Raw genomic sequence first — 115,343 nt, 5'->3', positions numbered from 1 at the left:
CATCGTTCAAAGTAAGCTTCCGGTCGTTCTTGTCACACGAACAACACTTGGAACAATTAACCATACATTACTTACTCTTGAGGCATTACGTGCTCGTAATATTGATGTTCTTGGCCTTGTATTTAATGGAGATACAGGCAGTCAGATGGAACAAGATAATGTGAAAATGATTTTACAACGTCATGATTTGCCATATGCGACGATTCCAAAGCTTCGGGATATTTCACAGATTGTTGACTTCTCTATTTCACACACATCTTTGTTTGAAAGGTTGGTCAAATATGAAACAATCTTTAACTGAATTGCAGACGAGAGATTTACAGCATGTTTGGCATCCTTGCTCACAAATGAAGGACTATGAGCAATATCCGCCTATTGTTATTAAAAAAGGACAAGGTGTATGGCTGTACGATGAACATAATAATCGCTACTTAGACGCCGTATCTTCCTGGTGGGTAAATTTATTTGGACATGCGAATCCACGACTAAGTCAAGCATTAAGCGATCAAGCATTTACATTGGAGCATACGATCTTTGCGAATTTTTCACATGAACCTGCTATTAAGGTGGCAGAAAAATTAGTTGCCTTAACGCCAGACGGTTTGAATAAAGTATTTTTTGCAGATAACGGCTCGTCGGCGATAGAAGTGGCACTCAAAATGAGTTTTCAATATCATATGCAGACGGGAAAAACTATGAAAAAACGTTTTTTAGCTTTAACGGATGCTTATCATGGTGAAACACTTGGTGCCTTATCTGTTGGTGGGGTAGGGTTATATAACGAAGTGTATCAGCCACTGTTGTTGGATACTGTACGTGCACAAGGACCAGATTGCTTCAGATGTCCATTTAAGGAAAATCCTGAAAGTTGTCAAGCCCAATGTATACAATTTGTTGAAGACGAGCTTCGTCAGCACCATGAAGAAATTACAGCTGTTATTATTGAGCCACTCATACAAGCAGCCGCTGGCATGAAAATGTATCCTCCAATATATTTGAAGCGATTACGAGAGCTTTGTACAAAATACGATGTTCATTTTATCGCAGATGAAATTGCAGTAGGCTTCGGACGTACAGGTACTTTGTTTGCTTGTGAGCAAGCAGGTATTGTTCCAGATTTTATGTGCCTATCAAAAGGTATAACGGGTGGTTATTTGCCACTATCCGCAGTTTTAACGAATGATGATGTATACAAAGCTTTTTATGATGATTACGGTACAATGAAAGCTTTTTTACACTCCCATAGCTATTCCGGTAATACACTTGCTTGTCGTGTAGCCCTAGAAGTTTTGACGATGTTTGAAGAAGAGCAAGTGATCGACATGATAAAACACAAAGGTGAACGTATGCGAAAGCTAGCTAAGCAGGCATTTGAAGAGTTGCCGTTTGTTGGCGAATATCGACAGGTGGGACTAGTTGGAGCTATTGAATTAGTCGCCAATCGTGAAACAAAGGAGCCACTTCCAAGTGAGGAACGTATCGGTTATCAACTATCTAAACGTGCATTAGCAAAGGGCTTACTCATTCGTCCTCTTGGCAATATATTATATTTCATGCCTCCATACATTATATCTGATGATGAAATGGATTTTATGATTGATACAACAAAAGAGACGATCATGCAATTTTTCGAGGAGCGGGAGGGAGCAAGTTGTTCAAACGACAATCAACACTGTCACTTGTGATGATTGCGATGTTCGCCGCTTTAACCGCAATCGGTGCATTTATTAAAATACCGCTACCAGTAGTACCCTTTACATTACAAATTGTTTTTGTTTTTTTAGCAGGAAGCTTGCTCGGTAGTCGTAATGGATTACAAAGTCAGCTCGTCTACATAGGGGTTGGTTTAGTTGGTTTGCCAGTTTTTACACAAGGTGGGGGGATCACCTATGTATTGCAACCAACATTTGGCTTCCTGATTGGCTTTGCACTGGCCGCCTTAGTCATTGGTTTCATGATTGAAAGAGTGGATACGCCGACGAAAAAGCATTTTATTGGTGCAAATATTGTCGGGCTTATTATTATTTATGGGGTGGCGGTTCCGTATTTATATGTAGCATTGAATTTCTGGTTACATATGAAAACCAGCTGGTCACATATTTTCGTAGTTGGCTTTTTAAACAGCATTGTTGCCGATTTTTGCTTAGCGATAGTTTCTGCATTTTTGGCCGAGCGTCTTTACAAAGTTTTTCATTCAACAAGAACAATAACTTCTTTCAGCTGAAGTAAAGTATCCCACCACTACAGATGTGAGAAGAATGCAGATTTAAATTGTTTTTTTAGCGGTTGATCACACATCAGCTGAAAAAAGTGATAGCCTCCGGCGGATGTCACGGAATCGGAAAGGAGTTCTTTGTGCTTGTACAAAGCCGATTCCAGACGCAATTATGCTGAGGCATCATTGATAAATTATCAAGTAGAGAGGGAGAATGTCTAGATGAATTGGTTACAGTTAGCAGAGGAAGTTATTGCAGGGAAAGTCCTTAGCAATGAGGAGGCTCTTGCCATTTTACATAGTGAAGATGATGAGCTATTAAAGTTGATGGACAGTGCCTTTGCTATTCGTAAGCACTACTATGGAAAAAAAGTAAAATTAAATATGATTATGAATGCTAAGAGCGGTTATTGCCCAGAGGATTGTGGCTATTGTTCTCAGTCATCAAAATCTACAGCACCGATTGAAAAATATCCTTTCATTACGAAAGACGAAATTTTAGCGGGGGCCAAACGTGCATTTGACAATAAAATCGGTACTTATTGCATCGTGGCAAGTGGTCGTGGGCCGACTCGAAAAGATGTCAATGTAGTTAGTGAAGCGGTTACAGAAATTAAAGAGAAGTATGGCTTAAAAGTTTGTGCTTGTCTTGGCTTACTAAAAGAAGAACAAGCACAGCAATTAAAAGAAGCGGGGGTGGATCGTTACAACCATAACTTAAATACATCTGAACGCCATCACTCTTATATTACTACGTCCCATACGTATGAAGATCGTGTGAATACGGTTGAAATTGCGAAAAAGCATGGAATCTCACCTTGCTCAGGGGCCATTATTGGTATGAAGGAAACAAAAGAGGATGTCGTGAATATTGCGCGTGCACTTCATCAATTAGACGCGGATTCGATTCCGGTCAACTTCTTAAATGCGATTGATGGTACGAAACTAGAAGGGACAAAAGAATTAAATCCACGTTATTGCTTAAAAGTTTTAGCGTTGTTCCGTTATATGAATCCAACAAAGGAAATTCGCATTTCTGGTGGACGAGAAATTAATCTTGGATCACTTCAGCCATTAGGCTTATATGCAGCAAACAGTATCTTTGTTGGGGATTACTTAACAACTGAAGGACAAGAAGCAAACAGTGATTATCGTATGCTTGAGGATTTAGGCTTTGAAATTGAATTATCAGAGAAGCAAGAAGCAGCATTCTGCTAAGTAAAACTTATCTACGTATTAACGGGCGGTAATGAACTGCCCGTAAAAGCCCGATTGGTGAAGACTAATAATCAGTGCGGGATAAGAAACCCCACTGATTAAAGTTTCACCTTATGAAATAAAATCTACTACTACTACTTAATTATCATCGAATTTGAAAAGCCGTATGTGCGTCGTGGAAAAGGCGTACATACGGCTTTTCGTATTGAATGTAGGAATGCGGCGGGGCGGTATGAAGATTGTATTTATGCCTTGAAAAATCCGGTTTTCACAAATTGTTCAATGAAAGCGTTTTGAAATTGAACAGTTTGTGAAGGGCTTCACATAAGGCTTTAATTTTATAAAAAATCGGCGTAAAATAAGAATCAAGTAAGGGGTTGTTATAAAACAGTTAGAAAAGTATCACGGTTTTTGGTGGTTGTTATATTACAAAAACAAATTGGAAGGGAGTTTTTATGATGTGGGTTATTACAGTATTTGATAAAAAGGACGTTCGAATTTTTGAGTATGCTAACAAAGATGAGGCAACAAAGGCTTTAGAGAAATTTAAGAAACATGCCGTTTTAACATACACAAAATAATTGCAAGTTTGATTGAAGCAACCCTCTTCGTGCGCTATAGCGCACGAAGAGGGTTGCTTTTTATCCTGTTAATGAAGGAGAATTGAAATCGCGCTGTATACTAATAAAAGAGCCATCACGATATTAAATGTTTGACGATACTGTAGTAAAATTTTTTGAAAAGCTGAACCAAATAGGGCCCAACTGAATGTGCTCATTATACCGACCATTCCTAAAAATAACGAAAAAAGCAAGTAGCTGACATAGGAAGAATAATAGGGAAGAATGTAAGTTGCCACTACTGTAATGCCAAACAAAATACCTTTAGGGTTTACGAATTGTAATAAGACGCCTACTAAAAATAAGCTCCGTTTGTTATCCTCTTCTTCATCAGTCTCATTCTCTTTGCTCGTTAGTATTTTAATAGCTAAATATAACATATAGCCCACACCAAGAATGGTCAAAGGAAATTCGATCATTGGCATAATATTTGTAAGGACCCTATTAAATAAACTACTCAAGCCCGTAATCGCAAAAAAACCAACCCCAACACCTATACAAAATTGAAGAGTTTTTGCTAATCCATGTTTGTTTGCAAATGCCATTGCCATAATATTGTTAGGACCTGGAGTAAAGCTAGTAATTACTACAAATACTAAAAAAGAAAATAAAGGCATTTGTGGACCCCCTTTGAATTTGTTTGTTATAATGTCTGAAATAAACAATATAACGTACGTCTTTTTATTATACATAACGGTCGTTATATTGTACATTTTGAAGGGGAGATATTTAATGGAAGAAATTCAGCTTATTTTTGCAAAAAATTTAAAAATGATTCGAGAGAAAGAAAAATTAAGTTTGGAGAAAGTTTCTCAATTGTGCGGAGTAAGTAAAACGATGATAGGACAAATTGAAAGGGGAGAGTCCAGTCCAACTCTTACAACTATTTGGAAAATAGCGAATGGGTTAAAGGTTTCTTTTACTACGTTAATTAATAATCCTCAGCCTGATACTGAAATTATTATTAGAGAAGATGTTCAACTATTATCTGAAGATGATGGAAGATATAGAGTGTATCCAATCTTTCCTTTTCAAGAGGATAGCCGCTTTGAAATATACACGGTGGAGATTGAAAGGGAAGGGACATTAAGCGCTGAGGCTCATAAAGATGGCACAGAGGAGTTTATCATGGTTTTTGATGGTGAGCTAGTGATGAGAGTCAATGAAGACGAGTATCACTTAAAGCGTGGTGACTCCATTCGATTTAAAGCAGATCGTCCACATATCTACAGGAATCCTGGTGATACGTTAACAAAATTAAGTATGACTATCTATTATCCAAACTAAATGTATAAATGGGAAAGCCGTATGAACACATCATAAAAAGTGCTCATACGGCTTTTTATTCTACTTAACTCGCATTAACGGGCAGTAATTTATTTACACTGAATCAGGTACAAACCTCAAAGCGAATGCATTAGCTAGAGGATGAACTGCCCGTAAAAGCCCGATTGGTGAAAACTAATAATCAGTGGGGATGAAGAATATCCCCACTGATTAAAGTTCCACTTTATAAAATGCTACCTAAGCGTTTAATACCTTCGCGGATTACTTCAGGTGTTGCATTTGTATAATTTAAGCGCATTGTATTAACACCTGTTTTAGATGTGTAGAATGGATCGCCTGGTACGAAGGCAACTTTTTGCTCCATCGCTTTTTGGAAGACGTCTAATGATGAAGTTCCATTATTCATTGTAGCCCAAATGAACATTCCGCCATCTGGTCGTGTGTAGTCCACATGTGCTGGGAAAAACTCCTCCATTGCATTTAGCATAGCATCGGCTTGATTTCTATATAACGCTATAATTTTCTGAACGTGCTCCGTATAGTCATTGTTTGCTAAATAATCATAAATGACGTATTGAGAGAAAATATTTGTGTGTAAGTCAGTTGCTTGCTTCGCAGTTTCGATATGCTGCAATAATTCTTTATTTTTTGTAATGATAAAGCCAAGACGCATTCCTGGTGTGACTGTTTTAGAGAAAGAACCTAGCAAAATACTATTTTCTAATTTACCAGCACCAATGTATGGTAGTGGCTCACCTTGGAAGCGTAACTCTCCATACGGATCATCCTCAATTAACGCTACATCATATTTTGATAGGATTTCGAAAATTTGCTGACGTTTTTCTTTAGAATACGTAAGACCTGTTGGGTTTTGGAAATTTGGAACTGTATACACGAATTTTACATTTGGTTGTTGTAGTGCATTCTCTAATTCTTCTAAGTTTAACCCATCATTTTCGAGTGTTACACCATAGAAGGTTGGCTCACTTAATGTGAAGGCTTGAATAGCACCTAAGTAACCAGGCTCCTCGATGACGATACCATCGCCTTTGTTAATAAGTACTTTCCCAATTAGTTCAAGAGCCTGCTGTGATCCTGTTGTAATAAATACATCGTCAGCATGGACATCTAGTCCGTGTACTCGTCGGTATTTTGCAGCAATGTACTCACGTAAAGGCGCATAACCTTGTGTACCTGAGTATTGGAATAGACGACTACCGTTTTCCGAAATCGCTTTGTTCGCAGATGCCTTTAACGCTTCAACTGGGAAAGAAATTGGGTTTGGAAGCCCCCCTGCAAATGAGATGACATCCTCTGATTCAGTTACTTTCAAAATATTTCGGATGAATGAAGATGGCGTATTTAGTATCTTTTCTGAAAATTCCATAATTTATCGTTCCTTTTTTCTGATTTTTTAAAAATTATATCATTGTCATCATATGCATACAATATTATCATTGTATGCAAGACAATTAAATATTGTATGCAAAAAATGAGAGAGAAGGAGCTTAGCTTAGAATATGCCAGTTAATTCGTTCGAAGAATATCCAATGAGTTGGAAGCCGAATATTAGCGAAAGTTCGGCTCCATTATATATAGCAATAGCTGAACAGCTGGAACAAGATATAAAAAATGGGAAATTACCGCCAGGCACAAAGCTGCCTCCTCAGCGTGAGCTAGCAGATTTTTTAGATGTTAATTTAAGCACGATAACAAGAGCTTTTAAACTTTGTGGGCAGAAGGGGCTTATATATGCATCTATCGGAAGTGGAACATTCGTTTCATCAGATGCGGCGACGAATAAAATTTTATTACCGACAAGTAATTCTACTCAGATAATCGAAATGGGCTCTGTGCTGCCAGAAAATCATGCGAATGAGGATATTACACGTTATATGAAAAAGATGATGAATGACCCTAATTTTAGCAAATTATTTCAATACGGACGACCAGAAGGAAATGCGAGGCAAACGGAAGCAGCCATGAAGCTTTTGGAAAAGGTCAACTTTCAAACGGATCAACCAGTATTACTTGGGGCAGGGGGACAAAATGCCATTGTTGGTACGCTAGCGGCATTGTTTCAGCCAGGAGATCGAATTGGTACAGATCCCATTACTTATGCAGGTATAAAAACAGCAGCAAATATGCTTGGTATCCAACTAGTAGCAATCCAACAAAGAAACGGAGAAATGACAAGAGAGGGGCTATTATACGCTTGTAAAAATGAGCATATAAAAGGTCTTTATGTTATTCCTGATTTTCATAATCCAACTACCCATACAATGTCGATGGAAACAAGGAAAATGATAGCGGAAGTTGCGAGGCAAAAAGGCTTAATCATTATTGAGGATGCGATCTATAGTTTTCTTAAAGAGAAACCACTTGCACCAATTGCCTCCTACGCACCAGAAAAGGTCATTTATATTGCCAGTGTTTCAAAAACTATTTCACCGGGCTTACGACTATCCTATATCGTTACACCGCCAGCACTGCGAAAAAAAATAATGGAAACTTTGTATAACATAAATATTTCAGTGTCTTTAATGATGGTAGAGCTTACGGCAAGGATGATTCATGATGGCGTCGCGCAAACCATTTTAGAGAAGCACCGTTTGTATGCTAAGCAACAAAATGCCCTTGTCAATCAATATTTAGGGGAATATAACATTTTAGGAGAAGAGGAATGTATTTTCAGATGGCTTATACTTCCCGAAAAATTCACTAGCATCCAGTTTGAATTGCTAGCAGCAAAAGCGGGTGTGCAAGTGTACGCAGCTGAACGTTTTGCCGTAGGAAATGCGAAGCTAGTAAATGCAGTCCGTTTGGCTATCACGGCACCTGAAAACCAACTTGAACAAGCACTCATTATTTTGAGGGATTTACTTGAAAGTGATGGGGATTATACATTTGTTGATTAAACTAAGGAAGGTTTATAATAAAGTTATGTAAAGAAATGTGGCGATTCGATAGCGCATACAGGGTAAGCCAAAGTAAATGAGGAGATAGAATATGAATAAAGGAAGAATCATTTTACATATTGACCTTAATTGCTTTTATGCCTCTGTTGAACAAATTTACGATGCCTCATTAAAAGGGAAACCTGTGGCAATCGCAGGTAATCCAAAAGAGCGTAGAGGTATTATTATTACTTGTAGCTACGAAGCAAGAGCAAGTGGTGTTTTTACAACGATGAATGTCGGAGAGGCACGTCGAAAGTGCCCAGAGCTAATTGTACTTCCTCCTAATTTTGAACGATACAGAGCTGCCTCCAAGTCATTTTTTAATTTGTTAAAAGAGTATAGCGACATTCTCCAACCAGTTTCAATCGATGAAGGATATTTGCAACTTCCTATAGTTGAAGGCCAACATGTATTGCAACACGTACAAAATATGCAAGATAGAATCTGGAACGAACTGCAACTTCCTTGTTCAATCGGCATTGCACCGAATAAATTTTTAGCGAAAATGGCAAGTGATATGAAAAAACCAATGGGTATTACCATACTCCGAAAGCGCGATGTTCCCGCAATATTGTGGCCGTTGAAAGTCATTGAGATGCATGGAGTTGGTAAAAGTACGGCGGAGAAATTAGGTAAATTAGGTATCAAAACAATTGGAGAACTAGCTGTAGCTGAAGAATATGTATTAAAGCAAAACTTTGGCATTAATGGTCTGCGTATGAAGCAAAAGGCAAATGGTGAAGATGACAGACCAGTTGATCCAGAAGCAATATATGATACGAAAAGTGTAGGGAATTCAACAACACTTTCCCGTGATACGACAGATAGAGATGAACTATATAAAGTAATCGCAACACTTTCTGAAAAGGTAGCGGAAAGATTAAAGGCCAAGAAACTTGCTGGAGTTACTGTAAGTATCATGATTCGTTCAGCTGATTGGGAAACATGTACACGAAGTAAGTCTATCAATAACGCAATTCATTCAAAAGAAGATATCGTTGAGCATGCCTGGTATCTCTTTAATAAGCATTGGGACGAGGAGCCAGTACGATTACTGGGTGTTACTGTATCGAATGTCAATGATATTAAAGAAACGACACAACAACTAACGTTATTTAATTTTGAAGAGCATGTAAAAGATGAGCCAATCATCAAACTGGTTGATCAAATCGAGCAAAAGTTTGGAAAAGGAACAATTTTGCGAGGTTCAGATATTGCCAAACCAGCTGGGAAATATCAAGCCAATACGAGTTTTAGTAAGGACTTTTGGGACGAACATAAGTAGAATAAATGATCAAACTTTACAATCAAACAGAAAACCGTCATTTTGATCAACCTTTTTTCGAAATGACGGTTTTCTAATTGTATTCAGATTGAAAGCGGCTTATTTAAGTGGAAATATTATATGTTCGTAGACAATTCATTTTCCTTTTGTTCATAGTTATCACGGCGATCTTTGATTTTTTCTAATACACTATTTAGCACATTCCGTTCAGCTAGCGTTTGATAAAGGACATTTTGAACCTGTGCGGCTTCCTTGTTTTCTTCTTGATTACTTAGAAATTCACTGAATGTTCCCATATAATCATGATAATCTATATTGGAAAGTGTTTTAGCAGCTACTTGTTTGTGCTTTGTTAACGCAGAAGTAAACTGTTTACGTGCCTCATCTGGTTGGGCAGGTATTAGTTTGATTTTACCTTTTGTATCTGAGTCTCCTGTGAAGTCAAGGAATTGATAATCGAACGCCAATGGTTTAGCAAGAGCGATATGGGCGTGAAGAGCAACAGCATGGTCAGGAAGTTTTTCAGTTATCTCACGAAGGATATCGTTTCCTTTGTCAAGATAACGACTGCCATCGAATGCAAGAACACGGCCGACTTCTTCAGAGAAATAGTCTTGAGCAAGGAATTCCTGATCGTATCCGGTAGGTGGTAAAACTCGAAGTCTTAAGTTATTTGATACGATGTTATGGCCGTTTATTTGCATAGCCACTTGAATGTTATAAAATCCTGGGTCATCAATTAACCAGCCATTTTTCCCTACGGACGCGAAAATAGTTTCGTACAGTGATTCACCAGGCATTATTACCTTATTCTCTTTGTTCCATAAATATTGAACATGAGGTAGTAATCGACGTCCTTGTTTTCCATCTTTTTTAACCATTACAGTCATTCCGTATAAATCGGACAATATATGTTTATTGATTGACTGAGGTTGATTCGAAGTATTTGTTAATTTGATTTCAATAACTGCAGGTTCTAACCATTGGAATATAGATGTTTTACGGTTAACCCTCAATTCAAGATTAAATGAAGGGTGAATAGAAACGGTCGGTTGCTCAAAACCATGATCTACAGCCCAATCAGCATTACCCATTTGTACGAAGCGCTCAGGAGCGTGGCGCAAAAACAAAAGCTCTTGATCGCTAAAACGATACTCAAAGTTTTTGAAGAACTCCTGTTGGTTGCCATCAAATTTGAAAGGATAATTCATAAAGCTTAGAGCCTTAGGTTCTGGGGTAAGAGGGCGATCCAACGGTTCCCAAGGATGACCTAAGTGTTTTTGCCAAGAGTGCAGAAGATTAAAAGCATGTCCCATCTCATGGCAAGCACACCAAAAACGATATCGCTGTACCCAAGCTTCTGGGGAGGGGTCACCTTTAGGTGGATCTGAAATAAATGAATTATTAAAAATGGCCGTCCCTTGACGATGATTCGGACCTATACTATCAAACATAATACCACCCAGACCATGGCCTTCTTCAGCTTCCGAATTTGCAAAGAATGTCCACATGGACCATTGGGGTTTATTATCAAAGTGTGACCAATATACCTGCATGGCATCATGCATCTCTTGGGTGTTCCACTTTTTATCAGTTCCTGTATGGTCTTTGGAAACCATATTATTACCGTCTGATATTTTCACATCAAACCCAGTGCGTTTGAAAACTTCTGAAATTGACAAAGTTTCATCCGGCAAAGATGCTGGTTTGTCTGGATGCGCGTGTGTTTGATAGGTTGTGACTGGTGTTGTCCCTTCTTCACCATCAAATTCAAATTCCACAGGATGGAAGTAAGGAGATTGAAACTTGAACGAGCTAGTTCTGTCTGTCTCTCCTCCAATCAGAAATGCGACTTCTGCAGTATGCTGTTCAGGGATTGAACCGCGTGTTACTTGTATTTTTACATTTGTATAAGGAAATGATTGTATGTCATCTAAGTATTTATTTCGAATATTGCCTGTCCAAGTATCTGGACCGTTAGCTGTTAACTTGGCAATCCAATGAATAGTAGAAGACATATTTGAAATAATAGTTCCGCTTGCTACCATTTGTGGGTAGTATCCGTCTACATCGATACGAAGTTCCTCACTGATTTGCTGTTCACTCCATGCATATAAGCCACTAATTGGTGCGAGGGGAAATTCTCCTAAACTGGAAGGGCTAATGGCTTTTTCTAATTCTTTTGCTTCGTTCGTTTTGTTTTGATCCATCTTTATTACCTCCATGTTTATTATTTTTTGTCTTTCTTCCTCAATCCCAAGAGCTACAATGTTTCATCAAAAATGCTAAATGTGTTTCAAATATTATATATGCAACAGTAAATATAAATATGACACATAAACACTATAAATTGGTAAAATAAATACAATGTGTAAAAGTATAGCTAATAACCTTAACGAGTGGTTGATTTCCGTTTCGACTGCCAGGGGGGCGTCCGATGAGCCGCTTGGGGCAGCAAATGTTTTCTGTGCGAAAGCGTAGTGCTAACGTAGCGGCAGCAGAGGGTTTTGGTTTTGTTTGTGCGAACCGCAGCAACAGCAACAGGTTTTGGACTGTGCGAAAGCGAAGCGGCAGCAACAACAGCACCGATGTTGGTCACGAAGGCGTTATCACAGGACGTGATGTTTTTAGCCTTCGTTCCTCTAAATCGCTGACCCTAGGAGTAGCCCAGTCTCCTCTCCAATCAACTTATATATATGGCATACACTTTAACAAAAGTTATCCACAACTTTTGGTGATGATTTAAAATATGTAAGAATAATCTGTGTATTTCCCGGGGAATACAAAATCAAAGAAATAAGGTGTGGTAATGCATTATAAGGAGTACGGTAATCTACATAAGCCACTCATATTATTAATTCATGGAGGTGGTGTTGGAGGGTGGATGTGGGATAAACAAGTCCAATACTTTTCCGATTATCATTGCGTTGTACCAGAATTAATAGATAACGAGGCTAATAATACATCTGATTTTTCAATTGAAGATAGTGCAAAAAAGCTTCTAAGTTTAATAGAAGAAAAAGCAAAAAATAAACGAGTCATAGTAGTCGGATTTTCACTAGGAGCTCAAATTGCTATTCAAATGGTTAGCTTAAAGCCGCAATTAATAGATTCAGCCATCATCAACAGTGCTTTAGTGACACCTTCCCCTATTGCAGAAAAATGGATTAGACCATTGATAAAACTAACTTTTCCCTTAATAAAAAATAAATCATTCGCCAAGCTTCAAGCTAAAACGTTATATGTCGATCAAGAATATTTTGAACAATATTATGAAGATAGTTCGAAGATGAAAGTAGATACACTTATTAAAATACTGAAAGAAAATATGTCGTTTGCTATCCCGCGTGATTTTTCGAAAGTACAATGTAATATTTTGGTAACTGTCGGTGAAAAAGAGAAAGGCAACATGAAAAAATCTGCTCTCCATCTTGTGAATAGCAATCCCGATAGTCAAGGTATTGTGCTATCTAACATCGGCCACGGTGTCTCATTAGCCAACCCTGAGTTCTTTAACCGTTTTGTAGAAGAGTGGATTAAGGATGGTAAGTTACCAGAAGGGAAGGTTATCAATTAGTGCATAGTGCAAAAAAGAAGTTATTTTTACTTTTTGACTATTGTCTATAAAAGTAGGGAAGATATTTGTAAAACTAATGTCATATTTTTAAGTTGATAGGAATGGGGAGTCCGATATTGTGTCGGACTCATGCCTTTATTTTCTTTAATACGTTCTATACTTTTTTTATGTTCCACATTCTCAGATTTTTTAAGATATATAAACTCTGATTCATGATGCCAAAGAATTCCGCCATGTAGCTGGTGGTTTCAAGAATTTTAAAACTTTCTCCAACCGTATTGATACAAGAGAATATGTTCGACGTGAGCCAATCGGATATATAATGATTTCGCAATTAAACACAACAGTAATATCAGTCCCCATTTTTGATTTGGGTTATCTGCTGTAAATTGACGGTTTAAAATATTTGGTGCAATTTTACTCACGGTCCTTTCATACAATTGATCGCACAACACACTTAAATTAAGCTTTTTCATAATACGTTTATTCCTTCTTTTGATTTGCTTTCCCCACGGTCGTCCAGCTCATTGCGAATACGGCGATATCCGTAACGAACTTCATGTTCCATAAATCGCTTAAATCTCAAAAATCGGCATTTGGATTTGGACGGTTTATCTTCTTTTTGAAATCGTTGCTACGTGGAATTTGTGCGTATGCTACAAGCGCCTTCATCGAATATTTGTGCCTTAATTCATAGATGACCTTCACTTTATCTTCTTTGGTGATTTTTTCTTTCTTCATACTAAACAATTCAACTTTTTTGACGGTTTTAGTTGCCATAATGAGCAGTATCATGCAAGATTTATGCAAGTGTTTGACTTCATTGCATACGGTCAAATGGAGCTTTCGTATATTAAATGAAGCATAGTATGAACAGGTGCTGCACTGAGACTCTTAATGGACAAGGGTAACATTCTATGGGAAGATGCAATTGAGGATTTCAACAGACAACCTGGTATTACACAATAAGAAAAATTAAAGAACCATTTGAAGTCAAACGAAGTAGAAGGCGCTAATCAAATAGAGGAACTGAAGCAAATTTATGTCCCCATTTAGTGTTGCGAATGCTCCTGATTGCCTAGATAGACGGGTTAATTCTGATTGTTATAAAATTTTATTGCAATTAGAAGTTTTTTGGTTTTTATAGTAAGGAGAGGTCAATTATTGAATTTGAATATTTTAGTTTTAGACGATGAAAAGGAAATTGCTGATTTAGTAGAGCTTTATCTAAAAAATGAAAATTATAATGTCTTTAAGTATTACATAGCTAAAGATGCCCTAAAATGTATTGAAAGTGAAAATATAGATTTAGCTATTTTGGATATTATGATGCCTGAAATTGATGGTTTTACAATTTTAAGGAAAATTAGAGAAAATTATAATTTTCCTGTTGTTATGCTTACTGCTAAAGAAGAAGAGATAGATAAAATAAACGGATTTACTCTAGGAGCGGATGATTATATAACAAAGCCTTTTCGTCCATTGGAGCTGGTTGCTCGCGTAAAAGCCCAAATACGGAGATTTACATTGTATAATCAGGATTCTAAGCAAAATGAAGGTATTATAGACTTTTCAGGTTTAGTTTTGAATAAGGATACACGCCAAGTCTTTTTAAATGAAAAGCAATTATCCCTTACTCCAACTGAATTCTCTATTCTATGGTATTTATGTTCAAATCGAGGGAAGGTCATTAGTTCAGAGCAATTATTCCAAGAAATTTGGGGAGAAAGGTATTTTAACAGCAATAACACCGTAATGGTTCACATTAGACATTTACGAGAAAAAATGAAAGATTCTGCGGAAAACCCAAAGTTTATTAAAACGGTTTGGGGAGTGGGGTATACAATTGAAAAATGAGTTTGGCAGACTGAAGAGGAAAATGATTGTACAAATTATTTTTATTTTAGTGATAGCAATAGTTATTGGTTATTTAATTAGTATTGCTTTACTTGATGGTATATTACAAGCTCCTTTTGCGGATGCCTTCGTTGCCTTTTGTGAAAATGTCCTGCAATTAGATTGGTACACAGCACAAAAAATTTATTTGATAATATTTCAACAGAATAAATCTCTTTGGCTAGCTGTAGGATTCATTCTATTACTTCTTATCATTTTTTATATTGCCCTATCTCGTTTTACTCGTTATTTTAATCTTATTAGTACAAGTATTAGTATGCTTTCAGATGAGTCAGATAAGGAAATTCACCTTCCTGCTGAGCTAGACTTTTTGGAGAAGCATTTAAATAATGTGAAAAATAAATTAGAAAAACGAGCGAGGGATGCACAAGAAGCTGAGCAAAGAAAGAATGATCTTGTTGTTTATTTAGCCCATGATATTAAAACCCCGTTAACATCAATTATTGGTTACTTAAGCCTTTTAGATGAGGCAAAGGATATGCCTGCTGATCAAAAAGATAAATATGTAACGATTACATTGGAAAAATCATATAGACTTGAACAATTAATTAATGAGTTCTTTGAAATAACAAGATTTAATTTACAATCCATTATTTTAGAGAAAGAGCTTATCCCTCTAAACTATATGCTATTGCAAGTAGCCGATGAATTTTACCCATTGTTAGTGCCAAAGGGTCAAAAAGCAATTGTCCATATAGATGGAGAAATCAATATTTATGCAGATGGAAATAAATTGGCAAGAGTATTTAATAATATTTTGAAAAATGCAATTGCATATAGTGACCCAAATAGTACAATTAAAATTAGTGCTAAAAGCGAAAATAATCAGACGTTTATTTCGTTTAGTAATACGGGGAAAACGATACCCGCTGAAAAATTGGATATGATATTTGGTAAATTTTACCGTCTAGATAGTGCAAGGTCAACACAAACAGGTGGTGCGGGACTCGGTTTAGCCATTTCAAATGAAATTGTACAAGCCCACGGAGGGACGATTTCAGCCACTTCCAGTAATGATAAAACAGTGTTCACTGTCATGATTCCAACCAAATCTTAAGAAACCTTAAGATTTTACTAATAGTTAATTAAAATAAAGCTCCTTTTTTTATGTTTGAATAGAAGCATACAGAAAAGGAGTTGTTATTTATTTTCACTAGAAAAAGTATTTATAGTATATTGTCCATATTAATCTTGTTATTTGTTTATTTTATACTGTCCAAAGAAACCCCTATGTCTTTACGCCAGGAGATCGTTACCTCTTCAAAATTAGTCGTACCAACAAATAGTGATGGGATGATCGATGTCGACTTACGCAGTTCCAACGCGATTTTAGTTAATTTGGATGAAAACAAAGTTCTATTGGATAAAAATAGCGAGGAAATTATTTATCCTGCATCTTTGACAAAAATGATGACGGTATTAGTTGCCATTGAACATATTAAAAATTTGCAAGACGATGTAGTTTTACCAAGAGAAATATTTAATGATTTATACAAAGAAAATGCTTCAGTGGCAGGTTTTCTCCCTAATGAGAAGCTTACTTTAAAGGATTTATTGTACGGTTCCATGTTACCATCAGGTGCAGAGGCAACAATCGGCTTAGCTAAATATGTTGCTGGTTCAGAACGGGAATTTGTAAAACTTATGAACGATAAGGCTAAAAAGCTAGGAATGGAAAATACTCACTTTATGAATACAACTGGACTGCATCACCCAGATCATTTTACGACTGTCAAAGACCTTTCTTTACTCTTACAATATGCGTTAAAAGATAATGAGTTTCGAAATGTTTATACAGCAGAAAGATATTTTATAAGGCCAACAAATCTTCATCCAGAAGGTATCGTATTGACGAATAAAATGTTTCATAATATGAACTCAAGTGCATTGCCTCGAGGAGAAATCTTGGGCGGTAAAACTGGCTATACAGAAGAAGCCGCTTTATGTTTAGCGAGTTTGGCTAAGATAAATGGACAAGAATATATCCTTGTGACAGTAGGAGCTGAAGGGAGTTCTCAGACTGTGCAATTTAATATAGAGGATGCATTTTCAGTATATAGTAAATTATAAACTTATCTTAGAAAAATTAAATTTTCATAAAACAATTGAAGAAGAAGCACCTGCTCTAATTGATTTAGAAAAAGTAGTAGGGTTTATGGATTGTTTGTTTAAGTAAAAAACGCATTGTAGCTCCAAAAAAGTATGTTCATAAAAGTGTAGGGAGACATGTTGAAACTCAAAAAGAATTTAAGCCTTATAACATTGAGAACTTCACTTTCAACCAAACTCGAATCATAAAACTACTTTAGAAAACAGGTTTTTAACGTTACCTATAATTCATATATATAGAGTAAAAGCTAATAGGGGTAGAAATCATTGGACAAACAAAATAGCAGATATAGAATCTCTCAATACTATGTAAATATATGCAAATGTTTTTGTTAAGTATTAACAAAATAGAATAGAGGAACAATAAGATAAGTAAATTCATCCAATGCGAATTATGAAGTAAATCACAGCACTCGAAAGAGTGTTTTTTTGTGTCTGAAAGCAGTATGCCCATTGTTTAGAGGTGAAACATTGATGCACCTAGGTGGGCAAGAAACATGTAGTTTATGTACACTTAATAGGAAAAAGACCACTCTGTGATGGGTGGTCTAAAAATCAAGGTAAACAAAAGGTAAACATTATAGTTGTTAACCATTGATATATCAGTGTTTTGGTATGTCCTCCTGGGACGTATCAAGGTTCAGATAGAATAAGTTTGAACCAACTGAAAAGCGCTTCAAAGCCTTTAATATCAAGGGAGTGTGTCGCTTTTCTTTGTTTGAGAATGCGTTAGAAAAGGATAGAAAATGAAAAGTTTCTACACATTTTCTAACAAGCAAAAGTGGCATGAAGATGCTACTTGTCTGTTTCGAATCGAACTCCCCAAATTTTTTAGATGTGAGGATGGTAGTACTTTAATTAAGAAAAATAATTCGAGTAACAGTAATGAATTCAGTAATTGATCATACGATTAAATCATTTGATAATATAGTAGCGCGCTTCGAAAATCATGATTACACAATTAAAGAGCGCCCTAAAAGCATTGTGGGAACTGTGATACACGTTATTATTGTGATAGGAATATTGTAAGTGGAGTTGATATAAATAAATAAAAATTCTGTGATATTTGTTTATTCACACTTGAAAAATTCGATTACGTTGAAAGAAACGTAATCGAATTTTTTATTATTCTATATAAGCCTAATGTTATCTATCTAAACCCCTCACTTAGAAAAAATCCGATTAATAATTAAATTCAGCGCTGCTATTAATGCAACTGAAACTTCTCGAATCCGAAAATGAATTCACACATGTAAGAGCAATAAATATTGCATTTTTCATTTCTTCAAACATAACATCATTTTCGCCAATCACGTCTAAAAGTAAAATAATATGTAAACTTCCCCAGCTTATAAAACTGTAATAGCTACACACACTTAAAATAGTTAATCCTTTTGTAAAAGCTATGTAAATTTATTTTCGGAAAGTAATAAAAATTTTCTTTTAAAGAAGATATATTTCCAATATAAAGAAATTAAACTGTACATCGGCAAATTTTAGACAAATTTGTAGGCAGAAGTATGATGAAAGAAATGTAATGTAGGTAAGAAAAAATTAATTCATTTCACTGCTATTAGTAGTGAAAAAATCGAACGAAACGCACGAATTGAAGTAAAAATAAATAAGGAACTCATTAGTTAAACTAATGCATAAACGTAAATTTTATTTAATAACAGATACATTTATCGGAAAATAAAGGGGATTCTTAATGTATTTTACAGTCTATCAACAGCTGATTTATGAAATTTACATAAGGTTTACATTATTTATAAATGGGGTTAATTTTATTCCTTTATTGTTAAGATAACGAAAGAAACTACTTGGGGGATTAATCAAACATGTGGAAAAAATCACTTTACTTTGTTTGCTTTACAGTACTATTAACTATTCTTGTAGCTTGTAGTAATGAAGAAGATACAGCAGATACACAAACTGGTGGCTCGCGAGTAACGATATCAGGTTCAACATCAGTAGGACCTCTTGCAGAGAAGCTAGCTGTGAAATATGAAGAAGAAAACGACGTGAAAATTGAAGTAAACCAAATAGGTTCTTCGGCAGGTATTACAAATGCAATCAGAGGTGTTTCTCAAATCGGGATGTCATCACGTGACTTAAAGCAAGAAGAGAAGGACAGTAATTTACAAGAACTGATTATTGCTTATGATGGCATTGTTGTTGTAGCACACCCATCGAATCCTGTAAAAAATTTAACGATGGAGCAGGTAAAGCAAATTTTCACAGGTGAGGTTACGAACTGGAAAGAGGTTGGTGGCAAGGACATGGAAATTGTTGTTGTTTCACGTGAAGACGGTTCAGGATCACGCGATGCGTTCCAAGAAATCGTAGGCTATGAATCAGGTCAGCTTATTAAAAATGCAATTGTAGCAAGTGGGAACGGGAATATTAAAACGACAGTTGCAATGAACAAGCATGCAATCGGATTTATATCCTTTGAATATGTTGATGAATCAGTTTCGACAATGGATATCAATGGTGTGCAAGCAAAGGCTGAAAATGTTTTAGCAGGACAATATGAACTATCTCGACCATTTTTATTTGTGCATAAAGAAGATGTACCGGAGTCAGCAAAGCAATTTATGGAGTTTATTTTAACGCCTGAAGGGCAAAAGATTGTTGAATCGGCTGGTGCAATTCCGTTAACGAAATAATTAGTCGTGGAGGATGAAAAAGTGGCAACACAACATACAAAAGAAGTAGAACAACAGATTAGTAAAGGAAATGCACGAAAGTACTTTTTTGAAAAACTATCATCGAAAATTTTCTTAGCCTGTGCATTGCTATCCGTAATTAGTTTATTACTTATCGTAGGGTTTGTTTTTTATAAAGGGGCTAACCCATTCGTAACAGGCGATTATAGCTTCCTAAGCTTTATCTTCGGATCAGAATGGGTGCCAAGTGAAGATAAATTTGGGATTTTCCCGATGATTGTTGCATCGATTTATGCGACAATTGGTGCTTTAGTAATCGGGGTTCCGGTTGGTTTATTTACAGCGATTTTTTTAGCTGAGATTGCTCCGAAGCGCGTGGCGAAAATTGTGTCACCAGCAATTCAATTATTAGCCGGTATTCCATCTGTATTGTATGGGGTATTTGGTTTAGCAATTATCGTGCCATTTTTACAGGACAATTTAGGGCTTGTTCGTGGGCAAAGCTTAATCGCGGTTATTTTAGTATTAGCGATTATGATGCTTCCGACAATAGTAACAGTAGCAGAAACAGCTATTCGTGCGGTACCAAAATCATATCGTGAAGGTTCACTAGCACTTGGGGTTTCTGAAATTGGGACAATCTTTAAAGTTGTAGTACCAGCAGCAAAATCAGGTATTATGGCTGCAATCGTTTTAGGTCTTGGTCGTGCATTAGGTGAGACAATGGCTGTTATTTTAGTTGCGGGTAACTCATTAATTATCCCAACAAGCCTGACAGACAGTATACGTCCATTAACTACAAATATTGCACTTGAAATGGGTTATGCGGCAGGTACACATCAGGAAATGTTATTTGCGACAGGTATCGTATTATTCTCATTCATCTTAATTTTAAACTTTGTATTAGCTCGATTAACAGCGAAAGGTGGTCACTAAGGTGCGTCAAGCAAAAGATAATCTACTACGCGCAATGCTTTGGGGCTCAGCATTTATATCAGTAGCGATTTTATTAACGATTGTTGGATATTTATTCTACAAAGGTTTTTCATACATTAGCTTTGATTTTATTTTTGGTGACTATTCACCAATAGGTGGCGGCGGGATTTTCCCAATGATTGTCACAACGATTTACACAATTATCATTTCATTAATCATTGCAACACCAATTGGTATTTTAGCAGCGGTTTACTTACAGGAGTATGCGAAGCAAGGTCGCTTAGTCCGCATCATCCGCTATGCAACGGAAAGCTTAACAGGTATTCCATCAATTATTTATGGTTTATTCGGTGCCGTATTCTTCGTAGCGATTTTGAAGTTAGGTATGTCGATCATAGCTGCTTCATTAACTTTAACAATCATCGTTTTACCGGTTATTATTCGTACGACAGAGGAAGCGTTAAAAACGGTACCAGCATCATACCGTGAAGGTTCATTAGCATTAGGAACGACAAAGCTTCAAACACTTTATAAAGTCATTTTACCGAGCGCAATGCCAGGTATTTTATCGGGTATTATTTTATCAATCGGTCGTATTGTAGGGGAGTCGGCAGCGATTTTCTTAACTGCAGGTACAGTAGCTGCGATGCCAGATAGTATTTTCTCGTCGGCTCGTACATTAACAGTACACGCGTACTTAGTAACACAGGAATCTGGGGATATTGGTTTAGCAGCAGCAATCGGTATCGTATTGATTGTCATTATTTTAGCACTTAATTTATCGGCAACATATATTTCGAAGAAGTTCAGTAAAGCAGAATATTAACAAAGGAGAATGGGCATGGTAATGATGGTAACGGAGGTAGCAACAGTGAACGAACAACAAGTTAATACAGCATCAGCGCAATCAAAAATTCTTGTCGAGGATTTAAATTTATTCTACGGGGAAAAGCAAGCATTATTTAATGTCTCATTAGATATTAAGGAAAAGGAAGTAACGGCTTTAATAGGTCCTTCGGGATGTGGTAAATCGACTTTTCTACGTACGTTAAATCGTATGAATGATTTAATTGACGGTGTGCGTGTTATCGGTAACATTAATATTGATGGTGAAGATATTTACACTTCAAATGATGTTATAAAATTACGTACAAAAGTAGGGATGGTATTCCAAAAATCGAACCTGTTCCCGATGAGTATTTATGACAATGTAGCTTATGGTCCACGTATGCAAGGGATTAAAAATCGTAAAGTGTTGGATGCTTTAGTAGAGGAATCTTTACGTGGCGCGGCGATTTGGGATGAAGTAAAGGACCGTTTAAAAACATCAGCATTAGGTCTTTCAGGCGGTCAGCAACAGCGTATTTGTATTGCACGTACCATTGCGATGAAGCCAGATGTTATTTTAATGGACGAGCCAACGAGTGCACTAGATCCAATTTCGACATTAAAAGTAGAAGAACTGATTACGCAAATGAAAAAAGACTATACAATCGTCATTGTAACGCACAACATGCAACAGGCTGCGCGCATTAGTGATAAGACAGCTTTCTTCTTAAATGGAGAGGTTGTAGAGTACGATGATACAAATGTGATTTTCTCTACACCAAAAGATCAACAAACAGAAGATTATGTAACAGGTCGTTTCGGTTAATAGGGGGAAATAGAAATGATTCGTGAAAGCTTCGAAAAAAATATGCTTGAGCTTCAAAATAAAATGGGTGAGATGGTAGAGGCGACAGTGGCAGCGATGGAAAAAGCCTTCATCGCACTCGAAACGCAAGATATGACACTTGCTTTGACGGTTATTGAGGAAGATACGTTTATTGATGCACTTGAAAATGAAATGAATCAAATGGCAACTTGGCTGCTGGCAAAAGAACAGCCAGTTTCGCGTGATTTACGCCGCATACTAAGTATGATTAAGATGTCTGCAGAAATCGAGCGTATTGCAGATTTCGCTGTAAATATATCAAAATCAACGATTAAAATTGGCAAGACGGAATCATTACTTCCACTAACGTCGTTAGTACAAATGAAAGATATTTCGATGGATATGCTGAAAAAGGCACTGAAATCTTTTGTGGAAGAGGATATTGTACTAGCGAAAGAAGTAGGCGATTTAGATGATCGTGTTGATGAAAAAAAACATCAAAACTATAAAGGGTTAATCGATTCGATTCAACAACATCCAGAGCAGGCAGAAGAAATTGTACAGCTACTGTTTATTAATCGTTACGTCGAACGTACAGCAGATCATATTACGAATATGGCAGAGTCAACGGCTTACTTCATTAAAGGGGAATTATTTGATTTAAATTAACGGAATCTTTGATACGTGAAAGAGGACTAATTTATGAAAAAAAGAATATTAGTCGTAGAAGATGATCGTCATATGGCAGACTTGATTCAAGTAAGTTTGAAAAAAGAAGGCTATGAAGTAGAGTGCGTGCATGATGGGTTAGAGGCGTTGCGAGTTGTGGAACGTTGCCCACCAGATTGTATGCTTCTTGATTGGATGTTACCGAAGATGGAAGGTATTGAAGTATGTAGACAAGTACGCTATCAACATGTTTTTCCGATTATTATGATTAGCGGGAGAACGGAAGAACTAGATATCGTCCTTGCCTTAGAGTTAGGCGCGACAGATTACTTAACAAAGCCATTTGGTTTCCGTGAACTTCTAACACGCATGCGTATGCATATGAAACGCTTTGAAAATGAACGAAAATACAAAGAAAAAGTGTCAAAGTTTTCAATCGGACCATTCCATATTGATTTAGTTACTTTTAAAGTTTATAAAAATAATTTAGAGATACCACTAACACAACGAGAGTTCAAGGTACTGTTGCATTTAATGCAACAACCAGGCAATGTTCAGACGCGCGAACAAATTATAGAGGTACTGGAATCCTCAAAAGGTGACCGACGTACGGTTGATGTAATCATTCGCCGGTTGCGTGAAAAAATTGAGAAGCAGCCAAGTACTCCAAAATGGATTAAAACGAAAAATGGCATAGGCTATTATTTCTCATATTGATTCAGAAGAAGTCTCTTACTATTAGTGGGAGGCTTTTAGTTTAGGAATAATCGGTACCGTTTTTTAAATTAGAACGATGGTCACGACGATAAATAAAATGCGTACAACGTCCGCCCTTTTGCTTAGTGCAATTTTAGAGCCTGTAAAAGCTCATAAAATCATCGCACAGCACATAATAAGTCCGTATGTATAATTTACCGCTCCAAGTAATAAAAACATCGTCAAGTCTGCTTTATTATTTGTGAAATTAAGCAGTTTTGAGCTTCCGGATGCTTCGATAAAATTAAAGCCCATAAAAAGCGAAGCTTTTTCTCCTTGTAGAGGTTAAAACTACATAATTTTGCCCAATAGTTGAACAAGCTAAATCATTTTTCTTATACTAAAATGCTACGTCACTTTAATGACTGAATAATCAGTCGTTTTATTCTGGTATACTACATTTACAAATAGTATTTTCAACCAAATTCAATTCATAATACTACTTTAGAAAACAGGTTTTTAACGTTACCTATAATTCATATATATAGAGTAAAAGCTAATAGGGGTAGAAATCATTGGACAAACAAAATAGCAGATATAGATGGGTTGTATTTGTTTCTGTATTATTTACTTATTTGTTAATGGCGAGTCAACGCACCGCCCCAGGACTGATTACAGACCAATTGATGCATGATTTTAATGTAACAGCATCAACGATTGGGTTATTGACGAGTATACAATTTTTTGTCTACACGAGTTTGCAAATTCCGATGGGGATTTTAGCTGATCGATTTGGGCCGAATTTTTTTCTAATTATTGGTGCTACCCTTACAGGTTTAGGGACGATTATTTATAGTATGGGTACACATGAATTTGTCCTGTTTTTTGCCAGAATACTAACTGGGGTAGGGGATGCGACCATATGGGTGAACATGGTGCTAATTTTGGCTCAATGGTTTCATACAAAGGAATTTGTTCGATTAATTGGCCTGGCGGGTATGACAGGAAGTCTTGGTTTCTTATTGGCGACAGTACCTTTTTCTACATGGATACTTTTATTTGGTTGGAGGGTAACATTTTTCTCAGTAGGACTACTATTATGTTTATGTGGCATTCTCCTTTATTTTGTACTTGTAAAAAAAACAAAACAAGTTTTTGGAGATGAGCAAGAAGTAGCTACAGCAGAAGTGCAACGTGAAAAAACGTCAGTTTTACTGCGAAGAATATTTTCAAATCCGCAAGCGTGGGCTCTATTCTTTTGCCATTTTGGGGTAGTCGGCGGTTATGTAGGATTTATCAGTTCGTGGGCAGTACCATATGGGATGAATATATATGAAATGACTCGTTCAGATGCGAGCCAGCTGATTATGATCGGTCTTATTGGGGCTCTTATTGGGGCACCTCTAGCTAGTTGGATTTCAAGTCGGTTAGAAACAATTAAAAAACCGTATATTATCGTTCATATTGTTGTTTTATTAGGGTGGTTATCTTTCCTTTTATGTAATGGGCATCCTTCCTTTTTCTTTCTAATTATTATTTTCTTTATCATTGGCTTTGGATATGGGGCAAGTGCATTAACTTTTGCAACTGTACGTCAATCTTTTAAACTGGAGGAATCAGGAATTGTTTCAGGGATTGCGAATACGGGCGGCTTTCTAAGTGCTGTATTGCTACCCATCATTTTTGGATATATATTGGATCATTTTCAATCAACTTCAGGAAATCTATTGGATGGCTATTCCTATGGTTTCATCACGCCGGTTATCTTCTCCATCGTTGGTTTGAGTGGAGTGATTTTATTTAAGGAAAAACGCCAGAACGTAAATAAAAATAACAAGCAGGGGTAAAGAGCATGGAAGCAAAGCAACCATGGTGAAGGAAATCCTGATGTTTTCATTGGGACGTATAACGTTATACTTAGAGAAATAAGCACTTTCGCTTATGATTCAATTTTACAGTACTCGGTCAGTCGAAGTTCTGTACTAATGGATTGTATGTGGAGGTGCTTTTTTTCTTTCTGGGCTCCATGTTCCATGTATTGGTCTGGCCATACCTATTAAGTAACACATAATGACCTGATCCGCCATGTACAAAACATTAAGCACAATGGGCATATAAAAAATCCTAATCCGAACACTGAGCACCTCGTTTTTTTGTCTATTCACCCTAGAATTTCCTTGATGGTGGTACATCGATAGAATAGTAGAGGAATGTAGTTTATGAAATAGGAGTTTAACTTCTTTCAGCAAATGTTTATTGTAGTGAAAGCAAAGCGTCAGCTATATAAGTCTCCTACCTCTTTAAGTGGTGAGATGAGTGCAGATTTAAACTATTTTTCAGCGGATGTTCAAATACCAACTGAAAGAAGTTAAAGCATTCGGCCGATTCCGGACGCAATCTCTTAGCATGGATATCAAACAAATCAAGTGAGGAGTATTCCTCCGTAGATAGAGCTACCTGCCTTCGTTAAAACTTATTGCTAACACAACATCGGTTGTGTAAATAAGAAAGTCTTATAGAACAGAAAATAAATCAAAGATGTTGTACACAGGGCATGGCAACACCATCTATGGAGAGCTTTGTAAGGATTCTCTTAAGTATATAAGAACCCCACTGCTTTAGCTGTGGGAGTAGTCAGATTAATCATTAAAAATGCTTGTCATTTTCTCTGCAACCTCTTCGGTAATCGCAAGAAATCGTTTGGAAATTGATGTCATGTAACGATCCTTAAGTGTAATTATATTAAGTTTTGTTTGTAACACTGGATTTGCTAGTGGTCTAAGTACCGGTAAATCAGGAGAATTAAGTAGCTTGAAACAGCTAGGTACAAAACAAACTCCTGCGCCTTTCATTACCATCATTAGTGTTGGTAATGTTTCTGTTCCCCAGTAAACGACATTAGGCGTAAATCCACTTTTTTGGCATGCCTCGATCACATCATCAGCAACACCTGATCCATAAGATGTTGTATTTAAAAGAAATCGCTCGTTTTTCAAGTCTGCAATATCAATAGAATCTTTTTCACATAGATGATGGTTGGGGGGAAGAGCTAAAAGTAAAGGTTCTGTTAGTAGTGTTGAAGTATGGATGTCCTCCGCTCTCACTGAAGTTCGGACAATTCCAATATCTATTTTATGACTTCTTAGTTCTTCTAAAATATATGATGTATTACCCTCGCGAACATGTGTAACTATGTTAGGAGTTTCCTTTTGAATTTTTTTTAAGACATTTGGCAAAATAAATAGATTTGCTGAAGTAGTACAACCCAATTTCACAGTACCTCTAATTCCTTCATGAAACTCGACTAATTGCTTCTCCGTATTCTCAGATAAATCAAGTAATTCTTTTCCTTTTTCATATAAAAATACTCCACTTGGTGTTAATTCAAGAGATCTACCTAAACGATTAAACAAAGTGACATTTAATTCTTGTTCAAATTTTCTAATTAAAATACTTAAGGGGGGTTGAGTCATTTGCAGTGCAGTAGCAGCTTTTGTAATGCTACCTTCCTCAACTACTGTAATAAAACAATGTAAACGATGAAGGTTCATTGTGATAACTCCTCCTTTTAGTATTCATAAAATATATGGAAGTCATATAAATATTATAATTTACATTATAAAAATGTAAAGATATAATATTTCCATAATTAAGAATAGTTCAAAAATTGGTTTTAAACTGTATTTTAGTTTTAAGTTAGTTGATACCAGAGTGTGTCCATCCAATCGCAAATTATTAATTTATAAATGGAGGTTTTATCAATGACAACTAAAATTACTCAACAATCAAAAACTGTAGAGTTAGCTAAACTGGACAAAAAGCACTTTCTACATCCAGCTACAAATCCGAAGGCTTTAATTGACAATGGACCGCCTATCATCTTTGTTAAAGGTAAAGGCGTTACAGTTACAAGTACGGATGATGTGGAATACATCGACGGGATGTCAATGCTTTGGAACGTGAACTTAGGACATGGGAATCAAGAACTTGCAGATGCTGGTAATAGTCAATTATCTACCCTCGCGTATGCATCATCATTTAAAGGATTCTCAAATGAACCATCCATTCTACTTGCTGAAAAATTAGCTGAGTTAGCACCAGGAGATTTAAATAGTGTATTCTACACTTCTGGTGGGTCAGAATCAAATGATACAGCAATTAAATTAGCTCGTTTCTACTGGGAGCTTAAAGGGAAATCAGAAAAAAGAAAGATTATTGCGCTAACGAATGCTTATCACGGTGTAACGATAGGAGCGCAAACAGCTACTGGTCTTGCGGCATACCACAAGTTCGCATCATCAAATATAGACGGAGTTGTTCGTGCAACAGCCCACCTATTAAACAGCGAGTTAGGTGATAAAAGTGATCCAAACTATGCAGAATCTATCCGTGGAACAATTGAAAGAGAAGGTGCGGAGACGATTGCCGGAATTATTATTGAACCTGTGCAAGGTGCGGGCGGAGTTAATATTCCACCAGAAGGTTACTTAGAAGCAGTTCGTAAAATCTGTGACGAGCACAATATCCTTTTCATGGCAGATGAAGTTATTTGTGGATTTGGTCGTACGGGGAAAATGTTTGGTGTAAACAACTGGAATGTTGTCCCTGATATGATGTCAATTGCAAAAGGAATTACGAGTGGTTATTCGCAACTTGGCGGGGTCATGATGAATGATGAAATTAGAGAAACAATTGCTAACTTCGATGCTGTTATCCCACATGGTTTCACATATAGTGGCCATCCGACTGCTTGTGCAATTGGACTGAAAAACATTGAAATACTAGAGCGTGATAATATTATTGACCACGTAAACGAAATGGAGAAAGAACTTAAAAAAGGTTTAGATTACTTAGCTGAAAAACATAGTATTGTAACAAATTGCAGAGTAATTGGTCTGTTGGCTGCATTTGAACTTTATGAAGATCCAACAAGTGGAAAATTGTTTGATCCAACTGTTTTCCCAGCAAATGCGGTAGTTGACGCATGTTTCAATCGCCAATTAATAGTAAGAGCGCTCGGAGCGTATAACCAAATTGTGGCAATTGCACCACCGCTTATTATTAACAAAGAAGAAATTGAAAAAATGATTCAAATTATAGACGATTCGATTACTGCTTTTAAAAATACACGCAACTAAACTATTCCTATAAAGTAAGTTGAGTAGTGGTGGTTATAGTTAAAAAAGGGGAGGTTCTCTAGTGCTTTATATAAATGGTGAATGGCGAGATACAGGAAATAAATTAGATGTAACAAATCCTGCGACAGGAGAAATAATAAGAACTGTTGCTACAGGTGGTAAAACTGAAACTACAGAAGCAATCGAAAGTGCGAAGAGAGCATTTGAATTCTGGGGTAAGACAACTGGAAATGAGCGCAGCAACTACCTGTTTCAAGTGGTTCAATTGATGAAAGAAAAAACAAAAGAATTAGCTGAAACAATTACACTTGAAAATGGTAAGCCTTTACCAGATGCTACTCGTGAAGTAGCAGGTGCGATCGGCTATCTAGAATGGTATGCAGAGGAAGCTAAGAGAATTTATGGGGAAACAATTCCTGCATCTGCAGCTGATAAACACTTAATGGTCATTCGCGAACCTGTTGGGGTATGTGCAGCTATTACACCATGGAATTTCCCGTTATCGATGATTACAAGAAAAATTGCACCTGCACTTGCTGCAGGTTGTACGATTGTTTTAAAACCGGCTGACTTAACTCCTCTTTCGGCGATAAAAGTATTCGAATGCTTTCATGAAGTTGGACTACCTGCTGGAGTTGCAAACCTGGTAATTGGCCCAGCTGAAGAAATTGGAAACGAGATGACGAGTAACCCAGACGTTCGTAAAATCACATTTACTGGCTCGACGCGTGTGGGGAAAAAACTTATCCGTGATTCGTCTGATACAGTGAAGAAAATATCAATGGAGCTTGGTGGACACGCACCGTATATTGTGTTTGAGGATGCTGATATTGACGCAGCAGTTAATGGTATCTTAGTGTCTAAGTTTATTAACTCAGGTCAAACTTGCATCAGCACCAACCGGATTTACGTAGCAGAAACTATAGCTGATGAATTCTCGGGAAAGTTAGCTGAAAAGGTATCTAAATTAGTTGTAGGAAATGGATTAGAAGATGGCGTAAATGTCGGTCCAGTAATTAATAAAGTGGCTCTTGAAAAAGTGAAAAGTCAAGTAGAAGACGCTGTGAAACATGATGGTAAAGTAATTGCAGGTGGTAATGTATTTACATTAAATAATGGTAGCGGTTACTTCTTTGAGCCCACAGTTATTCAATATGCAAGCGATAATATGAAGATTACAACAGAAGAAACATTTGGACCAGTTGCACCAATTTATACATTTAAGACGGAAGAAGAGGTAGTTGAAAGAGCAAACCATCCTGAATATGGTCTTGCAGCTTATTGTTATACGCGAGACATTGGGCGAGGCTTACGAATGATGCGTGCTTTAGAGTTCGGAATTGTTGGTATTAATGATCCAGCTCCAGTGGTTGTACAAGCTCCGTTTGGTGGTATGAAGGAAAGTGGAATGGGGAAAGAAGGCGGTTGGTACGGACTTGAGGAGTACTTGGAGAAGAAGTTTGTATCGATTTATTTAAAATAATAAAAAATGTTACTAATCTAGGTAACTAATTATATTGTAGTAGACTTATCTACATTCTCCATGTCTCCCATACATAGTTTCTAAAGAATGTATGGGAGACAATCTACACAATTAATAAAGTAATAAACTTTAATTTAATTCCAATAAAATAAGAGGGTGAATTTATTATGTCTCAAGTAAATTTAAAAAATAATGGACAAGAAATAGTTGTCCGCAATATTTTAAAAGAGGATCTTGCTGAAGTTGCCTCACTTTCTATGAAGTGTTTTGGACCTGATATGGCATTAAAATATGAGCATTTTGAAAGTCAGATTGAGTTGTTTCCAGAAGGTCAAATTTGTCTAGAATATAACGGTAAAATTGTAGGAACCGCTTTAAGTCTAATTGTAAATTTTGAAGATTACGGAGATAGTCACTCATATTTTCAAATCTGTGATTTAGGATTTATTCGAAATCATAACCCTAATGGTAGAAACCTATATGGTATTGAAATTGGAGTACACGAAGATTTTAGAGGGTTACAATTGGGGCGTCATTTGTATGATGGCCGAAAAAGCATATGTGAGAAACTTAACTTAGAAAGTATCTTAGTAGGTGGTCGTATACCTTTTTACTATAAATATGCTGAGCAGATGAGTGCAGATGAGTATGCACTAGAGGTAATGAAAGGGAAAATATATGATCCTGTATTAACATTCCAAATGAAAAACGGATACGTATTAAATAAAGTAATGCCAGGCTATTTACCTGGGGATGTTGAGTCGTTAGAATATGCAACACTTTTGGAATGGAAAAATCCAGTTTACAAGCTTAAATTAGTATGAGTCTTTTGTCCGTTATGTTCGCCTATTTTAATAGGCGAACAGTGGATGCCCATTGTTTTTTGAGATTATTTAACTTCTTTAGTTGTGTAAGCGCTTTCAAAAGATTGTTGTAAGAGTTCCATTAGAAGTAAATCTTAGGTAAAGAGAGGAGTTATAAATGGTTATCGCTGATAAAGTTATTTCGAGTGAAGCAGTATTTACAGGTTTAGAAAATGAAGCAAAGCCAGCTGCTATTGCGATTAAAGGTAACAAAATCATTGCGGTAGGTTCGATGGAGAAAATAAAACCATTTATAGGTTTAGACACGAAGGAATATCATTATGGCAACCAACTCATTATGCCAGGATTTCATGATGCGCACCTTCATCTCATGTTTGGTAGTCTTTTCTCGCATGCAAGTATCAATTTATCGGATGCTCATTCGGAAGAAGAAGTTGCTAGTTTAGTAAAGCAATTCTCGGAAAACGTGCATGCTGATGAGTGGATTATAGGCTATGGATGGGATCATACAAATTGGGCAGAAAAATGCCTGCCGACACGTTTTTCTTTAGACAAAGTAGTTCCTAATCGCCCGATTATTCTTTTCCACGCTGAAGGTCATTATTCGTGGGTTAATAGTTTAGCACTTGAAAATGCTAGGGTTACAAATGAAACTGAAGACCCTCCTAATGGTACGATTCAAAAAGATGAAAATAATGAAATCACAGGAATTCTTCTTGAAACAGCAATGAATTTAGTTGTGGATATTGCTCTCGCATTTCCGGATAAACGGAAAGAAGAATTGTTTGAAGAGTTCTTAAAAAAATCAGCTCAATTAGGCATTACATCAGTAAATGATTTGTTTGCAAGTAGTTTTGATAAGTTAAATAGTTTCGATATGTATAAGGCATATGATGAAGCTGGAAAACTTACGACTCGAATTCATCTTTACCCTGAGTTAAATGATGATATAGATAGAGCGATAAGCTTGCGTGAAAAGTACAATTCCGAAAAATTACAGCTTGCAGGACTTAAGCAGTTTATTGATGGCGTTGTAACTGGACATACCGCATACATGTTAGATCCTTACTTAGACAAACCTATAACACGAGGGAGTACTGCTTTTCCTGTAGAAACGATCAAAAACTGGGTGACAAAAGCGGACAAAGAAGGATTTCAAATTCGCTTCCATACAATTGGTGATGGTGCAGTTAGGCTTGCTCTAGATATTTTTGAAGCAGCAAGGATGGATAATGGTGTGAGAGATTCACGACATGCGCTAGAGCATATTGAAGTGATTCATCCGACAGATATTAAGAGATTTAAAGAATTGGGGGTTGTTCCATCTGTACAGCCTTCTCATCTAGCGTTGATGCCAAAAGAAAGTCATACTTTGCGTGTCGGTAAAGAGAAAGACCCTTATACGTATTTATGTAAAACGTTATACGATGCAGTCGAGTATATTGCTCTTGGTACAGACTATCCAATAGCAACATTAGATCCTTTTAAAGAAATTTTTCATGCGATTACGAGACTAGACTTTACTGGTGATTATGAGTGGAATAGTCAAGAGCAGATAACACTCGCAGAAGCGTTGAAAGCGTATACAAAAGGCTCAGCATACAGCACATTCAGAGAAAAAGATTTGGGTACATTAGAAGTTGGAAAATTAGCAGATATTATTGTACTAGATAAAAACCTCTTTGAAGTAGAAAATAAAGAAATTCTTCAAACGAAAGTTTTGTTAACAATTATGGATGGTGAAGTAGTTTATAGTGAATCAGTCTACTATCCTACTATTTTAGTTAATTGATCATTTTACCGGGAAGATTTTTTTATCTTTATTCAACAGAAAACTCCCACCTCTATAGGTGGTGAGATGAATACGATTTTGGTACCTTTTCAGTGGGTGTCCAAACACCTACTGAAATAGAGGAACTCAGTCTAAGAACGCCACGTCCTGTGGCAACGACTGAGTGACCAACATCTTGTTGGCCCAAAGCCTCCGGCGGATGTCACGGATTTTTTTAAGGAATGAATTGTGGTGGCACAATTCAAAATCCGGACACAATTCCGCCAAGGCGTAATTGATTACTATTCGAGGAGTGAAAAAAATAAAACATCCAGTTAATTTGTCTAGATCGCTTTCTTTAACGTCTGTTGTTGTTACTGGGATGGCCTTTATGGCTTTAACTACAGTGTTTAGCACATACGGCATAGCCTCTAAAATATCTCATGGTATGGTCGCTGGATCGTATGTAATTGCATTAATTGTGATGATGTTTACGGCTCATAGTTATGGTCAAATGGCAAAAGCGTACCCCATTGCGGGATCTGCCTATACCTATGCGCAAAAAGCTATTAATTCTCATGTTGGTTTCTTAGTGGGATGGGCAATTTTAATGGATTATCTCTTGATCCCAATGGTTAACTTTTTACTATTTGGTATTTTCTTCTCAGCTGCTATACCTGAAGTTCCACAGTATGTTTGGATACTTACATTAGTAGTTCTTGTGACGTTTGTAAATGTTAGAGGTGTAAAGTTAAGCGCAAATATCAACATGATTGTAGTAGGCTTATCGGTATTATTTCTAATTGTCTTTTGCATCTTATCAGTTAAATCAATAGTAACTGGAACCGGGACTGGCATTTTATTTAACCTTGATCCCTTTATTAATACTGAGGAGTCATTTAAGTATATAGTTGCTGGTGCTGCACTATTATGTTTCTCTTTCCTCGGTTTTGATGCAGTTTCTACTTTTTCAGAAGAAGTAAAAAATCCGGAGAAAAACATACCGCGTGCAATATCTTTAGTAACAATAATTGGTGGATTATGTTTTGTAGTCGTATCTTATTTTGCACATAATGTTTGGCCAGATTATACGAGTTTTAAAGATGCAGATTCTGCTTCCTATGAAATTATTTTCCTAGTAGGCGGGAATGCCCTACAAGCAGCATTCCTAGCAAAAACTGCAGTGGTTGTATTTGGTTCCGCGTCCGCATCTCAAGCAAGTGCCGCACGTGTATTATACGCAATGGGAAGAGATGGACAATTACCTGAAAAATTTTTTGGAAAACTAAATAAAAGAACGAGAACCCCGGTTAACAACATTTTATTAATTGGTCTTTTATCATTATCTTCATTGTTTTTAAGTCTAACCATTGTCGCGTCTTTCATTAACTTTGGCGCCCTACTTGCATTTACTGCTGTGAATCTATCCGTTGTTTTTTTATATTACGGTAAGCGAAAAGAACGCTCCTTAAAGGGGATTATCTTCTATTTGATTTTTCCATTAATCGGAGCAGTACTTACAACTTGTTTGCTTTTCAACCTAGATGTTTATTCGATTGCTCTTGGTAGTGTTTGGTTAGGAATTGGTGTTATTTATTTATTATTTATGACAAAAGGTCTTAAGCATAAACCACCAGTGCTCAATACAGATCAAATTAATTAGTCGCAATTTAAAACATTAATGAAGCAGCTAAAAATATGTAAAGGGGATGGATGAATGACAGATAACACTACGCTCAAAAGGTCATTAGGTGTTTGGTCAATTGTTGCACTGGGATTAGGATATATGACGCCTACAGTGGTCTTTGATACGTTTGGAATTGTATCAAAATTAACAAATGGTGTAGTACCAATGGCGTATTTAGTCGCCTTGTTAGTGATGGTATTGACAGCGATTAGTTATGGAAAGATGGTACAGGTATTCCCGGCTGCTGGTTCAGCATATACATACACCCGGGAAACAATGGGGTCTCACCTAGGATTCCTCGTAGGATGGGCATCGTTATTAGATTATTTATTATTACCGTTAGTTAATGCATTAATTATTCGAATATATATGGAATCTCTGTTTCCGAATGTACCTGTTTGGATTTGGGTTTTTACTTATGTCATTGTAGTTACTGCAATTAATGCTTATAGTATGGAATCAACATCCAGCTTAAACTTTATACTCGTTGTTTTCACGATTTGTTTAATAGGTATCTTCATAATACTTGCTTCTGTACAACTTTATCAAGGTATGGGAAATGGTACTTTATTCACGATTCATCCACTATCACATGAAAATGTGAAATTAATAGCCGTTTTAACTGGGGCAACAGTAGTAGCTTTCTCGTTTATCGGTTTCGACGCAATAACAATGTATACGGAAGAAGCAAAGGATACATCAACAGTTCCTAGAGCAATCCTTCTAACTGTTTTAATCGGTGGGGGTATTTTCTTTATTGCTTCTTATTTTACACAAGCATTATTCCCGGATGTTTCTGTGTTCGAAAATGTAGATGATACATTGCCGGAAATTGGTTTATATGTAGGAGGGAAGTTATTCCAACTGCTTTTCATTGCAGGAGCTTTCGCTGCTACTGTAGCTTCAGGGCTTGCATCTCACGCAAGTGCATCTCGTTTGCTGTTTGTTATGGGCAGAAATGGTGTACTTCCTAAAAAAACTTTCGGATACTTACACCCTAAATTTAGAACGCCTGTTTTTACGATTGTTTTGACGGGAATCGTATCATTATTTGCAATAGGACCAAATTTAGAATTAATTGCTTCAGTCATTAACTTTGGGGCATTAATTGCATTCACATTCGTTAACCTATCTGTTATTGTTCATTTCTATATTCGTCAGAAAAGGAGATCAGGCAGTGAAACCTTTAAGTACTTAATTATGCCTTCTTTCGGAGCATTAGCTACTGGAGTTCTTTGGTATCATTTACACGCTGATGCATTTATAGGTGGAATCGTTTGGCTTATAATCGGAATCATTTACATGCTGTTTATAACAAGATTCTTTAAAAAAGAACTTGGAAGCATGGACTCTATTGATGACTTGGAGTCATTAGATAAAGAGATTTTTAATGAAGATAAGATTAAAGTCTTGAATTAACTATTTAGAGGATGAGAATCTCTTAGATAATCTTCCTCTTTTTAATGACACAAGAAGTAAATAAAGGAGTGATTGCTTTGAAAGAAAAAATCCGACTGTATATAGAAGAAAATAAAGAAGAATTATTTAAAACAATTCAAGATGTCGTACGTATAAAAAGCGTTGTTGGTAATGAACAAGAGATGCAAGTATACATGAAAAAAAAATATGAAGAACTTAACTTGATTTTGCATGAGATTGAACCAAAATATGAGAAGGTTTCAGCTCATGAAGCGTTTATTGATTCAGGTATTCCGTTTGAAGACCGAAAAAATATTATTGGAATACATAAAGGTGTCTCCAATGGTAAGTCATTAACGATTCATGGGCATGTAGATGTTGTTTCTCCAGAACCATATTCAAACTGGACGATGGACCCATGGAGTGGAGATATTATTGGAAACAAGTTATACGGTCGAGGCTCTGCCGATATGAAAGCAGGACTTATTTCAAATTGGTTCGCATTGAAAACATTAATTGATTTAGGTTATCCAATTGCTGGAGAGGTTCAGCTACATTCAGTAATAGAAGAAGAAGCTGGTGGTGGAGGCGGAGCTTTAGCATGCTTGGAGGAAGGCTTCGTAACAGATGGGTACATTTCGACAGAGCCACATAATTTGAATATGACAATAAGTCATGGGGGGATTATGTATTTCCGAGTGTACGTAAAGGGAAGAACAGCGCATGCTGGTTTAGCGCATGAAGGCATAAATGCTATTTCAAAAATGATGAAAATCCTTAGTGCGCTGGATGAATTAAGTGAATGGCGTGCTAAAAATGTTAAGTTTGATTTATTTGAAAAGGGGTCTGGACAGTCCGTTCACTTAAACTTAGGTGTACTAAAAGCTGGGGACTGGGTATCGACAGTTCCAGGGGAAGCGATCCTCGAAGGAAGAATTGGTTTTATCCCAGGGGAAACTCGCGAAGAAATTAAGCAACTAGTACAAGACACGATTATGAAATCTGTCTTAGGCGATGAGTGGATGGATAAAAATCCACCTGTTATAGAGTGGTTTGGATGGTCAACGGAGCCATGGTACCAAGATCCTGAGAACCCTTTTGTAAAATTATTCATCGAAAATGCAGAAGATGTTATGGGGCATAAAGTAATAATGGTTGGGAGAGCTGGAGGAAATGATGCACGATTTACTCAGTATTACGGAAAACAAGGATTGTGCTTTGGGCCAATTGGAGAAAATATGCATGGACCAGATGAATGTGTTCATTTAGATAGCGTAGTAGAAGTAGCTAATGTTTTGGCAAATTATATTATTAAGTGGAGCGAGAGTTAATCATCGTTAACTTTTGGGAATATCCATTTCAAACTAATATAGTATCTCTCATAATGCTTCTAACTTGGGTAGCTGAATGATTAGGAATATTGTGGAAAAAGGGGTTTAATGCAATTACACTAAAAAAACTTTTAATCGGGATTAGTGTGGAAAATGATTTGATAAAACAAATCTCTCTTAACAATTAAATCGACGAAACAATTCCTGTATTCAAAATTAATTGAAAATTAAATTAATTCATTTTCGAGATGTAAGTAAATCACATTTTAGTAGTTGGCTAGCTTATTGTTTATTAATTGTGAGTGTATTGTTTAAAAACATTTAAAAGAGAGGATGTATTTTTATGAAAAGAAATTATTCTGTTGAAGAACTTAAAGTGTTAGACCAAAAGCATTTTCTACACCCTACTTCACCAGTAAAGACGGAAAATGGACCGGGATTTATTTTTACAGAAGGAAAAGGTGTTTATCTGTATGATATTACAGGTAAAAAAGTTATTGATGGTATGTCTTCACTTTGGAATGTGAATATCGGACATGGTAGAACAGAACTCGGTGAAGTAGCGAAGGAACAAATGGATAAATTAGCCTTCAGTTCTTGTTTTGCAACGTTTAGTAATGAGCCTGCTATTCTATTAGCAAAAAAGTTAGCAGAATTAGCACCTGGTGATTTAAATACTACATTTTTTACGTCCGGTGGTTCCGAATCCAATGATAGCGCCTATAAATTGGCTCGTCATTATTGGATATTAAAAGGGGAAATTTCTCGAAAAAAAATTATCTCAAGATCGAGATCTTATCACGGGGTGGCAATCGGTGCTACAAGTGCGACGGGTTTAAAAGGATTTCGTGATTTTACAAATTCGAATGCACCGGATTTTCTATTCGTAGATCATTTTTCCATACAGGCTTTACGTGATTTGATTGAAACTGAAGGTCCAGAAACAATAGCTGCTTTCATCACCGAGCCAGTACAAGGTGCAGGGGGCGTGCATGTTGCACCGGATAATTATTTCAAAGAAATTCGTGAAATTTGCAATGAGTACGGTATTTTGATGATAACTGATGAAGTTATCACAGGATTTGGTAGGACGGGTAAGTTCTTTGCGATGGAACATTTTAATGTGGTACCGGATATGATGTGCTTTGCAAAAGGTGTTACTAGTGGATATGCACAATTAGGTGGTGTAATGATCTCAGAGAAAATACACCAAGAATTTTCTGAGTTATCAGAAGGAACTATATTGCATGGATACACTTATAGTGGTCATCCAATGGCTTGTGCAGTTGGGTTGAAAAACATTGAAATTATAGAGAAAGATAATTTAGTAGCAAATGCAGAAATTCGTGGTAAAGAGCTATTAGCAGGGTTAAAAGTATTACAAGCGAAGTATCCATTTATTGTAGATGCAAGAGGTTTAGGTTTAATGGCAGGTATAGAAATCTCTTATGAAGGAAGGCTCCTCGCTCCGCAAATAGTGTCAGAGGCAGCAAAGTTGGGATTAATATGTCGCTCTGTTGTACTAGATGCTCAAGATATTGTTGTATTTTCACCACCATTATCAATAAGCCAAAAGGAGTTAAGAGATTTATTAGATATTCTAGAAAAGGCGATTCAAGAAGTAGAGAATCAGGTATTGGCAAATAAGTTGTAATACGAAAGGTGAGGTAATTATAATGAGGAAAAATTTATTTATCAATGGGGATTGGGTGGAAGCAGCAGAGTATACAGAATTATGCTCTCCATATAGTAGCGAAGTCATTGCAGAAATACCGAAGGCAAATGTCGAGGAAGTAGAAGCAGCTTTAGTAGCTGCCGATGCTGCACGTAAAACGATGGCGAATATGCCTTTGTATAAGCGTGCGATTATTCTTGAAAAATTAGCTTCTTTATTAGAAGCACGTGCTGAAGAAGCAGCAGAGCTAATAGCACTAGAAGCAGCCAAGCCTATTTCAACCGCCAAAGCTGAAGTTCAGCGTACAATTCAAACGTATAAATTTGCTGCTGAAGAAGCAAAGCGAATACACGGAGAAACAATTCCTGTGGATGCTGCCCCCGGTGGAGACGGGCGCATTGCCTATACGGTTCGTGAACCATTAGGCATCGTGGCAGCTATTACACCTTTTAATTTCCCAATGAATCTAGTAGCTCATAAAGTAGGGCCAGCAATAGCATCAGGTAACACGGTTGTATTAAAACCTGCAAGTCAAACACCATTAACTTCCTATTTTATTGGTGAATTATTAGAAGAGGCAGGATTACCGAAGGGTGCGTTAAATATCGTTACTGGTGCAGGTTCTTTAATTGGTAACAAATTAGTCACGGATAATCGCGTGAAAAAGATTTCTTTTACAGGTAGCCCCGCTGTAGGTATTGGCATACGCAATCAAGCAGGTCTTAAGAAAGTAACGCTTGAATTGGGTTCTAATGCGGCTGTTATTATCGATGAAAATGTTGATATTGATAAATTAATTCCACGTGTCGTTTCCGGTGCATTTGCATTCCAAGGGCAGGTATGTATTTCAGTTCAACGAATCTATGTTCACGAAAAAATGTATGATTTGTTTGTAGATAAATTTGTAACAGCTACAAAAGAGTTGAAACTTGGTGATCCCCTAGATCCTACAACGGATGTTTCAGCCTTAATTAGTCCACAAGATGTAAAACGAACATTAAGTTGGATTGAAGAAGCAAAGGGGCAAGGGGCAATTATTGCAACTGGTGGAGAATCTGAAGGGAATATCTTACAACCTACCGTACTATTAAATGTAAAACCGGAGCAGAAGGTTTCCTGTCAGGAGGTATTCGCACCAATCGTATCTATTATGAAGTTTTCATCTATTCAAGAGGCATTTGAACAAGTAAATGACTCCAAATATGGTTTGCAAGCTGGTGTTTATTCAAATAATATCCATGTTGCTTTACAGGCAACGCAAAAACTCCATGTAGGTGGTGTCATTATAAATGATATTCCTACATTCCGTTTAGATCATCTACCATATGGTGGCGTAAAGGAAAGTGGTATGGGAAGAGAAGGGCTGAAGTATGCAATTGAGGAAATGACAGAAATGAAACTTGTAGTTATAAACCAAAACTAATAAAAAAATAGGTAGGAGGAAATATAATGATAATTGGTGTACCTAAAGAAATAAAAAATAATGAAAATCGAGTAGGAATTACTCCAGCAGGTGTTGTGGCTTACAAAAAAGGTGGTCATGAAGTAATAATTGAATCGAGTGCAGGGCTAGGTAGTGGATTTACAGACCAAGATTATTTAGATGTAGGCGCTCAAATTACTAAATCGACTAAGGAAGCTTGGGATGTTGATATGGTGATTAAAGTGAAGGAGCCGATTCAGGAGGAGTACAAATATTTTAAAGAGAATCTAATTCTCTACACATACCTACATTTAGCTCCAGAGCCAGAATTAACGAAAGCTTTGCTTGAAAGTAAAGTTACTGGAATTGCTTATGAAACAATTCAATTAGATTCAGGTGCCTTACCGTTATTAACGCCAATGAGTGAAGTTGCAGGCCGAATGTCTGTACAAATTGGTGCACAGTTTTTAGAAAATTCCAAAGGAGGAAAAGGGGTTCTCTTAGGTGGTATACCTGGTGTTGCACCTGGAAATGTAGTGATTATAGGTGCTGGAGTTGTCGGGACGAATGCTGCGAAAATGGCAGTAGGATTAGGTGCAAACGTAACAATTTTAGACGTTAATATTACACGCTTAAGTCAAATAGATGATATGTTCCAAGGACGTGTTCGTACACTTGCATCAAATACCTACAATATCGCTGAAGCAGTGAAAACAGCAGATTTGTTAATTGGTGCTGTGCTAATTCCAGGTTCACGTGCACCACAATTAGTTTCAAAAGAAATGATTCAAACGATGCAAAAGGGGTCTGTTGTAGTGGATGTAGCGGTAGATCAAGGGGGTTCTATTGAAACAATTGATCGAATTACTACTCATAGTAATCCTACTTATGAAGTATACGGGGTTGTGCATTACGCAGTTGCGAATATGCCAGGTGCTTGCGCGCGTACCTCAACAATGGGCTTGTCAAATGTAACTGTTCCATACGGTTTGCAAATAGCTAATAAAGGCTATCGCCAAGCTGCTTTAGATAATCCTGTTTTAGCGAAGGGGATAAACGTAGTAAATGGAAAAATAGTATATAAAGCGGTAGCTGATGCACATGGATTACCATATACGGATCTACAAGTAGAATTAGCAGCAGATTCAACTTCGGCGTTAGCAGTTAAATAGAATAAGAGAAATAATGTTATTTGATATGAACAGAAGGTGAAAATTGGTAGGGAACGTACGTAATCTACCAAGCTTTCACCTTCTTTTCTATTTTTAAATTTCGATAATTTTCAAAACACATGAAAGAGCTAGATTATGCGTAAGACCGTAATCAAATAACGAATATAAACAACCAGGCACCTCCGGTACGATAGACGTAACAATTAAAGGAGGTGCTTTTTAATTATTATTTTCTTTATCATTTGCTTTGGATATGGGGCAAGTGCATTAACCTTTGCAGCTGTACGTCAATCTTTTAAACTTGAAGAATCAGGAATTGTTTCAGGGATTGCGAATACGGGTGGCTTTCTAAGTGCTGTATTGCTACCCATCATTTTTGGCTATATATTGGATCATTTTCAATCAACTTCAGGAAATCTATTTGATGGATATTACTATGGTTTCATCACGCCGGTTATCTTCTCCATCGTTGGTTTGATTGGCGTGATTTTATTTAAGGAAAAACGTCAGAGCTTTAATAAGAATAATAAACAGGGGTAAAGAGCATGAAGCAAAGCAACCATTCTTTTGCTCTTGTTTTTTATTCCTTTATCAACCTGATTTATAGGGTAGAGGCTTATCACCAAAGTTGTGGATGACATTTTTTAAAATATATGCCCTGTATTACTTGCTCTTCGTTCCGGCTGGGCGCCCCCAGGAATCTTTCTCTGTGCGAAAGCGTAGCGACAGCAACAACAAATGTTTTCTGTAGCGTTAGCTACAAAGCGCCCAGTCGGAAGAGCCAAAAAAGGAGTTTGTCTCAGACGCAAGAGACAACTCTTTTCTTAGTATTGAAAAACAAAATGATCAAGGTAATCTTTGTGAATGTTTTCGTGTCGAGCCCCAAAATAGAATCACTAAAGCTCCTTTCGTTCGTTTTATAGGAATACTTTGAAGATTTATCGAAACAAAATCGATCTTTATCGAAACTATTTGAGCTTTTATCGAAACAAAATCTCATTTTATCGAAACTATTTGGGCTTTTATCAAAAACAAGCTCTTTCTATCAAAGAAATCAACCACACGTTTTGATGAAGAGCCAGGGTATATAAAAACAGTAAGATATTAGGTATAATTATTATTTAAGAAAAGAAAAATTATGATTAGATTAAATCTAGTATAGAAGGGGGAGAAAACTTAAATTGACAAATAATAATAAAACGGTTATTCGTTCTATGGATATATTAAATTTATTTATCGATCATACTGAACTGTCATTTCAAGAAGTAATTGAGCTATCAGGAATTCCTAAAACCTCTGCTTTCCGCATGTTGAAATCTTTTGAGGAAATGGAATTTTTAGAGAAGGGAACTGATGCAAAATATAGGTTAGGTGTTCTCTTCCTTAAATTTGGACATCTAGTATCTATGCGCCTAGATGTGCGGAAAATTGCAGAACCAATTATGAATGAGTTACATAATGATGTAAAAGAAGCGATTAATTTAATCGTTCGTGATGGTGACGATGCTGTTTATATCGAGAAAATAGATACGAAGCAAAAAGTTCGACTCTACACAGCTATTGGTAGAAAAAGTCCTCTTTATGCAGGAGCATGCCCTCGTGCTGTATTATCCTTTTTACCGGATGCAGACATAAAGGAATATCTCGAATCGGTAGAACTTAAATCATTTGCAATGGGGACGATCACGGGAAAGGAAAGGCTTTTTGAAACGATTGTGCAGGCTAGAGAACTTGGTTATACAATCAGCCATTCAGAATTAGAAAATTATACATCTGCTGTTGCAGCACCGATTTACGATCATAAAGGGGAAGTCGTTGCGGCAATGAGTATTGCGGGACTAGAAACCAATTATCAAGGGGAAAACGTTGAAATTTTCGTCGATAAACTTAAAAAGGCTACCGCACAAATTTCTAAACAATTAGGGTATGAACAGCTTTAAAAAATGGGTAGTCTCAAAAGTTGTTTGAGATTACCCATTTTGTGTTGGAGTTGCTGATTTTTAGAAAATATTATTATCTAAATATGCTATAACCTTTTTAAACGGAGCCCAAATGCTAATTCATTTCGTTTTCTTTCTTGATGAATTAATGCCAATTGAGCTTCTTCAAGAGTGACCTCTTTAAAATAGATTCGACCATTTGTTTGCATTTGTGCTAATGATGGTAAATCGGCAGCAATCACTTGAGCTATTTTAGGATATCCACCAGTTGTTTGACGATCTGCCATTAAAATAATTGGTTGCCCATTGGAGGGCACTTGAATCGTTCCAAATGTAACTCCTTCCGATAATAATTCAAATGGCTCTTTTAATTGAATAGCTTCTCCTTCTAATCGATAGCCCATTCGATCTGCGTGTGTTGTGATGGTGTAAGGTGTTGAAAGAAATTTTTTTAAACTCTCCTCATCGAAATGCTCATATTCAGAGCCTCTTATAAAGCGGATTGTTTGTGTTTTTTTTAATGAAACAAAGGATGTGTAATCAGCGGACCAAGGAAGGTACGTTGGTTCTTTTTTTAATTGTTCAAAAAGAGCCTCTCCTAACTCTGATCGTCTATCTAATTCAAAGACATCATTCTTCAGTAATTTTCTTCCTTGAAATCCTCCAATTCCAGCACGTATGTAGGTGCTTTTACTGTTCATCACTTCGGGCACTTGAATTCCGCCACTAATCGATACGTAAGCTCGGCAACCACTAATCGCAGTATTAAATTTCAAAACAGATCCTTTTTGAATTAAAAGTGGTCGCCACATTGGTGCTTCTTTGCCGTCTATTGTAGGTTGCAAATTACCACCTGTAATAGCGATCAGTTCATCCGTTTCGAATAAAAGGGATGTTCCATAAAGTGTCACCTCAAGAGCGCCTTCTCCTTCCGAATTACCAACAAGTAAATTCGCAATTCGTAAGGAATTTGAATCCATTGCTCCTCCGACGATAATACCAAACTTTTGTAGCCCATATCTTCCTAGGTCTTGAATGGTTGCCAGCATACCTGGCTGTAATACTTTTATGCCCATGTTTTCATCTCCCAGTCGCTCTTATATTCTTCCAACGAAATTGGTACAAACTGAATTCGATCACCAGGTTGTAATAAGGTTGGAGGAGATTGTTCAGGTAGAAACAAACGAGAAGGTGTTCGTCCGATAATTTGCCATCCCCCTGGAGTTTCTAATGGATAAATACCTGTTTGATTTCCCGCAATTCCAACAGACCCCGGAGTAATCGATAACCGTGGTGTTTCTTTACGAGGTGTTGCTATTCGTTTGTCCATTCCTCCCATAAACGGAAAACCTGGAGCAAAGCCTATCATGTAAACAAGATATTCCACAGAAGAATGAATGTTAATCACTTCATTAGGTGTTAAACCATGATAAGAGGCTACAAATTCTAAATCTGGTCCCATTTCACCACCATATACTACAGGGATTTTTACGACACGTGCCTTCGTTGTTTCAACTATGTGAGATTGATTCATTAAAGAAAGAATTGTTGCTTTCACCTTTTCGTAAGGCATTTCGCCTTCTTTTCCTATATTTGAAAAGTATACTTCAATCGGATTGTAATAAACCGTCACATTATTATAGGCAGGTACAACTTCGATGAATCCTTTAAACGGATTTCTCTCTAATAAGTTCAATATATTTTTAACTTTGTTGTGATTTGCCTCACTGATTCCTTCACCTACATGTATAACTAGTGCAGAATCACTCAAAGGTCTTATCTGTACATTCTCTTTTAAATTCATCATAAAAACCATCTCCTGAAGTTTCGTAATTCGGTATGTAAGTTTTAAATAACGGATTATTAATATTATATTTAAACAATAAACGAAAACAAGTTTAATTTAAATGAAAATTTCAAAAAAAAAATTCTTTCTCAAAATTTTAAATTTATACTTTTCAGTAATAATAAAATATGATAAGATTTTTTTAAATTTCAAAACTTAAGTTCCGAATATCGGTACAGAATGTTTGTAAACGTATTCAGTGTAACTATTTTAGTGGGAAGAAAATGGGGGAAGAAGATGTTTCGAGTTGATTTAAACTGTGATTTAGGGGAAAGTTTTGGTCGTTATCGACTTGGAGAGCAAGAAGAAATCTTAAAATATGTAACTTCTGCTAATATTGCTTGTGGATTCCATGCTGGAGATCCAACAGTCATGCGAGAGACAGTTAAGCTAGCCATTGCTAATGGTGTGAAAATCGGGGCACATCCAGGATTACCGGATTTAAATGGCTTTGGACGACGTGAGATGAACATCACACCACAGGAAGCCTATGATATGGTCATTTATCAAGTTGGAGCATTGCAAGGTTTTCTAACGACTTACAATGAAACGATGCAACATGTTAAACCACATGGAGCACTTTATAATATGGCTGCTAAAAATCCAGCGATTGCTGAGGCAATCGCACAAGCCATTTATGATATTTCACCTTCACTTGTGTTATTCGGTCTCTCAGGTAGTGAATTAACAAAAGCCGGAGAAAAAGTAGGGCTTCAAACAGCCCATGAAGTGTTTGCAGATCGTACCTATCAGAAGGATGGTTCTTTAACATCTCGTAAACAACCTGATGCATTGATTACCGATAAAGAACAAGCTGTGAATCAAGTTGTGAGAATGGTGAAAGAGGGAATTGTGCTGTCACAACAGAAAATCGATGTCCCATTACAGGCAAATACTATTTGTATTCATGGGGATGGGGAACATGCTGTAGAATTTGCAGAATATATTCATTCAAGATTAGCAGATCATCAAATATCAGTACGTGCAATCAAGGAGGGGTAAGCCAATGGTAGCAAAAAAATCGGAAGTTAGTGAAGCGGGAATCGAGCAAGAGAAAAAAGGTAAATTTGTTAAGAAAACAGCAAGTAAAAGTGTGTTAATAGGAGCTGCCTTTTTAATGGCTACCTCATCTATTGGACCAGGTTTTTTAACACAAACGACAGTATTTACACAGCAATTAGCGGCTAGCTTTGGATTTGTAATTTTAATCTCATTAATTCTAGATATTGTCGCACAGGTAAACGTTTGGCGAATCATTGCTGTTTCTGGCTTGCGTGGGCAAGAAATTGCCAATAAGGTGTTACCTGGATTAGGTGTTATCCTTGCAATTATGATTGTTACAGGTGGTTTAGCATTTAATATTGGGAACGTTGCTGGAGCTGGATTAGGGTTAAATGCAATGCTTGGCGTAAATCCAATTATGGGTGCCATTGTAAGTGCACTTTTTGCTATTTTTATATTTATCTATAAAGAAGCAGGAAAGGCAATGGACAAGGTTGCGCAAATTGCTGGCGGTGTCATGATTCTCCTCATGCTATTCGTTGCTTTTAAAACTTCACCACCTGTAGGAGATGCGATTGTAAACACCGTTTGGCCTAAAGAAATTAGCTGGTTTGCGATTGTAACTTTGGTTGGTGGATCAGTTGGGGGTTACATTACTTTTGCTGGTGGTCACCGCCTTTTGGACGCTGGCATCAAAGGACAAGAATCCTTGCCAGAAGTAACAAAAAGCTCTGTGACAGGGATATTGATTACTGGCGTAATGCGTATTGCTTTATTTTTAGCTGTTCTTGGTGTTGTTTCAAAAGGTTTAGTTATTGATCCTGCCAATCCACCTGCATCTGTATTCCAATTAGCTGCGGGTAATATCGGTTATCGTATGTTTGGTATGATTATGTGGGCTGCAGCGATTACTTCTGTTGTAGGTGCAGCTTATACATCCGTTTCATTTATTCGTTCATTCCACCCTAACATTGAAAAATATCATAATTGGGTGATTATAGCATTTATCGTCATTTCAACAACAACTTTTGCCTTGGTTGGAAAGCCTGTTAATGTGTTAATTTTGGTAGGTGCATTAAATGCACTAGTTTTACCATTATCACTTGGTATTATATTAGTTGCTGCACACAAAAAAGAAATTGTTGGTACATATAGGCATCCACGTTGGTTAACTGTCACTGGAGCAATGGTAGTTGTTCTTATGGGATATCTCAGCATTGTTACATTATTTGAAGAAATTCCAAAAATTTTTAGTTAATCTAACAACCAAACAACCATCCATGAGCATCTTTTCATGGATGGTTAATTTATCTTTATTCAGCAGAAGACTCCCACCTCTATAGTTGGTGAGATGAATGCGATTTTTGTACCTTTTCAGTGGGTATCCAAACACCTACTGAATAAAAATAAAAGCCTCCGGCGGATGTCACGGATTTTCAAAGGAATGAATTGTGCTGGCACAATTCAAAATCCGGACGCAATTACGCCAAGGCATAATTGATAAGGAGTGAATTGATGATGACAACATATAGTGCTTTAGAGCCGAATGAAATCCGAAAACTAATTCGCAATCAAGAAATTTCTGGACCAACTTCTGGCATGTCGATTGGGTTTACCCAAGCAAATTTAGTGATTTTGAAGAAGGAACATGCCTTTGACTTTCTACTATTTTGTCAGCGAAATCCAAAGCCATGTCCATTATTAGACGTGACAGAACCTGGATCATTTATACCTTCAAAAATTGCAAAAAATGCAGATATTCGCAAGGACATTCCGAAATATCGTATTTATCGGGATGGTATTTTAACTGAAGAAGTATTAGATATTACAGATTATTGGGAGGAAGATATGGTAGGTTTTTTAATAGGGTGTAGCTTTACATTTGAAACACCTCTTCTTGAAGCTGGTATTCCAATAAGACATATTCAAGAAAGTTGTAATGTGCCAATGTATAAAACAAATATCGCGTGTGAAAAAGCAGGTGTGTTTGAAGGACCGACTGTTGTCAGTATGCGCCCTATGACTCCAGAGGATGCCATTCGTGCAATCCAAATTACTTCGCGCTTTCCAAATGTACACGGTGCACCAATTCATATTGGTAGTCCAGAACAGATAGGTATTACGGATATTTCAAAACCAGATTTCGGCGATGCCGTGTCCATTAATTCAGGGGAAGTACCAGTATTTTGGGCTTGTGGCGTAACCCCTCAGGCAGTAGCAATGGAAAGTAAACCTTCTATTATAATTACCCATGCACCGGGTCATATGCTAATCACTGATATAAAGGAAACAAGTTTGAGCATACTTTAAGGAATGATCGAGGACGTCTATTTATAGTAAGCGTCAAGGGGATGGGACAAAACCAATTTCTGAAATCTAAAAAGCTGGTGAAGTTTTACGACGAGTAAAATTCCATCAGCTTTGATTTTTTTTATAAGGCTCTGTTAAATAATATTGTTGATTTTTAATATTTACAAAGGACTTCAGTATTTAGAAGTCCTTTGTACTCAATAAATTACATTCCTAAAACGGTAATGAACTTAGTTGAGACACTTTTTTCATTTATCCACGAATGAAATTCGGTAATCATCGAGATAAGCTGCTTCAAGTTTGTATCATAGTTTTTCAAAAATTCTTCCTCGGAATTGAGGAACAGAAACCCTATAACATCCTTCAGTGAATGTGGATTAGGATTATCAGATAGATATTGTTTCATTTTTTCTAATTCCCAAATAATTAACTTCCAAGTTTCTATATCTATTTCATTGGCATCATAATAATCGAATTTCTTATAGCACTTTTCGAAGGCAGGCATAATATAGCCAAAGTTTTCTTCTGTAAAGAAAATTGAAGATGTATTCCAACATTTTACTTTATACTTATCAGGAAGAATCTCTATATAACAATTGTCTTCCAAGGTACTTAAATCATAAGTTATTTCAATCATTTTATCACCCCTTTAAACAGTAAATCTCAATAATCTGAGCTTTTTATAAGTTGCATCTGTTGAGAATAGGCAACTATCAATCACCCTTTTTGCTTACCGAAATAGAATCATTACGGAATCTGATTACATCTAGGAATTGAAACCAACTCAAATAATGGTTGAGGTAGTTTGTTGCCACACCATTAAAACGGTTCATCCAGCCTTTCAGACGGCTATGATAGTTATTGGCATTTTGGAAATGGTAAAGTCCTTTTACTCGTTCCTTTCCATCCGACTTGGAGGGATAATGCTCTAACCCTTTATCTTTTGCATAGGTTTTGAAAGCCCGCTAAGTATCTGTACAAAGGGTATTCGATTAGGATAACTTGGCACTTTTGTCCTTTTTTATATAACCATTATAGAACGAAGGTTCGTTTTATTCAAATATCAACATAAACGAAAATGAGGATTGATTTCTTTAGTGGATGGCTAAAATAACAAAAAAGTGGATGGTACATTACAATTGAAATAATATTAATATATAATTTTTTATCAGGAGTAACACTGTTATAAGAAGAAAATGCAAGTTTTAAGGAACTAATGAGGTGTATATATATGGATTGGAAACCTGATAGAAAAGCGAAAAAGGCGATCTATAAACAACTCGCAGAATATATTGAAAAGGGCATTGCAGATGGTACATTTCCACCTGATAAACCATTACCATCAGAGAGATATTTAGCGAGTGCTTTAAATTTAAATAGAAGTACTGTCGTTCATGCATATGACGAATTAGAATCGATGGGGCTAATTGAACGGACTAGAGGAAGCGGTACTACCATTAGTAAAGATATATGGGGTATAACAAAAAAGCGGATTCCTAGTTGGAATAGGTATATTGAGGCGGGTTCTTTTCTGCCGAGTCAACCTGTCACGCAAAAAATAAGAAAAGAAGCTGTTGAACATAAAATAATAAATTTAGCTTCCGGTGAATTGTCAGAAGAGCTTTTCCCCAAAAAAATTTTAAGCGAGATAACGTCAACACGTTCTTTTATTGGAAGCCTTGGATACGATCATCCACAGGGGAATGAAATCCTTAGAACTACTATTGCAAAACACGTGAAAAAAAGTCGAGGGATCGAAACTAAACCTTCTTCAATACTTATAACATCAGGAGCGCAACAAGCATTACATTTAATTGTGCAATGTTTGTTAAAGCCTGGAGATGCAATAGCAATAGAAGATCCTTCCTACAATTATAATCTTCCAATTTTCAAATCAGTAGGTATACAAATACATTATCTACCTGTCGATAAGGATGGAATAAACCCAGAAGATTTGGAGTTATTATATAAAAAACACCGAATCAAAATGATTTTTTTAAATCCATATTTTCAAAATCCAACGGGCTCCTTATTGAATAAAAAGAAAAAAGAAGCGATTTTAGACATATCCTCAAAGCTTGGAATTCCAGTAGTAGAAGATGATCCTTATAGTTTAACAGCTTTTTCAGGAGATAAAATCTCTACCCTAAAATCAATGGATAGGAATGGCAACGTATTATACATTAGTTCTTTGTCCAAAATTGTTGCCTCAGGATTAAGAATAGGGTGGATTATTGGCCCAACATCGGTGATTGAAAGGTTATCCGATGCGAAACAACAAATCGACTTCGGTCATTCTAGCTATACACAATGGGTAGCGAATGATTTTTTAGAATCAGAAAATTTTCAAATTCATATAAAAAGTTTAATTAAGGAATTAGAGAAAAGGAGAGATAAAATTATAGAAAGCCTCGATACTTATTTAAAAAATCAGGTGGAATATTCTATTCCTCAAGGTGGTATTCATATATGGTGCAAAATACTTAAAAATTATAATGAAACCCAATTGCTTGAAGAATCCATTAAAAGAGGCGTCATTTATGTTCCTGGTTCTACACTGGGATCCAAAGATGGTTTTGTTCGTTTTACTTTCGCGAAGGAAGATGAAGATTCAATCGATGAAGGAATCAAAAGGTTTGCAGAAGTCCTTAATAGTATATAGACAATTTGATGACTAAAAATGTGTTAGATTGGATGGCTAAAATATTTACAGGTGTGTTGGTTTGGAAAAAATAGGTTTATTATTGAGCGGTAAAAGGATTTTTTGTTACCTATTTGCTAATATATTTTCATTTTAACTGATTGTAGCGTAGGGCTACTCGACTCCCGTAGGAAAGCGAGTAGCCCGTAGCGGAAATCAGTCTCTTCGGGTGTATAAAAATGGCAAATCAACACACCAGATATTTTTATCCCTACGGTAAATGGATGGTCAAAAAAACATCGAATTGGATGGTTATAAAAAATAGTAATCCCTTATCATGAAGAGGTGGATGTTAAAGCATCGATATAGCTTAATTACTAATTATTCTTTATGAAACAATGTGCAATTAAGATAATAATATAGTAATTGCTACTAAAATGTTTAAATTATTGAAAGAGTTGATATGATATGACAACAGGTATGATTATTACGCTAGTGATTGGATCTATTCTTAAATTGATAATGAGCCCTCCCAGTATAGCTGTGGGATGGGGGGTAAGTAAATTTGAACTTCATAAAAAACTTGATTCAAAAGATGTTACGGTAACATTTAATGGAAATAATTTAGATGAGGAAGAAAAAAATAGATTTACAGACTATTTTAATAAAGCTTCCTTTTTGAAAAAACATTATATATTTCCAGGTAATGAAAAATTATTTTTACAACCAGAGACTAATGTTACCCCATTTATCATGAACGTAAAAAGAGGCAAAAAAGATGTTAATTTCTTTGTTTTTAGTTACGACAATCATGTTGATGTAGTCAAGAAGTACAAGGAGAAGGTTGTTTCATATAGTATTAGTTCTGAACATCTACAAAATTTCGCAGTTTTAACTACAAATGCAAATCATTAAAAAATTAGGGATTCGGTCACTGACGTAGAATCCCTTTTTAATACCCTGAACATTACGTCGAAATTATCTTCCACTTCAATTGAATGGAGGATTTTTTTATTACAAAAAAGTCGGGATTATATTACTACTCATCTTAGCACTTAATACTTGATGAAAAACTTCCTTAAACTTCTTTTAGCAAATGTTCGTAAAAAAGTTCTAAGAGGATGTTAGTCTAAAACCTTCGCATCCATGCGATAACGGCAATCTGACCTGCATTTTTAAAATCCTCCGACCTAAGGCAAACCGAATAAACCGAAATTGTGTCGTCCCTCATGCAAGCCAAGGCAAGAGTTTAAGGTCCAGCTACCGAAGTGATAGGCAGATGAAGTTTGATTCGAAATGGTAAATTTATTTATAATGGGAATAAAATTTAGTCTGGAACGTATTAAAGTAAAGGGAGGCTTCCTAAAATGATATTAATCATTTTTATCGTTGTAGCACTTGCAATTGTTACGTTTTCTTTAAGCCTAACTACAAGGAAAAAGAAAAAAAGAATAATAACGGGAATCGTTTTGTTGTTATCGGTTTTGACGTATCCACTTACTTTACCTTTGTTACACGAAACGAAGGTGATTCATGGTTTAGAAGGAACCGCTTCTTTAATTGTTTTTCATCTTCTTATATTGTTAGGTGGAATGATCGTAATCATTGCAGGTATTTTCACAAAAACGGAACCAAATGAAAGCATTGAATAATACTTCTATATCAACAAATTAGGGTTTTATTTCTTTGTTAAGAGCTGTAGATGAATGCGGATTTAAGCTTCTTCTCAGCGGGTGTTTAAACACTCGCTGAAATAGAGGAATCTCAGGCTAAGAACTTAACATCGTACTGTTATTGTTGTTGTTGCCGCTTCGCTTTCGCATGTAAGACATTTGTTGGCCTAAAGCCCATGGGGAATAGAAGCAGAAATAGAAGTAAAATACTAATTTTTGGGATAATTTTCGATTCATTATTCATCTTCCTAAAGTTGGTAGTATAATTGTAGAATCATACATTCATAAAGGAGAGAAATTGATGACAGCTCAACAACAAGCAGCAATGCAATCCATGATCGACTGGCTAGCAGATGAACACGAACTTGGGCAAGAGCCCAAGAAAATAGAAATTGCAGCAGAATTTGATTTATATGATATCCACTACTATATATTCAAGTATAAAAAAACTATTCTAGGAAAATGGCTCCTTGGCGTATGCGGAGGCTATGAGGATCCGTCTGACACTGAGCATTGCGGCCATGTATTCAGCGAGATGCAACCTTATGACCCTGCGACTGCAGAGCAAGAAGCTGTAAAGATGGTAGAATTAATCCGAGAATACTGGATGCAGCAGGCTGCAGCATATGAAGCTGCTCAATCCATGGAGGATGAGACGGAAACGCAAGATAATGGTTCTGGTATTTTTAACGGGTTCGTTCTGCTTAACTCTGCAGAATGTGATATTGATCAGATAAAGACCAACCTTTTGAATGATTGGAACATCACTTGCTCGTCAGTAGATGATGAGGAAAACGCCGAAGAAACAGAGGAAGGAACCTTGGTCTTTGAAGTAGACGACTGCATGTTAGCGGTTAGCTTTGTCGAAGCTCCCGTACCAGATGGTGAGGCTGAATATTATGCACAGGGAAATTACATGTGGAAGGAAGCCGTGGAGGTTACTCAAACGCATGTAGCTCAAATCATCCTAGCTGCATTTACCCGCTCCAGCTCCCCACTGGACAGTGGCAGGTTATACACTAAGCTGGCGGCAAGTTGTTTAAAGCTTCCTAACGCAATAGGGATCTATACATCTGGCACCGTATTCCAGCCTGAACTTTTTCAGGATATGGCTGAAGTCATGAAAAATGACGACATGTTTCCTTTACTGAATCTTGTTTATTTCGGCCTTGTCGGAACGGAGACCGGGGTAGATGGATATACTTATGGGTTAAAAGCCTTTGGAAAGGATGAAATTGAAATTTTGGACAGTCAAGCATCTCCTGCCGAACTGCGCGATTTTTTGATTACGATTTCCGGATATATTGTAGAAGAGAATGTCACGTTAAGGGATGGAGAAACGATCGGCTTCTCAGCAGAGCAAAAGCTACCGATTTCCCGTTCCGAGGCAGTTTATGTCGATGGGGATACTCTCAAAATCAAATACTAGTTTCATGACCAAAAGACACCGTAGCAGGTGTCTTTTTTGCTTCATAATCCCATTTCCAATTGTAAGTGAGGGGAGGGATACCATCTTTTTAACCTTTAAGATGTTAGCTTCATACAATGTTGAAATGTAGATACCTTTTACAATACAGCCTTTGGTCGTTCCGGATGTTGTGCTTATTTAAGCATCTTGTTCGCGTATGATTCATTTATTAAAATATTTTTATGTTGTATAGCAAGGTTAACTAACTTAAATTCAGCTTTGCGTATATCACCTTTGATGCTGTTTAGCTCGTTCCAAGCCAAATCATACAAAGATTTATCAATGATGCCATTCAAATAAGCTTCTTCTAATTCATCAGCATCTTTCTCAATCAACTCTCCTGATGGTAACAAAATAAGATCTAAAAATAGATCATCCATATAAGGAACATTATCTTCTATTGCGTTTCTATGGCAAATATCGATATACCATTGAATTATTTCTCCGTTAGCATTAAACATAGTTGTTACAGAATGGTTTTTTTCGAGGGGAAATTGTTGTAACCATATATAACCGTTATCAACAATACATAGTTTTTTCTCTCCATAATTCACGAATAAAGGTTCAGTAACTAGGACTGTTTTCAATAAAGTTATAAAACCCTTGAATTCTCTAGTGTCAAGGTATGACTGACTATACTTTCTTTCGATAACCCGCGACCATTCCGAACGGTCACCGAACTTTCTTTTAAGCATACTGAACCTCCAAACTCATTTTAAATAATGGGGATACAAATCTTTATGCTGCCATATCCAGTTTTTCATCTCAAGGATCATTTCTTCATAGCTCGGTACGGTAAATGAAAAATCTTTTCTTGTGTTGACTAGTGTTTTATCAATGTTTACGGGGGGATATGGCTGGATCGTTACTTTATTTTCCTTGAAATGCGTATTGAATAATTGCAGTAACTCAAATTTTGAAATACTGCTATTGTTGACGAGGTGGTAGAGGCCTGTTGTACCTTCAAGTGCTGCACGTTCAATTGCTTTTGCTAATGTTAGGGTCGTAACTCCGGTCCATATTGCACCCGTATAGCCGCGAATAGTATTATGGTGTTTCATAAACCAATTAAAAAGGCCAATACCATCCTCCTTCAAATCAGGACCGATGATAGAATTACGAAACGTTAGATGTTGAGTGCTTTCAATTTCTCCTAGCCCCTTCGTACGGTCGTAAAAGGTTTCCCCATCACGAAGGCTTTTTTCATGATAGGGAGCGGCTTTTCCTGAGAATACACAATCTGTACTTAAATGAATAAGCTTAGTGTTACTGTTTGTTAATAAAGATTCAATGGCATGAGGCAAATAACTATTGAGATATACACTTTTCTCGCGGTCTGTTTCACAGGCGTCATTTAATACACCGATACAATTGACCGCAACATCATAGTCGTGATCTAAAACTAGTGCTTTTAAAAAATTTGTATCTGTAATATCTCCCGTAATATTATTTCCGCAAGAAAAGGCTGATCGCGAATAGGTTGTTACGTCATGCCCTTGGGCGTACAAATAGAGTGAAATCGTGTGGCCAGCCATTCCAGTAGCTCCAAGTACTAAAAATTTCAAGGTTTTCCTCCCATCCAATTTTGTAATTCTTCTTGAATGAGCGGAAGCTTTAATAATTTTTCTTTTATTTCAGCGACGGATAGTATTTTCGTATTAGTAGAGTTGTATTCGTCGGTTAACGTAATTTTAGGAGAGCCCTCATCAAGATATTTTCCATAATTTAAATCACGGTTATCTGCAGGGATTCTATAAAAATTCCCCATATCAATGGCCTTCGCAGCTTCTTCCTTTGTTAATAACACTTCGTAAATCTTTTCGCCATGCCGTGTTCCGATAGTTTGTATTTTATTTTGAGCTTGAAAAATCTCTAGTAATGCCTGTGCTAAATCCTCAATATAAGCAGCTGGTGATTTTTGCACCATAATGTCCCCGTTGTCAGCGTGTGAGAAGGCGTATAAAACTAATTCTACTGCCTCATCAAGGCTCATCATAAAGCGTGTCATTTTAGGATCGGTAATCGTTAAGGGCTTGCCAGCTTTAATTTGTTCGATAAATAAAGGAATTACAGAGCCCCTTGAAGCCATGACATTTCCGTATCGTGTTCCACAAATCAATGTTTTATCTGGATGAACCATTCTAGACTTAGCAATAAACGTTTTTTCCATCATAGCCTTCGAAATTCCCATTGCGTTTACTGGATAAGCAGCCTTATCTGTAGACAGGCAAATAATTTTTTTAACACCAGCTCGAATACCCGCGGTTAAAACATTATCAGTGCCTAGAATGTTCGTCTTAACTGCTTCTAGTGGAAAAAATTCGCAAGAGGGGACCTGCTTAAGAGCGGCCGCATGAAAAACAAAATCGACATCATACATCGCATTATGAATGCTTTGGATGTCACGTACATCGCCTATAAAAAATTTAATTTTCGGATGTTGATAGAGTTTCCGCATATCATCCTGCTTTTTCTCATCTCTTGAAAAGATGCGTATTTCCTTAATGTCGGTATTTAAAAACCTCTTTAATACTGCATTACCAAAAGAGCCGGTGCCGCCAGTAATGAGAAGAACTTTATCTTTAAACATTGTATAGTTAATTACACCTCCTGCATGCATGGAAATAAGGGCGTTATTTTAATCCTCTTCGATGTAAATCATATTCAGAATTCTCCCTTGGGAAGTTATACCAGTATGCCAATTCATTTGTATATTTACTTGTCGGGTTCTTATCCATTAAAGCACAATTAAAATCCCAATCCCCGGCAATATCTTTTCTTATGGTAAAGGTTGCATCACCAATAAAACTTCTTCGAATAATTTTAAATTGTCCAGGTAATGTGTATCGGTTTGATTCATCTTTTATAAATACATAGCCTGCCTTTGTAAGCATGTTGTAGTAGTAAATATCAAACTGACCATCTACTTGGGCTAAGACGTTTCGAATAGCGGGTAAGTAGTGATCATCACTATCTATGATAGCTACATAGTCACCAGTAGCTTCTGCGATACATCGATTATAGGCTACACTAGCACCCAAATTAGTTGGATGAGTAATTATTTTTAAGGCAGGACAGTTTTTTTGATAGTCCTCTAATAGGGCTAAAGTATTGTCGGTTGAGCCGTCATCACAAACGATAATTTCATAGGCGTATTCTTTAGGAATACTTTCTAACAATGTCAATATCCATTCGTCACTATTGTAGGCTGGTGATAAAAAACTGATTTTCATATAAAACCTCGATTCTTTTATTGTTAGTAGAAATGTTCAATAGGCGTAAGTAGAAGTTTTATAAAGTCTATACTTTTTACTTTGATTGACATAAAGGATTCTTTATTACAATATGCGTTGCAAGAGTGGTTCTGTAGGCAATTGCTTACATTCGTTAGTTATTTAAAAGAGAGAAAAGCACTTTAAAATAAGGTGATTTTACTAGTGTGATAACAGTACTTATACTAATCTTTTCACATTATTGAACAAGAAATCATAATTTAATGAAACGCTTCATTTAAAAAAGGGGGATGTTATGTCAAAAAAGATAGCCTTCATATGTAGTGTGGAATCGTATAAGCTCTCCGACGCACATATTTTCAAAGATTTATGCCTTGTTCCTATTTTGTTAGGTGAATACTTAGGCTATGATGTCACAATTTTAACGACTGAAATGAATGAAGCATTATTGAAACAAACCTTTCCTTCTGTCACTTTTCAACATATTCCGTTTGAGGATGACTATGTTGCTAATATGAATAGTTATTTAATAGAGCATGCGAAGGACATAGATATTGCATTTGCGATAGGGCCTTATCCATCGTATTTATCGATCTTAAAAACTTATAAAAAGTTTAATCCAAACGGAAAAATTTATATGAAATTAGATGTTAATCGGTTTTGGTTAAGTCGATTAAAAACCTATCCATATTTTTCGGAGTTACTCCAGCTTTGTGATGTGCTTTCCTCTGAATGTGAATCCATTCAAAGCTCTATTCATGAATTTACCAATTTGGATATTAAACGTATTCCTAATGGCTTTTATGAACTGTTTCAAACAGAGCCTGTTCCATTTCAAGAGAAAAAAAATAGAATAGTAACGGTAGGTCGTTTAGATGCTCCTGAAAAACAAATTCTTTTAGCAGTCAAAGCATTTTTAGAAGCACAGCTTGCAGATTGGGAGTTTCGGTTAATAGGTCCAATGTCAGAGGCGTTTAAACAGGAGCTATTGAACGTGCAGGATGGAAATCCATTTGCAGCACAGGTCATACTGTTGGGACCGATTTATGATAAGATGCAATTGGAAGAGGAGTATAGAAAGGCTAAAATTTTTTGCCTTACCTCTTTAGTAGAATGCTACGCTCATGTATTTGCTGAGGCCGCAAAGAATGGTTGTTATATCGTTACAACTGATGTTGATGGGGCTGCAGATATTACCCATAATCAGCGCTTCGGGACAATTCATCCGACTCATGATTGGCAAAGTGTTGGGCGGACATTACAGCAAGTAACGAAACAGGAAGGGTTATTGGCAGATGCATGTGAACACCTCCAGACTTTCGCAAGAGCGGAATTAAATTGGAAACATATTGTGCAAAAAGTAGCCGAATATTTAGAGGAAAAGCCAATCGAATAAGAGGAGTATATAACGAGAACAGTGCGACCATTCGTCGCTAGAAGGGGAATAAAGCACGCTTCTTCGTGACCAACACCTTTTAATAAGAACCCCTTGAAAAGAGTGTTTAGTTGGAGCGGAAATAAACCCATGTTATTGTGAATAAAACACGAATGCTTCATAGAAAATCCCCTAGATTTTTCATCATCTAGGGGATAATTCTTTTACACTTTCTTCAACTGAAAATTCTATTTTTCTCAGTTCAATGGTGTATTTTATTTGATTTCAAGTGTATATGGTTGAGAACTAGCTTTGCCGTAATATTCACTTACTTCAATAAAGTAAGTTCCTTTATCCAGTGTGATTGTACCTACTTCAGCATCTCCAGCTCCGTAATAATCAAAAGTTTCTACTGTTTTTCCTTTTGCATCAATAATACGGATGACGCCATCTAGTGCTTTTTCTGTTTTAAGAGAGAAGGACACATCGCGTTTGCTGTCGTTTTTAAATTCGAAATAGTCTTTATCACCAAATTGAACACCGGCATTTAAATATTGATTAGCTACCCATTTACCGTCTTTTTTCGTAAGTACAGTCGGTTTTGTCGGTACACCGTTAACTATCTTGGAATCTGCATCTTCATCAGCTTTTTTATGATCAAACAAAGTTAAATTATACGGTTGGATTGATAATTGTCCATTATTGCTTCCGTTAAGAACAATAAAATACCCGTGAGCCTGTTTTGCTTTAAAAGAAGTATTTACATCTGTTGTCCCGCCAAGACCGAGTAGCATTTGGATGAGATCTTCACCTTGTCCAAATTGAATTTCTGTTGCCATTTCTTTTGGATCAATTTTTTTATTGCCATTCGTATCTTCTATAATGGAGCCTGAAAACTTCAAGTCATTTTGAAGTTCTTTTGGTAATTTATCTAGCTGTTCTTTTGTATATGGTACAGAAGAAATAAGAAGGCTTATGATTTCATCTTTGCCATATTGTTTATAATAGTAGAAATCTGTATTATCTTGATAAATGAGATGATCTTTGTAAGTTGTACCAGGTTGAATCTTAATAGCAGTCTTTGGTGTATTATTATTGATATTATCCTCTTTTGGAATAGCTGCCATTTTACTTGTTTTAAGTGTATACGGTTCAGAAGAACGGTCACCAAGATTCATTACTTTTACAATATAGGTTTTATCCTTTTTCAATGCAATTGTCTTCGCTTCGTTTTCATCAATTGATGACCCAAGAAGTAGACTAAGTAACCCCATATCGTTAGTTAATGAAGAAACTGGGATTAATTCTTTTGTTTCCTCATCGTATTCAAATATAGTACCAGCTGGTGATTGGTTTATACCTTTTTGAATGTTGAAACCATAAACGGCATTTTCTTTAGCTGTAAATTTGAAGTAATCTTCATCATCTTCAGTTTGGAAGTATGCTTTTTGATCTTGACCAATATTAAAACCAATCGCTTGTTCCATAATTTGCTCAACGTTTTCCGGCTGATCCATAGCATCTGGATTCATGAACATATTCATAAAATCATTCTTTTGATTACGTTTTTTTGCTGTATATTCATTAAAAGATAAAAGATCGTCATCGTCTTCTACGCTGCTTTCTAGCATTCCTTCTAATGAAAGGCCGTCTTCATCTTCAGGAAGGGTAACGACTTCACCTTTTAATGTGTAAGGAATGATGGATTCACTAACAGTTGTTTCAGTATCAATACCGCCGCTATAGAACATTTCAAGTGTAGAATTGTTACTGTTTTCATTAGAGACGCCGATTACATACTTTTCATTAGGCTCAGCATCGACAACTAAGCTTACTCCATCGCCTGTATCCGTGCCGTAAGACGCTCGGATTGGATATGCCCCATCTAATTCTTCAGCATCGTCTATCTCTGTTGGGAAGTCTTCCTTTAAATAAAGCTCCATGGATGCAGTAACACCTGGAATCCCAGTTAAATCAAATTTCAGTGTCGTTGGTTCATTTACTGAAAATGTAAAATAATCTTTGTCACCTAGATGATCTTTAGAAAGTAGGGTATAGTTTTTCCCTTCTGTACTGAATGGGAATTTTTCAATGTTCTCCATATGCTCCATATCTAATGAATCAATTGGTAATTCTTTAGTCGTTTGAGCTGTGAAGACATAGTTAGAAGCACCTTTTGAGCTATAGTTGCCATTATGGTCTTTAACTCCAATTAGAAGGGTTCCTTTTTGATCTGCATTAAATAGGTATCCTTCTTGTTTGCCTACACGAACATCATTGACGTTAATTGGTTCTACTTTTTTATTAGAACCTTCAGGGTAGAAGTACAAATCAAATGCATAATCATATTTGTCTGCACCTTTTAATGTCAGTTGAGCATAGTCATTTTCATTAAGATCAACCTTGTACCATTTCTTTTCGTCCGGTTGGCTGAATGAACCTTTTTCAGTATTTAATGTATCCTTTTTTAGGACTTTAGCGTTCTTCAAGCGCTCTTCTTTTGTTTCTGAATACTGTTTTGGTAAATCTTTTATATTAAACTGTAATGCATTCACAGGATCTACTAGACCATGTCCATATGTAAGATCATAGCCTGTCTCACCTAAATCCTTTGCAGTCTTTTCAAGAATAGCTTCTATTTCAAAAGGCTTTAAATCTGGATATTTTGATTTTAAAAGTGATGCTACACCGGCAACAACAGGAGATGCCATCGATGTTCCACTAAATTTTACAAAGGATGATCCTTTTTTCTCATCATGAACTGTACTGTAAACATCTTCACCTGGAGCTACTAGGTCAACCGATGGACCATAGTTTGAATAGCTTGATAATTTGTTTCGATCATTCGTAGAACCTACGCTTATAACGCCTTCGTAAGAAGCAGGGAAGGAGTAATTATCTGTCGATTCATTCCCAGCAGCAGCTACAATTGTAACTCCATTTTCAATCGCTTTCTGAACGGCTTCCTCCATTAATGGAGATTCACCATAGCCGCCAAGACTCATATTGATAACATCAGCGCCTTGCTCGATAGCATAAAGGATGCCTTGTGCAATGACGAAATCATTAGCACCATCTTTTCCGTTAAATACATCGATCGGAAGCAGCTTGGCCTTAGGATTAATCCCGTGTCCTCCAATACCATTATCTTTTGCAGCGCCAATAATTCCTGCTACATGTGTACCATGGTCACCAGGATAAGAAGTATTGGCAGGTGCTGCAGCATTATATGGAGGTAGTACTTGAGATTTTAAATCTGGATGTTTAAAGTCCACACCAGAATCGATAACTGCTACTTTTACATCATTTTTACCTGCTAATTGTAGAGCTTTATCAATTTGAAGTAGATTTAAATGGTACATATCCTGTTTCTTTGGATCTGTTTTCGTACCAAAGGAATGATACACATAGCTTGGGGATACACTTTTAACCCCTTTTTGCTGAGCGTAATATGAAACTGCTTTTTCTAAATTTGTACCTTTGTTAAGTTGGATAACATCGTAACCTAAAGAAGGAATAGAGCGGATCACTTTTGTTCCAATTTTGTTATGCACACTCTTATCAAGACCAGAATGTTTAACAATAATCGTATCCTTACTAATCCATTCTTTTTGATTTTTGAATGCTTGGTCCTTATTGCTAGCTACTTTCACTACATCTTGGTTCTTTGCTGTTTTTTGTGGAGCTTCAGCAAAGGCAGAAGCAGCAGGAACCATTAGTGCGGCAGATGCTACTAGAGCAACTGATTTTTTCGTCCAGTTTTTCAACTGTTTTCCCTCCTTGGGTCGTTAATTATTTGTGACATCTATACTATTACGAATAAGTAATAGAAAAGTTTCATAATTGAGGATATATTTTTCAAAGTTACCAATCTATATTTTACCATTATATTTTACTCATCGTAAAGATTTGTAGGAAGCTGATGGAATCTCCCTAGGATTACTAAAGAAAAATCATATCCTTTCCAGATAACGGCTACCATTTCTACCCGATCTGTTTTATTGGAGTAGAAGAGTGTATTAGCCATAGTGAGAAAAATAAAACTATGGAAAAATTACTTTAAAGCTGCTCTATAAGTTTGTGTAAATCTTCCTTAGAACGAGGCATTTTGATGTTTTTCTCAAATAGTTTTTTGTTTTGTAAAGCAATGGCCATTTCGAAGACCCATGGGCGTTCAAGATGGGCTCTTTCAAGCAAATCTGCTTGAAAGAACAGTTCAACGGGATCACCATTATAAATAATTCTCCCAGCTTCCATGACGACTATTTGATCTGCCCATTCATAGGCTAACGGGATATCATGAGTTGCCAGTAAAATGGTTCGTTCACCGTTTTCTAACGTAGCTAAATATTGTAAAACTTGTCCACTATAATAATTATCTAGTCCAGCGGTCGGTTCATCTAATAATAAAACAGAAGGCTCCATTGCAAGTACTCCTGCCATAGCGACACGTTTTTTCTGTCCAACACTTAAAAAATGAATCGGTTTATCGAGCAATGCTTCAACCTCGGTTTGAGCGATAGCCCACGCAATTTTTTCTTCAATTATTTCAGTTGTCCAGCCAAGATTCTTAGGTCCAAACGCAATATCTTGTTTAACAGTGCCAGAAAAAAGCTGGTTGTCTGCATCCTGAAAAACAATACCAACCTGTTGACGTAATTCTTTTAATGCTTTTCTACTATAGTTAAGTGCTTTGCCTTGAAAGGATATACTTCCAGCTGTAGGCTTCAAAATTCCATTTAAATGCTGGAATAAAGTTGATTTTCCAGCTCCATTATGACCAAGTAAAGCTATTTTTTTCCCTTTTGGAATTTGGAGTGTAATGTCTGTTAAAGCATGAGTTCCGTCTACATAAGCGTAAGATAAATGTGTTAATTCAAAGTACAAATCTGTCATGAGAAAAAACCTCCATAAATGATGAGGAGTATAATAATTGCAACAATACCTAGCCAATTTTTCATGTTATAGGTAATCTCCTCCTGCCAATAGACCGTCTCGCCACCACGTGCTTCCATCGCATTGTTTAGTTCACGACTACGTTGGAACATCTCGACAAATAAAGCGGCAATCAGCATGGAGACCGAGCGAAGCCACTGTATAGGGGAGCTGTACCCTAGACGAGCCTGCTGAGCAAGATGAATTTTTTGCATACTATCTAAAAAGATAAAAATAAAACGATACGTTAGTTCTACTAGCTCTATGAATAGAGTGGGCAGTCGCCATTGTCGCAGGACATAACAAATAGATTGGACTGATGTCGTAAGAATTAAAAAATACAAACAGCTTATACTGCCAAGGACGATGAAAAAAAGCTGTTGCGCTGTCACTAAGCTCGTACTGCCAACAAATATTGTCCAATGATGAAAAGAAAATGACCAAATAGTTGGAGGTAGTGTGCTTGTTGCTGGCGCTATAGAAATTAAAATGGATGCTAGACTCGAAAGTAAAAAAAATCCGGGTAGCAATAGTAATTTTGCGTAATATTTAGCTGGGATTTTTGCACCTAAAATGATAAAAGCACTCATCACAATAAATGTAATGAGTGAAATTCGTTCATCTCTCATGATAAGCGACAATAAAAGCAAACCTAGGGATAACGTCATTTTTTCCAGCGGATGAACAGACGCTAGTTTATTCATATAAGCATACTTATCAATGAGTAACATCACTTATCCCTCTTTATGTTTACCACGCATTAAGCCGATGAAATAGCCAATAAATCCGGCTCCAATAGCAGCTTGTAGTGCGAATAATAAGCTTTCTATTTCACCACTTGGTGGCTCCCATAAGCTTTCAAACCAAGGCTCGTAGTTAGCATCTATTTCACCAATTGCTGCCTCCGCTTCACCATCAGCACCTTCAAAATCTGCGCCTTTTTGAATGAAGAGGGGAATGATTGCTAACAACACAACAATTGCTAAGAGCAGTAAATTTTTTTTCATGTTAGTGAGCCTCCTTTGCCGAGAAAACGCGTAAAGCTTTTAATTCACTCACATTGTATTTTTTCAAGAAATTCATAACGATCACTGTTAAAATGCCTTCACTAACAGCAAGAGGAATTTGCGTGAACGCAAAAATACTAGCAAACTTTGTGAATGAAGTCATAAAGCCTCCGACCTCAGAAGGGAAGGCAAGCGCTAATTGTACAGAAGTGACAATATATGTACCTAAGTCACCAAGCATTGCTGCTAAAAAGACGGCTACTGAAAATGATAATCCCATTTTTTGAGAACCCTTAAAAACATAATAAGCAATAATAGGACCAGCAATTGCCATAGAAAAGGCATTAGCACCTAAAGTTGTCAGCCCACCATGTGCTAAAAGTAAAGATTGGAATAATAATACGATTGTTCCGATAACGCTCATCGCTAATGGTCCAAAAAGAACTGTCCCAAGACCAACCCCTGTCGGATGTGAACAACTACCTGTTACAGAAGGGATTTTTAAAGCTGATAGTACAAAGGCAAAGGCACCAGATAGGCCTAAAATCATTTTTGTTTCAGGATTTTCATCAATAGTTTTACGAATAGAACGTAATCCTAAAATAATAAACGGAATCGATAAGACCCACCAAAAAATCGCCCATTCAATTGGCAAAAAGCCCTCCATAATGTGCATCGCAAATGCACGGTCTGGTACGAATAAAAATGCCAATAAGAAATAACTAAGCTTCCAACCTGAGAATTTCAAAAATTTCTCCTCCTCACATTAAAATAGTTCGAATAGTATGCGATACGAAATCAAAAAAGCACTTCTCCAATTGTGGAAAAGTGCATAGCTAAAAATGCAAATAAAATTCTAATTTGCTCAGCCGCACACCTATCCTCGTAGGTTCAAACGATCACATATTTTTCGGCAGGTCTCCTGGCTTTAGTTCAACGTTTTATAGGCCTTCCCATCCTTTGGACAGTGACATTATCTATAAAACTCCCTAGTACAGTGGCGGGACCGCGCCGGACTTAAACCGGCTTCCCTTTTAAGCGAAATGATGAACAATTCGCACCGAAAAAAGATGAAGTTGTGATTTCACGACAAAGTGTAACATGAATTTCCATATATATGCTATACTTTTTAAGAAAAAATTTTTAATTGAGTGTCTATGTCGAAAATTCGGATAAATAGAAAAGGAATGTCATATTTTTCATTAAAAAATTACTGAAAATGTCACAAATTTAGAAAGAAATATTGAAATTTTAAAAAAATAAGCTATGATAGAAACAGTTTTTAATTTTACAAAAAAAATAAATTCATATAAAACATCCATAAGTGCTTGAATATTTTCAAGATAATAGGGAAATCGGTGAGAATCCGATACAGCCCCCGCTACTGTAATAGCTGATGAAATCGCGGATGCCACTAGTGAGAACTAGGAAGGCGCGAAAGTAAAAGGAAGCTTAAGTCAGGAAACCTGCTTATGTGATAATGCATGCAAACTTTTCGGAGGGAGAAGTTGAAGCGAGAGCGAGTACCTGTATATATTCGTTTTTATTTGGCTTCTACTAAACCTTTACTCTTCGTCTAGAGTAAAGGTTTTTCTTTTTCCTAAAAGCAAATGAGGGGAGAAAAACTATGACAACTTGGAATTTAGAAGGGATGAAAACACATCTTTTTATATGCAATGGTAGTAGCTGTATGAAAAAAGATGCTGAGGACATTACTCAGGCAATTCGTGATGAAATACAGGTACTGGAACTTGATAAGGAAATACATACGACAAGGACTCGCTGTAATGGTAGGTGTAAAGATGCTTGTGTTGTCATTGCTTATCCTCAAGGGAATTGGTACCGCGTGCCGACAACAGAGCATGCGAAGGCACTCGTACAAGATTTAAATCATGAATCTTTACATAATGAGCATGTCTTTACTTTACGTGAAGGATCTTTACAGCGTACAGCACAAACAACAGCCATTAAAGGTATTGAAAAGGTGAAAGAGGGGTAGCAAAATGGCGCAAAAAGGTAAGATTTTCGTAGTTGGCTTTGGCCCTGGAGACTTTAAACATATTACGACTCGTGCTGTAGAGGCACTACAACAAAGTCATATGATTATTGGTTATAAAACCTATGTTGAGCTTATTCAAGATTTAGTTAGTGCAAAGTCGATTATTAGTACTGGTATGACAGAGGAAGTTTCACGTGCACAGGAAGCTGTACGTCAAGCAGAGGCTGGAAGTATCGTATCGGTTATTTCTAGTGGTGATGCCGGTGTTTATGGGATGGCAGGATTAGTGTATGAAGTATTAATCGAGCTAGGCTGGACGGAAGCCACTGGTATCGAAGTAGAAATTGTTCCAGGTATTTCTGCTATTAATTCGTGTGCAAGTTTACTAGGTGCTCCTATTATGCACGACGCTTGTACTATTAGTTTGAGTGACCACTTAACACCTTGGAATTTAATTGCTAAGCGGGTAGAAGCAGCGGCAATGGCGGATTTTGTTATTGCGCTTTATAACCCAAAAAGTGGACGTCGTACGAGACAAATCGTAGAGGCTCAACGAATTTTATTAGAATATCGTTCGCCCGATACACCGGTTGGCCTTGTGAAAAGCGCGTATCGTGACCGTCAGGAAATTACGATGACGACTTTAGCAGAAATGCTTGAACATGATATCGGCATGTTAACAACCGTTATTATCGGGAATTCATCAACATTTTTCTATGACAATAAAATGATTACACCACGTGGTTATCAGCGTAAATATACACTTGGAGAAGAAAAACAGCCGTTACGACCACATCAACGACTGAAGGAAGAAAATGAACCATGGGCAATGAATCAAGAAACTGGGGCAGCGCGAAATGATTTTGCAACAGATCCGAATGCCAATCGTATAAAGCCCAGTTTAGCTATAACATCACAACCAAAGCCTAAAAAGTCATCGCTTGAAATGGCAACAGCAGCTCTGGCAAAGGTGAAGGGAACTAGCGCTGTGAAAGTAACACCTAAGCTCGTTCAACAAAAAATCGAATCGGTTTTTGAATTAGCTGTTAGTCCTGGGGTAGCCAATAAGTTTTTTACTCCTCAACAAATGATGACATTAGCTGAGGTAGTTGGTGAGGAAGGAACGATGGAGTATACACCAGACCACCAAATTCATTTGAAAATTCCTACGTCCGAGCCAGGAGAGATTACAGCAAAGCTTCGCGAAGTAGGCTTTTTACTAACACCAATTGGTGACGTACTTTCGTTAAAGGCTTGTGATTTCTGTTATGGAGAAAAAACTGATTCGATTCCATATGCGGAAGAGATTCAAGAAAAGCTTGGTGGTATATCGTTACCGAAAACATTGAATATTGGTTTTAATGGCTGTGGTATGGCGTGTTATCGAGCCGTATTTGATGATATTGGCATTGTTTATCGTAAAAGTAAATTCGATGTTTTTATTGGTGCCAAGCCGGTTGGTCGGACAGCACATGCGGCTCAGCCTGTTGTTGAAGGATTAGAGCCTGAACAGCTAATACCGCTTATTACCGACATTATCGAAGAATATAAAGCAAATGCACATCCAAATGAACGTTTGTTTAAATACTTCAAGCGTGTGAAAAAGATCCTACATTTTACGTATCAGGATATGTCTTCAAAAATAAAAGTTGAGCCAGCTCCATGCGGCGACTAGTGAGGGGTAATGAGATGAAAGCAATTTTATTTGTCGGCCACGGGAGCCGTTTAGAAGCAGGAAATGAAGAGGTACGCACGTTTATCGAGCAAATGAAACCTCGTATTGATGAGAATTTTTTAGTAGAAACATGTTTTTTAGAGTTTGCCTCGCCGAACATTGAAGAAGGTATTACGAACTGTGTGAAGAAGGGCGCTACAGAGGTGCATGTTATTCCGATTATTCTTCTTCATGCTGGACATTCAAAAATGCATATTCCAGCAGAAATCGAACATGCGCGTGAGCATTATCCAAATATTACGTTCACATATGGTCAAACAATCGGTATCCATGAAGAAATATTTGCGATTTTAGAAGATCGTTTAGCAGAAATAGGCTTTAATGCTGAAGAAGAACATAAAGATACCGCGGTTTTATTAATTGCACGAGGCGGCAGTGACCCATATGCAAATGGTGATTTTTATAAAATTACACGCCTGTTATGGGAGAAACTCCCGGTTCAATATGTAGAAAGCGCATTTATGGGGGTTACAGATCCTCGTGTTGAAGAAGGAATTGAGCGCTGTGTGAAGCTTGGTGCTAAAAAAATCATTATGCTACCGTACTTTTTATTCACGGGTATCTTAATGGAACGAATGAATGGGATGTGTAAGCAATTTAACGAAAAATATCCTGACTGTGATATTCAAATTGCCAACTATTTTGGCTATCATGAGCGTTTACAAAATGTGTTATTAGAGCGAATTGAACAAGCTGTGAATGGTACATCAACAGGTATGCAAGATTTAGAGAACTATCGTGCTTATGCGGCAGTACATGGACATGCGCATCATCATCACCACCATGACCATGAGCACCATCACCATGAAGAGGAGCCAGTGCAATGATCTTCATGTTAGCGGGGACAAGCGATGCAAGGAATCTAGCACTTGAATTACAGTCAGCAGGTTACGCTGTGACAGCAACGGTCGTTACTGATTCAGCAGCCTCAAGCCTTGCAGAAGTAGGCCTACCACATTTAGTCGGTCGATTAACGGCTGAGGAAATGGCGACGATTATTACGGAGCAAGGAAACCGTTTAGTTGTAGATGCCTCTCATCCATTTGCTGAAGAAGCTTCAAAAAATGCGATGGCAGCAGCCGAGCAAGCAAATGTACCGTATATTCGCTATGAACGTGCCCACGAGCATTATGCACATCCACTTATTACGATTGTGAAAGATTACGAGGAGGCTGCCCACTTAGCAGCTGAAAAACGTGGTGTAATTATGCTAACGACGGGCAGTAAAACGCTAGCGACCTTTACAAAGGTATTACATGGCTTAGAAAATACGCGAGTGATCGCGCGCATGCTTCCTCGACTCGATAATATGGAAAAATGCGAAGCACTCGGTGTGGCACAAAGAGATATTGTTGCCATACAAGGTCCGTTTTCAAAGGAATTAAACGAAGCACTGTTTCGTCAATATGATGTGACATTGATGATTACGAAAGAAAGCGGCAAGGTTGGCTCGGTGGATGAAAAGCTGGACGCTGCCCTTGCATGTGGCATTGAAACGATTTTAATTGCAAGACCAAATATCAAATACGGACAGCAATATTCTACATTTGAAGATGTATTGCAAGCTGTACAAAACACACATTAGGAGGCATTTTAGATGGACTTTAAAACAGATTTCAAACCATTAACAGTAGACCCGGATAAAATTTACGATTACAGTTTCTCAATTATTGCAGAGGAAATGGGCGAGCATAATTTCTCAGAAGACGAGTGGAAAATTGTACGCCGCATTATTCACGCTTCTGCTGACTTTGAATTAGGACGTAGCGTTATTATTACACCGGGAGCGATTGAAGCAGGTATTAAATCAATTCTTGCAGGTCGCCATGTCATTGCAGATGTGCAAATGATTGAAAGTGGTTCAGGGAAAAAACGTTTCCAAAAGCATGGTGGCGATTTACACTGCTATATTGCAGATGAAGACGTTTCAATTGAAGCGAAAAAACAAAACACAACACGTGCGATTATCTCTATGCAAAAGGCTGCTAAATTACATGAAGGTGGTATTTACGCAATTGGTAATGCGCCGACAGCATTGCTTGAATTAATTCGTTTAATTAAAGAAGGTTTAGCGAAACCAGATTTAATTATTGGTATGCCAGTTGGCTTCGTTTCTGCTGCTGAATCGAAGGAAGAGCTATTAAAAATAGAAGGTATTCCGTACATTACAAATGTTGGTCGTAAAGGCGGTAGTACAGTGACGGTTGCCGCATTGAATGCTGTCTCACTTTTAGCGGATGAACAGGCGAAAAAATAATGGAGCGGAAGCCTAAAAAGGATCCAAAAGACATGCGTCACGGTTATACAACGGGATCCTGTGCGACTGCAGTTACAAAGGCTGCATTACTTGCCTTAATTACAAATGAAGAGCAAGAAACAAGTACTATTCATTTGCCAATTGGGCGAGATGCAACCTTTACGATAGAAAAATGTACATTTCAGAACGAAGCTGTAAGCTGTGAAACGATTAAAGATGCTGGTGATGACCCAGATGCAACCCATAAAGCACTCATTGTTGGCACAGTAAGCTGGGCGGATAGTCCAGGTATTCATCTAGACGGTGGAATTGGTGTCGGGCGCGTAACAAAGCCCGGCTTACCAGTACCTGTCGGAGAAGCAGCTATCAATCCAGTACCACGAAAGATGATTCATAGTACTGTACAAGGCGTACTTGATGAATTTCAAATTAAACGAGGCGTTAACGTAGTTATTTCCGTCCCTAAAGGTGAGGAAATTGCTAAAAAAACGTTAAATGGGCGCCTTGGTATTATTGGAGGCATCTCCATTTTAGGCACAAGGGGAACCGTCGTGCCTTTTTCGAGTTCCGCTTATATGGCTAGTATTGTTCAAGCGATTAGTGTTGCGAAAGAGGCTGGTTGTGAGCATTTAGTTGTTACGACTGGTGGACGTAGTGAAAAGTATGCGATGGCACAATATCCTGATTTGCCAGAGGAAGCGTTCATTGAGATGGGCGATTTTGTTGGCTTTACGTTAAAGCATTGTAAGCGACTTGGTATGAAGAAAGTATCGCTTGTTGGGATGATGGGGAAATTCTCGAAAGTGGCACAAGGTGTCATGATGGTGCACTCCAAAAGTGCTCCTATCGATTTTAATTTTTTAGCTCAATTAGCAGTGGATATAGGGGCAGATGAAGAAACCGTAGCTGAGGTACGAGAGGCTAACACTGCTTCACAAGTTGGTGAAATTATGGCGGAAAAAGGTTATGATGCATTTTTCAACCGTTTATGTGAGGCCTGCTGCTATTCATCCATACATCACATTAGAGGCGGTTTAACGCTTTCCACATCGATCTATTCGATGCAGGGACAATTATTAGGAAGGGCTGATGACATTGCATCGATCGATGAAATTGATTGGGATCGGGGATAACGGACAAGAAAGCTTACTACCACAATACGTGCAGTGGATTGAAGACTGTGAGGTGCTTGTTGGTGGAGAGCGTGTTTTAGAATTTTTCCCGAACTTTACCAGTGAAAAAATGTTGATTAAAGGTGGTCTTTCAGCGTTAGTTGAAAGATTGTCTGTGGAAACGAGAAATACAGTTATTTTAGCGTCAGGAGATCCATTATTTTACGGAATCGGTGGGTATTTAGCGAAAAAGCTAGACATTGACGTTTATCCATATATGAGCTCAGTGCAACTTGCTTTTTCTAAGATGGGAGAAAGCTGGCAGGATGCGTATGTCACAAGTATTCATGGACGCTCCATGAAAGGATTAGCACAACGTATTGATGGTAAAAAGAAAGTGGCACTGCTAACAGATGCAGAAAATAATCCGAATGAGTTGGCACGTTATTTAAAGCATTTTGGCATGACAGAATACCGTGCATTTGTGGCAGAAAATTTACAGGGTACAAATGAAAAATTCGGCTGGTATTCGCTAGATGAATTAGAAATGGCTGATTTTTCTCCTTTAAATGTAGTCATTTTACAGCAAACATCAGTACCGAAACGCTATGCACTCGGTATTGATGATGAAGAATTTTCGCAGCGTAAGCCCGATAAAGGTTTAATTACGAAAAAAGAAATTCGTGTCTTAAGTTTACAAGCAATGCAGCTACAAAAGGATAGTATCATTTGGGACGTTGGTACATGTACTGGTTCGATGGCTATTGAGGCCGGAAAGCTTGCCCCAGAAGGTCAAATATTTGCCGTAGAAAAAAACGCACCTGATTTGGATAATTGTTTGCAAAATCAGCAAAAGTTTCGTGTAGATATTACAGCTATTCATAGTAAAGCGCCAGCAGGACTTGAAAACTTCCCTGATCCGGATGCGATATTTATCGGCGGTACAGGAGGAGAAATGGTGGAGCTCTTACAATTATGCTGTTCACGCTTAAAGCCAAACGGTCGTATTGTATTGAATGCTGCAACTATTGAAAATTTATATAAGGCAGTCGAAGCGTTTAAATCTTGTGGCTTTGCTGTTGACATATTGCAGGCACAACTCGCACGCAGCAAACCAATATTAGATATGACACGTTTTGTCCCATTAAATCCGATTTACATTATTTCTGCATATCGAAAGGAAGAAAATCATGAGTAATCTTGGTATTTTATATGGCTTGGGCGTAGGTCCTGGCGATCCAGAGTTAATTACAGTTAAGGCATTCCGTGTCATTCAGGAATCGCCTGTTATCGCGTATCCGAAAAAATTAAAAGGCAGTAAAAGCTACGCACATCGTATCGTAGATGTCTACATTAACCCAGAAGAAAAGGATATGCTTGGCTTAGTATTTCCAATGACAAAGGATGAAGCTGTATTAGAACGTGAATGGACGAAATCAGTTCAACTTGTTTATGAAAAATTAAAAGAAGGTAAGGACGTCGCATTCGTAACAGAAGGAGACCCATTATTATATAGTACGTTCATCCATATGATGAAGCTAATGCAGGACATGCACCCTGAAGTTGAAATTCGAACAGTTCCTGGTATTTCTTCGTTCAACGGTTCAGCATCACGACTTGGAATTGCGCTCGCAGATGGCGATGACCGTGTTGCCATTGTACCTGCTCATGACGACTATGAGGCTATGCGTGAAGCGATTGAAAGTCACGATGCAGTAGTGTTCATAAAAGTAGCGAAGGTTATTGATTTAATGCTTGAAGTACTACGTGATTTAGATTTACTTGATAAAGCGTCAGTCGTAACGAAGGTAACATCCGATGAGGAAATCATTTGGGATGTACGCGAACTAGACGGTGTCGATCTAGAATATTTAACGTTAATGGTGGTGCGTAAATAATGAAGAAAATATATATTGTTGGTGCGGGTCCTGGTGATCCAGATTTAATTACAGTTAAAGGCTTACATATGCTGCAAACAGCAGACGTTGTTATGTATACAGATTCTTTAGTGAATGAAGACCTGATTGCAAAGGCAAAACCAGATGCAGAAGTTATTCGTACAGCGGGTATGCATTTAGAGGAAATGGTAGCGGTCATGGTAGATCGTGTTAACGCTGGTAAAGTAGTAGCTCGTATGCATACGGGAGACCCTGCTATGTATGGCGCGATCATGGAGCAGGTGGCCCTATTAAAAAAAGAAGGCATTGGTTATGAGGTTATTCCTGGTGTAAGCTCGGTCTTTGCTTCTGCAGCGGCAATCGGGGCAGAATTAACAATTCCTGACTTAACACAAACACTTATTTTAACGCGTGCCGAAGGACGTACCCCTGTACCGGAATTCGAAAAGCTACGCGATTTAGCGAGTCATCACTGTACGATTGCATTGTTCCTGAGTGCAACGCTAACGAAGAAAATAGTAAAAGAACTACAAAGTGCTGGTTGGGCTGATGATACACCAGTAGCTGTTATTCAACGAGCTTCTTGGCCAGATCAAAAAATCGTACGTACAACATTAATTGAACTGGATGAAGCTATGCGTGTGAACGGTATTCGTAAACATGCGATGATTTTAGCTGGCTGGGCATTAGATCCGACTATTCATGATAAAGATCAATATCGTTCGAAATTATATGATGCTACTTTCACACATGGCTTTAGAAAAGGTGTGAAGACAAGTGATTGAGTTACAAGAGGGCGTCTTACCAGAGGTTGACCAACGAAATCCTTATGCAGTTGTCGCCATTACAAAGCATGGTGTTCAAATTGGACGTCGCTTGCAGCATACTTTTGCTGCGAGCGACTTATATTACATGAGCAAATTTGAGCAGGGGGATGAAGCAGAAAAGCATATTCAAATGTTTACAGGTACTGTGCGTTTACTGCTCCCTACTCTTTTTAAGCAATATAAAGGCTTAATTTTAATCATCTCACTCGGTGCAGTTGTCCGCATGATAGCACCGATTTTAAAGGATAAAAAGACAGATCCAGGCGTAGTTGTTATTGATGATCGTGGTGAAAATGTAATTAGTGTTTTATCGGGACATCTTGGTGGCGCAAATGAGCTGACACATGAAGTTGCCGCAGCGCTTGGAGCAAATCCAATTATTACGACAGCTTCAGATGTGCAAAAAACGATTCCGGTTGATTTATTTGGGGCACGTTTTGGATGGGTATGGGATAGTGCCGATAAACTGACACCTGTAAGTGCCTCTGTTGTAAACGAGGAGCACGTCGCAATCGTTCAGGAAACAGGGGAACGTGACTGGTGGATGCGTGATACAGCGATGCCAGAGCAAATTAAGATTTATCCATCAACATATGCAGCGATTGAAGTGAAACCACATGCGACATTGCTCATTACTGACCGCATCATTGAACAAGAGGAAGAAGTGCTTCTTGAAAATGGTGTTATTTATCGACCAAAATCGGTGGTGCTTGGCATGGGCTGTAATCGTGGGACATCTGTGGAAGAAATTGAGCAAGTTATTGATGAAACTCTTGCAGAGCTGAAGCTTTCGAAAAAAAGTGTCAAAGCGTTATGTACGATTGATTTAAAGAAAGACGAGCAATGTTTCCTTGAAATAACGAAGAAATACGATTGGGAATTTGTTACATATTCGCCGACGGAATTAAATGAAATTGATTTCCCATCACCTTCGGAAACCGTTTTTAAATATACCGGAGCATACGGAGTGAGTGAGCCTGCTGCAATGCGTTATGCGCAAGTGGAGTCGCTTGTGCTAGAAAAGAAAAAATCAGGCAATGCTACTATTTCTGTTGCTAGATTAACATTTTAAGGAGGAAGCCTATGCAAACAAATCGTTTTGTACTTGCAGGTACTGGCAGTGGAGTTGGTAAAACAACCTTTACTATCGGACTCATGGAAGCATTACAAGAAAAGGGCAAAATTGTGCAGGGATTTAAATGTGGTCCAGATTATATTGACCCTACTTACCATACTGCTGTTACAGGACGGGTATCACGCAATATCGATAGCTGGATGTTTTCACATGAAGCAGTGCGTGATATAGTTGCGCGCGCAAGTGAAGATGCTGATGTTTCCATTATTGAAGGAGTTATGGGCTTTTATGATGGCAAAAGTCCGTTATCGGATGCTGGCTCTGCAGCAGACATTAGTGTTGTAACAGAAAGTCCGGTTATTTTAATTGTCAATTGTGCAAGTATGGCGCGAAGTGTAGCAGCAGTTGTGAAAGGTTTTCAAATGTTGTCAGATCAACCGAATATCGTTGGTGTCATTGCCAACCAAGTCGGTAGTGTCGGTCATTATGAAATTGCAAAGGCTGCTATTGAGCAGGAGTGCGGTATTCCTGTGATTGGATATTTGAAGCGTGAACAAGGGATTGATATTCCTAGTCGACATTTAGGATTAGTCCCTGCAATCGAACGAGGAGAACTCGATACATTTTTTGATAAGCTAGGCTCTTTAATGGCAGAGACCATTGATTTAGATCAATTGCTTGAATTAACAAAGGCACCTGTTCTACAAGAATCAGGGCAACTATTTGCGGAACAACCATCTCAAAATATTTGCATTGCCGTAGCAAAGGATGCCGCGTTTAACTTCTATTATGAAGAGAATTTGAATCTGCTGCGTGCAAAAGGAGCAGAGCTTCAATTTTTCTCACCACTTGCGAATGAACCTGTTCCCGCAGAAGCAGACGGTTTGTATATAGGTGGGGGCTTCCCAGAGGAATTTGCAGATATTTTAGCGGAAAATTCGGATGTCAAAAAGTCTATTCGTGAAGCGGTTGCCAAAGGTCTACCGACATTAGCTGAATGCGGAGGCTTCATGTATTTGACGGAGGCTATTACGAATAGTAATGGTGACCGTTATGACATGGTTGGTGTTATTCCTGGAGAAGTAGCGATGCAAACAAAGCTAGCAGCTCTCGGTTACCGTGAAATTTTTGGCACACAACAAAATTTTTTAATAGGTACGGATGAAGAAGCGAAGGGGCATGAATTCCACTATTCAAAATATAGCGGCTCACACAATACGCCTGCTTATGAAACGAAGGGACGCTTTGGTAACAAACAAGAGGGCTACCAAGCAGGAAATTTAGTAGCTGGCTACACCCATTTTCATTTTGTATCGAACCCAAAGCTAGTTGACAATTGGTTAACAGCTTGTAAGAAGGTGAAAAATCATGACTAATTATTTTCCGATTCACATCAATATTGAATATAAAACCGTAGTAATTGTTGGTGGAGGACACGTAGCAACACAGAAGGTAGCATCACTGCTTCCAGCTAAAGCTAGTATTGTCGTTGTTAGTCCAACTCTAGATGAATCCTTACTACCCCTTGCGGAATCAGGACAAATCACGTGGCGTGAAAAAGAATTTGAACCGCGTGATTTGGATGATGCATCACTCATTATTGCAGCGACAAATGATACGTCAGTAAATGAGGCTGTACAAGAAGCAGCCCAGCATTGGCAGCTTATCAACCGCGCAGATGCACAGGCTGAAAGCGACTTTATAACGCCAGCAACAGTGCGTCGTGGTCCTTTAGTGTTGACAGTTTCAACGTCAGGTGCAAGTCCAGCATTAGCACGTAAAATCAAGGCTGATCTCGAAGAGCAATTTGATGAGGTTTATGATGACTACGTATGCTTCCTACAGCAGGCACGTTTAATGATTGCTGCTAAGTTTGAAAAAGGCCCACAAAGACGTAAAGCTTTACAATCATTACTTGAACCGAGCCTACTAGAATGGACACGTAATGGAGAGATTGATAGACGTGAAGCATTTTTACAACAAATACTGATTGGAGAAGCGCGATGAATGACGGAATAGTGTATTTAGTTGGAGCTGGACCAGGAGATCCAAAGCTCATTACAGTGTACGGGCTAGAATGTATTCAAAAGGCTGATGTTATTGCATATGACCGTCTTGTGAACCCAAAATTGTTAGAGTTTGCGAAAAAAGATGCTGAGCTTGTGTACTGCGGTAAATTACCTGGTAAGCATCACTTAATTCAAGACGAGATTCATACATTACTCGTCGAAAAAGCGCAGGAAGGCAAGATAGTCACACGTTTAAAGGGTGGCGATCCATTCGTCTTTGGTCGTGGTGCAGAGGAAGCGGAAATTTTAAAAAATCATGGCATTGCTTATGAAATCGTACCTGGTATTACAGCAGGAATTGCTGCCCCAGCGTATGCTGGTATTCCTGTAACACACCGTGATTTTGCGACAAGTTTCGCTCTTGTAACAGGACATGGCCGTGAGGAAAAAGGACAAGACTTTTTAAATTGGCCTGCACTTGCAACAGGGATCGATACAGTCGCCTTTTATATGAGTGTCGGTAATATTGCTTATATTTCTAAAAAGCTCATCGAAAATGGTCGCAAAGCAACTACTCCAGTCGCCGTTATTGAGTGGGGAACAACAGAGCAACAGCGTACCATTACAGGACAGCTTGATGAAATTGCAAGCATTATTGAACGAGAAGGCTATCATAATCCTTCCATGATTGTCGTTGGGGAAGTCGTCAATGTACGCGAGAAAATTCAATGGTTTGAAGAACAGGGACTAGCCCTTTCATAAAAAGTTATTTGAGCATAAGGAGGAAACACATCATGACAGTAATAGAGGCTTTAAAAAATCGTCGAGCGATTCGCAATTACACGACGCAGCCTGTTGAAAAAAAGAAAATCGAGCAAATTTTACAAGCTGCCACATATGCTCCAAATGACCGTATGCGTGAACCATGGCATTTTTATGTTATTCAAGACGATGCGATGAAACGCTATGAGGAAATGGCAAATGCTTATTTACAGGAGCGATTCCCTACAAAGCCCAATTTAGTAGAAAGCTCGCTAAAGGTTGTTCAAACAACGCCAGTGGCTATTGTTGTTACAGCAGATATTGTAGAAAATGATGCTGATGCAACAGCAGATAATGTCTTTGCCGTATGCAGTGCCATCATGTCTATGTGGCTTGCCGCAGAGGAGCTAGGACTTGGCTTTGTATGGCGTACACGCGGTGTAGGGCTAGTTCATGACCCACGTATGCATGCCTTTATAGGTGCAAATGAATCACAAAAAGTAGTAGGAACAATCTTTATTGGCTATCCAGAAGAGCAAGAGCTTAAAGACAAGAAACGAAGCCCAATCGAAGAAAAAACAACATGGCTTTAAGGGAGGCTTAAACAATGGCTAGAAAAGGTTTGTTTTTAGTTTATACAGGTGAAGGAAAGGGCAAAACAACAGCTTCCCTAGGTGTCACATTACGCGCAGTTGGTCGAGGCCTAAATGTCCGATATATGCAATTTATAAAATCACCCGAGCGCACATACGGAGAGCAAATTGCTCTTCGAAAGCTTGGCGTAGAAATGGAGCAAATGGGCATCGGCTTTACTTGGACAAAAACCCCCGAGGAGCATCGTGCCGCTTTAGCAAAGGCATGGGAAAAAACAAAGGCCGCCCTGCAAGACGACAGCATTGATCTACTCGTATTAGACGAACTCAACAACGCACTTGCTATAACAAAATTCCCAATCGATGATGTGCTCCCATTATCCGAAGTCATCGAAGCCATTCAGCAGCGCCCATCTACCATGCATTTAGTAGTAACCGGACGTAGCGCCAACCCAGCACTTGTGGACATGGCCGATTTAGTATCAACAATTGATGCATCAAAGCACTATTATGACGAAGGCATACCAGCAGTTAAAGGTTTAGAGTTTTAATTGATGCGCAGCGCGTCGGAGGCTTACCTGTGTATTGGAGAAATACCCGCGGAACGAGGCGGAATACCCGCGATTTGGGGTGAAATACCCGCGGAACGGAGCAGAATACCCGCGCTTTGGAGAAATACCCGCGGAATGAGGCGGAATACCCGCGATTTGAAGTGAAATACCCGCGGAACGAAGCGAAATACCCGCGCTTCAACAAAAAATAAGGAAGGGGAGAAGATTATGCCAGCAAAATCTATCATGATTCAAGGAACGGCTTCTGATGTAGGGAAAAGTATGATATGTACTGCGCTCTGCCGTATTTTATCTGATGATGGGCTAAAGGTAGTACCGTTTAAATCGCAAAATATGGCCCTGAATTCGTTTGTAACTCAAGATGGCGGGGAGATTGGTCGTGCACAGGGTGTACAAGCAGAGGCGGCACGTGTTGTCGCTACTACGGATATGAATCCGATATTGCTAAAACCTAAGCAGGATATGGTATCGGAAGTGATTGTTCATGGTAAGCATTTTTTAAATATGGACGCTAAGAGCTATCGCAATCAATTCGTCCAAGAAGCGATGCCAATCGTTGAAAAGTCGGTGCGAACTTTACAAAATACATATGATGTTATTGTCCTGGAAGGTGCGGGAAGCCCGGCAGAAATTAATTTGAAAGACCGTGATATAGCCAATATGCGCATGGCTCATCTAGCGGATGCTGCAGTTGTGCTAGTGGCAGATATCGATCGAGGTGGCGTGTTTGCATCGATTGTTGGAACGCTCGCATTACTTGACGATGCAGAACGCGTACGTGTAAAAGGTCTGATTATTAATAAATTCAGAGGAATGCGTGAGTTACTTGATGATGGCATTGAATGGGTAGAACGTGAAACGGGGATTCCTGTCCTTGGAGTTGTACCGTATGTAGAGGTCAATATAGAGGCTGAAGACTCACTAGCATTATCTTCATTACGCTTTAAAAAGCCTAAGCCTGGAGAGTTTGCAGTGGATGTGGCCATGATTCGCTTGCCGCGCATTTCAAACTTTACAGATGTGGATCCATTTTTCGATGAGCCAGAGGTTGGTGTACGTTTAATCGGCAATGTCAATGAGCTTGGTACTCCCGATTTACTTATTTTACCTGGAACAAAAAGTACAATGGATGATTTAGCTTGGTTAAAGGCACAGGGCTTCGATAAAGCGATCGCTAATTTACGTGCACGAGGGACAAAAATTATTGGCATTTGTGGTGGCTTCCAAATGCTTGGTGAAACGTTGCTAGATCCTGATGCAGTAGAAGGAAATGGCGAGTCAGGGCAAGGCCTAGCATTATTGCCAATGGAAACAGTATTTGTTGGCGATAAAAAGACAGTTCAAATGACAGGAACAAGAGGGCAGGATACGTTTACTGGCTATGAAATTCATCTTGGGCGTACAAAAATTTTACGCGATGAAGTATCACCATTTTTACAGCTTGCAGATGGGCGCGTAGATGGGGCAGTAAGTGCAGATGAATTAGTGGTCGGAACATATTTCCACGGCTTATTCCATAATCGCACTTTTACACGACAGCTCATCAACGACATTCGCTTGAAAAAAGGCCTCGCTGCTTTACCAAGTGATGTAAGAAGTGACGCAGAACGTAGAGAAGACGCATACAATATGCTGGCAAAGCATGTTCGAGCGAATCTTGATATGAAAAAAGTATACGAAATTATGAATTTAGAGGTACCTGTATGACAAGAAAAGGTCCGTTAGCCATTGATTATGAGGCGTTATGGCAGGAAGGTATGAAAGACTGGCATGGCCAAATGCCTGAAAGAATGGTCAATGATCAATTAGAGGAGCAGTTTTGGGCGCAATCCATCGCCCGTAAAAAGGTTGGACAAACAGATCCTTATGCTGCAAAAATTTTTCACGAAATTAAAAAAAGTATTCAACCCGAGCAATCAGTATTGGAAATTGGTCCAGGCTGGGGTAACTATACATTTCCGCTTGCTGATCATGTGCGAAAGCTAACTTGTGTAGATAGCTCAGAAAGTATCCTTAGCTATCTAGAAAATTGCATGGAAGATAGGCAACATGTTTCTTATCTTCATACAAAATGGGAAAACCTTGCTGAAGATGAAGTAGAAGCGCACGATATCGTCATCGGTGTCAATTGCTTTTATCGTATGTATGACATCAAATCAGCACTTTACCATATGAATCGTCTAGCTAAAAAGCGTGCAATTATTGGCATGACGACAGGGCCGATTCAACCCCATTATGAAATTTTATACGAAAAGTATGGCTACGATATTAAATTTCCGCGAAGAGATTATATAGAATTTTTAAATTTGCTGTATGAAATGGATATTTATGCCGAATGCAAAATCATCCCATTAGAACGAGTATATGAATATGACAGCTATGAGCAGCTTGTAACAACACAAAGTAAAAAAATATTAAATACTGATTTTAATAGAGCGCATATCGAGGAGTCGCTTATGCCGTTTATTGAAGAAAAGAATGGACGTTATTATTATCGACATGATTTCCATGCTGCACTCGTAACATGGGAGCCGAAATAATTATTAAACCTTTGGACAAAACTAGTGACCAAAGGTTTTTTTTATTGGGAGCGATAGGGTACAATAAAGCGATATAGATATAGAAGTGAGGTGGCATATGTGCAACTACATTTTTTAGGAACAGGCGCAGGAATGCCTTCAAAGGAACGAAATACAAGTGCCCTAATGGTAAAGCTTTTAGATGAATTGGGGGAAATGTGGCTTTTTGATTGTGGAGAGGCAACTCAACATCAAATTTTGCACACATCGTTAAAGCCACGTAAAGTAACGAAAATATTCATTACACATTTACATGGTGACCATATTTTTGGACTACCTGGCTTTTTAAGCTCTCGTTCATTTCAAGGTGGGGATGAACCATTAACAATATTTGGCCCTCAAGGTTTACAGCAATGGATTGAGCAAACCTTAGCCTTATCAAAGACACATTTAACATATCCATTACAATTTGTTGAAGTCCATGAAGGTGTTATTTATGAGGATGCACACTTCACAGTAAGTGCAAGTGAATTGCGACATGTAGTTCCATGCTTTGGCTACCGTATTGAACAAAAAGATTTACCTGGTGAATTGTTAATGGAAAAAGCACAGGTTCTAGGTGTTCCTAAAGGCCCGATGTTAGGACAACTAAAAGCTGGGAAAGATATTGGGCTTGCAGATGGCACAATTGTTTATGCAAAAGATGTCGTTGCTCCGCCGAAAAAAGGCTTTACGCTCACGATATTAGGCGATACAAAATACTGTCCAGAGGCTGTTTCATTAGCTAATGGAGCAGATATCGTTATTCATGAAGCGACCTTTGATGGCACTACGACAGATTTAGCAGCGAGCTATGGACACTCTACGAATGTTGAAGCGGCTAAGGTGGCACAACAAGCAGGCGCAAACTATTTACTTCTGAACCATTTAAGTGCACGCTTTTTACCACATGATTTACCGGAATTTTTAGCAGATGCACAGGAGATTTTCCCACAAACCTTCCTTACATCCGATCAAACAGTATTTACATGGAATAACAATAAGTTAATTTAACTTCTTTCATCCAAAAACGTAAAGTAGCTTTTAAATGACACTTCATTTAAAAGCTACTTTTATGTTTATTTAGCAAAGTTTTTTCTGCAAAAGCATGGGCAGAATAGGTGTACTTTAAATGAGACCTTTTTATCGATATAATTCAACGATTTGATTTGCTATATACTCGGAGCTAAAATGAACCCCATTTCTGAGCCACCACATAAGGATCCCAAGTATTGAAGAGGCGAGAATATCCATTGATAGTGTACTATCAGCACCTTCACTTTTACGTTGTATGACAATCAAGTCCTTTAATGTCATATGCATTTTTTTAATGAAACCAGGGTGCTCAAATAGCACAGCTAAAATTTTCCTATGCTTATAAAAATAATCTAAAAACGTAATTAGTTGTTCTTGATTATTCAAATTATCAATTTGTAAAGACGGAGACATTTTCGACAACAAGTCGTCGAAAATATCGTAAACAACTTGTTTTAATAAATCATTTATATCGACAAAATGTAAATAAAAAGTTGCTCGATTTAACTCTGCACGTTGGGCTATTTTTTGTACTGTAAGTTTCGAAATATCGGGGTTTTCAATTAATATATCTACGACAGCTTCTTTAAAGACTCGTTTAGAGCGAATTGCTCGTGGGTCTTGCTTTTTTTGTATGGTCAATTTCATTCTCCTTTATCTATTAAATACAAATTTAATTAATAGTATTTTTATTTTTGTTGTTTAATTGACACTTCTTGAAAAATTGTAAATAGGAATGAAAAAATAAACGTGTTATTATCTATTTTATTGACATTGTGTTAATAAAACAAGTAGAAAGAGGCAGAATGAAATGTCGGAATCAATAAATAAAAAAGTATTATTAACAGTATTAATTTTCGGGTGTTTTTTATCTACTCTTAATCAAACGCTGTTAAACGTTGCATTGAGTAATTTAATGGGCGTTTTTTCCGTTTCTGCTACAACCGTACAGTGGTTAGCTACTGGTTTTATGTTAGTAAACGGGGTGCTAGTCCCTATTACAGCATACTTAATGAAACGTTTTTCAACTCGCCAATTATTTATCAGTTCAATGCTGTTTTTATTAGTAGGCTCTATTTTTTGTGCGGTAGCTCCGAACTTCACAACCTTACTAATAGGTCGTATGATTCAAGCAGTTGGAGCAGGAATTATTATGCCATTGCTAATGAGCATCGTCATGTTTATTTTCCCTCCTGAAAAAAGAGGCAGTATGATGGGGTTAATTGGGCTTGCTATGATTTTCGCTCCAGCCATTGCACCAACTTTAGCAGGCTTCGTTATAGATTATTATTCATGGCGTTGGTTATTTATCGGGATAATTCCATTTGTCGTGATCGTTATATTCATGGCAATGAAATATTTAATTAATGTTTCAGAAACTGCAAATACGAAGTTAGATGTAATGAGTGTTATTTTATCAACAATTGGCTTTGGTCTTATTTTGTATGGTTTTAGTAATGCAGGTAGCCATGGCTGGGATGATAACATTGTAATCGTCACTATACTTGTGGGGATAATGACTACTGCATTATTCTGTCTTCGACAAATGAAATCTTCTGATCCACTTCTTAACTTATCCGTTTTTAAAAATAAAGTATTTACGCTAACGTCCATCATCAACATTATTGTCACAATGATGATGTATGCGGATATGATTTTATTACCGATATATTTACAAAATGGAAGAGGGTTTACGGCATTAGATGCAGGTTTATTATTATTACCGGGTGCTCTTGTAAATGCCTTTATGTCTCCAGTGACAGGGAAAATGTATGACCGCTTTGGTGCAAAACCGTTATTTATTATTGGTTTGATTTTTGTCATTCCCTCCATGTGGGTTGTAACAGATTTAACAGAAACAACAACATTTAGCTTTTTAATGATACGTACCATTTTTCTACGTATAGGGTTGAGTTTTATCACAATGCCGTTGAACACAGCTGGTTTGAATGCCTTACCTAAAACACTTGTCACACATGGTACAGCAGTGAATAATACATTACGACAAATTGCAGGTGCTATTGGATCTGCTGTCGTCATTACAATTTTTACAGCACAAACGGCAAACCATGCAAAAACATTGCTAGTAGGAACACCGAATGCCACGGCTGAAGGTATACGTACGCTTGCTTCCATTTTAGGTTCAAGTGATGCTTATTATTTCATGACAATCTTAGCGATACTCGCATTTGTTTTAACTTTATTTGTTCCATCTAAAAAAAGAGTAAACAATAGTTTGTGATTGTATATATTTCAACGAATGGAGTTTAGTTGTTTTACTTCAGAAGTCAACTTGGTGAGGCTTGTTGCATTTTAATTTCATACTAATGATAAAGAGCCTTACTACAATTATGTAGCAAGGCTCTTATTTTCAGGCTGTTTTCTCAAAGATGGTTGCTTCTTGTATCGTTATTTTCTAAAATAAAAGCACCCGTTTTGTTTAAGAAGAAAAATTACTTTTCTCTATATTTTCCATTTCTAATTGCTTTTCGATACTTTCCATCCTCCTCAATAGCAATCGCTTCATCCGTATTAATGCCTTCTATCGAATAATACTTAGTCCCCTTCTTGTACTTATTTGAAAAGTTTCCTGGGTAAGTCCCTTCCTTATCCGAATGCTTGGTAACTTGACCAATCTCTTCATTTATTTCAATTACATATTCTTCACTGATTTCGTAAATATATCCATCCCAAATAACAAATGATGAATTCCAGTCAGCACTTGAAGAACAGCCTGCAATAACCTGAATAGAAAATATAAATATAATGAAAATAGAATGTTTAACCTTCACAATTTCACCTCTTTAATTTCGATATTCAAGTCTCATTCTTGAACTACCTGCTTGGTTAGTATAATAATAGTTAAAAAAAGAGCGTTAATCCTTCTTAGATCAACGCTCACATTAGTTGAAACACTACTACCCTAAAAATCGATATGTTTCACTTGTATTGGATAAAAAATTAATGCTACTTGTTCCAAATTTGTTTCTTCTTCAAACTCAAATCCCTTAACTTGCCCATTAAAAAATTTCAACTTAAATGAACCATTTCCAATTTCATTTATTACTACTTCAGATAACTGTCCTAAGCAACAATAAAGGAGCCTCTTTTTGCTAAAAAATGCTCAGGTTCAGTAATTTTATCTAATTTAAGTTCTTTTTTTTCGAACTCTTGGTGTAATCTAAAAAACTTTACCAAATGAAACAATGTTTCAATTATTAATGACTTCGAATATAACTGCTTCACCCCGAATAATTATCCACCAATTTTTCCAAACCATAGTTCATCTTCTTTTACGTAAACTTTATAATACTGATTTCTTGTTACAATATTTTGCTCAATCACATAAAAAGATTGCATTTAAATACTCCGTTAAATCTATATTTCCGCTTAGCCTCTAATAATACTATTATTTGTTAACCTTATTATACTATCCTGCTTACGTTAGTTGAATAGCAACAATCTTTTCGAAAACAGCCTATTTTTATAATTAACTTACATTATCTCAACCTATCAAGTGAAAAAAGAGCAAATATAATGTAGAGGGAAATATAATATGAAGATTTAGAATATTGAAGAAAAATGATGCAGTAAGTAGTAGATTTTCGTATAATTGACTAAAGGGGAGTGGTTTAATATGAATCAGCAAAAAATGCCTCCAGCACTATTGCGTTTAATTGTTATTTTTCCAAATGTGCTGAGCTATTTATTATTATTTGGACTTATCTTTTTTGTTATCTCTAATTATGACACGCTAAAAGCTACGGACAACTTAAATGTTTGGCTTATTTTTATTTTTGTGCTTGCGCCGGCTGCTGCCTACACAACATTTAGCATTATTAAGAAAATTCGTGCTGGACAAATGTAAGGTAAAAAAGTGTATTCAATAGATAAGTTAATGGATACACTTTTAGGATTTTTTAATTCTGAATAATATAACACCAATTACAAATAGAATAACAACTGATATGAAGTAAATGTTAGAAATTACATTCATTATGTGAAAAGGGGCTTTATAAACAAAAACAGCTTTCACCCAGTGACGATCTTCTTTTACTGCAATTGCGGTGGAAGTGGATACCTCTTTTATTTCATAATAATTTGTCCCTTTTGGGTAATAGTTTGAGACATTTCCGTAATAATTTCCTGTCATATTATTTGGCTTGGTCTTTACTTCTCCTATAATTTTACCGATTTTATTATCTTCAATTAATTCTTCTCTTTTAACTTCATAAACGTTTCCTTTCCAAACGACGAAAGGATAAGCCCAAGATAGTGCTTGCACAGATGGAGAAATCATAAGTAAAAATAAAAACGACAACAACGTAATTCGTTTCAAAAAGCACCTCCAATAAGTAATCATTTTAAATTAATTATAAAATAAAAAAATGGGAATATTGAATAGATTTAAAAAAATTGAAAAGTAAAGTTATTTACACGATTCCTCATCACATTTTCGGAAACAATTATTTTAGAAAAATTGACATAATGAAATCCAAGACGAATAAAATAATTCCATCTAGAGAAACTAAAAAAATACATAAAAAATTTGAAAAGCGAGGTGTTTTTGTGGATCCAACTAATTGCGATATGTCACCAATGAAACAAACTTTAAAGGAAGAGCTTCTGCATGTCATTCATTCATTACAGCAAAGCGTAGAAGCGATGGATACTGATACAAATTGTCTTCTTGGGAACTTTGAAAAAATTAAAGAAAAATTTGTAGCGATTGAAATGAAAGCTGCAACATTTTATTTAAATTGCTATCTTTCTCCGTTTACTGAAAAATATCCTGAGCTTTCGCATTGCGTACAAAATATGTCTACAAGGAGACATGGTGGCCTAATTGTGATTGAACGGGAGGATTCTCTAGCAACCCTAATCCGGCCGGGTATTCATATTGGCGCAGAAGTAACGCATTCCCTAATAGAATCTATTTTTTTTCCTGGAAATCCACTGCATGATGGCGCAGTTTTAATAAGCCAAAATCTAATTGATTCAGCAGCAAATGTTTTGCCACTTTCAGACAGACATACGGGGGAAAAGAAATTAGGCACTAGACATCGAGCAGCATTAGGATTAAGTGAAGTAAGTGATGCGCTTGTTATGGTAGTGTCTGAAGAAACAGGGAGAATTTCTTTTGCCTTTAAAGGAAACTTATATCCGATTACGACGCATGGCATTATATAGTGTGAAGCTTCACACTATATAATATCTTGAATTCAAGATATTTTCCTTGCTTGTTTATCACTTGCGTGGTAAAGTGATGATTGAGAGGGGGAGGAAGCATGCGAAAACACACACTCGGATCACTGACATGGATTCGGATGATGCGCTTTACCAATCAAAGCAACCAGCTATCTAATGAGTTTTTAAAGCGCTTTGACTTAACGACTGCACAGTTTGATGTCCTAATACAAATAAAGACATATGCACCGTTAACGCAATCGCAGTTAGCAGAGAAAGTGACAGTGACGCAAGGTGGAATGTCTCGAATGCTTGCTCGTCTAGAAAAAGATGGACTTATTGAACGCAAGCAAAATTGGAAGACTAAAACAATTTCGCTCACAGCTAAAGGCGAGCAAATGATTGATGAGGCAACACCAAGTCAGCTACAGTTTCAATCTTCATTTTTTGAAGAAGTATTAACAGAAGAAGAAATGAAAAATTTAAATATACTAATGTCAAAATTAGAGAAGCATAGTCGTGGAAAAAAATTACCCCCAGCGTGATTTTTTTTGCAACATCACTTGCTTAGTCAAGTGAAGATGAGGAGGAAACATTCATGAACAAATTAAGTGGACATCATCATATATCAATGTTAACTAAAAACGGCAAACGTAATAATGATTTTTATACAAAAATTCTCGGCTTGCGTCGTGTGAAAAAAACAGTCAACCAAGATTCGCCTTCTATGTATCATTTGTTTTATGGAGACCTAACAGGAGCTGCAGGTACAGAATTAACATTTTTTGAAATGCCCGTAGCAGGACGGACAGTTCGAGGAACAAATGCCATTACACGTATCGGACTACTAGTACCAAGCTATGACAGTCTGCAATATTGGAAAGATCGTTTTCAAGAATTAGAAGTTGAACATAGTGAAATAACAACTTATGCAGGTAAAGATGCATTATTTTTTGAGGACCATGAAGGGTTACGAATGGTGCTTTTAAATATTCATGGTCACGAAACACCTGCGCATTGGCAACCATGGGACGGCTCTGATATCCCGGCGGAACATCGTATTTTAGGAATGGGTACAGTTGAAATGACAGTTCGTTACTTACAACGGACAGTAAGCTTATTAAAAGAGCTATTTAATTATACAGCTGTTAAAGAAAGTGAAAAAGAGGTAGTATTGCAATCCATTCCTGGAGAAGTACTTGGAGAAATCGTCGTTACAGAATTAGAAGGGCCAAGTGAGAAACCTGGTCGTGGTAGTATTCATCATCTTGCACTACGTGTTGGAACAGTGGATGAATTGCAAGAGTGGGATGCCAAAATTAAAGAGTGGGGCTTTGATAGTACTGGCGTTGTGGATCGTTATTATTTCCAAAGTCTCTATTTTAGAGACCGAAATGGAATTTTATTTGAAATGGCGACAGATGGTCCAGGGTTTACAGTTGATTCGGCAGTAGAGGATCTTGGTAAAGAACTTGATCTTCCACCATTTTTAGAAGAAAGACGTGCAGAAATCGAAGCTAATTTAGAACCACTAGATTAAGGAGAGGTTTAATTATGGAAAAATACCGCATTGATCAATCAAAAGGCATTGAATTTGGCCTCTATTCTTTAGGGGATCATATTCCAAATCCATTAACAGGCGAACGAGTTTCAGCTCAGCAACGAATCCAAGAGCTAGTTGAAGCAAGTCAGCTTGCAGAACAAGCAGGTATTGATGTATTTGGTGTGGGCGAAAGCCATCAATCGTACTTTACTACACAGGCACACACGGTTGTTTTAGGAGCAATTGCACAAGCTACATCAAACATTAAATTAACAAGCTCCGCTACGGTACTAAGTGTTTCTGATCCAGTACGTGTATATGAAGATTTTGCAACGATTGATTTAATTTCAGATGGACGCGCTGAAATAGTTGCTGGTCGTGGCTCACGAGTAGGTGCATATCAATTACTAGGCATTGATTTAAAGGATTATGAAGAAATTTTTGAAGAAAAACTAGAGCTACTGAAAAAAATAAATGACAATGAGCTTGTCACTTGGGAAGGGCAATTCCGTGCGCCACTTCACAATGCGCAAATTATGCCAAAACCTAAAAATGGCTCTTTGACAATTTGGCGGGCTGTCGGTGGACCTCCTGCCAGTGCTATTAAAGCAGGCTATATGGGCATTCCAATGATGTTAACAACATTAGGTGGTCCTGCTGTGAACTTTAAGCCATCAGTAGATGCCTACAGAGAAGCAGCAGAGCGTAGTGGCTTTGATCCGAAAGATTTACCGATTGCTACAACAAGCCTATTTTATGTTGCTGATACGACGAAAGAGGCACTACAAGGGATGTATCCACATTTAAATGGTGGATTCCAAGCAATTCGTGGCGCGGGTTATCCAAAGCAACAATTTGCACAAGCGCCAGATACACGAGACGCTTTAATGGTCGGAAGTAAGGAACAGATTATTGAAAAATTACTATATCAATACGAGCTCTATGGCATGCAACGATTTATGGCACAAATTGATTTTGGCGGTGTGCCATTCGATAAATTAATGAAAAATATTGAAATTATAGGGAACGATATTTTACCTGCGATTAAAAAATATACAGTAAAATAGGGAGTGTTCAGCATGAAAATTGTTGCACTAGCTGGTTCAATTGTCGGTTCAAAAACAAAAACAGCCATCAGTAGGGTGGTTGAAATCATACAAAATCAATATCCAGAGCATGAGGTAGTGTTGCTAGATCTTGCTGAATACAAAATGGAGTTTAGTGATGGACGAAATTATTTTGAATATGATGGGGATACGAAATATGTGGCCGAAACAATTATGGCTGCAGATGCAATTGTCATTGGAACGCCAACATTTCAAGCTTCGATTCCTGCAACGTTGAAAAATATTTTTGACTTACTACCTGTCAATGCGTTTCGCGATAAAGTGGTGAGTACGGTTGTTACAGCTGGCACATCGAAGCACTATCTAATGATTGAGCAGCAGTTAAAGCCAATTCTTGCTTATATGAAAGCTCATATCGTTCCGACGTATGTATTTATAGAGGAAAAGGATTTTTTACGGAAGGAAATTGTGAATGATGACGTCCTATTCCGCCTTGAACGTTTAGCTGAGGATACAGTGATGATAGGTGATGCGTTTGCAGAAATTCGTGCTAAAAAAGATGCGGAATATGATTTTTAGAGATTACTAATTTAATAAATTTTAGACGCTGTATAAGGGGGCAATCTTATACAGCGTTTTTTCGTGATATTTTTATTTTTGGTTGGACCACTTGAACCATCGAGCATGGCCATCAGGGCGCTCCATTGTCCGTATAGATTCTATTTCTCCTTGTTCAATGAAATCTTGATGCAGTTGCATATCAAATAAATTGTTATAGCAATGGTAGAGAGGTCGTTCTATGCTAATCTCTTTTAATTGCTTCATTAATTCAAGGCGTAACTCCATTGGGATTTGATTGGCCACATGTGTATGGTAAACAACTAACATCGCTTCTTCTTTAATTTCTCTACTAATATCTTTAATAAGTTTAATGGCATCTCCTTTTATCAGTTGTAAATCGAGCTCTTTTAAAATAGGGAGCGCATGATTTAACAAAAGTCTACGTTCTTGATGCTCTGGCCAAATTAAGGCTTGGAGCCATTGTAGCTCTTCCTCATTATGAATATCAATAGGATTTAAATCGATGCCCACTCGCTTACAAACAACTGGAGCATTTGAAATAGAAGTTGGAAGCGGCTGACCTTGATTTTCTGATGACAAAATGAAATCATTATTAGAATTGTTTATGTGAAGCTGTTGATTGTAGCAGTAATTGTATTGATCCATCCCAAGTTGAAGCCCTGCACTTGCACCAATTTCTATGAAGGCTAATGGTTTTTTGTGGTGTTCATAAATTTCTGTCATCATCGGATAAAGGTAAGAACAACGGCGAATTTCATTTGTCTGAACAAGTTTTTCTTGAAATAAAGTCTTCAATTCGTCTGAATGGGACAAGACGAATGCTTTAAAAACTGGGTACACTCCACTTATTGCTTTGGGTGCTGTCGTTAAAGATGGATAAAAATGAACTAAATCGTCCTTTGATGATGACAGTAAATACTGAACACCAGCTAATAATAAATTAGGTACGGGTTGTCCTTGAGGTATAGACGCCGCAACTTTTAATAGTTCATCGTCATCAGCAATCTTATTCGCTAAATGTTCGTACAGTGGACTTGAGTTTTCACATTCATTTTTTGCAAAAGTACGGAATTGTTTCCTTAATTTAGCTAACATACGATTCTCCCCTTTGTGTAAAAGTAATCGATCTATTTTTAAGTTTATTATTATTGGATAATTTAGTAAATTAAATATAGATAATGAAGTTGATTAAAAACATTAATTGAAGGGGATGAGATATTGGATTATAAATGGATACAGTCTTTTGTAGTTGCAGCTAAATCCTGTAATTTTCGAATGGCAGCAGAAGAACTACATTTATCGCAGCCAAGTATCACTGTTCATATTCATCAATTAGAACAATTTTTGAATGTAAAATTATTTAAACGTGAAAAAAACCGTGTGCAATTAACGGAGGCAGGGCACCTTTTTCTAGTAGAAGCTCAGCAAATTATTCATCAATGGGATAAAAGTATTGAACGTTTTCAGTTAGCGACAAAAGGAATTGAAGAAAAGCTAATTATTGCAATGACTCCCTTAATGGTGGAAACGATATTACCTCATGTAATCTATCAGTTTATCAATGAACACCCGTCCATTGAAATATCGATTCTAGTAGAGGATTCAGCAAAAATTGAGGATTTAATCAATCGTGATCAGGCGCATATTGGTATTTCTTTATTGCCAACTCGTTATCGGCATTGGAACCAAGAACTTCTTGTAGAAAGTCCTTTAGAATTGGTTATTCCACTAGATGCCTTTGATGATGAGACGGGAGCTTATATTGACTATGAGGAATTATTTCAAACGTACACTTTATTTACACACCATCATCCAACTATTTGGGAGGAATTATTACATAAGCTACAGGAAAAATATGTAGTTACCAAGCAAGTGTCCATATCTCAATCCTATGTGGTAAAGCGCTTAATAAAAGATGGGCTGGGTATGTCATTTTTACCAAGGATGATTGTTAGAAGAGAGCGGATGGAGGGTCGGTTTAATATCATTCCCTTTGATGAGATAGCTTTACCAAGTGTTCCTGTTTACCTTTTTTATAAGGAGTTGATCCGAGTTCCAGAAGAGTTATTATGTTTATTTCAGACGAGGGATTATTTGTGAGTATCGTCAACAATTTCGTAATTATTTGTCTAGGTCGTATCTTTATTAATGGTTCATATCAAAAGTAGGGAAATCATTTTGTATATGCTATGTAAAGTTGATTGGAGTGGAGGTTGGGCGACTCCTTGGAATTAGCCATAGAGGAGTGAAGGCGAAGGCTAAAACCATCACATCCTAGATGAATACTTTGAAGATTTATCGGAACAATTATAACTTTTATCGGAATAATTTCAGTTTTTAGCAACTAAGGGTGACTCAGCGAGTTGCCCCCAGGAAGCTTTGCTCTGCGCGAAAGCGAAGCGTTAGCAACAAAGCGCCCAGTCGGAACGGAAATCAACTACGATATGATGATAGCTATTAAAATTGTTTAATGCTGGATAACATAAAGTTTTATATAATAAGAACAGGAATAATTTAACAAAGGTGTGATTGTATTGAGAATTTTAATGGTTGAGGATCATGAAGATGTAAATGCAATGCTAACCGAATTGTTTGAGCAAGCAGATTATCAGGTAACCAGTGTGATGGATGGGGTAGAAGGTCACCGGGCATTTCTGCAAAATGAGTTTGATCTTGTGCTTCTTGACATCATGCTTCCCTATAAAAGCGGGGATGAATTACTAAAAGAAATTCGCGCTATTTCGGATGTACCTGTTGTTATGATTTCAGCTAAAGATTTAGTGTCAACAAAAATTGATTTGCTTCGTTTAGGAGCGGACGATTATATTACGAAACCTTTTGACCTTGGCGAGGTTCTTGCCCGTGTTGAATCTATTTTGCGTCGTGTTAAAAAACAGGCTACACCAATGAAGCAGCTCCAATATAAAAATATCTTATTGGATGATATCGCTAAGCGAGTTACAGTAAATGGTGTAGAGGTCTTGCTAACTGCAAAGGAATATTTATTGCTCGAATTGTTTATGACGAACCAAGAGAAAGTATTTACGAAAGCAAATTTATATGAATCCATTTGGCAAGAAGAATACTTAGGGGATGAACATATTATTAAAATTCATATTAGTAATCTTCGTCAAAAATTAAAGACAATAAATCCACAAGCGGATTATATCGAGACGCTTCGAGGGCTTGGGTACCGTTTGCGTCTATAAATTATCCGTAATCTATACGCCATCTTTACTTTATCTATACCTTTCATGAGTAATCTATGAATATGAAAGGGAGGTGCTAAATATGGGGGAAACCATATTAAAAACGAATCAATTAACTAAAATATATAAAAAGCAAACAGTACTTCACGACGTATCAATCGAATTAAAAGAAGGACGTATTTATGGGCTTATTGGTGAAAATGGTGCGGGAAAATCAACTTTAATGAAGATTATTTCTGGGATTAGTTTTCAAACAGAAGGTTCATTTGAGTTATTTGGAAGATCAGCTGACAAGGAGATCCAACAGCAACGAAAACGTATTGCCAGCATGATTGAACAACCAGCGATTAGCCCTGATATGACTGCAAAAGGTAACCTTAAATATCATCGATTAATGCGGGGGATTCCGAATGAGGAGCTCGAGGATGAGATACTGCAATTGGTTGGATTGACAAGTACAAACAAAAAGAAAGCGAAGCATTTTTCGCTAGGAATGAAACAACGTCTAGGTATAGCCATTGCGTTATTAACGAACCCAGAGCTATTGATTTTAGATGAGCCAGTAAATGGGTTAGATCCTATAGGTGTTGTTGAAATTCGTCAGCTTTTAACACGTCTTTGTGAAGAGCGACAGATGACGATTTTAATTTCGAGTCATAATTTACCGGAACTTTATCAAACAACTACTGATTATATCATTATTCATAAAGGGAAAATTATGAAACAAATGACTCAACAACAGCTCGACGAAGAATGTAGACATTATATTCGCATTGGTTGTACAGCTCCAGAAAAATGTGCACATGTATTAGAAACTATTCTTAAAACACAAAACTTTCAAGTCATGCCTAATAGAATGATTAAATTGTATGATTTCTTAGAAGATCTTGGGGATGTATCAACAGCATTATTTGAAAATGGAATAACACTTACGGAGTTTAGTCTACAAGGAGATACATTAGAGAACTACTTCCTTACGCTAATTGGAGGTGAGCGACATGTTTAATTTAGTACGTGCTTACCTCTATAAAACAACTAAATCTAAAATATTTTGGGTCTTACTGGCTCTTACAACATGTTCTGCAATCGCAATGTTTTGTATTGCCTATGGTATCGGCAATAACACAATAAATGAAAGCATCAGCAACGTTGGTTTTTTATTATCTGATATGAATATGATGTCCATAGTAGGCGCGGTACTTGCCACTACACTAATTTGTTCAGACTTTGACACAAAAAATATCCATCATCCTATTATAAGCGGCTTTGCAAGAATCCAAATTGTCATAAGTAAAGCGATTGTTTTCTGGATCTTACTTATTGTTCTTGTAAGTCCTTATATCATCGTGACTATCATTGGGCTATCAATGGACAGCACGTTTAGTATGGGCGGGAAAGCAGCAGGTTTTTTAAGCATTTTAACTTTGACTACTAGTGGTATCTTTGGTGAATACGTAACAATAGTGATCACAATGATGATGGTCTATCTTGCTCAGTTAACGATTTGTATTTTACTTGCGTTTGCCTTAAGAAAATCGGTGCTTGTAGTAGCTGCGTATTATATGATGTCCATGTTCTTTGGGCAGGTGGCAAGCTTCCAAAATTCATTTGAGATGATGAATAAAATATTATCCTTTACACCCTATTCAGTGGAGTATATTACGCTTAATTTAAGCATGAGTAAAGGGGATATAATTTCGGCCGTTTCCGTTTGTGCCATGTTTATAGTAGTAGTGTTGTATTTAACATACATGACATTTAGAAAAGCAGAAATCAGATAAGGGGATGTAGGAAATGTGGATTGTGGCAATTGTAGTCATTGTAGGATTACTGTTTTATATTTTTTATATACAAAGGCAACTACGATTGATAAATGTACAATTGTCACAACGTCTACATGAGCAATATACGCAGCCAATTAGTGTCGAACTTTTAAACAAAGAAGTAAATCAACTTGTGGTAAATATAAATCGTATATTAATAGAATCGCAAAAATCAAGGTCGTATATTAAACGGGAAGAAAAATACTATAAAGAAATGATTTCTAATATTTCTCATGATTTTCGTACCCCACTAACGGCAATCAAGGGCTATCAACAAATGCTTTTAAAAGAACCCTTAACAGAAAAGCAGCTCGCAAAGCTTGAAGTTGCACAAAAACATGTTGGAAGACTGGAGCAATTAGTAGAAACATTTTTTGAATATTCCTATTTGCATAGTAATGAAGATCAACCTAAAAAGAATCGTATCAATATATCAAATATTGTATTTGAAGAGATTGCCGGTGCCTATGCACAATTTGAAGAAAAAGGAATAGCCGTCAATTTGCCTAATTTTGAGCCACTCATTATAAACTCTGATGAAGAAATGCTTTTACGTATTGTGCAAAACTTAGTACGAAATAACATTATGCATGCGCAAGGTGATGTAACTATCAAGCTATGGTTAGAAGAAGAACATGCCTATATCTGTTTTCAAAATCCGATTGACGAAAATATTCAACTAAATCCTAACCAGCTTTTTGATCGATTTTATACAACAGACAGTTCCAGACGTAAAAGCACTGGTTTAGGGCTATCTATAGTCAGGCTGCTAGCAGAAAAATTAGGTGGAAGTGCAACGGCCAATATAGAAGATGGCATGATTGAGTTTTTAGTGTGCTTAAAAAAGAATAAGTAATATTAGTAGCCAAGAAGCTTAGTGCATTTTGGCTACTAATATTACTTAAAACGTCTATATCGAAAAGCTGGAAAAAACAATGACATAATCCTTATGGAAAACCATATCTATTTATGGTAATTATAGTATATGTTGTAGTGGTTATGATTACGGCAATCAATAATGATGGTCAAATTGAACAGATTGGGGCTTTTAAGACTTTAACCGCAAAAATAAACGATTTTAATTCTTGTTTAAGATATGTCTCTATATTTACAAAATGCAGAAAAGGCAAGGTTTATAGTATGAAAAGATAATAGGATAGGTACAAATAGCTTAGATTTCAAAGGAGGAAAAATTGTGAAGAAACTTGATTCTGAATTCAACTATCTAGAGGATATGTATGAAGATTCTTTCTTTCCATCATTTTTAGTCGATAAACTTAAATCTCATATTGTTAATGTAGTACATTTTATTGAGGAGAACAATTATACAATAGAAGAGATTCAAGAAAAATTAGACGAAATGACTATAGCGATCAATGAGCTACAAAATGAGTTTTATGAAAATGACAGTGAAATTGAAACGTTTGCACGAGATTCAATCGGATTAACAGTAGAAAAGATTTTACAATATTTTGAGATTGACATCGATATTGAAGAAGCTCTTAGAGAACGAGATTGGTGAAAAATTTTTATGTGATTTGAATTCCTTTTGTATCAACGGGTTTTAGAAAAGTATCGTTTGTTGACATCTGATAAGGCTCCATCTGGTCTGTTATTGTGCTGATGTTTACATAATGTTAGGGATAATTATTTATAAAGGTGGTAAAAAAATGAAGAGAATGCATGTTTTAGGTATGGTTGTTTTAACCGCATTATTGAGTGTAAGTGGGACGTTTTTGATTATGAAAAAGAACGATGAAAGCGAAAACTCTAAAAGTGCCGAGAGTGATTTAACTAGCGGTCAATCAATTTCAAAAGAACATGTTAAGGAAGAGTTTGTATCGACAGTGGATACGAATTTTGGTTGGGAAAATACTACGTATTCCAAAAAGATTGATGAATGGAAAAGTGGGGATGAACCCTTTATTGATAACCTAATGCAAGAAGTTATTCAAGAAATGTCACATCAAAAGATTATTGCAGATGAGAAAGAATCATCCATTATGATTACACCGAAAAGAATTGAACTTTTACTACAAATGGTAGAGGAAAATAAAGATGGATACGAACACAGTAATAAATATTTAGATATATTAAATCGTTGGAAACAAGGTGATTTTAAATCTGTTGATAAAGACCATAATGATATGTGGTTTATTCAAGGGACAAAAGAAGGTGGTATAGCCACTGGGATTTCTACAAAAGAACAAGAGAAAGATTATATATTCCAAGTCTTTAGTATTCCAATAGAAAAGCAGAGTTAATTTCTGCTTTTTTTGCGCTTGAAATTAGAGATAATTATTAATTGGTTTAGAAAAAAGATTTAAAAGAAACAAATAATATCTCACTACATTTCCTGCTGGAACGTAATTTAAGGTGAGTAGCAAAATTCTTTATCTAAGATACAAAGTAAATAGGGAAAGTGATAAAGTGTGAATAAAGAATGTAATAATCAAAAATTGGAAACCTGCATTCGCTATGGCTTAATCAATCATTTCAAATTTTTTGATTTACATAAAATCCTTAAAGAATATAAAGATGCCGGTGGTAAGCAAAATGATGCATATGTAGTGTTAGAAAGTTTAAGAGGAGACTTTAAGAAGGATTCTTCTGAAGATCTACTACTCGAATTATTAGATGTTGTAACCGGATTTTGTTCACCTCATCTATGGATATGGAAATGAAGTGTCTGAAAACCAATAGAAAACGAGATGCTCGTTCTTTCTCGGGATAGTTGTAGAAACATAGTAATTGAGTGTCTGGTGAGCCGGGTGTGTAACTTCAATAAAATACACTGTTTAGAAAGAGGTAGGTGTCATGACAAAGGTATTATTTAGGGAATCTATTTTTAGAGTTTCTAAACAGGGCGTTAGAAAAACACAACTTTGAAGGGCTTGAAAAAGAGATGTTCATAAGTGACATTACAATGTAAGCTTCCCCTTTTAAATCAAGCACTTTCGGAATGGTACAATGACCTACATAAATCTAAAGACATAATGTTTTATTGGACCAACGACTTCTATTTAATCGGTAAAAAAAATAGTCGTGATGACTATCGGAGTATTACGATGAAAACAGATTTATTTATAAAAGAGTGGCTTAAGCTTCTGCAGCAACTACGACAGATCTTGGGGGAAACCGGATACAATGTACCAATCTAGTAGATTTCTATTTGCTTGAAAATCTCGAAATATTTTATTCTTAATATATCTTTTAAAGTAGTAAGTAAAAGTTGTTGAAAGTTTAGGCGCTACAGTTTTGCCCCATTGGGTTCGGAAAAAGGGAAAAGATGAAGATAACAGATATTTTAAAGGCATTAGAGAACAGTGCCGAGATAAATAAGAAGAATTTATCATATTGCTGCGATACATAAAGGGGATGGAGGAACAATTACAACTAGTTTTCCAAATTTGCTGAACAAACAAGATTTTTGAGGAGGCCAGAAAAGCGATGATGTACATTGAGAAATGGTGGGGTAACTATATTGGAGGAACCGATGATACATTTACTTTAATCGACTATTTAGTTGACAGAGAATTTGAGTCGGATATTCCAACAGAAATAAACGTTAAAAATATTTTCCAAGACTTTCAACTGAATAATACTAGGGAAATAAAAGACTTACGCCAAACGAAAGACATTTACCGTATTATAGAAAAAGAATTTTTTCAAGATATAGGCTGCGTGATCAATTTGTTGATCGATATTACGGCTATTATTCTGGAATGTCAAAAAAACGGTAAGGTTCCTCTAACGGATTTAGGTGGCGGCATCATGGACAAAAATGCTGTTATTTCATTAAAAGTAGAAAAAGAAGAAATGGCTTTTTTGAGGGGAGTATTGGAAGATTTTATACATTACCCTTTAAGTTATGATTTGGCGGAGTTTTGCCCTGAAAATGATATGCGAGAAATTGCAAAGATATGCAAGGAGATTTTAGAAGAACTAAACATGTAAAATCTCAATTGAAATAGCGAAGAAAGAGAAATCAGAATTCTAATTCCGAGAGAGGTGTAACTATGAGTATTGGATTGAATGAGATATGGGATGGAAAAATCCCAGCAGATGAAATGAATTTAGCAGAATTATCCGATAAAATATGAGAGATCGGCGAACTGGATGCCATCCAAGAGAAGGTGTCGCCAGAGTTATTTCAACTTCACATCGCCATCAATACGATCGGTAACTGGCAGTGTGATGGCTGGGACGGTATCATCGCGTATCAGCCGCATCTTGTTCCGTATATTTCCGAGGTTTTAGCGAAATTTGGTTTACAGCATTTGCAGAATGCTTTTGACGAAGTTATTGCGATTTTCCCAGATTTCATTACGTTTGAGGATGACTCACTTTATTGTGACATGATCAACTTCCTGCATAATATGCGACTTAAGGTAAGTGACGAACGTTTGAATGCGTATACGCAAGAAGAGCGTCAAGCCATGGTGACAAAATATCAGGAAAAGCTCAATCAATTGGATGAAATGACGGGACCTCTATGGGGATATGGTAGCCCTAGGGACGGTTGGGCCGTGATCTTTGATTACATAAAAAAATAGAAACGTTATATAAACAGCCCTTCGAAAAATGAAAATAGGTTGATGGGAATGATTACGCGCGATGGCAATATTCCTAGTTGTTATAAGTGATAGGATTCAAGCAAAGGATGTAAAAATTATAGAGAAGTCTATTACGTGGTCTCAAAATCATCCGATGTAGTTGGAGCGTTTAATGGAACATCTGCATCGTAATTAAATTAATGGATGAGATAACTTAAAAGAGAGGGTCATATGGGTATATACAAGACACAATTTGGAAGAGAAATGTCACTAAAGCTTTATGATAATCAATTGAAAAAATTGGAATATTCATATAAGGATGTTTTCGTTCATACTCGTTTTGGAAGAACACATATCATTGAAATTGGCAATCTATCGGGTGAACCATTGTTAGTATTTCATGGAGGGAATAGTACGACTGCCTATAATTTATTAATGTACAGATTTCTGCTTAAGGATTTTCATATCTATGCGGTTGATATTATTGGCCACCCTGGAAAAAGTGATGAGGTTAATCTCTCTCCTCGTAATGATGATTATGGAAAGTGGGCAAATGATGTGATAACAGCGCTTGGATTTGACAAAATAGCTTGTTTTGGGGTTTCGTTTGGAGGCGGAGTTCTGGCAAAACTGATGTGTACCGCACCAGAGAAAATAAAAAAATCCGTATTAATTGTGCCATCAGGTATTAACAATGCCTTTCCAATCAGTACTCTAAAAATGATGATACCACTACTCAAATATAAACTAACAAAGAAAGAAAAATATATAAAAAAAACAGCTTTATTTAGGGCTATTAGAGAAGAAGTTCTTGATAAAGATACTTTGGATATGGTGAGAGATAGTTTTGATCATGTAAAAACAAAAGTAGGGATGCCATCCAATGTGAGTGAACAATTAATGCAACGGTGTAAAGCACCGACGCTTATTATGGCAGCAGAAAAAGATTGTTTATTTCCAGCGAAAAAAGTATTATCAAGAGCCAAAAGAATTATACCAAATAACACTGCTCATATGTTAAAAGGATGCGGACACATGCATATGATGCCAGATCTAGAAAAGAAAATGATCGTTGATTTTTTAAGTGTTTAGTAACTTTAAAGTCCGATCATTTCTTCCGAAACCTTCTAATTGTAGTATCGGCCATTCTTTTTTAAGACAGGCTGGCAAAGAGAAACCTTTAACGAATGGTTTAATAGGTGTGAAAAAAAGATGCCATCTAAATAAGAGAAGGCGTTAAAGAAAATGCTGATGAACTCTTTATTTAATTACAAAGTACGACAATAATTTGCTTTATTAATGCTGTTGCTCATCATGTAGTAGAGTGGTAGATTATCTTAAATGAAAGGAATGACGTTTTATATATGGGACATACATATGCGATTTTTAAAAAAGAAGGTATTTTTTGTCCTACTTACCTAGAGGGGATTATGCATACAGAATTCTTTGAAAAAGATCCTTTTGAAGCAAGAGACTCCGATGATGGGGAATGGAGGAGCTCAAGAAATATTGTGACAGAGTTGCCAGAGGAAATATGGTTTGTTTCAAAAGATATAAAATATGATTTTGATTTAAGATGTGAGGTTGGTGGATTTTTTGTATCGTTAGAATTTCTAAACCTATTGCAGAAATTTGGAATTAACAATTTTCAATACACTAAAGTATATATGGTGAACAAGCATAAAGAAAGTATATCTTCAAAGGAATACTTTTATGTGCGTTTTTTTGATAAGTTAGAAGATGTAATAGATATGGAGAAATCAAATATTGAATTTTATAGGCAAAATGGACGTTTTAAAAAATATGGGATTTACAATTGAAAGGTACAATTACTTTTCCTGACGTGTTTCTAATTAATAATATTAGACTATACAGTATGATGTTTTGTTCAGAAGAATTTAAAAAAGAGGCTGAAAAACTTAAATTGAAGGGAATTACCTTTGTCCCCTCAAATGAAGCTGATGTGTATAAGCCTTAGTATTATAGCGACTATTTTTCAGGAAAGTTCGAAAACTTTTGTTTGAGAGAGGAGGGGAGATCAAAAGATGGTATTTTCTTTTTTTAAGAAAAAGAAAGAGCCGCAGCAATTGAAAAATAGAGTAGAGTTTTGTATGACAAACTTATCACTAGGTGCGGCAGATGCCTATGATGTATTAGTTGAAAGATCTGATATTGAAATAGAAGAATCGGGCTGTACATCACATTGTGAAATCTGTGAGCAAGGGATCTTCGCCATTGTCAATGGAGAAATCGTTACTGCAGATGATGCAGAGACGTTAGTGAAGGCAATTGATCAAGAAATTATACAAAATCCTCTTTATTGAATGAAAACAGCTTGTTAACATAAATCAACAAGCTGTTTTTTACTTTATGATGAATAGCGGTTATCTCCCGTTATTTTTACCAACCACGTACGTATTGCACTGGAGGTGTAACAGCTTCTCCTATTTCCTTAGCAGCATGAAGTGGCCAATAGGGATCGCGAAGGAGAACGCGTGCTAGGAAAATTAAGTCAGCACGATTGTTTTGTAAAATTTCCTCTGCTTGAATGGCTGTTGTAATAAATCCGACCGCACCAGTTGGAATATCAGCTCCATGCTTAATCGCTTCTGCATGAGGCACTTGGTAGCCTGGAAAAACGTTTATATGTGCTTGCACGACACCACCAGTAGAAACATCCACTAAATCAACACTTTGTGATTTCATCCAACGACTGAAGACGATAAAGTCATCCATTGTTGTACCATCTTCAGCATAATCTTCTGCGGAAACACGCACAAGCAAAGGACCTTCCCAAACACTGCGAATAGCATCGATGACTTGACGTAATAATCGATAACGATTTTCTTGGGAACCACCGTATTGGTCATTACGTTTATTCGTTGCTGGTGATAAAAATTCACTAATTAAATAGCCATGTGCACCATGGATTTCGAGAACATCAAAGCCTGCTTTAGCTGCTCGGACAGCTGCATGTTTAAAAGCTTCTATTACATATTCAATGTCTTCTAATGTCATCTCAGTAGGCGTTTTATAAGCATCGCTAAATGCAATGGCTGACGGTGCGAATATTTCACCATCTACAGTTGCTTTACGTCCAGCGTGTGCGAGCTGGATGCCGGTTTTTGCTCCGTATGCCTTCATTCCTTGAACTAATTGACGTAAACCTTCGATATGAGCATCATCCCAAATTCCAAGATCGTTACTAGATATACGACCTTCTGGAACAACACCCGTAGCTTCGACGATAATTAAACCAACTTGACCAGCAGCCCGGGTTGCATAATGTACTTGATGGAATGGTGTGACAAGCCCATCCTCCTGCGCCGAGTACATACACATCGGTGCCATTACAACACGATTTTTTAATAAGATATTTTGTAATTGGTAAGGTTCGAGTAATTTAGACAAAATAAAGCCCCCCTAATCCCTAGTGATATACTTTTATTTTGCACCCATTATTTACTATTTGCAAGTAAACGAGATCGAGCTTCTGCTTCTTTAATACATGCTTCTATCGCTTCATTAAATTGATATTGTTCAAGAGCCTTAATTCCAGCTTCTGTTGTACCACCTGGACTTGTTACTTTACGGCGTAATACATCAGGTTCATCGACGGATTGCTTCAGCATTTCTGCAGTACCGGCAAGCGTTTGCGTCATTAATAGTCGTACTATATCCTTCGAGAGACCGACCTTTGTACCAACTCGTTCAAATGCCTCCATTAAATAATAAATATAAGCTGGGCCACTCCCTGAAAGTGCCGTTACAGCGTGTAATTGATCCTCTTCCACCTCAATAACTGAACCGACCGCCTCTAAAAGCTGTAAGAACATGGAGCGCTGTTCCGAAGTCACTTTGTCATTAAATGCAATTCCACTTGCAGACATCCCAATAGTAGCGGAAGTGTTAGGCATAACGCGAGCGACTGGGCGAGCCCCTAAATGTTCTATAATAGTTGCAATACCGATACCGGCTAAAATAGAAAGAACGGCTGACTGTTCTGTAATTTTAGGCTTTAGCTCACGCATCGCTGCAATGGCATCTTTAGGCTTCATCGCTAAAATAATTAAATCAGCTTGCTGGTAAATATCATGGTCAATATTGCAATTTACACCATATGTGTCGTGTAAAAAATGTAAGCGGTCTTTGTCTGAGCGATTGGTGACGTAAATTTCTTGCGCTGTAAATACTTTTTCTTTTATCCAGCCCTGAATCAATGCCTCTGCCATAGAGCCTGCACCTATAAATAGTATTTTTTTCATGATAAAACCTCCAGTTCAAATTCAATTTCGCCTTGGCGTAACTGCGTCAGGATTTTGAATTGTGCTAAGGCCTGCACGACGCAGGTCAGTTAGCCATTGTCGCAGGAAGCGACGGTTTTAGGCTAACATCCTTATATTCATTCCTTTGAAAATCCGTGACATCCGCCGGAGGCTTTGGGCCAACAAGATGTTGGTCACTCAGTCGTGTGTTGCTGCCGCTTCGCTTTAGCACAGATAAATTGCCACAGGACGTGGCGTTCTTAGACTGAGTTCCTCTATTTCAGCGGGTGTTTGGATATTTGTAGCTGTCGCTTCGCTTTCGCTACTAAAAAAATTGCTGAATGAAGATAAAAACAGCGCTCCCGTCCTTATAAAGAAGGACGAAAACGCTGTTGTTTCCGCGGTACCACCTTTGTTTGCCAATTGGCACAACTCATAGCCCTTTTATCGCAAGGGAGACGGTTATGTTTTCATAACTGCTCAGAAGTAGGTTCGGTAATGGGAGTGGGTGATGTTACTTTCAGCAAATGTAACACTCTCTAAGACACCTTCACCAATTACGTACTTGGCTTCATCAACGCATAAAAATAATTAGATTATTCAAAATTATATTGGTAAGACGTCAACCTGTCAACAGGAGGGTGACGAAAAGAAGAAAAACTTGTAAAATAGAATGAATCGGTGTTCACTAGTTGCATAAAGGGGGAAACAGCTTTTGTCTACATACAAAATAGAAATACCAACACCCTATGATGTAGGAGATGTAAATGCATTTGTTGTCAAAGGCGATGCATTGACAATTTTTGATGTTGGTCCAAAAACAATGGAAGCCTATGACGCGCTAAAATGGGGGATTCGCGCAGCGGGCTTTGACATGCGAGATATTGAACAGGTTGTGTTAACCCATCATCATCCAGATCATGCAGGTTGGGTGGATGCCTTTCCAAACGCAGAAATTTTAGGGCACGCCTATAACGATAAATGGCTTCGTCATGACGAGGATTTTTTACGTTACCATGTGCAGTTTTACAGTGAATGCTTATTTGAGCACGGTGTTCCTCAACAATATATCCAGCCGAGTGTACATGTCCGCCGTGAAATAGAGCTTGTAGGTGAACGACCATTAACACAAATTCTTAACGATGGGGATGAAGTGCCAGGACATCCTGGATTAAAGGCTATTGAAACTTTAGGACACGCACAAAGTCACTTAATCTTCTGGGATGAAAAAACGCACGATGTAATTGGTGGAGATTTATTGCTTGAAAAAATAACACCAAATCCGTTAATTGAGCCACCACTAGACCGTACATTAGGACGTACGAAATCGTTACTACAATATAATGAATCGCTAGAAATATTACGACGATTACCAGTTAAAACAATGTATACAGGACATGGCGCAGAGTTGCACAATATTCCTGATTTAATTGATAAACGATTAGAACGTCAGCATCAGCAAGCTTTGAAGGTTTGCGAATTATTTGGTGATGAATCATTAACTGCTGTACAAGTAACGAAGCGCTTTTACCCAGCAGTTTTTCAACGACAGCTTGGACTGACACTGTCTAAAACGCTCGGTTATTTAGATTACTTAGAGGCCAACAATTTGATTACATCTACAAAATCTGAAGAAGGTATTTATTTATTTCATAGAAAGTAGGTGTAAATATGAGCGTGAATAAAAAGACTATCTTCGTGACCGGTGCAACAAGTGGTGTTGGACTGAAAATAACAGAATTATTAGTAGCACAAGGCCATTCCGTTTATGCGACAGGCCGCAATACAGTGGCATTGAAAGCATTAGAACGCGTAGGGGCAAACTTGATCCAAGCAGATTTAACTGATTTAGCTACTATCGACGAAGTATGTGCACAGCTACCGCCTCTCGATGTAGCTATTTTATCTGCTGGGGTAGGTAAATTCGGTATTGCACCTGAATTAACAGATGAAGCTATTAGACAAATGGTAGAGCTAAATGTTAGTGTACCGATGTATTTAGCAAAACGTCTAGCAGCGCCTATGATACAACGTCAGCAAGGTCAGCTCATCTTCATCGGCTCGCAGGCAGGAAAGGTAGCGACACCTAAGGCAAGTGTTTATGCTGCTACTAAGCATGCGATTGTTGGCTTTACAAATGGGCTTCGCATGGAACTAGCTCCGTATAATGTGACAGTCACAGCGATACATCCAGGTCCAATCGATACACCTTTTTTAGACAAGGCGAGTGATGAAAGTGGTTATCGAGAGTCTTTAGGGAGGTTTTTATTAACAGCTGAAGAAGTGGCTCAAGCTACGATAAAAACAATCGGGCGCCCTGTGCGAGAGGTAAATTTACCGCGGATCATGGGGTTAACAAGTAAGCTATATGCAATGGCACCTGCAACCGTTGAATTTTTAGGTAAATCATTTTTTAATAAGAAGTAACGAAAAACTCAATTAAATAATATTAATCAAACTGTAAACATACTTTATGGCTCTACATGATAGAAAGAGCTTGTTTTTCGATAAAAGCCCAAAAAGTTTCGATAAAATGAGATTTTGTTTCGATAAAAGCTCAAATAGTTTCGATAAATCTTCAAAGTATTCCTATAAAACGAACGAAAGGAGCTTTAGCGATTCTGTTTTGCGGCTCGACATTAAGAAAAGGGTTGTCTCTTGCGCTGAGACAACTCTTTTTTGTATGTGGGCGTTAGGATATGCGAACCACTAGCTAAGTGCAATGGTGTCCAATCGCGCAAAAAACATTTGTTGCTCCGACCCCAAAGAAAGCGCACATCCGAAACGGAAATTAATACTATATACATTCATGTTGCGAGTAAAAAATCGTTTTTCCGAGTAAAAATATTCATCGTTTGTACAAGCACTTAAAGTATTGGAATGACACACTTTTTACAATAAACATAAAAGTCTATTAATTTATAAAAATACACTTGTTTTTATTTTTATAACATGATACTATTCGTGTATAAACTTTTAAGTGGATGTATAAACATACATATCTTATAGATTAAATGGAGGCACATTTCTTATGGCGAATAAAAAAGTAGTATTAGCATATTCAGGAGGTCTTGATACTTCTGTAGCAATTCCGTGGTTAAAAGAACAAGGTTGGGACGTTATCGCAGTTTGTCTTGACGTTGGTGAAGGTAAGGATCTTGAATTCGTAAAAAATAAAGCTCTTCAAGTAGGAGCAATTGAATCATATATGGTAGATGCGAAAGATGAATTCGCTGAAGAATATGCATTAATTTCATTACAAGCGCATACTTGGTACGAACAAAAATATCCATTAGTATCGGCACTTTCTCGTCCATTAATTTCAAAAAAATTAGTGGAAATTGCGAATCAAGTAGGTGCGGACGCAGTAGCTCATGGTTGCACAGGTAAAGGGAATGACCAAGTTCGTTTCGAAGTTTCCATCAAAGCGTTAAATCCAGATTTAGAAGTATTAGCTCCTGTACGTGAGTGGGGCTGGAGCCGTGATGAGGAAATCGAATATGCCATGAAACATAATGTACCGATTCCTGCAACATTAGATTCACCATTCTCTATCGACCAAAACTTATGGGGCCGTGCAAATGAAGCGGGTGTAATGGAAGATCCATGGGTATCTCCACCAGAAGAAGCATACGGTTTAACAGTTTCTGTTGAAAACGCTCCAGATGAAGCGGAATACGTAGAACTTGAATTCGTTGCTGGTAAGCCAGTAGCTTTAAACGGTAAGGAAATGAAGCTTGCTGATTTAATCCAAGAGCTAAATGCTGTAGCTGGAGCACACGGTGTTGGGCGTATCGATCACGTAGAAAACCGATTAGTTGGTATTAAATCTCGTGAAGTATATGAAATTCCAGGAGCAAAAGTGCTATTAACGGCACACAAAGAGCTTGAAGACTTAACACTTGTAAAAGAGTTAGCACACTTCAAACCAGTTATTGAGAAAAAATTATCTGAATTAATTTATGATGGTTTATGGTTCTCTCCATTACGTGTAGCACTGGAATCATTCCTAGCTGAATCACAAAAATTTGTGAACGGAACTGTGCGTGTGAAGCTATACAAAGGTCATGCAATTGTGGAAGGACGTAAATCTCCAAATTCACTTTATAGTGAAAAGCTAGCAACATATTCTAAAGAAGACCAATTCAACCATGCTTCAGCAGTAGGCTTCATCGAACTATGGGGTCTGCCAACAGTGGTCAACTCTTCTGTAAATAAATAAAAATTAATTTTGACAAGCAAGGTGTAGTATAGACTTGTGCTGTGCTGCACCTGTTCAAAAAGAAATGAAGGAAAAGGTGAGCTGTTATGACAAAACTTTGGGGCGGACGTTTCCAAAAATCAGCAGAAGCATGGGTGGACGAGTTCGGCGCATCGATTGGCTTTGACCAACAGCTTGTTCTAGAAGACCTTGAAGGCAGCGTTGCACATGTTACGATGCTTGGTGCAACAGGAATTTTATCAGCAGCTGACGTAGAGACAATTCTCGGTGGACTTGCACAATTACAAGAGAAAGCAATCGCAGGTGAGCTTGAATTTACAGTTGCTAATGAGGATATTCACTTAAACCTAGAAAAAATGCTCATTGATTTAATTGGTCCTGTAGGTGGTAAGCTTCACACAGGCCGTAGCCGAAATGACCAAGTAGCAACGGATATGCATATTTTCTTGAAAAAACGTGTGGAGGAAGCAATCGGTTTAATAGAGACATTCCAAAAGACATTGCTAGAAAAGGCAGAGGAGCATGTGGAAACAATTGCTCCAGGCTATACACATTTACAACGTGCACAACCAATCTCATTTGCGCATCACTTAATGGCCTATTTCTGGATGTTAGAGCGTGATAAACAACGTTTTACGGAGTCACTTAAACGTATTGATATTCTGCCATTAGGTGCAGGTGCCATGGCGGGTACAACTTTCCCAATTGATCGCTTAAAATCCGCTGAACTTTTAGGCTTTAGCGAGGTATATGCGAATTCTATGGATGCAGTAAGTGACCGTGATTTTATCGTTGAATTTTTAAGCAATTCATCATTATTAATGGCGCATTTATCTCGTTTTGCAGAGGAAATTATTTTGTGGTCGACAGATGAATTCAAATTTATCGAATTAGATGATGCCTTCTCAACAGGTTCTTCTATTATGCCACAAAAGAAAAATCCTGATATGGCGGAGTTAATTCGTGGGAAAACAGGGCGTGTTTACGGGAACTTAATGGGCTTATTAACAGTTCTTAAAGGAACACCGTTAACATACAACAAAGATATGCAGGAAGATAAAGAAGGTATGTTCGATACAGTCCATACAATTCTTGGTTCTCTAAAAATCTTTGAAGGTATGATTCGCACGATGACTGTCAATACAGAGCGTTTGCAGCAGGCAGTACACTCTGACTTCTCTAATGCTACTGAGCTTGCAGATTATTTAGCAACAAAAGGTATGCCTTTCCGTGAAGCACATGAAGTGACTGGAAAACTTGTATTCACATGTATTCAAAAGGGCATCTACTTATTAGATTTACCGCTTGAAGACATGAAAAAAGAAAGTGAACTTATCGAAGCGGATATTTACGATGTATTAGCACCTGAAGCTGCCGTTCGTCGTCGTCATTCATTAGGTGGTACAGGATTTGATCAAGTAATCATCCAAATCGAAAAGGCAAAAGCTTGTCTAATTTAACAATTATTTTAGCGTGCATGTCCTTGTGACTTTTGCATAGATATTCATTAAAGCTGTCCAGTGAGGCACTATGATAAACCATTCTCCTTTTTCGTTAGAGCCAGAGGGTGAAACGTAAAAGAGCCCCTTACATAGGTGAAGGACAATCCCCAATTCTGGAGACGCGGAATTGGGGTTTTTGTGTAATTAAATGATAATGGGAGGTGTTTTCAATGAATGAGCGTTTTACAAAGGGGTTCGAAACAATAAAGCATTATGTGACAACGGAAGAAGCAGTAAAAATGATTGAGGCGGATGCACTAGCCGACATCGCACCAGATTTACGAAAAATGATTATTGAATTTGCCTATGGGGATATTTATTCACGCCCTGGGCTAGATGCAAAAAAACGTGCACTTGTTGTCATTACATCAGTCGTAACTCAAGGTGCTGCCCCACAAACGAAAACACATATTAAACGAGGTTTACATGCAGGTTTGACTCAAACAGAAATTGTGGAAGCACTTTTACAATTAGTGCCCTACATAGGTTTTCCGCTTGTACAAAATGCATTAACTATAGTTCAACAGGTCTTTAAAGAAGAAGCTTAGATTTCTTGGCGTTTTATGCTATCTTAAGGCACTTTAATAAAAGCACGCATTACATGAATAAACTCCTGTGAAACGGTTCATATTAAGAGCGGAACCACTTATTAATCTAATATGATTAGGAGGATGTAGAATGAGTAGTCAAACACCCAAAGACCAGGAATCTCAGGAAAGTCCGCCACAACTGTATAGGGTGAGCTTCTAAAATCTTAAGGAAAAGGTGAGGCAGAGGATATTCTGTTTTGCTGTATCTTAAGAAGAAGCAATAACCGATACAAATAAAATCAATAGAAATAAGTGTTCTTGGATCCAGAATTTTTCTGGGTCCTTTTTTTATCTCGCATAATTGTCATAAAGCCAGAGTAATGAAGAAGAACCACAGATTAATTTTTACTTTATAGAAAAAATTGACTTTTTCGAAAAACTGTCTTACTCTAAGTATGACAGATTTCTGTTTGGTGATAAGCGATACAGATTGGAGGGGTAAGATGAATATTCATTTAGATCCAAGCAGTGAATTACAGCTCTATAAACAGTTAGCAAATCAGTTAATTGAGTTGATTGCTAAGGGAGAGCTTAAAAATGGTGATACATTACCTTCAGTTCGTTCAATGGCTGCAGATTTAGGGATTAATGTTAGTACGGTAAGTAAAAGCTATCATGAACTTGAAGAAAAAGGGTTAATTGAATTAAAGCCGAAAGCAAAGGCTCTCATTATCGGTGGTCAAAAGAAAGAGCTGGAAGAGACGGAAGTTGAAAAAGTAGAAAATGCTTTAAAGCCAATTATGGCAGAGGCATTTGCACGTGGCCTCGAAAAAGATCAGATGACAAATTTGTTTCATCGAATTTTAAAACAATGGAAGTAGGGGAAATTTTAGAAGATCAAACAGCTCCTTACTTCTTCCCTCTTTTTATTGTTTTTATAATTGTCTCTTTAGGTGGACTTATACTCTTCATTTGGAAATTAAGTAAAAGTAATGAGCGCTTTGATGATTTACATACAAACGAAACAGCTTCAGCCGATGATCGCTACTGGAAATGGGGTATTTTTTATTTTAATAAAAATGATCCTTCACTATTAGTACAAAAAAAATACGGTGTTGGTTGGACTGTGAATTTTGCAAATAAATGGAGCTTTATCATTATACTTGTCATATTTTTACCAATCTTGTTAGTCATTTTCAAATAGAGGGAGAGATTTTATGAAAAAACTAATCTTTTTATGTTGCGCACTCTTATTATTAGCAGCATGTGCTCAGAAGGAAGATAACGTAAAAGAGAAAGAGACGAAAGGGGACAATAAAATGAATGAACAGCTAGTAGGTAAATGGGAAGGTAATATTGAGATACCAAATGGAGCACTTCCGATTATTGTTGATTTGCAGAAAGATAGCGGGAAATTATCAGTACCAGCGCAAGGATTAACCAATCATCCATTTAAAAGCATTAAATATAATGGTGATCAAGTGAATGTTTCAATCAACTTAAATGGCTCGGCTGTTGAAATTAATGGAACATTAAAAGATGGGAAAATTGACGCAATATTCCAACAAAATGGTGGCAAATTCCCACTTATCTTAAAACCATTCAAAGAGCAACCCGTTACGTATGAAACGTTGAAGGTTCCCGTTCAAAATGGTGAGTTAACAGTGGCCCTTCAAAAGGCAAGCAACGAGCCATCTCCAGTTGCACTTATTATTGCAGGCTCTGGTCCAACTGATAAGAATGGAAATTCGACCGTGGCTGGTAAAAATGATAGCTTAAAAATGATTGCGGAAGGGTTGGCGAAAGATGGTATTGCAACTGTCCGCTATGATAAACGTGGACTTGGCGATAACAAGTCCCTTTTAACAAAAGAAGAGGATATCACTTTTGACCAATACGTAGATGACGCAGTTCAAGTAATTAATACCCTTTTAGCGGATAAAGCATATTCAAATGTTCATATTATTGGACATAGCGAAGGCTCACTGATCGGTTTGCTAGCAGCACAAAAAGCAAATGTAGAATCTTTTGTTTCCATAGCAGGTACTGGAAGACCAATAGATGAAGTTCTGTTAGAGCAATTAAAAGTTCAGTTAACACCAGCGCTTCTAAAAGAATCAACAAATGCTCTTGCATCGTTGAAAAAAGGTGAGCAAGTTAAGAACGTTTCACAAGAATTACAGTCTCTCTTCCGTCCTTCCATTCAACCGTATATGATTTCATGGTTAAAATATAACCCTGCAAGTGAATTAGCAAAAGTGAATAGCCGAGTATTAATTATCCAAGGAACAACCGACTTACAAGTAGGTGTAACTGATGCAGAAGCGTTAAAGAAAGCAAAATCAGATGCCGAGCTTGTATATATGGACGAAATGAATCATGTGTTAAAAAATGCTCCAGCAGATCGCGCGAAAAATTTTGCGACGTATTCAGACCCAATATTACCACTTCATAAAGAATTGTTGCCAGCCATCCAGCAATTTATTCTAAATGAAAAGTAGAGACTGATCATCATGTATGCCGTTGTTTGGTTGATCATAACTATTCTGATCCTAATCTTTGCAATTGTTTTATCACAAGGAAAAGGCGCATTTTTACTAGCAGGCTATAATATGATGTCTGACAGCGAGAAAGAGAAATATGCGGAAGCAAGGTAAGTCCGCGGGAGCAAGGTGAATACCCGCGGGAGCAAGGTGAATACCCGCGGAAACAAGGTGAATACCCGCGGAAGCAAGGTGAATACCCGCGGAAGCAAGGTAAATACCCGCGGAAGCAGGGTGAATACCCGCGGAAGTAGGATAAATACCCCAGAAGCAAGGTAAATTCCCACGGGAACAAGGTAATGCGCATATGAAACAAGTTAGTATACAACGAAAAGAAGTATGTTCAAATCATGAACACACTTCTTTTCGTTTTTAGGCATCCTTTCACCTTTTGTATTTGAGCAAGTTATCGCTATAGTTATTAAAACGTATACATAAGAGTGAAAGCTGATTAATGAGACTTAAAGCGGGGCATTCACCACCTCACATACATTAAATTTGAAACAATTACTACGATTTTATCGTACAATAACTATGCAAAGAGGGTGTACTTCCATTCATTCAAGGTGAATGAAATAGCATGATGAATCAAAACTAAATTGAAAAGAAGGTGCTTTTTTGTATAGTATTGGGAAATTTTCGAATCTGTGTAATGTTCCTGTAAAGACTATTCGTTACTATAGCGATATTGGATTACTCGAACCATCCTTTATAGAT

The 115,343-nt window shown here is 37.2% G+C and carries 114 protein-coding genes, 2 pseudogenes and 2 riboswitches (2 of these 118 cut by a window edge); of the genes and pseudogenes, 92 read left to right on the top strand and 24 right to left on the bottom strand.

Going from position 1 to position 115,343, the window contains the following annotated elements:
* From bioD to ACQKN4_RS12220, 5 genes are all read left to right on the top strand, one after another.
* Nucleotides 1-301 carry the final stretch of a dethiobiotin synthase gene (gene bioD / locus ACQKN4_RS12240; RefSeq protein ID WP_079561731.1) on the top strand. 404 nt of this gene lie to the left of the window's left edge, so only the last 301 of its 705 coding nucleotides appear in the window; its start codon lies off the left edge, out of view; its stop codon occupies nt 299-301.
* Nucleotides 282-1,685: an adenosylmethionine--8-amino-7-oxononanoate transaminase gene (bioA, locus tag ACQKN4_RS12235; protein ID WP_079561730.1), complete on the top strand. Its 1,404-nt coding sequence runs from the start codon at nt 282-284 to the stop codon at nt 1,683-1,685. The genes bioD and bioA overlap by 20 nt, the downstream gene beginning before the upstream one ends.
* Nucleotides 1,652-2,224, top strand: a complete 573-nt coding sequence (locus ACQKN4_RS12230) for a biotin transporter BioY (RefSeq protein ID WP_427483809.1) — start codon at nt 1,652-1,654, stop codon at nt 2,222-2,224. The genes bioA and ACQKN4_RS12230 overlap by 34 nt, the downstream gene beginning before the upstream one ends.
* Before the next feature lie 213 nt (nt 2,225-2,437).
* Complete coding sequence (bioB, locus tag ACQKN4_RS12225) at nt 2,438-3,433, top strand: biotin synthase BioB (protein ID WP_427483808.1); 996 nt, start codon at nt 2,438-2,440, stop codon at nt 3,431-3,433.
* A 455-nt stretch (nt 3,434-3,888) separates the two neighbouring features.
* Complete coding sequence (locus ACQKN4_RS12220; RefSeq protein ID WP_276207757.1) at nt 3,889-4,014, top strand: hypothetical protein; 126 nt, start codon at nt 3,889-3,891, stop codon at nt 4,012-4,014.
* A gap of 68 nt (nt 4,015-4,082) precedes the next feature.
* Here the strand turns inward: ACQKN4_RS12220 and ACQKN4_RS12215 are convergent, their stop codons facing one another.
* Nucleotides 4,083-4,670 carry a LysE family transporter gene (locus ACQKN4_RS12215; RefSeq protein WP_079561727.1) on the bottom strand — a complete coding sequence of 196 codons (588 nt, stop codon included), beginning with the start codon at nt 4,668-4,670 and terminating at the stop codon, nt 4,083-4,085.
* Between the two features lie 115 nt (nt 4,671-4,785).
* On the opposite strand from ACQKN4_RS12215, the gene ACQKN4_RS12210 reads away from it, so the two are divergent.
* The gene (locus ACQKN4_RS12210; protein WP_079561726.1) at nt 4,786-5,340 is read left to right on the top strand and encodes a helix-turn-helix domain-containing protein; all 555 of its coding nucleotides are present in this window, start codon (nt 4,786-4,788) and stop codon (nt 5,338-5,340) included.
* A 223-nt stretch (nt 5,341-5,563) separates the two neighbouring features.
* On the opposite strand, the gene ACQKN4_RS12205 is transcribed toward ACQKN4_RS12210, so the two are convergent.
* Nucleotides 5,564-6,727 carry a PLP-dependent aminotransferase family protein gene (locus ACQKN4_RS12205; RefSeq protein ID WP_427483807.1) on the bottom strand — a complete coding sequence of 388 codons (1,164 nt, stop codon included), beginning with the start codon at nt 6,725-6,727 and terminating at the stop codon, nt 5,564-5,566.
* 133 nt (nt 6,728-6,860) lie between these two features.
* On the opposite strand from ACQKN4_RS12205, the gene ACQKN4_RS12200 reads away from it, so the two are divergent.
* Both ACQKN4_RS12200 and ACQKN4_RS12195 read left to right on the top strand, forming a co-directional pair.
* Nucleotides 6,861-8,258, top strand: coding sequence for a PLP-dependent aminotransferase family protein (locus ACQKN4_RS12200; RefSeq protein WP_427483806.1), 1,398 nt, complete (start codon nt 6,861-6,863; stop codon nt 8,256-8,258).
* Between the two features lie 91 nt (nt 8,259-8,349).
* On the top strand, nt 8,350-9,585 hold the full coding sequence (locus ACQKN4_RS12195) for a DNA polymerase IV (protein ID WP_427483805.1): 1,236 nt from the start codon (nt 8,350-8,352) through the stop codon (nt 9,583-9,585).
* Nucleotides 9,586-9,701: 116 nt separating this feature from the next.
* Here ACQKN4_RS12195 and ACQKN4_RS12190 read toward each other — a convergent pair whose 3' ends face one another.
* A complete protein-coding gene (locus tag ACQKN4_RS12190) occupies nt 9,702-11,795 on the bottom strand; it encodes a hypothetical protein (RefSeq protein WP_427483804.1) in 2,094 nt (697 codons plus the stop codon).
* 303 nt (nt 11,796-12,098) lie between these two features.
* On the opposite strand from ACQKN4_RS12190, the gene ACQKN4_RS12185 reads away from it, so the two are divergent.
* Nucleotides 12,099-12,239 (top strand): hypothetical protein, encoded by a 141-nt coding sequence (locus ACQKN4_RS12185; protein ID WP_427483803.1) that lies wholly within the window; start codon nt 12,099-12,101, stop codon nt 12,237-12,239.
* Between the two features lie 155 nt (nt 12,240-12,394).
* On the top strand, nt 12,395-13,162 hold the full coding sequence (locus ACQKN4_RS12180; RefSeq protein ID WP_427483802.1) for an alpha/beta fold hydrolase: 768 nt from the start codon (nt 12,395-12,397) through the stop codon (nt 13,160-13,162).
* 582 nt (nt 13,163-13,744) lie between these two features.
* On the opposite strand, the gene ACQKN4_RS12175 is transcribed toward ACQKN4_RS12180, so the two are convergent.
* A complete protein-coding gene (locus ACQKN4_RS12175) occupies nt 13,745-13,942 on the bottom strand; it encodes a hypothetical protein (protein WP_427483801.1) in 198 nt (65 codons plus the stop codon).
* A 384-nt stretch (nt 13,943-14,326) separates the two neighbouring features.
* On the opposite strand from ACQKN4_RS12175, the gene vanR reads away from it, so the two are divergent.
* From vanR to ACQKN4_RS12115, 12 genes are all read left to right on the top strand, one after another.
* Nucleotides 14,327-15,019, top strand: a complete 693-nt coding sequence (gene vanR / locus ACQKN4_RS12170) for a VanR-ABDEGLN family response regulator transcription factor (protein ID WP_079561719.1) — start codon at nt 14,327-14,329, stop codon at nt 15,017-15,019.
* Nucleotides 15,020-15,041: 22 nt separating this feature from the next.
* On the top strand, nt 15,042-16,136 hold the full coding sequence (locus ACQKN4_RS12165; protein ID WP_427483831.1) for a sensor histidine kinase: 1,095 nt from the start codon (nt 15,042-15,044) through the stop codon (nt 16,134-16,136).
* A gap of 173 nt (nt 16,137-16,309) precedes the next feature.
* Entirely contained in the window at nt 16,310-17,149 is an 840-nt protein-coding gene (locus ACQKN4_RS12160) for a D-alanyl-D-alanine carboxypeptidase family protein (RefSeq protein ID WP_240518283.1), read from the top strand.
* A gap of 924 nt (nt 17,150-18,073) precedes the next feature.
* Nucleotides 18,074-18,217 (top strand): hypothetical protein, encoded by a 144-nt coding sequence (locus ACQKN4_RS12155; protein WP_427483800.1) that lies wholly within the window; start codon nt 18,074-18,076, stop codon nt 18,215-18,217.
* Between the two features lie 809 nt (nt 18,218-19,026).
* The gene (locus ACQKN4_RS12150) at nt 19,027-19,857 is read left to right on the top strand and encodes a phosphate ABC transporter substrate-binding protein (RefSeq protein ID WP_427483799.1); all 831 of its coding nucleotides are present in this window, start codon (nt 19,027-19,029) and stop codon (nt 19,855-19,857) included.
* Between the two features lie 21 nt (nt 19,858-19,878).
* Nucleotides 19,879-20,793: a phosphate ABC transporter permease subunit PstC gene (gene pstC / locus ACQKN4_RS12145; RefSeq protein WP_427483798.1), complete on the top strand. Its 915-nt coding sequence runs from the start codon at nt 19,879-19,881 to the stop codon at nt 20,791-20,793.
* Nucleotide 20,794: 1 nt separating this feature from the next.
* Nucleotides 20,795-21,619 carry a phosphate ABC transporter permease PstA gene (gene pstA, locus ACQKN4_RS12140; protein WP_427483797.1) on the top strand — a complete coding sequence of 275 codons (825 nt, stop codon included), beginning with the start codon at nt 20,795-20,797 and terminating at the stop codon, nt 21,617-21,619.
* Between the two features lie 24 nt (nt 21,620-21,643).
* Entirely contained in the window at nt 21,644-22,447 is an 804-nt protein-coding gene (gene pstB / locus ACQKN4_RS12135) for a phosphate ABC transporter ATP-binding protein PstB (protein ID WP_427483830.1), read from the top strand.
* 15 nt (nt 22,448-22,462) lie between these two features.
* Nucleotides 22,463-23,116, top strand: a complete 654-nt coding sequence (phoU, locus tag ACQKN4_RS12130) for a phosphate signaling complex protein PhoU (RefSeq protein WP_427483796.1) — start codon at nt 22,463-22,465, stop codon at nt 23,114-23,116.
* Nucleotides 23,117-23,149: 33 nt separating this feature from the next.
* The gene (locus tag ACQKN4_RS12125) at nt 23,150-23,833 is read left to right on the top strand and encodes a response regulator (protein WP_427483795.1); all 684 of its coding nucleotides are present in this window, start codon (nt 23,150-23,152) and stop codon (nt 23,831-23,833) included.
* A 554-nt stretch (nt 23,834-24,387) separates the two neighbouring features.
* Complete coding sequence (locus ACQKN4_RS12120) at nt 24,388-25,659, top strand: MFS transporter (RefSeq protein WP_427483794.1); 1,272 nt, start codon at nt 24,388-24,390, stop codon at nt 25,657-25,659.
* A 402-nt stretch (nt 25,660-26,061) separates the two neighbouring features.
* Entirely contained in the window at nt 26,062-26,184 is a 123-nt protein-coding gene (locus ACQKN4_RS12115; RefSeq protein WP_427483793.1) for a hypothetical protein, read from the top strand.
* A gap of 267 nt (nt 26,185-26,451) precedes the next feature.
* Here the strand turns inward: ACQKN4_RS12115 and ACQKN4_RS12110 are convergent, their stop codons facing one another.
* Nucleotides 26,452-27,363: a LysR family transcriptional regulator gene (locus tag ACQKN4_RS12110; protein ID WP_079561716.1), complete on the bottom strand. Its 912-nt coding sequence runs from the start codon at nt 27,361-27,363 to the stop codon at nt 26,452-26,454.
* A gap of 210 nt (nt 27,364-27,573) precedes the next feature.
* On the opposite strand from ACQKN4_RS12110, the gene ACQKN4_RS12105 reads away from it, so the two are divergent.
* The 12 genes and pseudogenes from ACQKN4_RS12105 to ACQKN4_RS12050 all read left to right on the top strand — a co-directional run bounded on the left by ACQKN4_RS12105 (nt 27,574) and on the right by ACQKN4_RS12050 (nt 43,675).
* Nucleotides 27,574-28,950 (top strand): aspartate aminotransferase family protein, encoded by a 1,377-nt coding sequence (locus tag ACQKN4_RS12105; protein WP_427483792.1) that lies wholly within the window; start codon nt 27,574-27,576, stop codon nt 28,948-28,950.
* Between the two features lie 61 nt (nt 28,951-29,011).
* The gene (locus ACQKN4_RS12100) at nt 29,012-30,433 is read left to right on the top strand and encodes an NAD-dependent succinate-semialdehyde dehydrogenase (RefSeq protein ID WP_079561714.1); all 1,422 of its coding nucleotides are present in this window, start codon (nt 29,012-29,014) and stop codon (nt 30,431-30,433) included.
* Between the two features lie 167 nt (nt 30,434-30,600).
* Nucleotides 30,601-31,257, top strand: coding sequence for a GNAT family N-acetyltransferase (locus tag ACQKN4_RS12095; RefSeq protein ID WP_427483791.1), 657 nt, complete (start codon nt 30,601-30,603; stop codon nt 31,255-31,257).
* Between the two features lie 157 nt (nt 31,258-31,414).
* Entirely contained in the window at nt 31,415-33,049 is a 1,635-nt protein-coding gene (locus tag ACQKN4_RS12090; protein WP_427483790.1) for an amidohydrolase, read from the top strand.
* A gap of 319 nt (nt 33,050-33,368) precedes the next feature.
* Nucleotides 33,369-34,691, top strand: coding sequence for an APC family permease (locus ACQKN4_RS12085; RefSeq protein ID WP_427483789.1), 1,323 nt, complete (start codon nt 33,369-33,371; stop codon nt 34,689-34,691).
* A 54-nt stretch (nt 34,692-34,745) separates the two neighbouring features.
* The gene (locus ACQKN4_RS12080) at nt 34,746-36,134 is read left to right on the top strand and encodes an APC family permease (RefSeq protein WP_079561711.1); all 1,389 of its coding nucleotides are present in this window, start codon (nt 34,746-34,748) and stop codon (nt 36,132-36,134) included.
* A 77-nt stretch (nt 36,135-36,211) separates the two neighbouring features.
* Complete coding sequence (locus ACQKN4_RS12075; RefSeq protein WP_427483788.1) at nt 36,212-37,465, top strand: ArgE/DapE family deacylase; 1,254 nt, start codon at nt 36,212-36,214, stop codon at nt 37,463-37,465.
* Nucleotides 37,466-37,808: 343 nt separating this feature from the next.
* On the top strand, nt 37,809-39,119 hold the full coding sequence (locus ACQKN4_RS12070; RefSeq protein WP_079561709.1) for an aspartate aminotransferase family protein: 1,311 nt from the start codon (nt 37,809-37,811) through the stop codon (nt 39,117-39,119).
* A gap of 22 nt (nt 39,120-39,141) precedes the next feature.
* Entirely contained in the window at nt 39,142-40,563 is a 1,422-nt protein-coding gene (locus tag ACQKN4_RS12065) for an aldehyde dehydrogenase family protein (protein ID WP_079561708.1), read from the top strand.
* A 26-nt stretch (nt 40,564-40,589) separates the two neighbouring features.
* Nucleotides 40,590-41,735 (top strand): alanine dehydrogenase, encoded by a 1,146-nt coding sequence (ald, locus tag ACQKN4_RS12060; RefSeq protein ID WP_079561707.1) that lies wholly within the window; start codon nt 40,590-40,592, stop codon nt 41,733-41,735.
* Nucleotides 41,736-41,954: 219 nt separating this feature from the next.
* A pseudogene (locus ACQKN4_RS12055) lies at nt 41,955-42,275 on the top strand (MFS transporter); the annotation flags it as partial.
* 641 nt (nt 42,276-42,916) lie between these two features.
* A complete protein-coding gene (locus ACQKN4_RS12050) occupies nt 42,917-43,675 on the top strand; it encodes an IclR family transcriptional regulator (protein WP_427483787.1) in 759 nt (252 codons plus the stop codon).
* Nucleotides 43,676-43,761: 86 nt separating this feature from the next.
* Here ACQKN4_RS12050 and ACQKN4_RS12045 read toward each other — a convergent pair whose 3' ends face one another.
* Both ACQKN4_RS12045 and pxpB read right to left on the bottom strand, forming a co-directional pair.
* On the bottom strand, nt 43,762-44,751 hold the full coding sequence (locus tag ACQKN4_RS12045; RefSeq protein ID WP_427483786.1) for a biotin-dependent carboxyltransferase family protein: 990 nt from the start codon (nt 44,749-44,751) through the stop codon (nt 43,762-43,764).
* Nucleotides 44,742-45,482: a 5-oxoprolinase subunit PxpB gene (gene pxpB / locus ACQKN4_RS12040; RefSeq protein ID WP_079561704.1), complete on the bottom strand. Its 741-nt coding sequence runs from the start codon at nt 45,480-45,482 to the stop codon at nt 44,742-44,744. The genes ACQKN4_RS12045 and pxpB overlap by 10 nt, the downstream gene beginning before the upstream one ends.
* A gap of 276 nt (nt 45,483-45,758) precedes the next feature.
* Here pxpB and ACQKN4_RS12035 point away from each other — a divergent pair, with 276 nt between their 5' ends.
* The 3 genes from ACQKN4_RS12035 to ACQKN4_RS12025 all read left to right on the top strand — a co-directional run bounded on the left by ACQKN4_RS12035 (nt 45,759) and on the right by ACQKN4_RS12025 (nt 48,833).
* The gene (locus ACQKN4_RS12035) at nt 45,759-46,523 is read left to right on the top strand and encodes a LamB/YcsF family protein (protein ID WP_079561703.1); all 765 of its coding nucleotides are present in this window, start codon (nt 45,759-45,761) and stop codon (nt 46,521-46,523) included.
* A gap of 4 nt (nt 46,524-46,527) precedes the next feature.
* Nucleotides 46,528-47,781, top strand: a complete 1,254-nt coding sequence (locus tag ACQKN4_RS12030) for an NRAMP family divalent metal transporter (protein WP_427483785.1) — start codon at nt 46,528-46,530, stop codon at nt 47,779-47,781.
* Between the two features lie 260 nt (nt 47,782-48,041).
* The gene (locus ACQKN4_RS12025; RefSeq protein ID WP_427483829.1) at nt 48,042-48,833 is read left to right on the top strand and encodes a putative hydro-lyase; all 792 of its coding nucleotides are present in this window, start codon (nt 48,042-48,044) and stop codon (nt 48,831-48,833) included.
* Nucleotides 48,834-49,038: 205 nt separating this feature from the next.
* On the opposite strand, the gene ACQKN4_RS12020 is transcribed toward ACQKN4_RS12025, so the two are convergent.
* Both ACQKN4_RS12020 and ACQKN4_RS12015 read right to left on the bottom strand, forming a co-directional pair.
* Complete coding sequence (locus ACQKN4_RS12020) at nt 49,039-49,470, bottom strand: hypothetical protein (protein ID WP_427483784.1); 432 nt, start codon at nt 49,468-49,470, stop codon at nt 49,039-49,041.
* Nucleotides 49,471-49,482: 12 nt separating this feature from the next.
* Nucleotides 49,483-49,822, bottom strand: a pseudogene (locus tag ACQKN4_RS12015) (IS1595 family transposase); the annotation flags it as partial.
* 242 nt (nt 49,823-50,064) lie between these two features.
* Here ACQKN4_RS12015 and ACQKN4_RS12010 point away from each other — a divergent pair.
* From ACQKN4_RS12010 to ACQKN4_RS11995, 4 genes are all read left to right on the top strand, one after another.
* Complete coding sequence (locus ACQKN4_RS12010) at nt 50,065-51,495, top strand: PLP-dependent aminotransferase family protein (protein WP_427483783.1); 1,431 nt, start codon at nt 50,065-50,067, stop codon at nt 51,493-51,495.
* Between the two features lie 447 nt (nt 51,496-51,942).
* On the top strand, nt 51,943-52,389 hold the full coding sequence (locus ACQKN4_RS12005; protein ID WP_427483782.1) for a YfmQ family protein: 447 nt from the start codon (nt 51,943-51,945) through the stop codon (nt 52,387-52,389).
* A gap of 452 nt (nt 52,390-52,841) precedes the next feature.
* The gene (locus ACQKN4_RS12000) at nt 52,842-53,126 is read left to right on the top strand and encodes a hypothetical protein (protein WP_427483781.1); all 285 of its coding nucleotides are present in this window, start codon (nt 52,842-52,844) and stop codon (nt 53,124-53,126) included.
* 322 nt (nt 53,127-53,448) lie between these two features.
* Entirely contained in the window at nt 53,449-54,576 is a 1,128-nt protein-coding gene (locus ACQKN4_RS11995; protein WP_427483780.1) for a DUF4261 domain-containing protein, read from the top strand.
* Nucleotides 54,577-54,749: 173 nt separating this feature from the next.
* Here the strand turns inward: ACQKN4_RS11995 and ACQKN4_RS11990 are convergent, their stop codons facing one another.
* Genes ACQKN4_RS11990 through ACQKN4_RS11975 form a run of 4 tightly spaced genes read right to left on the bottom strand, consistent with a single transcriptional unit; the run spans nt 54,750 to nt 57,848 of the window.
* On the bottom strand, nt 54,750-55,310 hold the full coding sequence (locus ACQKN4_RS11990) for a DUF402 domain-containing protein (protein ID WP_427483779.1): 561 nt from the start codon (nt 55,308-55,310) through the stop codon (nt 54,750-54,752).
* 15 nt (nt 55,311-55,325) lie between these two features.
* Nucleotides 55,326-56,180 carry an SDR family oxidoreductase gene (locus tag ACQKN4_RS11985; protein ID WP_427483778.1) on the bottom strand — a complete coding sequence of 285 codons (855 nt, stop codon included), beginning with the start codon at nt 56,178-56,180 and terminating at the stop codon, nt 55,326-55,328.
* On the bottom strand, nt 56,177-57,205 hold the full coding sequence (locus ACQKN4_RS11980; RefSeq protein ID WP_079562096.1) for a polysaccharide biosynthesis protein: 1,029 nt from the start codon (nt 57,203-57,205) through the stop codon (nt 56,177-56,179). The genes ACQKN4_RS11985 and ACQKN4_RS11980 overlap by 4 nt, the downstream gene beginning before the upstream one ends.
* 43 nt (nt 57,206-57,248) lie before the next feature.
* On the bottom strand, nt 57,249-57,848 hold the full coding sequence (locus ACQKN4_RS11975) for a glycosyltransferase family 2 protein (protein WP_427483777.1): 600 nt from the start codon (nt 57,846-57,848) through the stop codon (nt 57,249-57,251).
* Between the two features lie 295 nt (nt 57,849-58,143).
* Here ACQKN4_RS11975 and ACQKN4_RS11970 point away from each other — a divergent pair, with 295 nt between their 5' ends.
* Nucleotides 58,144-59,244 carry a glycosyltransferase family 4 protein gene (locus ACQKN4_RS11970; RefSeq protein WP_427483776.1) on the top strand — a complete coding sequence of 367 codons (1,101 nt, stop codon included), beginning with the start codon at nt 58,144-58,146 and terminating at the stop codon, nt 59,242-59,244.
* 254 nt (nt 59,245-59,498) lie between these two features.
* Here ACQKN4_RS11970 and ACQKN4_RS11965 read toward each other — a convergent pair whose 3' ends face one another.
* The 5 genes from ACQKN4_RS11965 to ACQKN4_RS11945 all read right to left on the bottom strand — a co-directional run bounded on the left by ACQKN4_RS11965 (nt 59,499) and on the right by ACQKN4_RS11945 (nt 65,913).
* Nucleotides 59,499-62,990, bottom strand: coding sequence for a S8 family peptidase (locus tag ACQKN4_RS11965; RefSeq protein ID WP_427483775.1), 3,492 nt, complete (start codon nt 62,988-62,990; stop codon nt 59,499-59,501).
* A gap of 292 nt (nt 62,991-63,282) precedes the next feature.
* Nucleotides 63,283-64,119 carry an energy-coupling factor ABC transporter ATP-binding protein gene (locus tag ACQKN4_RS11960; protein WP_427483774.1) on the bottom strand — a complete coding sequence of 279 codons (837 nt, stop codon included), beginning with the start codon at nt 64,117-64,119 and terminating at the stop codon, nt 63,283-63,285.
* On the bottom strand, nt 64,116-64,889 hold the full coding sequence (cbiQ, locus tag ACQKN4_RS11955) for a cobalt ECF transporter T component CbiQ (RefSeq protein ID WP_427483773.1): 774 nt from the start codon (nt 64,887-64,889) through the stop codon (nt 64,116-64,118). The genes ACQKN4_RS11960 and cbiQ overlap by 4 nt, the downstream gene beginning before the upstream one ends.
* A gap of 3 nt (nt 64,890-64,892) precedes the next feature.
* Complete coding sequence (locus tag ACQKN4_RS11950; protein ID WP_079561978.1) at nt 64,893-65,165, bottom strand: energy-coupling factor ABC transporter substrate-binding protein; 273 nt, start codon at nt 65,163-65,165, stop codon at nt 64,893-64,895.
* Between the two features lies 1 nt (nt 65,166).
* On the bottom strand, nt 65,167-65,913 hold the full coding sequence (locus ACQKN4_RS11945) for an energy-coupling factor ABC transporter permease (protein ID WP_079561979.1): 747 nt from the start codon (nt 65,911-65,913) through the stop codon (nt 65,167-65,169).
* Between the two features lie 147 nt (nt 65,914-66,060).
* Nucleotides 66,061-66,245: riboswitch (cobalamin riboswitch) on the bottom strand.
* Nucleotides 66,246-66,470: 225 nt separating this feature from the next.
* Nucleotides 66,471-66,653, top strand: a riboswitch (cobalamin riboswitch).
* A gap of 139 nt (nt 66,654-66,792) precedes the next feature.
* Between ACQKN4_RS11945 and ACQKN4_RS11940 the strand changes: the two genes are divergently transcribed.
* From ACQKN4_RS11940 to rnz, 18 genes are all read left to right on the top strand, one after another.
* Entirely contained in the window at nt 66,793-67,164 is a 372-nt protein-coding gene (locus tag ACQKN4_RS11940; RefSeq protein ID WP_079561980.1) for a (2Fe-2S) ferredoxin domain-containing protein, read from the top strand.
* Between the two features lie 4 nt (nt 67,165-67,168).
* Complete coding sequence (gene cobJ / locus ACQKN4_RS11935; RefSeq protein WP_427483772.1) at nt 67,169-68,839, top strand: precorrin-3B C(17)-methyltransferase; 1,671 nt, start codon at nt 67,169-67,171, stop codon at nt 68,837-68,839.
* Between the two features lie 14 nt (nt 68,840-68,853).
* Nucleotides 68,854-69,726, top strand: coding sequence for a sirohydrochlorin chelatase (locus ACQKN4_RS11930; protein ID WP_427483771.1), 873 nt, complete (start codon nt 68,854-68,856; stop codon nt 69,724-69,726).
* Nucleotides 69,723-70,484, top strand: coding sequence for a precorrin-6A reductase (cobK, locus tag ACQKN4_RS11925; RefSeq protein ID WP_427483770.1), 762 nt, complete (start codon nt 69,723-69,725; stop codon nt 70,482-70,484). The genes ACQKN4_RS11930 and cobK overlap by 4 nt, the downstream gene beginning before the upstream one ends.
* Before the next feature lie 12 nt (nt 70,485-70,496).
* On the top strand, nt 70,497-71,156 hold the full coding sequence (locus ACQKN4_RS11920; protein ID WP_386827171.1) for a precorrin-8X methylmutase: 660 nt from the start codon (nt 70,497-70,499) through the stop codon (nt 71,154-71,156).
* The gene (locus tag ACQKN4_RS11915) at nt 71,156-72,289 is read left to right on the top strand and encodes a cobalt-precorrin-5B (C(1))-methyltransferase (protein WP_427483769.1); all 1,134 of its coding nucleotides are present in this window, start codon (nt 71,156-71,158) and stop codon (nt 72,287-72,289) included. Before ACQKN4_RS11920 ends, ACQKN4_RS11915 begins: the two co-directional genes overlap by 1 nt.
* Nucleotides 72,264-73,466 carry a precorrin-6y C5,15-methyltransferase (decarboxylating) subunit CbiE gene (gene cbiE / locus ACQKN4_RS11910; RefSeq protein ID WP_427483768.1) on the top strand — a complete coding sequence of 401 codons (1,203 nt, stop codon included), beginning with the start codon at nt 72,264-72,266 and terminating at the stop codon, nt 73,464-73,466. The genes ACQKN4_RS11915 and cbiE overlap by 26 nt, the downstream gene beginning before the upstream one ends.
* On the top strand, nt 73,459-74,166 hold the full coding sequence (gene cobI / locus ACQKN4_RS11905) for a precorrin-2 C(20)-methyltransferase (RefSeq protein WP_079561987.1): 708 nt from the start codon (nt 73,459-73,461) through the stop codon (nt 74,164-74,166). Before cbiE ends, cobI begins: the two co-directional genes overlap by 8 nt.
* Nucleotides 74,166-74,951 (top strand): precorrin-4 C(11)-methyltransferase, encoded by a 786-nt coding sequence (gene cobM / locus ACQKN4_RS11900; protein ID WP_285396191.1) that lies wholly within the window; start codon nt 74,166-74,168, stop codon nt 74,949-74,951. The genes cobI and cobM overlap by 1 nt, the downstream gene beginning before the upstream one ends.
* Nucleotides 74,944-76,065: a cobalt-precorrin 5A hydrolase gene (locus ACQKN4_RS11895; protein ID WP_427483767.1), complete on the top strand. Its 1,122-nt coding sequence runs from the start codon at nt 74,944-74,946 to the stop codon at nt 76,063-76,065. The genes cobM and ACQKN4_RS11895 overlap by 8 nt, the downstream gene beginning before the upstream one ends.
* Nucleotides 76,066-76,076: 11 nt before the next feature.
* The gene (locus tag ACQKN4_RS11890; RefSeq protein ID WP_427483766.1) at nt 76,077-77,444 is read left to right on the top strand and encodes a cobyrinate a,c-diamide synthase; all 1,368 of its coding nucleotides are present in this window, start codon (nt 76,077-76,079) and stop codon (nt 77,442-77,444) included.
* Nucleotides 77,437-78,075: a precorrin-2 dehydrogenase/sirohydrochlorin ferrochelatase family protein gene (locus tag ACQKN4_RS11885; protein ID WP_427483765.1), complete on the top strand. Its 639-nt coding sequence runs from the start codon at nt 77,437-77,439 to the stop codon at nt 78,073-78,075. Before ACQKN4_RS11890 ends, ACQKN4_RS11885 begins: the two co-directional genes overlap by 8 nt.
* Nucleotides 78,072-78,839 (top strand): uroporphyrinogen-III C-methyltransferase, encoded by a 768-nt coding sequence (gene cobA / locus ACQKN4_RS11880; RefSeq protein WP_427483764.1) that lies wholly within the window; start codon nt 78,072-78,074, stop codon nt 78,837-78,839. The genes ACQKN4_RS11885 and cobA overlap by 4 nt, the downstream gene beginning before the upstream one ends.
* Before the next feature lie 32 nt (nt 78,840-78,871).
* Nucleotides 78,872-79,432: a nitroreductase family protein gene (locus ACQKN4_RS11875; protein ID WP_427483763.1), complete on the top strand. Its 561-nt coding sequence runs from the start codon at nt 78,872-78,874 to the stop codon at nt 79,430-79,432.
* Nucleotides 79,433-79,446: 14 nt separating this feature from the next.
* Nucleotides 79,447-79,983, top strand: coding sequence for a cob(I)yrinic acid a,c-diamide adenosyltransferase (locus ACQKN4_RS11870; protein ID WP_079561994.1), 537 nt, complete (start codon nt 79,447-79,449; stop codon nt 79,981-79,983).
* Between the two features lie 228 nt (nt 79,984-80,211).
* Complete coding sequence (locus ACQKN4_RS11865) at nt 80,212-81,711, top strand: cobyric acid synthase (RefSeq protein ID WP_427483762.1); 1,500 nt, start codon at nt 80,212-80,214, stop codon at nt 81,709-81,711.
* On the top strand, nt 81,708-82,544 hold the full coding sequence (locus ACQKN4_RS11860) for a class I SAM-dependent methyltransferase (RefSeq protein ID WP_427483761.1): 837 nt from the start codon (nt 81,708-81,710) through the stop codon (nt 82,542-82,544). The genes ACQKN4_RS11865 and ACQKN4_RS11860 overlap by 4 nt, the downstream gene beginning before the upstream one ends.
* A gap of 99 nt (nt 82,545-82,643) precedes the next feature.
* Nucleotides 82,644-83,576, top strand: coding sequence for a ribonuclease Z (gene rnz, locus ACQKN4_RS11855; RefSeq protein WP_427483760.1), 933 nt, complete (start codon nt 82,644-82,646; stop codon nt 83,574-83,576).
* 129 nt (nt 83,577-83,705) lie between these two features.
* Here the strand turns inward: rnz and ACQKN4_RS11850 are convergent, their stop codons facing one another.
* Nucleotides 83,706-84,239 (bottom strand): TetR/AcrR family transcriptional regulator, encoded by a 534-nt coding sequence (locus ACQKN4_RS11850; RefSeq protein ID WP_427483759.1) that lies wholly within the window; start codon nt 84,237-84,239, stop codon nt 83,706-83,708.
* Between the two features lie 169 nt (nt 84,240-84,408).
* Here ACQKN4_RS11850 and ACQKN4_RS11845 point away from each other — a divergent pair, with 169 nt between their 5' ends.
* A complete protein-coding gene (locus ACQKN4_RS11845) occupies nt 84,409-85,839 on the top strand; it encodes a DHA2 family efflux MFS transporter permease subunit (RefSeq protein ID WP_427483758.1) in 1,431 nt (476 codons plus the stop codon).
* Nucleotides 85,840-86,050: 211 nt separating this feature from the next.
* On the opposite strand, the gene ACQKN4_RS11840 is transcribed toward ACQKN4_RS11845, so the two are convergent.
* A complete protein-coding gene (locus ACQKN4_RS11840; protein ID WP_427483757.1) occupies nt 86,051-86,389 on the bottom strand; it encodes a hypothetical protein in 339 nt (112 codons plus the stop codon).
* A gap of 845 nt (nt 86,390-87,234) precedes the next feature.
* Between ACQKN4_RS11840 and ACQKN4_RS11835 the strand changes: the two genes are divergently transcribed.
* The gene (locus ACQKN4_RS11835) at nt 87,235-87,465 is read left to right on the top strand and encodes an acyl-phosphate glycerol 3-phosphate acyltransferase (protein ID WP_079562002.1); all 231 of its coding nucleotides are present in this window, start codon (nt 87,235-87,237) and stop codon (nt 87,463-87,465) included.
* A gap of 42 nt (nt 87,466-87,507) precedes the next feature.
* Here ACQKN4_RS11835 and ACQKN4_RS11830 read toward each other — a convergent pair whose 3' ends face one another.
* Nucleotides 87,508-87,936, bottom strand: coding sequence for a hypothetical protein (locus tag ACQKN4_RS11830; protein ID WP_427483756.1), 429 nt, complete (start codon nt 87,934-87,936; stop codon nt 87,508-87,510).
* A 230-nt stretch (nt 87,937-88,166) separates the two neighbouring features.
* On the opposite strand from ACQKN4_RS11830, the gene cdaS reads away from it, so the two are divergent.
* The 5 genes from cdaS (at nt 88,167) to ACQKN4_RS11805 (ending at nt 91,973) form a co-directional block, all read left to right on the top strand.
* Nucleotides 88,167-88,787 (top strand): sporulation-specific diadenylate cyclase CdaS, encoded by a 621-nt coding sequence (gene cdaS, locus ACQKN4_RS11825; protein WP_427483755.1) that lies wholly within the window; start codon nt 88,167-88,169, stop codon nt 88,785-88,787.
* 98 nt (nt 88,788-88,885) lie between these two features.
* The gene (locus ACQKN4_RS11820; protein WP_079562004.1) at nt 88,886-89,329 is read left to right on the top strand and encodes a MarR family winged helix-turn-helix transcriptional regulator; all 444 of its coding nucleotides are present in this window, start codon (nt 88,886-88,888) and stop codon (nt 89,327-89,329) included.
* Nucleotides 89,330-89,382: 53 nt separating this feature from the next.
* Nucleotides 89,383-90,324 (top strand): ring-cleaving dioxygenase, encoded by a 942-nt coding sequence (locus ACQKN4_RS11815; protein ID WP_427483754.1) that lies wholly within the window; start codon nt 89,383-89,385, stop codon nt 90,322-90,324.
* Between the two features lie 14 nt (nt 90,325-90,338).
* Nucleotides 90,339-91,394, top strand: a complete 1,056-nt coding sequence (locus ACQKN4_RS11810) for an LLM class flavin-dependent oxidoreductase (RefSeq protein ID WP_427483753.1) — start codon at nt 90,339-90,341, stop codon at nt 91,392-91,394.
* A 12-nt stretch (nt 91,395-91,406) separates the two neighbouring features.
* On the top strand, nt 91,407-91,973 hold the full coding sequence (locus ACQKN4_RS11805) for an NADPH-dependent FMN reductase (RefSeq protein WP_427483752.1): 567 nt from the start codon (nt 91,407-91,409) through the stop codon (nt 91,971-91,973).
* A gap of 72 nt (nt 91,974-92,045) precedes the next feature.
* Here ACQKN4_RS11805 and ACQKN4_RS11800 read toward each other — a convergent pair whose 3' ends face one another.
* On the bottom strand, nt 92,046-93,071 hold the full coding sequence (locus ACQKN4_RS11800; RefSeq protein ID WP_427483751.1) for a DUF2332 domain-containing protein: 1,026 nt from the start codon (nt 93,069-93,071) through the stop codon (nt 92,046-92,048).
* A gap of 123 nt (nt 93,072-93,194) precedes the next feature.
* Between ACQKN4_RS11800 and ACQKN4_RS11795 the strand changes: the two genes are divergently transcribed.
* The 15 genes from ACQKN4_RS11795 (at nt 93,195) to ACQKN4_RS11725 (ending at nt 103,888) form a co-directional block, all read left to right on the top strand.
* Nucleotides 93,195-94,076, top strand: coding sequence for a LysR family transcriptional regulator (locus ACQKN4_RS11795; RefSeq protein ID WP_427483750.1), 882 nt, complete (start codon nt 93,195-93,197; stop codon nt 94,074-94,076).
* 434 nt (nt 94,077-94,510) lie between these two features.
* Complete coding sequence (locus ACQKN4_RS11790; RefSeq protein WP_427483749.1) at nt 94,511-95,185, top strand: response regulator transcription factor; 675 nt, start codon at nt 94,511-94,513, stop codon at nt 95,183-95,185.
* Nucleotides 95,186-95,267: 82 nt separating this feature from the next.
* Complete coding sequence (locus tag ACQKN4_RS11785; protein WP_079562010.1) at nt 95,268-96,191, top strand: ATP-binding cassette domain-containing protein; 924 nt, start codon at nt 95,268-95,270, stop codon at nt 96,189-96,191.
* On the top strand, nt 96,184-96,966 hold the full coding sequence (locus tag ACQKN4_RS11780; RefSeq protein WP_427483748.1) for an ABC transporter permease: 783 nt from the start codon (nt 96,184-96,186) through the stop codon (nt 96,964-96,966). Before ACQKN4_RS11785 ends, ACQKN4_RS11780 begins: the two co-directional genes overlap by 8 nt.
* A 13-nt stretch (nt 96,967-96,979) precedes the next feature.
* Entirely contained in the window at nt 96,980-97,864 is an 885-nt protein-coding gene (locus ACQKN4_RS11775; RefSeq protein ID WP_427483747.1) for a sensor histidine kinase, read from the top strand.
* Nucleotides 97,865-98,203: 339 nt separating this feature from the next.
* Complete coding sequence (locus ACQKN4_RS11770) at nt 98,204-98,530, top strand: DUF5713 family protein (RefSeq protein ID WP_276207760.1); 327 nt, start codon at nt 98,204-98,206, stop codon at nt 98,528-98,530.
* Between the two features lie 148 nt (nt 98,531-98,678).
* Nucleotides 98,679-99,272 carry a DUF6241 domain-containing protein gene (locus ACQKN4_RS11765; protein WP_079562013.1) on the top strand — a complete coding sequence of 198 codons (594 nt, stop codon included), beginning with the start codon at nt 98,679-98,681 and terminating at the stop codon, nt 99,270-99,272.
* A 168-nt stretch (nt 99,273-99,440) separates the two neighbouring features.
* Nucleotides 99,441-99,692 carry a hypothetical protein gene (locus ACQKN4_RS11760; RefSeq protein ID WP_079562014.1) on the top strand — a complete coding sequence of 84 codons (252 nt, stop codon included), beginning with the start codon at nt 99,441-99,443 and terminating at the stop codon, nt 99,690-99,692.
* Nucleotides 99,693-99,923: 231 nt separating this feature from the next.
* Nucleotides 99,924-100,169, top strand: a complete 246-nt coding sequence (locus ACQKN4_RS11755) for a hypothetical protein (protein WP_079562015.1) — start codon at nt 99,924-99,926, stop codon at nt 100,167-100,169.
* A gap of 289 nt (nt 100,170-100,458) precedes the next feature.
* Complete coding sequence (locus ACQKN4_RS11750) at nt 100,459-100,965, top strand: imm68 putative immunity domain-containing protein (protein WP_079562016.1); 507 nt, start codon at nt 100,459-100,461, stop codon at nt 100,963-100,965.
* 179 nt (nt 100,966-101,144) lie between these two features.
* The gene (locus ACQKN4_RS11745) at nt 101,145-101,564 is read left to right on the top strand and encodes a hypothetical protein (protein WP_427483746.1); all 420 of its coding nucleotides are present in this window, start codon (nt 101,145-101,147) and stop codon (nt 101,562-101,564) included.
* Between the two features lie 231 nt (nt 101,565-101,795).
* Nucleotides 101,796-102,656, top strand: a complete 861-nt coding sequence (locus ACQKN4_RS11740; protein WP_427483745.1) for an alpha/beta fold hydrolase — start codon at nt 101,796-101,798, stop codon at nt 102,654-102,656.
* A 272-nt stretch (nt 102,657-102,928) separates the two neighbouring features.
* The gene (locus tag ACQKN4_RS11735) at nt 102,929-103,384 is read left to right on the top strand and encodes an Imm43 family immunity protein (protein ID WP_427483744.1); all 456 of its coding nucleotides are present in this window, start codon (nt 102,929-102,931) and stop codon (nt 103,382-103,384) included.
* Nucleotides 103,385-103,407: 23 nt separating this feature from the next.
* Entirely contained in the window at nt 103,408-103,542 is a 135-nt protein-coding gene (locus ACQKN4_RS11730) for a hypothetical protein (protein WP_427483828.1), read from the top strand.
* Nucleotides 103,543-103,609: 67 nt separating this feature from the next.
* Nucleotides 103,610-103,888, top strand: coding sequence for a DUF1450 domain-containing protein (locus ACQKN4_RS11725; RefSeq protein WP_427483743.1), 279 nt, complete (start codon nt 103,610-103,612; stop codon nt 103,886-103,888).
* 76 nt (nt 103,889-103,964) lie between these two features.
* Here ACQKN4_RS11725 and namA read toward each other — a convergent pair whose 3' ends face one another.
* Together namA and proC are read right to left on the bottom strand one after the other, a co-directional pair.
* Nucleotides 103,965-104,975 (bottom strand): NADPH dehydrogenase NamA, encoded by a 1,011-nt coding sequence (namA, locus tag ACQKN4_RS11720; RefSeq protein ID WP_427483742.1) that lies wholly within the window; start codon nt 104,973-104,975, stop codon nt 103,965-103,967.
* A gap of 47 nt (nt 104,976-105,022) precedes the next feature.
* Nucleotides 105,023-105,829: a pyrroline-5-carboxylate reductase gene (gene proC / locus ACQKN4_RS11715; RefSeq protein ID WP_079562022.1), complete on the bottom strand. Its 807-nt coding sequence runs from the start codon at nt 105,827-105,829 to the stop codon at nt 105,023-105,025.
* A gap of 715 nt (nt 105,830-106,544) precedes the next feature.
* On the opposite strand from proC, the gene ACQKN4_RS11710 reads away from it, so the two are divergent.
* The 10 genes from ACQKN4_RS11710 to ACQKN4_RS11665 all read left to right on the top strand — a co-directional run.
* Nucleotides 106,545-107,492 (top strand): MBL fold metallo-hydrolase, encoded by a 948-nt coding sequence (locus ACQKN4_RS11710; RefSeq protein WP_427483741.1) that lies wholly within the window; start codon nt 106,545-106,547, stop codon nt 107,490-107,492.
* Nucleotides 107,493-107,500: 8 nt separating this feature from the next.
* Nucleotides 107,501-108,256, top strand: a complete 756-nt coding sequence (locus ACQKN4_RS11705; protein ID WP_427483740.1) for an SDR family NAD(P)-dependent oxidoreductase — start codon at nt 107,501-107,503, stop codon at nt 108,254-108,256.
* 604 nt (nt 108,257-108,860) lie between these two features.
* Nucleotides 108,861-110,051: an argininosuccinate synthase gene (locus tag ACQKN4_RS11700; RefSeq protein ID WP_079562025.1), complete on the top strand. Its 1,191-nt coding sequence runs from the start codon at nt 108,861-108,863 to the stop codon at nt 110,049-110,051.
* An 86-nt stretch (nt 110,052-110,137) separates the two neighbouring features.
* Nucleotides 110,138-111,511, top strand: coding sequence for an argininosuccinate lyase (gene argH / locus ACQKN4_RS11695; protein ID WP_427483739.1), 1,374 nt, complete (start codon nt 110,138-110,140; stop codon nt 111,509-111,511).
* 212 nt (nt 111,512-111,723) lie between these two features.
* Nucleotides 111,724-112,101, top strand: a complete 378-nt coding sequence (locus tag ACQKN4_RS11690; RefSeq protein ID WP_427483738.1) for a carboxymuconolactone decarboxylase family protein — start codon at nt 111,724-111,726, stop codon at nt 112,099-112,101.
* 485 nt (nt 112,102-112,586) lie between these two features.
* Nucleotides 112,587-112,964, top strand: a complete 378-nt coding sequence (locus ACQKN4_RS11685; RefSeq protein ID WP_079562028.1) for a GntR family transcriptional regulator — start codon at nt 112,587-112,589, stop codon at nt 112,962-112,964.
* On the top strand, nt 112,955-113,287 hold the full coding sequence (locus tag ACQKN4_RS11680) for a DUF5808 domain-containing protein (RefSeq protein ID WP_427483737.1): 333 nt from the start codon (nt 112,955-112,957) through the stop codon (nt 113,285-113,287). The genes ACQKN4_RS11685 and ACQKN4_RS11680 overlap by 10 nt, the downstream gene beginning before the upstream one ends.
* A 13-nt stretch (nt 113,288-113,300) precedes the next feature.
* Entirely contained in the window at nt 113,301-114,584 is a 1,284-nt protein-coding gene (locus tag ACQKN4_RS11675; RefSeq protein WP_427483736.1) for an alpha/beta hydrolase, read from the top strand.
* A gap of 30 nt (nt 114,585-114,614) precedes the next feature.
* Nucleotides 114,615-114,740, top strand: coding sequence for a DUF3784 domain-containing protein (locus tag ACQKN4_RS11670; RefSeq protein WP_427483735.1), 126 nt, complete (start codon nt 114,615-114,617; stop codon nt 114,738-114,740).
* Nucleotides 114,741-115,244: 504 nt separating this feature from the next.
* Nucleotides 115,245-115,343, top strand: the 5' end (the start) of a protein-coding gene (locus tag ACQKN4_RS11665; protein WP_079562046.1) for a MerR family transcriptional regulator. It continues 750 nt past the right edge of the window; 99 of the gene's 849 nt are visible here — the first part of the coding sequence; it begins with the start codon at nt 115,245-115,247; its stop codon lies beyond the right edge, outside the window.

It is taken from the genome of Lysinibacillus sp. NPDC093692, from assembly GCF_050280125.1.
Lineage (GTDB): Bacteria > Bacillota > Bacilli > Bacillales_A > Planococcaceae > Lysinibacillus.
Note: the sequence above shows the minus strand (reverse complement) of the source record. Positions and strands in the feature narration are given on the sequence as shown.

Excerpts from the sequence above, each read along its gene's own strand:
- bioA (WP_079561730.1), top strand. The coding sequence starts at position 282 with ATGAAACAATCTTTAACTGAATTGCAGACGAGAGATTTACAGCATGTT.
- bioB (WP_427483808.1), top strand. The coding sequence starts at position 2,438 with ATGAATTGGTTACAGTTAGCAGAGGAAGTTATTGCAGGGAAAGTCCTT.
- ACQKN4_RS12220 (WP_276207757.1), top strand. The coding sequence starts at position 3,889 with ATGATGTGGGTTATTACAGTATTTGATAAAAAGGACGTTCGAATTTTT.
- ACQKN4_RS12215 (WP_079561727.1), bottom strand. The coding sequence starts at position 4,670 with ATGCCTTTATTTTCTTTTTTAGTATTTGTAGTAATTACTAGCTTTACT.
- ACQKN4_RS12210 (WP_079561726.1), top strand. The coding sequence starts at position 4,786 with ATGGAAGAAATTCAGCTTATTTTTGCAAAAAATTTAAAAATGATTCGA.
- ACQKN4_RS12205 (WP_427483807.1), bottom strand. The coding sequence starts at position 6,727 with ATGGAATTTTCAGAAAAGATACTAAATACGCCATCTTCATTCATCCGA.
- ACQKN4_RS12200 (WP_427483806.1), top strand. The coding sequence starts at position 6,861 with ATGCCAGTTAATTCGTTCGAAGAATATCCAATGAGTTGGAAGCCGAAT.
- ACQKN4_RS12195 (WP_427483805.1), top strand. The coding sequence starts at position 8,350 with ATGAATAAAGGAAGAATCATTTTACATATTGACCTTAATTGCTTTTAT.
- ACQKN4_RS12190 (WP_427483804.1), bottom strand. The coding sequence starts at position 11,795 with ATGGATCAAAACAAAACGAACGAAGCAAAAGAATTAGAAAAAGCCATT.
- ACQKN4_RS12180 (WP_427483802.1), top strand. The coding sequence starts at position 12,395 with ATGCATTATAAGGAGTACGGTAATCTACATAAGCCACTCATATTATTA.
- ACQKN4_RS12175 (WP_427483801.1), bottom strand. The coding sequence starts at position 13,942 with ATGGCAACTAAAACCGTCAAAAAAGTTGAATTGTTTAGTATGAAGAAA.
- ACQKN4_RS12165 (WP_427483831.1), top strand. The coding sequence starts at position 15,042 with ATGATTGTACAAATTATTTTTATTTTAGTGATAGCAATAGTTATTGGT.
- ACQKN4_RS12160 (WP_240518283.1), top strand. The coding sequence starts at position 16,310 with ATGTCTTTACGCCAGGAGATCGTTACCTCTTCAAAATTAGTCGTACCA.
- ACQKN4_RS12155 (WP_427483800.1), top strand. The coding sequence starts at position 18,074 with ATGAATTCAGTAATTGATCATACGATTAAATCATTTGATAATATAGTA.
- ACQKN4_RS12150 (WP_427483799.1), top strand. The coding sequence starts at position 19,027 with ATGTGGAAAAAATCACTTTACTTTGTTTGCTTTACAGTACTATTAACT.
- pstB (WP_427483830.1), top strand. The coding sequence starts at position 21,644 with ATGGTAACGGAGGTAGCAACAGTGAACGAACAACAAGTTAATACAGCA.
- phoU (WP_427483796.1), top strand. The coding sequence starts at position 22,463 with ATGATTCGTGAAAGCTTCGAAAAAAATATGCTTGAGCTTCAAAATAAA.
- ACQKN4_RS12125 (WP_427483795.1), top strand. The coding sequence starts at position 23,150 with ATGAAAAAAAGAATATTAGTCGTAGAAGATGATCGTCATATGGCAGAC.
- ACQKN4_RS12115 (WP_427483793.1), top strand. The coding sequence starts at position 26,062 with ATGTTTATTGTAGTGAAAGCAAAGCGTCAGCTATATAAGTCTCCTACC.
- ACQKN4_RS12110 (WP_079561716.1), bottom strand. The coding sequence starts at position 27,363 with ATGAACCTTCATCGTTTACATTGTTTTATTACAGTAGTTGAGGAAGGT.
- ACQKN4_RS12105 (WP_427483792.1), top strand. The coding sequence starts at position 27,574 with ATGACAACTAAAATTACTCAACAATCAAAAACTGTAGAGTTAGCTAAA.
- ACQKN4_RS12095 (WP_427483791.1), top strand. The coding sequence starts at position 30,601 with ATGTCTCAAGTAAATTTAAAAAATAATGGACAAGAAATAGTTGTCCGC.
- ACQKN4_RS12090 (WP_427483790.1), top strand. The coding sequence starts at position 31,415 with ATGGTTATCGCTGATAAAGTTATTTCGAGTGAAGCAGTATTTACAGGT.
- ACQKN4_RS12080 (WP_079561711.1), top strand. The coding sequence starts at position 34,746 with ATGACAGATAACACTACGCTCAAAAGGTCATTAGGTGTTTGGTCAATT.
- ACQKN4_RS12070 (WP_079561709.1), top strand. The coding sequence starts at position 37,809 with ATGAAAAGAAATTATTCTGTTGAAGAACTTAAAGTGTTAGACCAAAAG.
- ACQKN4_RS12065 (WP_079561708.1), top strand. The coding sequence starts at position 39,142 with ATGAGGAAAAATTTATTTATCAATGGGGATTGGGTGGAAGCAGCAGAG.
- ald (WP_079561707.1), top strand. The coding sequence starts at position 40,590 with ATGATAATTGGTGTACCTAAAGAAATAAAAAATAATGAAAATCGAGTA.
- ACQKN4_RS12045 (WP_427483786.1), bottom strand. The coding sequence starts at position 44,751 with ATGGGCATAAAAGTATTACAGCCAGGTATGCTGGCAACCATTCAAGAC.
- pxpB (WP_079561704.1), bottom strand. The coding sequence starts at position 45,482 with ATGATGAATTTAAAAGAGAATGTACAGATAAGACCTTTGAGTGATTCT.
- ACQKN4_RS12035 (WP_079561703.1), top strand. The coding sequence starts at position 45,759 with ATGTTTCGAGTTGATTTAAACTGTGATTTAGGGGAAAGTTTTGGTCGT.
- ACQKN4_RS12030 (WP_427483785.1), top strand. The coding sequence starts at position 46,528 with ATGGTAGCAAAAAAATCGGAAGTTAGTGAAGCGGGAATCGAGCAAGAG.
- ACQKN4_RS12025 (WP_427483829.1), top strand. The coding sequence starts at position 48,042 with ATGACAACATATAGTGCTTTAGAGCCGAATGAAATCCGAAAACTAATT.
- ACQKN4_RS12020 (WP_427483784.1), bottom strand. The coding sequence starts at position 49,470 with ATGATTGAAATAACTTATGATTTAAGTACCTTGGAAGACAATTGTTAT.
- ACQKN4_RS12010 (WP_427483783.1), top strand. The coding sequence starts at position 50,065 with ATGGATTGGAAACCTGATAGAAAAGCGAAAAAGGCGATCTATAAACAA.
- ACQKN4_RS12005 (WP_427483782.1), top strand. The coding sequence starts at position 51,943 with ATGACAACAGGTATGATTATTACGCTAGTGATTGGATCTATTCTTAAA.
- ACQKN4_RS12000 (WP_427483781.1), top strand. The coding sequence starts at position 52,842 with ATGATATTAATCATTTTTATCGTTGTAGCACTTGCAATTGTTACGTTT.
- ACQKN4_RS11995 (WP_427483780.1), top strand. The coding sequence starts at position 53,449 with ATGACAGCTCAACAACAAGCAGCAATGCAATCCATGATCGACTGGCTA.
- ACQKN4_RS11990 (WP_427483779.1), bottom strand. The coding sequence starts at position 55,310 with ATGCTTAAAAGAAAGTTCGGTGACCGTTCGGAATGGTCGCGGGTTATC.
- ACQKN4_RS11980 (WP_079562096.1), bottom strand. The coding sequence starts at position 57,205 with ATGTTTAAAGATAAAGTTCTTCTCATTACTGGCGGCACCGGCTCTTTT.
- ACQKN4_RS11975 (WP_427483777.1), bottom strand. The coding sequence starts at position 57,848 with ATGAAAATCAGTTTTTTATCACCAGCCTACAATAGTGACGAATGGATA.
- ACQKN4_RS11970 (WP_427483776.1), top strand. The coding sequence starts at position 58,144 with ATGTCAAAAAAGATAGCCTTCATATGTAGTGTGGAATCGTATAAGCTC.
- ACQKN4_RS11960 (WP_427483774.1), bottom strand. The coding sequence starts at position 64,119 with ATGACAGATTTGTACTTTGAATTAACACATTTATCTTACGCTTATGTA.
- cbiQ (WP_427483773.1), bottom strand. The coding sequence starts at position 64,889 with ATGTTACTCATTGATAAGTATGCTTATATGAATAAACTAGCGTCTGTT.
- ACQKN4_RS11950 (WP_079561978.1), bottom strand. The coding sequence starts at position 65,165 with ATGAAAAAAAATTTACTGCTCTTAGCAATTGTTGTGTTGTTAGCAATC.
- ACQKN4_RS11940 (WP_079561980.1), top strand. The coding sequence starts at position 66,793 with ATGACAACTTGGAATTTAGAAGGGATGAAAACACATCTTTTTATATGC.
- cobJ (WP_427483772.1), top strand. The coding sequence starts at position 67,169 with ATGGCGCAAAAAGGTAAGATTTTCGTAGTTGGCTTTGGCCCTGGAGAC.
- ACQKN4_RS11930 (WP_427483771.1), top strand. The coding sequence starts at position 68,854 with ATGAAAGCAATTTTATTTGTCGGCCACGGGAGCCGTTTAGAAGCAGGA.
- cobK (WP_427483770.1), top strand. The coding sequence starts at position 69,723 with ATGATCTTCATGTTAGCGGGGACAAGCGATGCAAGGAATCTAGCACTT.
- ACQKN4_RS11920 (WP_386827171.1), top strand. The coding sequence starts at position 70,497 with ATGGACTTTAAAACAGATTTCAAACCATTAACAGTAGACCCGGATAAA.
- ACQKN4_RS11915 (WP_427483769.1), top strand. The coding sequence starts at position 71,156 with ATGGAGCGGAAGCCTAAAAAGGATCCAAAAGACATGCGTCACGGTTAT.
- cbiE (WP_427483768.1), top strand. The coding sequence starts at position 72,264 with ATGAAATTGATTGGGATCGGGGATAACGGACAAGAAAGCTTACTACCA.
- cobI (WP_079561987.1), top strand. The coding sequence starts at position 73,459 with ATGAGTAATCTTGGTATTTTATATGGCTTGGGCGTAGGTCCTGGCGAT.
- cobM (WP_285396191.1), top strand. The coding sequence starts at position 74,166 with ATGAAGAAAATATATATTGTTGGTGCGGGTCCTGGTGATCCAGATTTA.
- ACQKN4_RS11890 (WP_427483766.1), top strand. The coding sequence starts at position 76,077 with ATGCAAACAAATCGTTTTGTACTTGCAGGTACTGGCAGTGGAGTTGGT.
- ACQKN4_RS11885 (WP_427483765.1), top strand. The coding sequence starts at position 77,437 with ATGACTAATTATTTTCCGATTCACATCAATATTGAATATAAAACCGTA.
- cobA (WP_427483764.1), top strand. The coding sequence starts at position 78,072 with ATGAATGACGGAATAGTGTATTTAGTTGGAGCTGGACCAGGAGATCCA.
- ACQKN4_RS11875 (WP_427483763.1), top strand. The coding sequence starts at position 78,872 with ATGACAGTAATAGAGGCTTTAAAAAATCGTCGAGCGATTCGCAATTAC.
- ACQKN4_RS11870 (WP_079561994.1), top strand. The coding sequence starts at position 79,447 with ATGGCTAGAAAAGGTTTGTTTTTAGTTTATACAGGTGAAGGAAAGGGC.
- ACQKN4_RS11865 (WP_427483762.1), top strand. The coding sequence starts at position 80,212 with ATGCCAGCAAAATCTATCATGATTCAAGGAACGGCTTCTGATGTAGGG.
- ACQKN4_RS11860 (WP_427483761.1), top strand. The coding sequence starts at position 81,708 with ATGACAAGAAAAGGTCCGTTAGCCATTGATTATGAGGCGTTATGGCAG.
- ACQKN4_RS11845 (WP_427483758.1), top strand. The coding sequence starts at position 84,409 with ATGTCGGAATCAATAAATAAAAAAGTATTATTAACAGTATTAATTTTC.
- ACQKN4_RS11835 (WP_079562002.1), top strand. The coding sequence starts at position 87,235 with ATGAATCAGCAAAAAATGCCTCCAGCACTATTGCGTTTAATTGTTATT.
- ACQKN4_RS11820 (WP_079562004.1), top strand. The coding sequence starts at position 88,886 with ATGCGAAAACACACACTCGGATCACTGACATGGATTCGGATGATGCGC.
- ACQKN4_RS11815 (WP_427483754.1), top strand. The coding sequence starts at position 89,383 with ATGAACAAATTAAGTGGACATCATCATATATCAATGTTAACTAAAAAC.
- ACQKN4_RS11810 (WP_427483753.1), top strand. The coding sequence starts at position 90,339 with ATGGAAAAATACCGCATTGATCAATCAAAAGGCATTGAATTTGGCCTC.
- ACQKN4_RS11805 (WP_427483752.1), top strand. The coding sequence starts at position 91,407 with ATGAAAATTGTTGCACTAGCTGGTTCAATTGTCGGTTCAAAAACAAAA.
- ACQKN4_RS11800 (WP_427483751.1), bottom strand. The coding sequence starts at position 93,071 with ATGTTAGCTAAATTAAGGAAACAATTCCGTACTTTTGCAAAAAATGAA.
- ACQKN4_RS11785 (WP_079562010.1), top strand. The coding sequence starts at position 95,268 with ATGGGGGAAACCATATTAAAAACGAATCAATTAACTAAAATATATAAA.
- ACQKN4_RS11780 (WP_427483748.1), top strand. The coding sequence starts at position 96,184 with ATGTTTAATTTAGTACGTGCTTACCTCTATAAAACAACTAAATCTAAA.
- ACQKN4_RS11775 (WP_427483747.1), top strand. The coding sequence starts at position 96,980 with ATGTGGATTGTGGCAATTGTAGTCATTGTAGGATTACTGTTTTATATT.
- ACQKN4_RS11765 (WP_079562013.1), top strand. The coding sequence starts at position 98,679 with ATGAAGAGAATGCATGTTTTAGGTATGGTTGTTTTAACCGCATTATTG.
- ACQKN4_RS11750 (WP_079562016.1), top strand. The coding sequence starts at position 100,459 with ATGATGTACATTGAGAAATGGTGGGGTAACTATATTGGAGGAACCGAT.
- ACQKN4_RS11740 (WP_427483745.1), top strand. The coding sequence starts at position 101,796 with ATGGGTATATACAAGACACAATTTGGAAGAGAAATGTCACTAAAGCTT.
- ACQKN4_RS11735 (WP_427483744.1), top strand. The coding sequence starts at position 102,929 with ATGGGACATACATATGCGATTTTTAAAAAAGAAGGTATTTTTTGTCCT.
- ACQKN4_RS11725 (WP_427483743.1), top strand. The coding sequence starts at position 103,610 with ATGGTATTTTCTTTTTTTAAGAAAAAGAAAGAGCCGCAGCAATTGAAA.
- proC (WP_079562022.1), bottom strand. The coding sequence starts at position 105,829 with ATGAAAAAAATACTATTTATAGGTGCAGGCTCTATGGCAGAGGCATTG.
- ACQKN4_RS11705 (WP_427483740.1), top strand. The coding sequence starts at position 107,501 with ATGAGCGTGAATAAAAAGACTATCTTCGTGACCGGTGCAACAAGTGGT.
- ACQKN4_RS11700 (WP_079562025.1), top strand. The coding sequence starts at position 108,861 with ATGGCGAATAAAAAAGTAGTATTAGCATATTCAGGAGGTCTTGATACT.
- argH (WP_427483739.1), top strand. The coding sequence starts at position 110,138 with ATGACAAAACTTTGGGGCGGACGTTTCCAAAAATCAGCAGAAGCATGG.
- ACQKN4_RS11690 (WP_427483738.1), top strand. The coding sequence starts at position 111,724 with ATGAATGAGCGTTTTACAAAGGGGTTCGAAACAATAAAGCATTATGTG.
- ACQKN4_RS11685 (WP_079562028.1), top strand. The coding sequence starts at position 112,587 with ATGAATATTCATTTAGATCCAAGCAGTGAATTACAGCTCTATAAACAG.
- ACQKN4_RS11680 (WP_427483737.1), top strand. The coding sequence starts at position 112,955 with ATGGAAGTAGGGGAAATTTTAGAAGATCAAACAGCTCCTTACTTCTTC.
- ACQKN4_RS11675 (WP_427483736.1), top strand. The coding sequence starts at position 113,301 with ATGAAAAAACTAATCTTTTTATGTTGCGCACTCTTATTATTAGCAGCA.